This is a genomic window from Paramicrobacterium fandaimingii (assembly GCF_011751745.2).
GTDB lineage: Bacteria > Actinomycetota > Actinomycetes > Actinomycetales > Microbacteriaceae > Paramicrobacterium > Paramicrobacterium fandaimingii.
The window spans coordinates 2395627-2510969 of record NZ_CP061170.1 but is presented as its reverse complement, the minus strand read 5'-3'; the positions used below and the strand labels follow the sequence as shown (position 1 = coordinate 2510969).

Annotated in this window: 108 protein-coding genes, 1 tRNA gene and 3 pseudogenes (2 of these 112 only partly in view); 69 read left to right on the top strand and 43 right to left on the bottom strand. The window is 62.2% G+C overall.

Annotated features, from left to right (window positions below):
- Positions 1-784, top strand: partial view of a malate:quinone oxidoreductase gene (locus tag HCR84_RS12095; protein ID WP_166980677.1) — the 3' portion only. 698 nt of this gene lie to the left of the window's left edge; the window shows 784 of its 1482 coding nt (coding positions 699-1482); its start codon lies beyond the left edge, outside the window; the stop codon is at positions 782-784.
- Between the two features lie 45 nt (positions 785-829).
- On the opposite strand, the gene HCR84_RS12090 is transcribed toward HCR84_RS12095, so the two are convergent.
- The 4 genes from HCR84_RS12090 to HCR84_RS12075 all read right to left on the bottom strand — a co-directional run bounded on the left by HCR84_RS12090 (position 830) and on the right by HCR84_RS12075 (position 4246).
- A complete protein-coding gene (locus HCR84_RS12090) occupies positions 830-1591 on the bottom strand; it encodes a hypothetical protein (RefSeq protein WP_166980679.1) in 762 nt (253 codons plus the stop codon).
- Positions 1588-2058 carry a hypothetical protein gene (locus HCR84_RS12085; protein ID WP_166980681.1) on the bottom strand — a complete coding sequence of 157 codons (471 nt, stop codon included), beginning with the start codon at positions 2056-2058 and terminating at the stop codon, positions 1588-1590. Before HCR84_RS12085 ends, HCR84_RS12090 begins: the two co-directional genes overlap by 4 nt.
- Positions 2059-2354: 296 nt before the next feature.
- On the bottom strand, positions 2355-2999 hold the full coding sequence (locus HCR84_RS12080; protein ID WP_166980683.1) for a response regulator: 645 nt from the start codon (positions 2997-2999) through the stop codon (positions 2355-2357).
- On the bottom strand, positions 2987-4246 hold the full coding sequence (locus HCR84_RS12075) for a sensor histidine kinase (RefSeq protein ID WP_166980685.1): 1260 nt from the start codon (positions 4244-4246) through the stop codon (positions 2987-2989). Before HCR84_RS12075 ends, HCR84_RS12080 begins: the two co-directional genes overlap by 13 nt.
- A gap of 184 nt (positions 4247-4430) precedes the next feature.
- Here HCR84_RS12075 and HCR84_RS12070 point away from each other — a divergent pair, with 184 nt between their 5' ends.
- The 3 genes from HCR84_RS12070 to HCR84_RS12060 all read left to right on the top strand — a co-directional run bounded on the left by HCR84_RS12070 (position 4431) and on the right by HCR84_RS12060 (position 9166).
- Positions 4431-5687, top strand: coding sequence for an ATP-binding protein (locus HCR84_RS12070; protein WP_166980687.1), 1257 nt, complete (start codon positions 4431-4433; stop codon positions 5685-5687).
- Positions 5688-5906: 219 nt separating this feature from the next.
- The gene (locus HCR84_RS12065) at positions 5907-6683 is read left to right on the top strand and encodes an ABC transporter ATP-binding protein (protein ID WP_166980689.1); all 777 of its coding nucleotides are present in this window, start codon (positions 5907-5909) and stop codon (positions 6681-6683) included.
- A complete protein-coding gene (locus HCR84_RS12060; RefSeq protein WP_195706642.1) occupies positions 6680-9166 on the top strand; it encodes an ABC transporter permease in 2487 nt (828 codons plus the stop codon). Before HCR84_RS12065 ends, HCR84_RS12060 begins: the two co-directional genes overlap by 4 nt.
- Here the strand turns inward: HCR84_RS12060 and HCR84_RS12055 are convergent.
- The gene (locus HCR84_RS12055) at positions 9155-9490 is read right to left on the bottom strand and encodes an ArsR/SmtB family transcription factor (RefSeq protein WP_218043574.1); all 336 of its coding nucleotides are present in this window, start codon (positions 9488-9490) and stop codon (positions 9155-9157) included. The two genes, HCR84_RS12060 and HCR84_RS12055, sit on opposite strands and share 12 nt — an antisense overlap.
- An 84-nt stretch (positions 9491-9574) precedes the next feature.
- On the opposite strand from HCR84_RS12055, the gene HCR84_RS12050 reads away from it, so the two are divergent.
- Positions 9575-10564 (top strand): quinone oxidoreductase family protein, encoded by a 990-nt coding sequence (locus HCR84_RS12050; protein ID WP_244972612.1) that lies wholly within the window; start codon positions 9575-9577, stop codon positions 10562-10564.
- Positions 10565-10682: 118 nt separating this feature from the next.
- On the opposite strand, the gene HCR84_RS12045 is transcribed toward HCR84_RS12050, so the two are convergent.
- The 4 genes from HCR84_RS12045 to rfbD form a co-directional block, all read right to left on the bottom strand.
- Complete coding sequence (locus HCR84_RS12045; protein ID WP_166980693.1) at positions 10683-10916, bottom strand: hypothetical protein; 234 nt, start codon at positions 10914-10916, stop codon at positions 10683-10685.
- Complete coding sequence (locus HCR84_RS12040) at positions 10913-12013, bottom strand: hypothetical protein (protein WP_166980695.1); 1101 nt, start codon at positions 12011-12013, stop codon at positions 10913-10915. The genes HCR84_RS12045 and HCR84_RS12040 overlap by 4 nt, the downstream gene beginning before the upstream one ends.
- 263 nt (positions 12014-12276) lie before the next feature.
- Positions 12277-13275, bottom strand: coding sequence for a dTDP-glucose 4,6-dehydratase (gene rfbB / locus HCR84_RS12035; protein ID WP_166980697.1), 999 nt, complete (start codon positions 13273-13275; stop codon positions 12277-12279).
- 4 nt (positions 13276-13279) lie between these two features.
- A complete protein-coding gene (gene rfbD / locus HCR84_RS12030) occupies positions 13280-14167 on the bottom strand; it encodes a dTDP-4-dehydrorhamnose reductase (RefSeq protein WP_166980699.1) in 888 nt (295 codons plus the stop codon).
- Between the two features lie 68 nt (positions 14168-14235).
- On the opposite strand from rfbD, the gene HCR84_RS12025 reads away from it, so the two are divergent.
- The 7 genes and pseudogenes from HCR84_RS12025 to HCR84_RS11995 all read left to right on the top strand — a co-directional run bounded on the left by HCR84_RS12025 (position 14236) and on the right by HCR84_RS11995 (position 21768).
- Positions 14236-14850: a dTDP-4-dehydrorhamnose 3,5-epimerase family protein gene (locus HCR84_RS12025; protein WP_166980701.1), complete on the top strand. Its 615-nt coding sequence runs from the start codon at positions 14236-14238 to the stop codon at positions 14848-14850.
- 1 nt (position 14851) lies between these two features.
- On the top strand, positions 14852-15718 hold the full coding sequence (gene rfbA, locus HCR84_RS12020; protein ID WP_166980703.1) for a glucose-1-phosphate thymidylyltransferase RfbA: 867 nt from the start codon (positions 14852-14854) through the stop codon (positions 15716-15718).
- Between the two features lie 176 nt (positions 15719-15894).
- A complete protein-coding gene (locus HCR84_RS12015; RefSeq protein ID WP_166980705.1) occupies positions 15895-16509 on the top strand; it encodes a thymidine kinase in 615 nt (204 codons plus the stop codon).
- A 222-nt stretch (positions 16510-16731) separates the two neighbouring features.
- Entirely contained in the window at positions 16732-18174 is a 1443-nt protein-coding gene (locus HCR84_RS12010) for a tyrosine-protein kinase domain-containing protein (RefSeq protein WP_166980707.1), read from the top strand.
- A complete protein-coding gene (locus HCR84_RS12005) occupies positions 18174-18761 on the top strand; it encodes an arsenate reductase/protein-tyrosine-phosphatase family protein (RefSeq protein ID WP_166980709.1) in 588 nt (195 codons plus the stop codon). Before HCR84_RS12010 ends, HCR84_RS12005 begins: the two co-directional genes overlap by 1 nt.
- Before the next feature lie 119 nt (positions 18762-18880).
- Positions 18881-20320, top strand: coding sequence for a sugar transferase (locus tag HCR84_RS12000; RefSeq protein ID WP_166980710.1), 1440 nt, complete (start codon positions 18881-18883; stop codon positions 20318-20320).
- A 256-nt stretch (positions 20321-20576) separates the two neighbouring features.
- Positions 20577-21768: pseudogene (locus HCR84_RS11995) on the top strand (IS3 family transposase).
- A gap of 195 nt (positions 21769-21963) precedes the next feature.
- Here the strand turns inward: HCR84_RS11995 and HCR84_RS11990 are convergent.
- A complete protein-coding gene (locus tag HCR84_RS11990) occupies positions 21964-22389 on the bottom strand; it encodes a serine O-acetyltransferase (protein ID WP_166980712.1) in 426 nt (141 codons plus the stop codon).
- A gap of 274 nt (positions 22390-22663) precedes the next feature.
- Here HCR84_RS11990 and HCR84_RS11985 point away from each other — a divergent pair, with 274 nt between their 5' ends.
- Entirely contained in the window at positions 22664-22921 is a 258-nt protein-coding gene (locus tag HCR84_RS11985) for a hypothetical protein (protein ID WP_166980714.1), read from the top strand.
- A 1-nt stretch (position 22922) separates the two neighbouring features.
- Here HCR84_RS11985 and HCR84_RS11980 read toward each other — a convergent pair whose 3' ends face one another.
- The 6 genes and pseudogenes from HCR84_RS11980 to HCR84_RS11960 all read right to left on the bottom strand — a co-directional run bounded on the left by HCR84_RS11980 (position 22923) and on the right by HCR84_RS11960 (position 28486).
- Entirely contained in the window at positions 22923-23894 is a 972-nt protein-coding gene (locus HCR84_RS11980; RefSeq protein ID WP_166980716.1) for a GDP-L-fucose synthase family protein, read from the bottom strand.
- Positions 23894-24925, bottom strand: a complete 1032-nt coding sequence (gmd, locus tag HCR84_RS11975) for a GDP-mannose 4,6-dehydratase (RefSeq protein WP_166981977.1) — start codon at positions 24923-24925, stop codon at positions 23894-23896. The genes HCR84_RS11980 and gmd overlap by 1 nt, the downstream gene beginning before the upstream one ends.
- Positions 24918-25574 (bottom strand): glycosyltransferase, encoded by a 657-nt coding sequence (locus tag HCR84_RS17665; RefSeq protein WP_244972472.1) that lies wholly within the window; start codon positions 25572-25574, stop codon positions 24918-24920. Before HCR84_RS17665 ends, gmd begins: the two co-directional genes overlap by 8 nt.
- A 36-nt stretch (positions 25575-25610) precedes the next feature.
- Positions 25611-26201: pseudogene (locus HCR84_RS17820) on the bottom strand (glycosyltransferase); the annotation flags it as partial.
- 584 nt (positions 26202-26785) lie between these two features.
- On the bottom strand, positions 26786-27916 hold the full coding sequence (locus HCR84_RS17790; RefSeq protein WP_166980720.1) for a glycosyltransferase: 1131 nt from the start codon (positions 27914-27916) through the stop codon (positions 26786-26788).
- A gap of 147 nt (positions 27917-28063) precedes the next feature.
- Positions 28064-28486 (bottom strand): DDE-type integrase/transposase/recombinase, encoded by a 423-nt coding sequence (locus tag HCR84_RS11960; RefSeq protein ID WP_166980722.1) that lies wholly within the window; start codon positions 28484-28486, stop codon positions 28064-28066.
- An 878-nt stretch (positions 28487-29364) separates the two neighbouring features.
- On the opposite strand from HCR84_RS11960, the gene HCR84_RS11955 reads away from it, so the two are divergent.
- The 5 genes and pseudogenes from HCR84_RS11955 to HCR84_RS17815 form a co-directional block, all read left to right on the top strand.
- The gene (locus tag HCR84_RS11955) at positions 29365-30588 is read left to right on the top strand and encodes a lipopolysaccharide biosynthesis protein (RefSeq protein WP_166980724.1); all 1224 of its coding nucleotides are present in this window, start codon (positions 29365-29367) and stop codon (positions 30586-30588) included.
- Entirely contained in the window at positions 30589-31683 is a 1095-nt protein-coding gene (locus tag HCR84_RS11950) for a polysaccharide pyruvyl transferase family protein (protein WP_166980726.1), read from the top strand.
- A 1441-nt stretch (positions 31684-33124) separates the two neighbouring features.
- Positions 33125-34243, top strand: a complete 1119-nt coding sequence (locus HCR84_RS11945) for a glycosyltransferase family protein (protein WP_166980728.1) — start codon at positions 33125-33127, stop codon at positions 34241-34243.
- Positions 34244-34294: 51 nt separating this feature from the next.
- Entirely contained in the window at positions 34295-34867 is a 573-nt protein-coding gene (locus HCR84_RS11940) for an LbetaH domain-containing protein (protein ID WP_244972470.1), read from the top strand.
- A gap of 564 nt (positions 34868-35431) precedes the next feature.
- Positions 35432-35563: pseudogene (locus tag HCR84_RS17815) on the top strand (transposase); the annotation flags it as partial.
- A 387-nt stretch (positions 35564-35950) separates the two neighbouring features.
- Here HCR84_RS17815 and HCR84_RS17810 read toward each other — a convergent pair.
- Positions 35951-36331: a helix-turn-helix domain-containing protein gene (locus tag HCR84_RS17810; protein WP_491562674.1), complete on the bottom strand. Its 381-nt coding sequence runs from the start codon at positions 36329-36331 to the stop codon at positions 35951-35953.
- Between the two features lie 149 nt (positions 36332-36480).
- On the opposite strand from HCR84_RS17810, the gene HCR84_RS11925 reads away from it, so the two are divergent.
- Positions 36481-38298 (top strand): DUF4012 domain-containing protein, encoded by a 1818-nt coding sequence (locus HCR84_RS11925; protein ID WP_166980732.1) that lies wholly within the window; start codon positions 36481-36483, stop codon positions 38296-38298.
- 9 nt (positions 38299-38307) lie between these two features.
- On the opposite strand, the gene HCR84_RS11920 is transcribed toward HCR84_RS11925, so the two are convergent.
- Entirely contained in the window at positions 38308-38778 is a 471-nt protein-coding gene (locus tag HCR84_RS11920; protein WP_166980734.1) for a GtrA family protein, read from the bottom strand.
- Positions 38779-38829: 51 nt separating this feature from the next.
- Here HCR84_RS11920 and HCR84_RS11915 point away from each other — a divergent pair, with 51 nt between their 5' ends.
- The 3 genes from HCR84_RS11915 to HCR84_RS11905 all read left to right on the top strand — a co-directional run bounded on the left by HCR84_RS11915 (position 38830) and on the right by HCR84_RS11905 (position 42551).
- Complete coding sequence (locus HCR84_RS11915; protein WP_166980736.1) at positions 38830-39621, top strand: glycosyltransferase family 2 protein; 792 nt, start codon at positions 38830-38832, stop codon at positions 39619-39621.
- A gap of 20 nt (positions 39622-39641) precedes the next feature.
- A complete protein-coding gene (locus HCR84_RS11910; protein ID WP_166980738.1) occupies positions 39642-41150 on the top strand; it encodes a glycosyltransferase family 39 protein in 1509 nt (502 codons plus the stop codon).
- Positions 41151-41228: 78 nt separating this feature from the next.
- Positions 41229-42551 (top strand): UDP-glucose dehydrogenase family protein, encoded by a 1323-nt coding sequence (locus HCR84_RS11905; RefSeq protein WP_166980740.1) that lies wholly within the window; start codon positions 41229-41231, stop codon positions 42549-42551.
- 309 nt (positions 42552-42860) lie between these two features.
- On the opposite strand, the gene HCR84_RS11900 is transcribed toward HCR84_RS11905, so the two are convergent.
- The 4 genes from HCR84_RS11900 to HCR84_RS11885 form a co-directional block, all read right to left on the bottom strand.
- The gene (locus HCR84_RS11900) at positions 42861-44261 is read right to left on the bottom strand and encodes an ATP-dependent nuclease (protein ID WP_166980742.1); all 1401 of its coding nucleotides are present in this window, start codon (positions 44259-44261) and stop codon (positions 42861-42863) included.
- Complete coding sequence (locus HCR84_RS11895) at positions 44243-44851, bottom strand: AAA family ATPase (protein WP_166980744.1); 609 nt, start codon at positions 44849-44851, stop codon at positions 44243-44245. The genes HCR84_RS11900 and HCR84_RS11895 overlap by 19 nt, the downstream gene beginning before the upstream one ends.
- A 360-nt stretch (positions 44852-45211) precedes the next feature.
- Complete coding sequence (locus HCR84_RS11890) at positions 45212-47635, bottom strand: phosphoketolase family protein (protein ID WP_166980746.1); 2424 nt, start codon at positions 47633-47635, stop codon at positions 45212-45214.
- A gap of 262 nt (positions 47636-47897) precedes the next feature.
- On the bottom strand, positions 47898-48359 hold the full coding sequence (locus HCR84_RS11885; protein WP_166980747.1) for a hypothetical protein: 462 nt from the start codon (positions 48357-48359) through the stop codon (positions 47898-47900).
- A gap of 112 nt (positions 48360-48471) precedes the next feature.
- Between HCR84_RS11885 and HCR84_RS11880 the strand changes: the two genes are divergently transcribed.
- The 3 genes from HCR84_RS11880 to HCR84_RS11870 all read left to right on the top strand — a co-directional run bounded on the left by HCR84_RS11880 (position 48472) and on the right by HCR84_RS11870 (position 49601).
- Complete coding sequence (locus tag HCR84_RS11880; RefSeq protein WP_166980749.1) at positions 48472-49125, top strand: hypothetical protein; 654 nt, start codon at positions 48472-48474, stop codon at positions 49123-49125.
- A 62-nt stretch (positions 49126-49187) separates the two neighbouring features.
- Positions 49188-49261 (top strand) — tRNA-Pro (locus HCR84_RS11875).
- Positions 49262-49433: 172 nt separating this feature from the next.
- Positions 49434-49601 (top strand): hypothetical protein, encoded by a 168-nt coding sequence (locus HCR84_RS11870; protein ID WP_166980751.1) that lies wholly within the window; start codon positions 49434-49436, stop codon positions 49599-49601.
- Here the strand turns inward: HCR84_RS11870 and HCR84_RS11865 are convergent.
- The gene (locus tag HCR84_RS11865; protein ID WP_166980753.1) at positions 49598-50104 is read right to left on the bottom strand and encodes a hypothetical protein; all 507 of its coding nucleotides are present in this window, start codon (positions 50102-50104) and stop codon (positions 49598-49600) included. The genes HCR84_RS11870 and HCR84_RS11865 overlap by 4 nt on opposite strands.
- Positions 50105-50418: 314 nt before the next feature.
- Here HCR84_RS11865 and HCR84_RS11860 point away from each other — a divergent pair, with 314 nt between their 5' ends.
- The 8 genes from HCR84_RS11860 to HCR84_RS11825 all read left to right on the top strand — a co-directional run bounded on the left by HCR84_RS11860 (position 50419) and on the right by HCR84_RS11825 (position 56830).
- Entirely contained in the window at positions 50419-51315 is an 897-nt protein-coding gene (locus tag HCR84_RS11860) for an HpcH/HpaI aldolase/citrate lyase family protein (protein WP_166980754.1), read from the top strand.
- A 47-nt stretch (positions 51316-51362) separates the two neighbouring features.
- Complete coding sequence (bcp, locus tag HCR84_RS11855) at positions 51363-51836, top strand: thioredoxin-dependent thiol peroxidase (protein WP_166980756.1); 474 nt, start codon at positions 51363-51365, stop codon at positions 51834-51836.
- Between the two features lie 107 nt (positions 51837-51943).
- Positions 51944-52438 carry a 2-oxo-4-hydroxy-4-carboxy-5-ureidoimidazoline decarboxylase gene (uraD, locus tag HCR84_RS11850; RefSeq protein WP_166980758.1) on the top strand — a complete coding sequence of 165 codons (495 nt, stop codon included), beginning with the start codon at positions 51944-51946 and terminating at the stop codon, positions 52436-52438.
- Positions 52435-52776: a hydroxyisourate hydrolase gene (uraH, locus tag HCR84_RS11845; RefSeq protein WP_166980760.1), complete on the top strand. Its 342-nt coding sequence runs from the start codon at positions 52435-52437 to the stop codon at positions 52774-52776. Before uraD ends, uraH begins: the two co-directional genes overlap by 4 nt.
- Position 52777: 1 nt before the next feature.
- The gene (gene pucL, locus HCR84_RS11840) at positions 52778-53671 is read left to right on the top strand and encodes a factor-independent urate hydroxylase (protein ID WP_166980762.1); all 894 of its coding nucleotides are present in this window, start codon (positions 52778-52780) and stop codon (positions 53669-53671) included.
- Positions 53672-53779: 108 nt separating this feature from the next.
- Positions 53780-55327 carry a nucleobase:cation symporter-2 family protein gene (locus tag HCR84_RS11835; protein ID WP_166980764.1) on the top strand — a complete coding sequence of 516 codons (1548 nt, stop codon included), beginning with the start codon at positions 53780-53782 and terminating at the stop codon, positions 55325-55327.
- 28 nt (positions 55328-55355) lie between these two features.
- Entirely contained in the window at positions 55356-55895 is a 540-nt protein-coding gene (locus HCR84_RS11830) for a hypothetical protein (RefSeq protein WP_166980766.1), read from the top strand.
- Positions 55896-56317: 422 nt separating this feature from the next.
- Positions 56318-56830 carry a hypothetical protein gene (locus tag HCR84_RS11825; protein ID WP_166980768.1) on the top strand — a complete coding sequence of 171 codons (513 nt, stop codon included), beginning with the start codon at positions 56318-56320 and terminating at the stop codon, positions 56828-56830.
- Between the two features lie 23 nt (positions 56831-56853).
- Here the strand turns inward: HCR84_RS11825 and HCR84_RS11820 are convergent, their stop codons facing one another.
- A complete protein-coding gene (locus HCR84_RS11820; protein ID WP_166980770.1) occupies positions 56854-57597 on the bottom strand; it encodes an SDR family oxidoreductase in 744 nt (247 codons plus the stop codon).
- Entirely contained in the window at positions 57594-58358 is a 765-nt protein-coding gene (locus HCR84_RS11815; RefSeq protein WP_166980772.1) for an IclR family transcriptional regulator, read from the bottom strand. The genes HCR84_RS11820 and HCR84_RS11815 overlap by 4 nt, the downstream gene beginning before the upstream one ends.
- A 210-nt stretch (positions 58359-58568) precedes the next feature.
- On the opposite strand from HCR84_RS11815, the gene HCR84_RS11810 reads away from it, so the two are divergent.
- The 4 genes from HCR84_RS11810 (at position 58569) to HCR84_RS11795 (ending at position 63788) form a co-directional block, all read left to right on the top strand.
- Positions 58569-59960, top strand: a complete 1392-nt coding sequence (locus HCR84_RS11810) for an NAD-dependent malic enzyme (RefSeq protein ID WP_166980774.1) — start codon at positions 58569-58571, stop codon at positions 59958-59960.
- A 7-nt stretch (positions 59961-59967) separates the two neighbouring features.
- The gene (aceB, locus tag HCR84_RS11805; RefSeq protein ID WP_166980776.1) at positions 59968-61566 is read left to right on the top strand and encodes a malate synthase A; all 1599 of its coding nucleotides are present in this window, start codon (positions 59968-59970) and stop codon (positions 61564-61566) included.
- Positions 61566-62849: a DUF6986 family protein gene (locus HCR84_RS11800; RefSeq protein WP_166980778.1), complete on the top strand. Its 1284-nt coding sequence runs from the start codon at positions 61566-61568 to the stop codon at positions 62847-62849. The genes aceB and HCR84_RS11800 overlap by 1 nt, the downstream gene beginning before the upstream one ends.
- A 99-nt stretch (positions 62850-62948) precedes the next feature.
- Positions 62949-63788, top strand: a complete 840-nt coding sequence (locus tag HCR84_RS11795; protein WP_166980780.1) for a bifunctional allantoicase/(S)-ureidoglycine aminohydrolase — start codon at positions 62949-62951, stop codon at positions 63786-63788.
- Between the two features lie 190 nt (positions 63789-63978).
- On the opposite strand, the gene HCR84_RS11790 is transcribed toward HCR84_RS11795, so the two are convergent.
- On the bottom strand, positions 63979-64971 hold the full coding sequence (locus HCR84_RS11790) for a hypothetical protein (RefSeq protein ID WP_166980782.1): 993 nt from the start codon (positions 64969-64971) through the stop codon (positions 63979-63981).
- A gap of 95 nt (positions 64972-65066) precedes the next feature.
- On the opposite strand from HCR84_RS11790, the gene HCR84_RS11785 reads away from it, so the two are divergent.
- The 9 genes from HCR84_RS11785 (at position 65067) to HCR84_RS11745 (ending at position 73231) form a co-directional block, all read left to right on the top strand.
- Positions 65067-65324: a ribbon-helix-helix protein, CopG family gene (locus HCR84_RS11785; RefSeq protein WP_166980784.1), complete on the top strand. Its 258-nt coding sequence runs from the start codon at positions 65067-65069 to the stop codon at positions 65322-65324.
- A complete protein-coding gene (locus HCR84_RS11780; protein ID WP_166980786.1) occupies positions 65321-65698 on the top strand; it encodes a type II toxin-antitoxin system VapC family toxin in 378 nt (125 codons plus the stop codon). Before HCR84_RS11785 ends, HCR84_RS11780 begins: the two co-directional genes overlap by 4 nt.
- Before the next feature lie 206 nt (positions 65699-65904).
- Positions 65905-67671: a bifunctional sugar phosphate isomerase/epimerase/4-hydroxyphenylpyruvate dioxygenase family protein gene (locus HCR84_RS11775; RefSeq protein ID WP_166980788.1), complete on the top strand. Its 1767-nt coding sequence runs from the start codon at positions 65905-65907 to the stop codon at positions 67669-67671.
- A gap of 160 nt (positions 67672-67831) precedes the next feature.
- Complete coding sequence (locus HCR84_RS11770) at positions 67832-68332, top strand: TRAP transporter small permease (RefSeq protein ID WP_195706641.1); 501 nt, start codon at positions 67832-67834, stop codon at positions 68330-68332.
- The gene (locus HCR84_RS11765; RefSeq protein ID WP_166980792.1) at positions 68329-69603 is read left to right on the top strand and encodes a TRAP transporter large permease; all 1275 of its coding nucleotides are present in this window, start codon (positions 68329-68331) and stop codon (positions 69601-69603) included. Before HCR84_RS11770 ends, HCR84_RS11765 begins: the two co-directional genes overlap by 4 nt.
- Positions 69600-70538, top strand: a complete 939-nt coding sequence (locus tag HCR84_RS11760; RefSeq protein ID WP_235940668.1) for a shikimate dehydrogenase — start codon at positions 69600-69602, stop codon at positions 70536-70538. The genes HCR84_RS11765 and HCR84_RS11760 overlap by 4 nt, the downstream gene beginning before the upstream one ends.
- Complete coding sequence (locus HCR84_RS11755) at positions 70535-71563, top strand: DctP family TRAP transporter solute-binding subunit (protein ID WP_166980794.1); 1029 nt, start codon at positions 70535-70537, stop codon at positions 71561-71563. The genes HCR84_RS11760 and HCR84_RS11755 overlap by 4 nt, the downstream gene beginning before the upstream one ends.
- Entirely contained in the window at positions 71560-72546 is a 987-nt protein-coding gene (locus tag HCR84_RS11750) for a phosphotriesterase family protein (protein ID WP_166980796.1), read from the top strand. Before HCR84_RS11755 ends, HCR84_RS11750 begins: the two co-directional genes overlap by 4 nt.
- Before the next feature lie 31 nt (positions 72547-72577).
- Positions 72578-73231: a TetR/AcrR family transcriptional regulator gene (locus HCR84_RS11745; RefSeq protein ID WP_166980798.1), complete on the top strand. Its 654-nt coding sequence runs from the start codon at positions 72578-72580 to the stop codon at positions 73229-73231.
- A gap of 178 nt (positions 73232-73409) precedes the next feature.
- Here the strand turns inward: HCR84_RS11745 and HCR84_RS11740 are convergent, their stop codons facing one another.
- The 7 genes from HCR84_RS11740 to HCR84_RS11710 form a co-directional block, all read right to left on the bottom strand.
- A complete protein-coding gene (locus tag HCR84_RS11740; RefSeq protein WP_166980800.1) occupies positions 73410-73670 on the bottom strand; it encodes an ABC transporter substrate-binding protein in 261 nt (86 codons plus the stop codon).
- Positions 73671-73799: 129 nt separating this feature from the next.
- Positions 73800-76535, bottom strand: coding sequence for a family 78 glycoside hydrolase catalytic domain (locus HCR84_RS11735; protein WP_166980802.1), 2736 nt, complete (start codon positions 76533-76535; stop codon positions 73800-73802).
- Positions 76532-77374 (bottom strand): nucleoside hydrolase, encoded by an 843-nt coding sequence (locus HCR84_RS11730; RefSeq protein WP_166980804.1) that lies wholly within the window; start codon positions 77372-77374, stop codon positions 76532-76534. Before HCR84_RS11730 ends, HCR84_RS11735 begins: the two co-directional genes overlap by 4 nt.
- Positions 77375-77409: 35 nt before the next feature.
- Positions 77410-78270, bottom strand: coding sequence for a fumarylacetoacetate hydrolase family protein (locus tag HCR84_RS11725; RefSeq protein ID WP_166980806.1), 861 nt, complete (start codon positions 78268-78270; stop codon positions 77410-77412).
- Between the two features lie 10 nt (positions 78271-78280).
- Positions 78281-79156, bottom strand: coding sequence for a fumarylacetoacetate hydrolase family protein (locus tag HCR84_RS11720; RefSeq protein ID WP_166980808.1), 876 nt, complete (start codon positions 79154-79156; stop codon positions 78281-78283).
- Positions 79157-79193: 37 nt separating this feature from the next.
- Positions 79194-79985, bottom strand: a complete 792-nt coding sequence (locus HCR84_RS11715; protein ID WP_166980810.1) for an SDR family NAD(P)-dependent oxidoreductase — start codon at positions 79983-79985, stop codon at positions 79194-79196.
- A 28-nt stretch (positions 79986-80013) separates the two neighbouring features.
- Positions 80014-80805, bottom strand: coding sequence for an SDR family NAD(P)-dependent oxidoreductase (locus tag HCR84_RS11710; protein ID WP_218043571.1), 792 nt, complete (start codon positions 80803-80805; stop codon positions 80014-80016).
- Positions 80806-80967: 162 nt separating this feature from the next.
- Between HCR84_RS11710 and HCR84_RS11705 the strand changes: the two genes are divergently transcribed.
- Positions 80968-81522, top strand: coding sequence for a carboxymuconolactone decarboxylase family protein (locus HCR84_RS11705; RefSeq protein ID WP_166980812.1), 555 nt, complete (start codon positions 80968-80970; stop codon positions 81520-81522).
- A 39-nt stretch (positions 81523-81561) separates the two neighbouring features.
- On the top strand, positions 81562-82362 hold the full coding sequence (locus HCR84_RS11700; protein WP_166980814.1) for an IclR family transcriptional regulator: 801 nt from the start codon (positions 81562-81564) through the stop codon (positions 82360-82362).
- A gap of 29 nt (positions 82363-82391) precedes the next feature.
- Here HCR84_RS11700 and HCR84_RS11695 read toward each other — a convergent pair whose 3' ends face one another.
- The 4 genes from HCR84_RS11695 to HCR84_RS11680 are packed head-to-tail and all read right to left on the bottom strand — an operon-like array spanning position 82392 to position 86893.
- Entirely contained in the window at positions 82392-83309 is a 918-nt protein-coding gene (locus tag HCR84_RS11695; protein ID WP_166980816.1) for an alpha/beta hydrolase fold domain-containing protein, read from the bottom strand.
- Entirely contained in the window at positions 83306-85549 is a 2244-nt protein-coding gene (locus HCR84_RS11690) for an alpha-L-rhamnosidase (protein WP_166980818.1), read from the bottom strand. Before HCR84_RS11690 ends, HCR84_RS11695 begins: the two co-directional genes overlap by 4 nt.
- Positions 85550-85563: 14 nt before the next feature.
- Entirely contained in the window at positions 85564-86343 is a 780-nt protein-coding gene (locus tag HCR84_RS11685; RefSeq protein ID WP_166980820.1) for an alpha/beta hydrolase, read from the bottom strand.
- Positions 86344-86347: 4 nt separating this feature from the next.
- Complete coding sequence (locus HCR84_RS11680) at positions 86348-86893, bottom strand: quercetin 2,3-dioxygenase (protein WP_166980822.1); 546 nt, start codon at positions 86891-86893, stop codon at positions 86348-86350.
- A gap of 155 nt (positions 86894-87048) precedes the next feature.
- Here HCR84_RS11680 and HCR84_RS11675 point away from each other — a divergent pair, with 155 nt between their 5' ends.
- Complete coding sequence (locus HCR84_RS11675; RefSeq protein WP_166980824.1) at positions 87049-87948, top strand: LysR family transcriptional regulator; 900 nt, start codon at positions 87049-87051, stop codon at positions 87946-87948.
- Between the two features lie 23 nt (positions 87949-87971).
- Here HCR84_RS11675 and HCR84_RS11670 read toward each other — a convergent pair whose 3' ends face one another.
- From HCR84_RS11670 to HCR84_RS11655, 4 genes are read right to left on the bottom strand one after another with little or no spacing between them, the layout of a single operon-like run.
- Complete coding sequence (locus HCR84_RS11670) at positions 87972-88829, bottom strand: ATP-binding cassette domain-containing protein (protein WP_166980826.1); 858 nt, start codon at positions 88827-88829, stop codon at positions 87972-87974.
- Entirely contained in the window at positions 88826-90775 is a 1950-nt protein-coding gene (locus tag HCR84_RS11665) for a dipeptide/oligopeptide/nickel ABC transporter permease/ATP-binding protein (RefSeq protein ID WP_166980828.1), read from the bottom strand. Before HCR84_RS11665 ends, HCR84_RS11670 begins: the two co-directional genes overlap by 4 nt.
- On the bottom strand, positions 90772-91713 hold the full coding sequence (locus tag HCR84_RS11660; protein ID WP_195706640.1) for an ABC transporter permease: 942 nt from the start codon (positions 91711-91713) through the stop codon (positions 90772-90774). Before HCR84_RS11660 ends, HCR84_RS11665 begins: the two co-directional genes overlap by 4 nt.
- A 57-nt stretch (positions 91714-91770) precedes the next feature.
- Positions 91771-93336 (bottom strand): ABC transporter substrate-binding protein, encoded by a 1566-nt coding sequence (locus tag HCR84_RS11655; RefSeq protein ID WP_166980830.1) that lies wholly within the window; start codon positions 93334-93336, stop codon positions 91771-91773.
- A gap of 187 nt (positions 93337-93523) precedes the next feature.
- Here HCR84_RS11655 and HCR84_RS11650 point away from each other — a divergent pair, with 187 nt between their 5' ends.
- The 11 genes from HCR84_RS11650 to HCR84_RS11600 all read left to right on the top strand — a co-directional run bounded on the left by HCR84_RS11650 (position 93524) and on the right by HCR84_RS11600 (position 103719).
- Positions 93524-94876: a glycoside hydrolase family 1 protein gene (locus tag HCR84_RS11650; protein WP_244972469.1), complete on the top strand. Its 1353-nt coding sequence runs from the start codon at positions 93524-93526 to the stop codon at positions 94874-94876.
- Positions 94877-95045: 169 nt separating this feature from the next.
- Positions 95046-95804 (top strand): IclR family transcriptional regulator, encoded by a 759-nt coding sequence (locus HCR84_RS11645; protein WP_166980834.1) that lies wholly within the window; start codon positions 95046-95048, stop codon positions 95802-95804.
- A 112-nt stretch (positions 95805-95916) separates the two neighbouring features.
- Positions 95917-96741 carry a protocatechuate 3,4-dioxygenase subunit beta gene (gene pcaH, locus HCR84_RS11640; protein ID WP_166980836.1) on the top strand — a complete coding sequence of 275 codons (825 nt, stop codon included), beginning with the start codon at positions 95917-95919 and terminating at the stop codon, positions 96739-96741.
- The gene (gene pcaG / locus HCR84_RS11635) at positions 96741-97349 is read left to right on the top strand and encodes a protocatechuate 3,4-dioxygenase subunit alpha (RefSeq protein ID WP_166980838.1); all 609 of its coding nucleotides are present in this window, start codon (positions 96741-96743) and stop codon (positions 97347-97349) included. The genes pcaH and pcaG overlap by 1 nt, the downstream gene beginning before the upstream one ends.
- Positions 97346-98686 carry a lyase family protein gene (locus tag HCR84_RS11630; protein WP_235940666.1) on the top strand — a complete coding sequence of 447 codons (1341 nt, stop codon included), beginning with the start codon at positions 97346-97348 and terminating at the stop codon, positions 98684-98686. Before pcaG ends, HCR84_RS11630 begins: the two co-directional genes overlap by 4 nt.
- Entirely contained in the window at positions 98683-99465 is a 783-nt protein-coding gene (locus tag HCR84_RS11625) for an alpha/beta fold hydrolase (protein ID WP_166980840.1), read from the top strand. Before HCR84_RS11630 ends, HCR84_RS11625 begins: the two co-directional genes overlap by 4 nt.
- Entirely contained in the window at positions 99462-99878 is a 417-nt protein-coding gene (locus HCR84_RS11620; RefSeq protein WP_166980841.1) for a carboxymuconolactone decarboxylase family protein, read from the top strand. Before HCR84_RS11625 ends, HCR84_RS11620 begins: the two co-directional genes overlap by 4 nt.
- Before the next feature lie 340 nt (positions 99879-100218).
- Positions 100219-100974, top strand: coding sequence for a 3-oxoacid CoA-transferase subunit A (locus tag HCR84_RS11615; protein ID WP_166980843.1), 756 nt, complete (start codon positions 100219-100221; stop codon positions 100972-100974).
- Positions 100971-101648 carry a 3-oxoacid CoA-transferase subunit B gene (locus HCR84_RS11610; RefSeq protein ID WP_166980845.1) on the top strand — a complete coding sequence of 226 codons (678 nt, stop codon included), beginning with the start codon at positions 100971-100973 and terminating at the stop codon, positions 101646-101648. The genes HCR84_RS11615 and HCR84_RS11610 overlap by 4 nt, the downstream gene beginning before the upstream one ends.
- Complete coding sequence (locus HCR84_RS11605) at positions 101645-102820, top strand: thiolase family protein (protein WP_166980847.1); 1176 nt, start codon at positions 101645-101647, stop codon at positions 102818-102820. The genes HCR84_RS11610 and HCR84_RS11605 overlap by 4 nt, the downstream gene beginning before the upstream one ends.
- 95 nt (positions 102821-102915) lie before the next feature.
- The gene (locus HCR84_RS11600) at positions 102916-103719 is read left to right on the top strand and encodes an IclR family transcriptional regulator domain-containing protein (protein WP_218043570.1); all 804 of its coding nucleotides are present in this window, start codon (positions 102916-102918) and stop codon (positions 103717-103719) included.
- Between the two features lie 210 nt (positions 103720-103929).
- Here the strand turns inward: HCR84_RS11600 and HCR84_RS11595 are convergent, their stop codons facing one another.
- Positions 103930-104922 carry a hypothetical protein gene (locus HCR84_RS11595; RefSeq protein WP_166980851.1) on the bottom strand — a complete coding sequence of 331 codons (993 nt, stop codon included), beginning with the start codon at positions 104920-104922 and terminating at the stop codon, positions 103930-103932.
- A gap of 309 nt (positions 104923-105231) precedes the next feature.
- Between HCR84_RS11595 and HCR84_RS11590 the strand changes: the two genes are divergently transcribed.
- The 8 genes from HCR84_RS11590 to HCR84_RS11555 all read left to right on the top strand — a co-directional run bounded on the left by HCR84_RS11590 (position 105232) and on the right by HCR84_RS11555 (position 114420).
- Positions 105232-106365 carry a M20 family metallopeptidase gene (locus HCR84_RS11590; protein WP_166980853.1) on the top strand — a complete coding sequence of 378 codons (1134 nt, stop codon included), beginning with the start codon at positions 105232-105234 and terminating at the stop codon, positions 106363-106365.
- 281 nt (positions 106366-106646) lie between these two features.
- Positions 106647-107012, top strand: coding sequence for a hypothetical protein (locus tag HCR84_RS11585; RefSeq protein WP_166980855.1), 366 nt, complete (start codon positions 106647-106649; stop codon positions 107010-107012).
- 327 nt (positions 107013-107339) lie between these two features.
- Positions 107340-108131, top strand: coding sequence for a hydroxypyruvate isomerase family protein (locus tag HCR84_RS11580; protein WP_166980857.1), 792 nt, complete (start codon positions 107340-107342; stop codon positions 108129-108131).
- Positions 108017-109042 carry a 2-hydroxy-3-oxopropionate reductase gene (locus tag HCR84_RS11575; protein WP_166980858.1) on the top strand — a complete coding sequence of 342 codons (1026 nt, stop codon included), beginning with the start codon at positions 108017-108019 and terminating at the stop codon, positions 109040-109042. Before HCR84_RS11580 ends, HCR84_RS11575 begins: the two co-directional genes overlap by 115 nt.
- 22 nt (positions 109043-109064) lie before the next feature.
- On the top strand, positions 109065-110843 hold the full coding sequence (gcl, locus tag HCR84_RS11570; protein WP_166980860.1) for a glyoxylate carboligase: 1779 nt from the start codon (positions 109065-109067) through the stop codon (positions 110841-110843).
- An 8-nt stretch (positions 110844-110851) separates the two neighbouring features.
- Positions 110852-111982, top strand: coding sequence for a glycerate kinase (locus HCR84_RS11565; protein WP_166980862.1), 1131 nt, complete (start codon positions 110852-110854; stop codon positions 111980-111982).
- 11 nt (positions 111983-111993) lie between these two features.
- Positions 111994-113373: an allantoinase AllB gene (gene allB, locus HCR84_RS11560; RefSeq protein WP_166981994.1), complete on the top strand. Its 1380-nt coding sequence runs from the start codon at positions 111994-111996 to the stop codon at positions 113371-113373.
- A gap of 9 nt (positions 113374-113382) precedes the next feature.
- The gene (locus HCR84_RS11555) at positions 113383-114420 is read left to right on the top strand and encodes a methyltransferase (protein ID WP_166980864.1); all 1038 of its coding nucleotides are present in this window, start codon (positions 113383-113385) and stop codon (positions 114418-114420) included.
- On the opposite strand, the gene HCR84_RS11550 is transcribed toward HCR84_RS11555, so the two are convergent.
- Positions 114389-114781: a DoxX-related protein gene (locus HCR84_RS11550; protein WP_166980866.1), complete on the bottom strand. Its 393-nt coding sequence runs from the start codon at positions 114779-114781 to the stop codon at positions 114389-114391. The two genes, HCR84_RS11555 and HCR84_RS11550, sit on opposite strands and share 32 nt — an antisense overlap.
- A gap of 146 nt (positions 114782-114927) precedes the next feature.
- Here HCR84_RS11550 and HCR84_RS11545 point away from each other — a divergent pair, with 146 nt between their 5' ends.
- Positions 114928-115343 carry the 5' portion of an ROK family transcriptional regulator gene (locus HCR84_RS11545; RefSeq protein ID WP_235940664.1) on the top strand. The gene runs 697 nt beyond the window's last position, so the window shows 416 of its 1113 coding nt (coding positions 1-416); it begins with the start codon at positions 114928-114930; its stop codon lies beyond the right edge, outside the window.

Here is a 115343-nt window from a genome sequence, read left to right as displayed (position 1 = left end):
GCTCAACGCGCGCTTTGTCTTCGTCGGGGCAGGCGGCTGGGCTCTCAAGCTGCTGCAGAAGTCAGGCATTCCCGAGATCAAGGGCTATGGCGTCTTTCCGATTTCGGGGCAGTTCTTGCGCACAGATAACCCGAAGATCGTGGAGCAGCACGACACCAAGGTCTACAGCCAGGCCGCGGTCGGTGCTCCGCCCATGTCGGTGCCGCACCTCGACGCGCGCATGGTTGACGGAAGCAAGAGTCTGCTGTTTGGCCCGTATGCGGGCTTCAGCCCGAAGTTCTTGAAGAATGGTCACATCTGGGATCTCGTCACGCAGGTGCGCCCGCACAACCTGGTTCCGATGCTGGCGGTGGCGAAAGACAATCCCGGCCTCATCAAGTACCTGCTCAGCGAACTCATGGCGAGAAAGAGCAAGAGGTTCGAGTCGCTCAAAGAATTCGTGCCGACGGCGAAGCAGAAGGACTGGTACCTCATCACCGCGGGTCAGCGCGCTCAGGTGATGAAAAAGGACGAGAAGAAGGGCGGTGTGCTCCAGTTCGGCACCGAGGTGATCTCGAGTGCCGATGGCTCCATCTCCGGTCTGCTCGGTGCATCGCCCGGCGCATCAACCGCCGTGCCGATCATGCTGAACATTCTGAAGCGCTGCTTCCCGGCGAAGGCGGGGGAGTGGGAGCCCAAGCTGCGCGAGATGATCCCGAGCGTCGGCAGCACACTCAATGACGATGCCCTGCGCGTCGACGAGGTGCTCAGCGAGACGTCAGAGGCGCTCAACATCGGGCGCTGATGGGCATATGAAACATTGAGGTCTGCGGAGACGACTGTAGTTCGCTTAACTGTCCCGTTTGCTCTCGATATGCATGATGCCGTTCAATTCTTCAAGTGTTTCCTTCGCAAGCGATTGCACTATTCCGTCATGATTCGTCCATGGAGCGGAATGCTCGGTGAGTACCTCTACAAGTGTTCGAATTCGCTTACGGCTTCGATTGCTCAGGTCAGCTATTGCTCCGTGAGGATCAGTGAGACATGCGAGCAGCAACACTGCGTCTTCCGCGTGCCTCGCTCGGTCTCTTGAGTCTTCAAGGTAGGCGGCTCCCTTAAGCACAAGTGCGCCACGAACATCGGGAACAATGAGTTGGGCGGTGCCGCGCGGGGTGTCGGCATCGACGTTGATTGTCCGCATCAGCGCGCGTGTTCCACCTGGAACGCCGAACAGAGGGCGTCCACGATAACGGGGATGCTTCGAGATCGCGTGCCGATCCGAGCACATGACATCGATTCGCTCGGCTCCACGGTCAAATCGGTAGGCATACTGGGTGTCCTCGTTGAGACGATATCCGGCATTCTTGAGGGTCTCGGCCGCTTGCCCGAATGTTATGGACTTTGTTTCCAGATGGAGCGTTGTGTCAACATCTAGTGTCGAACGGGGCGCCGGCAGAGACGCAAGTTCTGCGTGTAGCTTCACCATGAGGCCGCCGACAAGCGTCCATGAGCGCTCTGGCAGCAGAAACGCTAGTTCAAAAGCGGAAGGCCAAGGCGGCTCATCCCACTCTGTTGACTGAGCATCAAGAGTAACGTGGGGGCGCTCGATCAAATTCTCTCCTTCACGCCGGCAATCCACGCTTCGGCCGCGGAGCATTCCCGGGTGTCGCCGAAGGCGTAGAGCGCGAGTGCTTCGAGAACACCTTTATGCTTCTCGGTGCCCTCCACGATGACGATGTCGCCGGAATCGTCCCGCGCAAGATGCGCGTCTCGAGCAACTCTGTCTGCGTTCTGAGCAATGAGAACTCCTAGGCCTCCTTGTCTTGACAATTGCAGCTCCCTGAGCATGGTCGGTGCGAAGTTGCGCTTGCTCGTGGTGTTGACAGCGCGACGCAGACTTACCTTGCCTCGAAGAATCTGTCCGGCGAGTGCGCCCACTGGTGTGGAGCGAATGCGCTGCTTCAAGCGGCTCCGTTCGGAGCCGCTGAGTATCGATGTGCTTCCGGATGCCAGGAGGTCGAGTGCAGCCAACACGGCTTTATCTGACCAGTTGCGTCCTCGGTGAGTGGTTCGCGTCATTACTTGTACCTGACGGCTTGATAGCGAGTGAGCGTTTCCGTGGCGCGTTGCTTGTGCGCTTCCGTTTATCACGGCTCGGCGTACCTGCCGTGCTGAGACGCCCAGTTCTTGGGCTGCTTGTGAAGTGGAAAGCTGCATACATATATCGTCCTATATCGGACTATATGTGTCAACGCTTCTTTGCGTCGTCCAATAGCGAGAGGTTCAGCACTTGGTCATGATCGGCGAATCGTGAGGTCCGCGGCTTCAGCGTCTGTGACCTCTGCATAGGCTCCGCGAGGCAACGTGGGATGCGGTCACGATCGCAGGTAGGCGAGTGCCGCGAGCACGCGGCGGTGACCGGTGTCGTGCTGGGCAAGGTCGAGCTTCGAGAAGATGTTGCCGATGTGCTTGCCGACGGCGGCCTCGGTGATCACAAGCTGCTCGGCGATGGCTGTGTTGCCCATTCCCTGAGCAACGAGGCTCAGCACCTCGTGCTCGCGAGGAGTCAGGCGTCGCACGGGGTCGTCAGCATGCCGCCGGCTCACCAGCTGGGCGATCACCTCGGGATCCATCGCCGTGCCGCCGTCGATCACCCGACGAAGCGCCCCGACAAACTCTCCGACGTCACCCACGCGTTCCTTCAGCAGATAGCCGACACCGGATGCCCCGTCTCCGAGCAGCTTCGCCGCATACGTGTCTTCGACATATGCCGACAGCACGAGCACGGGAAAGCCTGGCTTACGACGCCGCATCTCGAGCGCGGCCCTGAGCCCCTCGTTCGTGAATGTCGGCGGCATGCGCACGTCGAGCACGGCGCCGTCTACCTCGTGTTCGTCGAACGCCGTCAGCACGTCGTCGGCATTGTCGACGGCGGCCGCGACGTCGATGCCCTCGCCATTCACGAGCATCGTCAGCCCGGCCCGAAGCAGCGCATTGTCTTCGGCAATCAGAATCCGCACGGCAGCTCGACCTTCACGTGAGTGGGCCCGCCAACCGGGCTCGACACCGAGAGCGTACCGCCGAGAGCCTCGGCGCGGCTGGCGACGCCCCCAAGCCCGGTGCCGGCATCGCCGACAGTGGCCCCACCACGCCCGTCGTCGTCGACCTGAACAATGAGCGTGTCCTCAGGGGAGCCCGAAAGAGTGCTGAGCGCCACACGAACGGACGACGCCTCGGCGTACTTCGCCACGTTTGTCAGCGCTTCGGCCAGAACGAAGTACGCGGCCGACTCGACGGCTGCGGGTGCGCGCTTCAGCGCAGACACGTCGAGCGTCGTCGGCATCCCGAGTCTGCTTGTCAGGGTTGACGCGGCACCCGAGAGCCCCAGCTCATCGAGAACGGGCGGGTAGATGTCGTGCACCATCTCGCGCAAACCGGTGAGGGCATCGGATGCCGCATCCTGCGCCTGCACCAAGAATGACGCCGCTTTGTCTGGATCGTCCTTCATAGACCGTTGGGCGAGCCCGATCATCATCACAACGCCAACGAGCTGGTTCTGTGCGCCATCGTGCAGTTCGCGCTCGATGCGGCGCAGCTCGCTCGAGTGCGCATCGAGTGCGGCGGCCCGGCTGCGGGAGAGCGACTCGATGCGCTGCTCCATGTCGCCGACGCGATTGGGCCACAGCATCGCAAGGGTGACACTCGCCGTGCGCCGGGACAGCGCGGGAAGAATGAGCCACGCGATGACTCCATAGGCGACACCGAGGGCGAGTGCGGCGATTGACAGCGGCCAGCTGGTCACGGCAAAGGGAACGATAACCGGATCGCCCTCGGGCACACTCCACCAGTACGTTGACGCGGCAATATTGTTGAGTGCGCCGAGGGGCAGGCCAAGGCCGAGCAGAATCACAACGGGCATGACGATCAGATGGGTGATCGCCCACACGGCATTGCGCTGAAAATCAGATGAGCTGACGAGCGCCACCCGCTCGCGAAACGAGAGACCACTGTGGCTGTGCCGGATGCTCTCGGGCGCCCGAGAGCGCGAAAATGCTGCAGCTCTGTCGCGCGCGCGATCGGCGAGCTGCTCGAGCCACTCGACGAGCGTTGGCACGGCGAGCCAGCCGACACCCAGAAGCAGAAAGGGGGCAACGGCAAGCACCGCGCACAGATAGAAGAGGCCGACAAGCCACCATCCAGCCTCGACGGCGATGAACGCGATAGCGCGCCACCTGGGGCGAGTGTGAAGAAAAGGTGGTGTGGGCATATTCCTATCTTTGCCGATGCATGTTCTGATGTCGGTAGTGCTGTCCCTACTGTTGGTTCGCGTTACGTCAGTAAGCCGCACCACCGTGAAATCCGCAGAGATAATCGGTGAAATCCGCAACACAGCCCGGTGAAATCCGCAACGTGACTTCGTGAAATCCGCAACGACAACGTAAACTCAACGTATGTGCCCTGGCTATATTTCCCGCAATGTCACCGGAGTGGCGAAGGAAACTCTCTCTGATACTCCGATCACGGTGGTCAGTGGGGCCCGCCAAGTCGGCAAGAGCACGCTCATGCAGCAGCTCATTCGCAATCGTGATGCGAGAGTCGTGAATCTTGACGACCTCGGTGATCGGAGTGCGGCTGAAGCCGACCCTGATGGCTTTGCTGCACAATATCCGCAAGGCTTACTCGCTATCGACGAGATCCAACGAGTGCCGGACCTCTTAACATCGCTGAAGGCATCAGTCGATCGCGATCGTCGCCCCGGACGTTTTATCGTCACGGGCTCTGCCGACCTTCTTTCGTTTCGTGGGTCACAGGAATCGCTGGCCGGGCGCGCAGAGACCATTCGCCTTGAGGGTTTCAGCCAAGACGAGCTCGCGGGTCGAATCGCTGACTTCGCTTCCTTCGCATGGTCGCTGCCCTCTGACAAGATGCCGACCGATCATCCTGCCTTAACTCGCCGGGACTATCTCGAGATCGCTACAAGACCAGCATTCCCAGAAGCCCTCGCCAGAACTGGTCGGGCCAGGGATCGCTGGCTCTCGAGTTACGCAGAAAGACTTTTGTCGAAAGACTCAACAGACATTACGGGCATCCAATACCCGGATCGCCTGGCGACGTTACTCAGTGTTATAGCAGCACGAAACTCTGGCGAGTTCGTCGCTGCGCGCATCGGCCGCGAGGTAGATATTCCAGAGCGTTCCATTCCGGCGTATCTTGACGCGCTTCGCAGCATATTTTTTGTTCGGTCGATCTCTGGGTGGTCAAACAACATCGCCAATCGTGCGGTATCCACCCCGAAGGTCGCACTTGCAGACACCGGACTCGCTGCACATCTCACTGGAGTAGACATTGACGGACTCGAAACTTCGGTGTCCTCTCCCCTCACCGGAGGTCTCATTGAGGGTTTCGTCGTCGGAGAACTAGAAAAGCAGCGTGCGTGGTCAGAGAAGTCGTTCCGCATGTTCCACTATCGGGACGACTACAGCCGCGAAGTCGACATCATTCTTGAAGACCGCAAGCGCGATATCGTCGGTATCGAAGTCAAGGCCTCATCGAGCCCTCGGAGCGGCGATTTCAAGGGCTTGCGATACCTCCGCGATCGACTGGGAGAGCGATTCGTTGCCGGCGTGGTTCTTCACACAGGGGAGCGATCGCTCCCATTTGGCGACCGGCTCTGGGCGCTGCCGCTCTCAGCCCTTTGGTCCTCTTGAATGCAACAGGCATCACCAGTGCAGGCCCTCGGACGAGAAGACCTTTCCGCTATCAACGTCGCCTATCCACGCCACGACCCCATACGTTTCACCAGGTTTATCGCCAAAGTGGCTAAACCTCGTGTCTGGCGTAAGTTCCATGCCAGTAGGGCGAGCCCTACCGTCAAGACGCCCGAAGGCACCCGTGTGCAGGAGCGGCGCGATTCGTAATGTCGAAGCATGACTTCTCTTCCCGCACTTCGCAGCCCCGCACCAGGCCCGCAGGCCGCCACACCGGCAGCCGTTCACCTCGACAACGTCGTGAAGAACTACGGCACCGGAACCGCCCAGGTGACCGCCCTCGCTGGTGTCTCGCTTCAGCTTCCCTCCCACTCGTTCACCGCGATCATGGGGCCGTCGGGCTCCGGCAAGAGCACCCTCATGCACGTGGCTGCCGGCCTCGACGCTCCAACCTCCGGCTCGGTTGCCCTCGGCACCACACGCATCTCGGGAATGCCCGAGCGTCAGCTCACGCGGTTTCGGCGCGATCACGTCGGCTTCGTTTTTCAGGCATACAACCTGCTTCCGCAGCTCACGGTGTCGCAGAACATCACGCTTCCGCTCCTTCTCGGCAAGCGCAGCGTCGACGCCGCCTGGTTCGACCACGTCATCGGCGCCGTCGGCCTGAGCGACCTCATCCATCGGCGTCCTCAGGAGCTTTCCGGTGGTCAGCAGCAGCGCGCTGCCATCGCCCGCGCCCTCATCACCAAGCCGGCCGCCGTGTTCGGCGATGAGCCAACGGGAGCACTCGATTCGCGCACGGCGCGGCAGGTGCTCGACCTGATGCGGTACGTCGCATCGGGTCTGCAGCAAACCGTCGTGATGGTCACGCACGACCCCATGGCCGCGTCGTATGCCGATCACGTCGTCTTCATCGCCGATGGCCGCATCGCCGGGCATCTCGAATCACCAGACATCGCGACGATCACCGCGCGCATGTCGCAGTTAGGGGAATGACCATGTGGTCTCTTGCACGAGCATCCGCCGTTCATCATCGCCGCAGCGTTATCGGTGTCATTGTCGCCGTGCTGCTTGCCACCGCACTTGCTACCGCACTCGGCGTTCTCGTCGAGTCGGGGCTTCGCGGCGGCGTCCCCGTTCAGCGCTACGCCGGCTCCGATGTCGTCGTTGGTGCGCCGCAATCCCAGCCGGTTCCCGACGACGTCGATGTTCCCTTCCCCGAGCGCGCGCTGCTGCCCGATGTGACCGTTGACGCGGTCGCGGCTGTTCCAGGCGTCGCCAGCGCCGTGGCTGATACCCCCGTCACTCTCGTCACGGCTGACGGTGAAGCCGTCAACACCCACGCCTGGAGCGCGGCCGCCGTCACCCCCTTTGCTCTCACGGCAGGTCAGCGGCCGTCGGCAGACAATCAGGTCGTCGTGACCGACGCACGCGGCGTCTCTGTCGGCGACACCATCGAGCTCTCGCGCGGGGGAGTGCCGCACACCTACGCGGTCGTTGGAATTGCCTCGCCCACAGGCACGGCAATCGACGAGCCGCAGGCATTCCTCACCCAGCAGGCAGCAGCTGCACTGTGGCCGCACGGCGACACGGTTGCCCTGATCGGCGTCACAGCCGAGCCAGGAACGGATGCTGACGCGCTCGCCGCCTCGATCGCAGAGCAGGTGCCGGGTGTCCGCACGTATACCGGTGCCGCGCGCGGCGATGTCGAGACGCTGGAAGGGGCATCCGCACGGACGAACCTCATCGCGCTCAGCGGATCACTTGCGGGAATTGCCCTCATCATCGCGCTGTTCGTCGTCGCCAGCACACTCTCGCTGTCTCTCGCGCAGCGGCGTCGCGACATCGCTCTGCTTCGCGCTGTCGGTGCGGGACCGCGACAGATCCGCGGACTCGTCGTTCGCGAAACGGGCATCATCTCGACAGGTGCCGCCCTCGTTGGTGTTCTCCCCGGCTACGGCCTGGCGCTGCTGCTCGCCGATCAGTTTGCGAATGCCGGCGTCATCTCGCCTGACTTTGCTCTCGCCATCAGCCCGCTCCCCGGAGCCGCCGCCGTGGTGCTCATGGTCGGCGCGTCACTTCTCGCCGCCGTCATCAGTGCCCGCCGCCCCTCACGCATGGCGCCCATCGACGCTCTCGTGCAGTCGAACGTGGAGACGCCGGACCTCAGTCGCGGGCGGGTCATCACCGGCGTCGTGCTGCTGGGCACCGGTGTCGTCGCGTCGCTGCTTCCGCTTGTTCTCCCGGGCGAAGCGGCGCTGGCCGGCCCAGCATCCGCGGCCCTGGCCATGATCATCGGTGCGGCGCTGCTCGGCCCACGCATCGTGGAGATCGTGCTCACCGCAGCGGGCCCCCTGCTTCGCCGGCTGCCCGGCGCCCCCGGTGTTCTCGCCGACGCCAACGCGCGCAGCTTCACGCGCCGCCTCTCGACAGCTGTTGTGCCGCTCGCGCTCGGTATCACTCTGGCAATCGTTCAGCTGTTCGTTCCCGCGACCGTTGCGACCGAGGCAGCGGCACAGTCCAGTGAGGGCACCACAGCCGATCTCACGGTCTCGGCGCCAGCGGGAGGGCTCTCCTCCAGCATCGCGCATGACGTCGCCACGATAGACGGGGTCACCGCCGTCAACCCCGTCACGCGCTCCAGTGTGATCGTTGACACGGGCATCCCCGAGTACGGCGTGCATATGGTGCAGCCCAAACCCATTCAAGGCATCGATCCCGCCGCCGCAGACAGCACGCTCGACCTCGATGTAACGGCGGGCACGCTTGCCGATCTCAGCGACGACGAGTCCATCGCCGTCAGCGAGTCCGCCGCTCTCGCGCTCGGGGCCGGCGTCGGCGACACGATCGATATCACCCTCGGTGACGGCGTTCCGCTGACCGCGACGGTCGTGGCAACCTACGAACGCGGTCTTGGGTTCGGTGACTATACAGTCGACTCCGCACTGCTCACGCAGCACACAACCACGGGCCTGACCGACTATCTGCTCGTTGACGCTGCCGACGTCGGTGCCGTCGCGGCGAGCATCGCCGACATGGGCCTCCGAGTGACGAGCACAGACACAATGGATGCTGCCGGGGCAGCGGATGCCGAATCGCAATCCTGGGCATCGATCGTCGCGCTGATGCTCATTCTTGGCTTCATCGCCCTCGCTGTCGTGAACACGCTCGTCATGGCGACCACCGAACGCCGCAACGAGTTCGCACTGCTCCGTCGTCTCGGCGCAACGCCGGGGCAGGTCACGACGATGACCTTCCTCGAGTCCGGCATGGTCTCGGTGCTCGCCGTCGTGTTGGGCACCGCGATCACGGTGATACCACTCGCGGGTATCGCCTTCGGTGTCAGCGGTCAACTGATTCCGACGTTCCCACCGGTCATCTACGGGCTGCTCGTTGGGGGAACGCTGCTGCTCGGCATTCTGTCGATCGTGTTACCCACCCGCTCGGCACTGCGCGCGCCGCTGACGTCACTCTCGTGACGTCGGCGGTGCCGCCGGCCGCTCGATGATTCGCAGTATGCCTGGCGACCACGCTTCAAGATCGTGCTGTCGCAGGGTGGTCCAGCGACGTGTTCCGCGCTCTTCCTGGTGGATCAGGCCGGCGAGTCGCAGCACCTTGAAGTGGTGACTGAGCGTCGAAGCGGCCACGTCTACGGGGAATGCTCCGCAGGCGAGGCCGTCCGGTTCTTCGAGCAACGTCTGCACGATCGTGAGGCGCGTCGGGTCACCGAGGGCCGCAAACACAGCGGTCAGCGGCACGGTCGCCAGGTCCGGGTGATCGAGCATCGGTGATGAGCGAGCCACAATTCCTTCTTTCGATAAATGTCGAATAATGCTACCGTGCATCTTGTTCGACATTCATCGAAAGAGTGGGCTGGTGTGAGAAACATGTCAATGCGGGCGCTCCTGTTTGACCACGCCGCAACGGATGCGTCGCAGACGCGTGTCGGCATTGTGCCGTCTCCGTCGCCGCAAACCGGCCAGATCGTGATCGACGTGGCATACGCGGGCGTCAACTTCAAAGACATCATGGCCAGACGCGGAGACCCGGGGTATGCGCCTTCGTGGCCCTTCACACCCGGTCTCGAGGTAGCCGGGCGCGTCAGAGACATCGGGCCCGGGGTCACGGATTTCTCGGTGGGAGATCGGGTTGTGGCCCTCACCAACGCGGGCGGTCTGGCGGAACAGGCGCTCGCCGACGCGCGGCTGGCCGCCCACGTTCCTTCTGGCGTGGAGCTCGCCGCCGCCGCGGCAGTCCCCGGCGCATATGTCACCGCGCATCTCTTGCTCCACGCCTTTGGCCGAGTTCGTCGTCACGACACAGTTGCGGTGCACAGCGCGTCCGGCGCAGTGGGAGCCGCGCTCGCCGACCTCGCTCACGATGTTGGGGACGTGAGTCTGATCGGCATTGTTGGCTCATCATCACGCGGTGCTCTGGCTCGAAAGCTCGGGTACACCCATGTCGTCGAGCGATCGTTCGGAATGGCACAAGAGATCGCCTCTGAGCGCGAAAGCGGAGTCGACCTCGTCTTCGATCCTCAGGGAACGCGATGGCTCGACGAAGATCTCCAGATGCTCGCGCCCGGGGGTCGAATCGTTCTCTTCGGGAATGCCGCCGGCGGCCCACTTGCGGCGCTGCCTGAGGCCGCGGCGCTCTTCGGCGGCAACGCCGCAATCGGTGGATTCAGCCTCGAGGCACTGTCGCGAAACGCGCCTGCTGTTGTGAGGCGGTCTCTCGAACGGGTGCTTGATGTCGTGAAGAGCGGACGAGTTGATCCTCAGCGGACGGTTGTCGAGGGACTCGAATCGGCAGCGTCCGCGCAGCAGAGCCTCGCTGAGGGCAGGGGAGCCGGCAAGGTCATCGTTCAGGTCTCGTGACGGTGGTGGCCGCCGCGGCTATTGCCCGCTGGGCCGTATAGCGGGCTTCGGCAGCTCTCTTTGAGAGACACCCCAGTCACGTATCAAGTCCCGTGACAGGTGCGGGCGGCAGAAATCCCTATGCCGACTGCTGTGCGAGCGCAGTGTACAAGTCTGAAGCGAGGATGCTCGCGGCAAGCGCGACCTGCTCAGGATCTCCGACACCTTCCTCGGCGCGCCCCGCCATGAGCGAGCCTTCTGCACTACTCGAACCGAAGAGGTCACGGAGCATCTCGATCGCTTCGAGGTGCTCATGAAGTGCCTCGAGTGCGTCGAGCAGTCCACGGCGGGCCAGGGAAACGGCATCAGTCATTTCCGCCACGCTTCTTCGTTTGCTGCCATCCAAGCGATGAGCGCCTCGCCCTCGGCGGGGTTCCGGCCCGGGCCGTTAAGCAGATCGACAGCGACCTGCGAGGGAGCCGCGAGTACGACACCGTCGCGCGCGGTCCACGTGTTCTCGAAAACAATGCTGCGCGGGTTCTTCGGCTCGACAAGTAACACGTTCTGTCCGATGTCGGTTGGACGAAGATCGAGGCACGTGGCGGCGGCGGTAATGTCCTCGACGTATATGCGAGCGAGCCTCGTCGGGGCATACGGCGCCCACTCCTGTGCGGCGAAACTCCCCGTCATGGCATAGCGGAATCTATCGGCATTCGCAGTCCTCGCCCGGAGCGACTCGATGCCAAGCGGAGCGATGAACGCCTGGGTCGTGACCGGTGGCAGTGTGTAGTCGGCCGCCCACTCGCGCAGAAGCTTCTGCCAATCCGGTACCCGGTAAGTGGAATCGGGAAGTCGTTGAAGGAGTCCCTCCTCGCTGAGATAGTCGCGCACCCGGTAGGTGGCACCAGTCGACGCACCGGATAGCCTGAGGAGGTCGGAGATAGAGAGCGGCCCTCGGTAGCCGATGAGCGTTCGAACGACGCGGGCGGCTGGCTCGCCCTTGAGGGAGCCACGTGGGCGGCCCGGGCGGCGCCACGGGTCGCGGTCGGTGGCACGGTCGGAGAGGAAGATCGCAGGGCGATCGAGCGCGATCCGCATGTTGCCCGTCGCATCAACGTAGGAGAGTCCGAGTCGTTCGAGGTCGGCTCGAACTCGCGGTGAGAGGTAACGCGCAGCGACCAGTCCCTTCGCCTCGCCTCCAAGCTCGCGGATTGTGTCGTCGAGCATGTCGCGGATGCGTGCCAGGTCGCGCCTCTCGACGATCCGTTTCGCCCCGACGATGAAGTCGATCGTCGTGCCAGTCGGGTCCGTGAGTCGAAGGATAGCATCTACGCGCTTCGAGCCGAGAGGCACCTCATCACGCTCGGTAAGACTCCACCCGGTTGGCAGCGGGGCGTTGAGCACGGTGACGCAGGCTCGAAGTACTTGCCGTGTCGACTCGGGCGCCAGCATGGTGATTCTCTCATCCATCGTCCACCCCCGCTTCCGAAAACCCGTTTCCTCCGCCGACAGCGGAATCAATTGATTTTACGAAGATAGCACGAATTCAGAAAAAGCGCGGATTCCGCTGGCGTTGGAGAAGGACATTTTCAGAATGTCGCAATCTTACTGCATTCTTCAGCGTGTTTCTCTCGTTCGCGCGCAACCCCAGCCGGTCTGCTGCTGCCACCGATACGTAGCGGAGGCGCGAACTGCGGTGTGGTCTTGATCAGGACATTGCGGACTGTGTCTCGCTACTGGCCCTGCGCCTGGTAGCGGGCTTCGGCAGCTGCCTTCTGCGGCTCCCACCACGCCCGATTGTCGCGGTACCAGTCGATCGTCGACGCGAGCCCGTCAGCGAAATTTGTGAAGCGGGGCGTCCAGCCGAGTTCGGTGCGCAGCTTTGTCGAATCGATGGCGTAGCGCAGGTCGTGGCCTGGGCGGTCGACGACGTGGTCATACGCGTCGCTAGGCTGCCCGAGCTGCTGAAGAATCAGCTCAATGACCTCGCGGTTGTTCTTCTCACCGTCGGCGCCAATCAGGTAGGTCTCGCCGATGCGACCACGCTCCAGAATCGTCAGCACGGCAGATGAGTGGTCGTCGGCGTGAATCCAATCGCGAACGTTTGCTCCGGCCCCATAGAGCTTCGGGCGCTCACCGATCAGCACATTTGTGATCTGCCTCGGAATGAACTTCTCAACGTGCTGGTACGGGCCGTAATTGTTCGAGCAGTTGCTGATCGTTGCGTCGACGCCGAACGAGCGCACCCACGCGCGCACCAGCAGGTCGCTCGCCGCCTTCGTCGACGAGTACGGGCTCGACGGGTTGTACGCGGTCGACTCGGTAAACCGATTCGGGTCGTCGAGTTCCAGATCGCCGTACACCTCGTCCGTCGAGATGTGGTGAAAACGGGTTCCGTGCCGCCGGGCTGCCTCGAGCAACGTGTATGTGCCCACGATGTTGCTGTCGAGAAACGGCCGCGGGTCATCGAGTGAATTGTCGTTGTGGCTTTCCGCTGCATAGTGCACCACGGCATCGTGGCTGGCGACGAGACCGTCGACAACGTCGGCATCCGCAATATCGCCCTGCACGACGGTGAAGCGGGATGCCGGCAGGCCTTCAAGCGAGGCGGTATTCGCGGCGTAGGTCAGCTTGTCGAGAACGGTGACGCTGTGCGCTGTGTTGTCGAGCACGAAACGTACGAAGTTTGATCCAATGAACCCGGCACCACCGGTGACAAGAATGTGTGACACGAGATCAGCTTACGTCTGTCGCATCGCCCTGAAGGTGTCGGCGTTGGTCGTCGAAGACCCCGCTTCGTACGGCATCGCGCAGCGCTTCGCGCCACGGCCGCATGGGCTCGAGTCGAATGGCGCGCCACGCGCCATGGGCGAGCACTGAGTTGTGAGGTCGTGGTGCGGCACGCACAAAGCTTGCGCTGTCGGTGGGGCGGATGCGGTCAGGGTCCAGCCCGCATTCGGCATAGACCGCCCGGGCGAACTCAAACCACGTCGTGTCGCCGGCATTCGTGCCGTGGTAAATTCCCGGGGCCGCGTTCTGCTCGAGCAGGTGGCGAATATGATGAGCGAGGTCTCGCGTCCATGTTGGTTGGCCTCGTTGATCGGTGACCACGTCGACAGTCTCTCGTTGTGCTGCAAGCGTCAGCATCGTCGCCGCAAAGTTGGGCCCGGCTTTGCCATACAGCCACGCCGTGCGCACAACGATGCTGCCCTCGGGGTAGGTATCGCGCACGAATCGCTCGCCCGCAGCCTTCGACCTGCCGTAGCTCGAGAGCGGATGAAGCTCAGCGTCTTCGGGGTACGGCTCAGACGACGTGCCGTCGAAGACATAGTCGGTGGAGATATGCACGAGGCGAGCACCCGATGCCTTGCACGCTTCGGCGAGATAGCGCGCACCCTCGGCGTTCACCTGGTAGGCGAGCTCTTCGTTCTCTTCAGCAGCATCAACGTTCGTGAACGCCGCTGCGTTGATCACGACGTCATGCCCAGCGACGGCGTGACGCACGGCGACGGCGTCCGTCACGTCGAGCGTGCGGCGATTGGCCGACGTGAGTTCGTGATGCACGAGGCTTTCGCGCACGTCTGTTCCGAGCATGCCGTCGGCACCGGTGATGAGAATGCGCATAGAGATATCTTCCCCCAATTGTGAGTACATCTCAGTTTTGATGGCTACTTCAAGGTTAGACTCCCGGCGTGCACATCCGAGAACTGGCTGTTCCCGACAGCTTCGAAATCACGCCGCTACAGCACGGCGATGACCGCGGTGTGTTCTTAGAGTGGTTCCGCGCGGATGAGCTCGAAGCGGTCTTGGGCCGGCGATTCAACGTCAAGCAGGCGAATACATCTGTCTCCGCACGTGGGAGCGTCCGCGGCATTCACTTCGCAGACATTCCGCCGAGTCAAGCCAAGTACGTCACGGCGGTGCGTGGGGCCGTCATGGACTTTGTCATCGACATCCGAGTGGGCTCGCCGACTTTCGGCAGCTGGGATTCTGTACAGCTCGATGACTCCGCGCGAAATGCCGTGTTCCTGGCTGAAGGACTCGGGCACTGCTTCGTCGCGCTGACCGATGGCGCGACAGTGAGCTACCTCGTCTCCGAACCGTACAATCCGGGTCATGAGCACGCCATAACGCCGTTCGATGCCGACATCGAACTTGACCTTCCGATCGACCGTGCCGATCTCCTGCTGTCGCCCAGGGACCTCGGCGCTCCGACGCTGTCCGAAGCGCAGCAGTCGGGGCTTCTGCCGGTCTGGAACGATGCGCAAGCGTTCTATGCGAGTCGGTCCAGCAGCGAAGCGAGCTGACATGCGCGGAATCATACTTGCGGGCGGATCGGGCACGAGACTGTGGCCGATCACACGGGGCATCTCGAAGCAGCTGATGCCCATCTACGACAAGCCGATGATTTACTACCCGTTATCTACTCTGATGATGGCCGGGATCCGCGAGATTCTGGTTATCACCACACCGGAGCATCGCGCGCAATTCGAAGCTCTTCTCGGCGACGGAGCAGCACTGGGAATCAGCCTGCAGTACGCCGTGCAGCCGTCTCCAGATGGTCTGGCGCAGGCATTTCTCATTGGCGAAGACTTCATCGGCGACGAAAGTGTCGCGCTGGTGCTCGGAGACAATGTCTTTCATGGCACGGGGCTCGGTACGTCACTGAACGGGCACAACGACATCTCGGGGGCGCTCATCTTCGCCTATCACGTAGCGAACCCCACAGCGTACGGCGTCGTCGAGTTCGATTCCGACAATCACGCAGTGAGCATTGAAGAAAAGCCTGCTGCTCCCAAGAGCAATTATGCGGTGCCAGGCCTGTACTTCTACGACAATCGCGTCGTCGACATCGCCCAGTCAATCACGCCGAGCGCGCGCGGCGAACTGGAGATCTCGTCGATCAACGAGCACTACTTGAACTCCGGCAATCTGCAGGTGCAGGTGCTCGAACGCGGCACAGCATGGCTCGACACGGGAACGATCCACTCGATGATGCAGGCATCTGAGTACGTCAGAGTGATCGAAGAACGCCAGGGACACAAAATCGGTTGCGTTGAAGAAGTCGCGTGGCGTCAGGGTTGGATCACCGACGAGCAGCTCGAACAGCATTCCGCAACGTATGCCAAGAGTGGCTATGGCACCTACCTGGGAGCACTCGCCGACTCTCGGTGAATTTTCAGTATACTAACCTCTTGTGTTCAAGACCGCAGACGCGAAACCGATGAAGCGACGTAATAGCTACGGCCCACGCGTGTGGCATTACGTGCTCCTTGCCATCGCGACTGTGGGTGCCGGATCGCTGGTAGTGCTGGCACTCTAGAAACATCAGCGCAAAGTAAACTCAAATCGTGGCAAAACTGTACTTCCGCTACGGCGCGATGAACTCCGGCAAGAGCACGGCGCTTCTGCAAGCAGCCTTCAATTACGAAGAACGCGGCCAGCACGTCTTGCTCTCCAAGCCAGCTGTTGACACCAAGGGCGACCGCTCAATCGAGAGCCGGCTTGGCGTCTCGCGTGAGGTCGACTACCTGATCACGCCAGAGGCAGATACCTATCTGCAGTTCCAGAAGATCCGCGCTGAGCACATTCGCTCAAACGATCGCGACGTGAGCTGTCTGCTGCTTGATGAAGCGCAGTTCCTCACCGATGAACAGGTAGACGGGATGCTGCGCATCGCCCTGCTCGAAGGCATCCCCGTCCTCGCCTACGGCATCCGCACGGACTTCCGTACGCGAGCTTTCCCAGGCAGTCGACGGCTGCTCGAGGTCGCACATTCATTGGAAGAGCTGAAGACCATTTGCCGCTGCGGACGCAAGGCGCTGTTCAACGGACGCCGCGTCGGTGACCGCTTCATCTTCGACGGCGACCAGGTAGCGATCGACGGCGCAACAGTCACCTACGAGTCACTCTGCGGCTCCTGCTACCTGCAGGAGTCCGGTGGGACACTCGGATACGCGCATTAGAGCGACGATTCTGTGTCCCCAGTCGAGGGGGTCTTCTCACGCACAGGTACCATGTCGAGAAGTTGCCTTCCGCGGAATCTCAGGCAATTTGAAGACATACTGCGCTCCAGGGTAGAGACGATGCCTGTTCTCATGGTTCTCTAAGGGTATGTAACCATTGAGGGTCGCGGTTTTGTATGTGAACGCATCGTCCGCAGGCGCTCAGACAATCTAGGGGACTTGGTGGAACTTCGCGACTACATTCGCATTCTGCATAAGAATTGGATGCTGATCATTGCGTGCGTGCTCGTCGGCGTTGCCGTGGCAGCGACGTATTCGCTCATGACGGCGCCGAAGTATCAGACGTCGACGCAACTCTACGTTTCTGTGCAAGGCGGTGACACCGCCGGCAGTGCCGTTGACCTCGTGCAGGGCACGAGCTTTGCCAGACAAGCAGTGACCTCGTATGTTGACGTCGTTGACACGGCGATTGTTCTTGATCGCGTGATTGAAGAACTGGGCATGGACACGACAACGAGTCAGCTCGCGAACAAAATCTCTGCGGAATCACCTCAGAATACGGTGTTGATAAACGTCACGGTAACCGACACTGATGCCGGGCAAGCAGCGGAGATTGCAAACAAGGTCGGCGAGGTGTTTTCTGATGTCGTCGTCAACCAGTTGGAGAAACCAGAAGGCGACGCTCCGAGTCTTGTGCGGATCGAGACTGTTCAACCTGCGGTGGCCCCCACCGACCCCGTGAGCCCGAATGTGAAGCTGAACATTGTCCTCGGCCTCTTGCTCGGGTTGGCTGTCGGAATTGGCGTTGCCGTGCTGAGGTTTGTACTCGATACTCGCATTCATTCGCAGCATGACATTGAGCAGGTCACAGATTCGACGCTGTTGGGCGGTATTGCGCTGGACCCTGACGCAAAGAAGCGACCACTTGTTGTTCACGCTGATCCACGTAGCCCACGTGCTGAGTCCTTCCGTAGTCTTCGAACGAACCTGCAGTTCGTCAACGTCCAAGGGGGTCCGCGCAGCTACGTCATAACGAGTTCTATCCCCGGTGAAGGCAAGAGCACGACGGCAGCGAACCTCGCGATCTCTCTTGCAGAAACGGGTGCCAAGGTGGCTCTCGTCGACGGCGACCTCCGTTTGCCGAAGCTCGCCGAGTACATGGGCATCGAGGGTTCTGTCGGGCTGACTGATGTTCTCATTGGTCGCGCTGACCTCGTCGATGTCTTGCAGAAATGGGGACGCGGCCAGCTCTTTGTACTGCCGAGCGGTCAGCTGCCTCCGAACCCCAGCGAGATGCTTGGTTCAGAAGCGATGGAACGCACGTTGAAGACCATGACTGATGCCTTCGACTACGTCTTGATTGATGCACCGCCGCTTCTGCTTGTCACCGATGCTGCGGTCGTATCGAAGCTCACCGGTGGGGCGATCATGATCGCTGCATCTGGTCGCACGAAGAGGCAAGAGCTCGCGAATGCGGTTCGAACTCTCGAGGGGATCGGGAGCAAGCTCGTTGGCGTCATCGTCACGATGTTGCCAACCAAGGGCCCAGACTCATACGCGTACGGGCAGTACAGCTATGGCGGCGTGAGCGATACCGAGCGTCTCTTGGACGAAGACGAACGCTCGTCGTCGAGACGTCGTCGAGTGAAAGGTGGGTCCGCGTAATGACTATTCGCATTCTCACAGTGTGCACGGGCAACATCTGCCGCTCTCCGATGGCGGAGCAGCTCCTGCGTGTGCGATTGAACTCGATTTCCGATGTTCTGGTGGAAAGCGCCGGAAGCTCTGCGATGGTCGGCTGGCCCATGGACGAGCAGGCTGCGCAGCTCGCCGGGAAAAATGGGGCAATAGACGTTGACCAGCACGTCGCACGCCAGCTGTCGGCCGAAATGGTTCGCGATGCTGACGTGATCTTCGCGATGGCGCGTGAGCATCGCAAAGCGGTAGTTCAACTCATTCCCAGGGCTGCACGCAAGACATTTACACTTCGAGAGTTCGCTCGTATCGTTACTTCTATAGAGGAGAGCGCTCTCAGATTAATTGCACAACAGCCGACCGACGACGGTCGGTCGCGCATTGAGTCCGCTATTGAGCTCGTCGCAGATGAGCGCGGGATGCTTCCTCCGGTAGCTCCGGAAGATGATGACGTTGTCGACCCGTTCCGGCAATCGGCTGCGGTGTACGCCGAATCGGCTGACCAGTTGGTGCCGGCCGTGGACGTGGCGGTGGAGTATCTGCAGGGCTTCGCGTGAAGCGGCGCGAACTACTGATCATTGATTATGGGGTGCTTGGCGAACAGGGGCGTCCAGCACGGGTCATTTTTCAATGATGAACTTGTAATTTGAGTAGAGACGAAGGGAAAAGACGGGATATGGTCGCTAGCGCGCCAGCTTGGGAGGTTCGCTATGGGAGAAAGCTGGCTGCCTCTGATTTTGCAGTGGTCGTACTTGCGGTATGTGGCGCACAAACCCTTCGTTTCGGAGCTGCAGCGCCCGAATTCGTGACACGAGTTTCGTCAACTCCGATACAAGTCTCGTATTCCATAGTGTCGGCAGTTCTTGTCGTGGCGTGGATCCTTGCCTTGCATTTGGGCGATACCCGCAAACCCCACAATTTCGGTGCTGGTTCAGCAGAGTACAGACGCGTCGTGTCCGCGACCTTTACCATTTTCGGCGCATTTGCTGTGCTTGCGTTCTTGCTGAGAGTTGAAATTGCTCGCGGATACTTAGTCATCGCGCTTCCGCTGGGGCTTGTCGCGCTTATTGTCGAACGATATTTGTGGCGAAGGCGACTTCATATACAACGCCGGTCTGGCAAGAATGTTTACAAGACAATGATCGTTGGCGAAGAGGCAAAAGTTCATCATGTTTTTCGTCAAATGCAAGCAGACCCAAATGCTGGATTTGACGTGGTGGCGGCGGTTATAAGTGACGCAGAGCGTGTACAGGGCGCACTGGGTGACGTGGTCGTCCATTCGTATGATCGGCTACTTGAAACGATCACTGAACGCAGTATTGACACGGTGATTATTACCGCTGCTGACGACATATCACCAGAACGTTTGCAGCAATTGGGCTGGGAACTTGACGTACGAAACGTAGATTTAATCGTTGCGGCGGCACTTACTGATGTCGCCGGACCTCGTATCCACATGCGTCAAGCGACTGGCTTTCCATTGATATACGTAGATTATCCAAAGCTGACAGGGGGAAAACGATTCGCCAAGCGCATCTTTGACATTGTTGGTTCGCTTTCACTCCTTGTTTTGTCGTCGCCCCTGCTTCTTGCGATCGCAGTACTCATCAAGTGCACGAGCCAAGGAAATATCTTCTACGCGCAGGATCGGATCGGCATGAATGGCCGGTTATTCCCCATGTACAAGTTTCGCTCAATGGTGCAAGATGCTGACGACCAACTTGTGTCGTTGCTGGATGCACAGGGAACGAGCGATCGCCCGTTGCACAAAATTAGAGACGATCCGCGAATCACCTCTGTTGGACGTGTGCTTCGAAGATACTCGCTCGATGAATTGCCACAGCTTATAAATGTATTGCGAGGTGGGATGAGCCTTGTTGGTCCACGTCCTCAACGCGAGCGCGAGGTCGCTCTGTATGCGAAATACGATCACCGTAGACTGCTCGTGAAGCCAGGAATTACGGGGCTATGGCAGGTCAGCGGACGCAGCGCTCTCGACTGGAACGATGCTATTCGACTCGACCTCTATTATGTTGAAAATTGGTCGCTGGTGGGCGATCTCATAATTCTTTGGCGCACTGTGCGAGCTGTAGCCGTGGCGGACGGTGCGACTTAGGCGGGTCGCGTTACGAGTTGGAGGTTCGCCATTACTCAGGTCAGATTGAACCGGCCTGGGTTTGCAGGAGGGTGTGATCGAGCAAGAAGTGAATCTGAACATTCCTGCACTCAAGGAGTACGCCCCGAGTTCCAGGCTGGAATTTGTCAAGTCAAGTGAGACAGCTGCTGATTATACGGGGCAATAGGGACTGCTGCACGGATAGGTGACATCTGATCTGGCTTGCCTGGGAGGGCTGGCCTGGAAGGATGGCATCATGCCTAAGCCCTATCCCTCTGAGTTCCGTGACGACGTGGTGCGTGTCGCGCGAAGCCGCGAGCCTGGTGTGACGATCGAGCAGGTCGCGAAAGACTTCGGTGTTCATACGGTGACGTTGCAGAAGTGGTTGCAGCGCGCGGCGGTGGACGACGGGGCGAAGCCCGGTGTGACGCGTAGTGAGGCCGTGGAGCTGCGGGACGCGCGTCAGAGGATTCGACTGCTGGAGCAGGAGAATGAAGTGCTGCGACGTGCGGCGGCGTATCTGTCGCAGGCGAATCTTCCGGGAAAAGGTTCTACCCGCTCGTGACTGAGCTCGCCGCTGCGGGGATCTCCGTGACGGTGACGTGTCGGGTGTTGAAGCTTGCTCGTCAGCCCTACTACCGGTGGCTGGTTGACCCCATCACGCCCAGCGAGGTGGTGGAGGCATATCGAGCGAACGTGCTATTTGACGCTCACAAAGATGACTCGGAGTTCGGGCACCGGCTGCTCGCTGACGAGGCCCGCGACGCCGGGGAGGCGATGGCGGACCGGACTGCCTGGCGGATCACGTCGAACAACGGCTGGTGGAGCGCGTTCGGGAAGAAGCGCGGCAAGAACGGTAAGAAGCCGGGCCCGGCCGTCCACGACGACCTCTGCACTGTGACCGACGAGAACGGCCGGATCAGGCACGAGTTCACCGCTGACAGGCCGAACCATCTCTGGCTGACCGACATAACGGAGCACAAGCCGCGGAGGGCAAGCTCTATCTCTGCGCGATCAAAGACGTGTTCGGAAACAAGATCGTCGGGTACTCGATCGACTCGCGGATGAAGTCAAGCCTGGCCGTCCGAGCACTCGAGAACGTTGTTCAGATGCGTGGTGATGTCGCCGGCTGTGTGGTCCATAGCGACCGCGGATCGCAATTTCGCAGTCGGAAGTTCCTGCGCGCACTGACCCGTCACAGGATGGTCGGATCAATGGGAAGAGTGGCCGCGGCCGGCGACAACGCCGCCATGGAGAGCTTCTTCTCCCTGCTACAGAAGAATGTCCTCGACCGGCGCTCCTGGACAACCCGTGAGCAGCTTCGCATCGCGATCGTGACCTGGATCGAGCGGACCTATCACCGCCGCCGCCGGCAGGCCGCTCTAGGGCGTTTGACGCCCGTCGAATTCGAGACCATCATGAACACGACCGTCGCACTGGCGGCGTGACTAGAAACTGTCACCTATCCGTGCAGCAGTCCCATATTCTTCCGACGCCACAGGGTCATTATTCATGCGTCGCTGACAACCGGGATCATCCGGTACATCGGACAGACCTCGTTGGTCAGCGACGGCATCCGATGGACGTTCGTGTTCAGTGGCACAACCTACAGATCTTGATCCAGCAGAGATCATCATCGACTGCTACTGGCGTCTATCTGCGATCTTCACGGCCGGTACGCCACCCCAGATCTCGTTCTCACCCGTCGATTTGGTCAGCACTGCGTTAGCAGCCACGATTGTGCCTGATCCGACTCGAGTGATACCGGGACCACCGAGCACTTTCGCACCGGGGAAGAGGACGACATCGTCACCAATCTCGATTCGCTCCATTTTCGATTTCGAAGCAGGGACGTGCCCATCCGCGCGTCCGATAGTGACCTGGTGGTAGATGCGTACCCTGTCGCCGATCACCGTTGAAGGGTGGATCACCGTTCCGAGGCCGCGGTGCACCATCTGAAAATCGCTGCCAACACGAACGGATGCGGGAATCTCGATCCCGTAGATAAGGAGAAGTTCACGCACGAGACGGAAGCGGCGACGGGCGACGAGTCGTTCAGTTAGGTTCACGTTTCCATCCTGCCTGTGTCCGACCCACCGTACCTAATCCCTGCAGAAAGCTGGTCATTGTAGCGAGTGGCGCTTGTTGTTAGCGCGAGCCTGGACAGTTGGTGTGTAACTGAATATTTGGCCTTCTGGGTGCCATCGATATTGCGTTTGAGCGCCAGTCATTTGTTTGCGGGGTCGTGTTCGTCAGCGCCGCCCGCTATTTTGAGGGAGGGCCACCTTGTGTAGGCGCCTTCTGCCGCGCGGCCTAATCGCGCTGCAGAAGGAGTAAATACTGATGGTACGCAAGATCCGATCGAAGCTCGTGCTGAGGCTTCGCGCGGAAGGATTCACAGGTCGGCAGATCGCCGCTCAGGGAATGTCCTGGCAAAGCGTCGTGACGGTGATCGATGCTGCTGACCGGAAAGGCGTCAGCTGGGACGATGTCGCGGACGTGTCCGATGCTGAGGTGTATGCGGGTCTGTTCCCCGACCTCGGGGAACATGAGAGCGTGTACGCGCAGCTAGACTGGGTATTCAACGAACGTAGGCCCTGACCTATCCGCGGAGCTGGGTGCGATTCGCCCGATACCATTCCACAGTTGAGCGGATTCCCTTCTCAAAGCTGATGGATGCACGCCATCCCGTTTCAGTCAGCTTCGTAACGTCAAGAAGCTTTTGTGGTGTTCCGTCGGGCTTAGTACTGTCCCAATTGGTAGAACCGTCATAGCCCACAACCCGTGCAACTTCATTAGCAATTTCACGGATCGATGAGTCCATTCCCGTACCTACATTTATCTGCGCCGCACCATCGTAGTTCTCAAGTAGATGCAGACAAGCTGATGACAAATCGTCTACATGTAAGAACTCACGTCGTGGCGTACCAGTGCCCCAGTTAGTCACGGACGAAGCGCCTTCACGAACGGCAAGATCATACCTGCGAATTAGCGCGGGTAGCACATGCGATCCGTGCGGCGAGAAGTTATCTCTTGGACCATATAGATTAGTGGGCATTGCCGAGATCCACGACAATCCGAATTGCCGCCGGACGCTCTGTACTTGGAGGATACCTGCAATCTTGGCAATCGCGTAGGCATCATTAGTAGGTTCGAGTCGACCAGTTAGCAACGAATCCTCGCGAATTGGTTGGGGGGCGTGGCGCGGATAGATGCAGGACGAACCGAGAAAAAGCAATCGCTTGACACGCTGCGCTACCGCAGCGTCCATGACGTTGACCTGTATCTGCAGATTCGCTGAAAGGAAGTCAACCGGGTAGGTGTCATTCGCCATGATCCCACCAACTTTAGCCGCGGCCAGCACAACGTAAGTCGGCTTTATCTCTTCGAAAAACTTGAAAACTGCAGAACGGTCAGTGAGGTCCAAATCAGACGATGAGCGCCCGATAACGTTGTTAAATCCTTCGGCAACGAGCTTCCGGTAGATCGCTGAACCTACCAGCCCACGATGCCCAGCAATATAAATAGCAGCGCTCCGGTCTAGCGGAGTGGCTGTAAACACCTCACCCAACATTAGTTTTCACGCCAGCTTTCAAGCGAGACCTCGTCGCTCCAAGGACGACCTGAATGCTCGAGCATCTCAATGTCAGCATCCACCATAAGTCGCGCTAATTCGTCAGGCCGAACAGTAGCCTTCCATCCGAGCTTCTCTCTTGCCTTGGTTGGGTCGCCAATAAGTGCATCTACTTCAGTAGGTCGCAGATATCGGTCGTCGAAGCGCACGTGGTTCTCCCAGTTCAAACCAACGTAGTCAAATGACAACCTCAGAAAGTCTCGAACGGTGCAGGGGAGCCCGGTCGCCAATACGTAGTCGTCAGGCTCATCAGCTTGAAGCATCCGCCACATTCCTTCAACGTACTCTGCTGCGTATCCCCAATCGCGGATGGCGTCAAGATTACCCATATACAAGTTTTCTTGCCTTCCGACCTTTATGGCTGCGACCGCTCGCGTAATCTTGCGCGTCACGAATGTCTCGCCACGACGGGGAGATTCGTGGTTGAACAAGATGCCATTTACGGCAAACATGCCGTACGCTTCCCTGTAATTTTTGGTTATCCAATAGCTATACAGTTTCGCGGCACCGTATGGAGATCTCGGATAGAACGGCGTTTCCTCGTTCTGCGGCGGTGGGGTGGCCCCGTAAAGTTCCGAACTAGATGCCTGATAGAAGCGAGTTTCTATGCCGGATAACCTTACTGCTTCAAGCAAACGTACGGTCCCGGTTCCTGTCGTGTCTGCAGTGTGTTCCGGCTCGTCGAACGATACACGTACATGTGATTGAGCCCCCAAGTTGTACACTTCATCAGGATCAATCTCAGCAAGCAAGGTGACCAATCGCGCTCCGTCGCTCAAGTCTCCGTAATGGAGGAAGATCTTAGCGCTTGGGTCATGCGGATCGACATAAAGGTGGTCGATACGAGACGTGTTGAATGTGGAAGCTCTGCGAATTAGCCCATGAACTTCGTAGCCCTTTTTCAATAGCAATTCCGCCAAGTACGAACCATCTTGGCCCGTAATTCCGGTTATAAAGGCGCGCTTAGACAACATTCTCTCCTTGTGAATGGCAACCAGAGTCCTTGATGGAGTTCTTGTCCAATCGTCTAATAATGCTTGTAACGATAGAAAGAAACTTGTCTACCGCCACTCGTTCAGACAGTTCATTCTCCTTGTATGCTTTCCCATGCGCACCCAGATTATGACTAAGACTTGGATCTTGTTTTAGACGAACGCACGCGTCTACAAGAGCCCCGGCGTCATCTGCAGGAACCACTATTCCTGCAGATGACGCATTGATTTCATCTGAAGTCGCCCCGTCATCACTGGCACAGGCGATAATTGGTTTCCCCGCGCCGAAGTATGAAGTCAGCTTACTTGGTACGGACATTTCGGCCACCCCTCCACGTTCATTAACTAAGAGCGCGTCAGCTGCGGCGAGCGCGCTTACGAAGAGCACATTGTCCACAGGGTCAACGAATTCAATCGATGTTATTCCGTCAGCGAGCTCTTCCAGGTGGCGCCGTTGATTACCATCGCCAATCAAGACAAATCTAACTCCAGGCGCCTTAGCCGTGGCGATCGAGGCGGCATTTACAACGTTTTCCAACCCCTGTTTCAACCCCATGTTTCCAGCGTGAAGAACGACAAAGTTCTCATCTTCCCACCCAAATGCCGCGCGCGTTTCAACTCGACTCATAGGTTTTCGATCACCTAGGTGGTTCCAATTTCGGACGATCTCTACCGATTTTGGTTCTAGGTGCAACTCTCGGGTCACAAATCGATGAAATCGGTCATGTATGACCACAACTTTTTCGACTAAGCGCAAGCTCAAGGACTCGGTCTTTGCCACGAATCGCGTCACGACAGGCCCACCGATGCCAGTCTCTGCTATTCCGAGGCTGTAAATGTCTTGGACCCACAAAATAGTTGGACGCCGAGTTACGTATGCGCGCACGAGTACAAGTAACGACGCAAAGAACGCTGGCGTAACGGCCACGACCACGTCAGGGCTTTGCCACTGTGCGAACAAAGCTCTGACTCCAAAGGACACCTCAGACAAAAGTCTTCTGAACGCGCTCTGGTTCTTTGGAAGCCAGTGCCGCAGCCGTTGAACTTCGACTTCGCCTTCCAAATAATCTTTACGCCACTCTCCATACCCATCTTGAAACGTCCCCTCAGGATAGTGGGGGTGCCCTGCTATCACATGAACGTCGACCCCCCTATTCGCGAGCCCACGAGCAAGCGCACCAGCGTAAGGAGCGTTACCCGTCGGTTCGGGTGGATAATGAAGCGTCACTAGCGTCACACGTATGGGTCTTGTCATCTCGATAGCAATCTACTGCATTTGAGGTGGAGCGATTTCTCAACATGCCGCAGGTTCTTTTAGCGCGTAGGTGAAGCGACTTCGAAGTAAAAGTTATCTCTAGGCAAAAACCTCTCACTTATTCTCGAGAGTGAACTGCGAGTTCGTGGCGTCGCCATAATCTGCGAATCTCTCATTCAGCTACACCCTCAGGAAACGAGGTCACGCTGTACAGAGTCCTTGGGCGGCTCAAACGCAACCTTGCTTCTTGCTTGTAATCACAGCCCCTATATCCGCGAAAGCGACAATGGGGACGATTCGGAGCAAAACCATCAACCTCCCGTGAGAATCGTCGACTTCACGCGGTGTTTACGCTTGCATCTGCTCGACAACTGGCCCACGGCAAAACGAATGAGCGAAACTCCACGCAGCCGCAGCCGCAGTCGGCACGTGACCGCTGGGCCCGAGAACGGCATGACCAGCCCCCAGTGAATCGATCAGATGCTCCAGATCGGAGGTCACGTCGTCTGACAGGTGAGCCTCTCAATCCCAGGACAGATTCTCAGCCAAATCACATCCGTGAATCGAGAATTAACACCGATATGTCAATCTGTGGCGCTGTCAACAGCTGATGAGTATATTTCTGCAACATCAGCGGCCACAGTGGTGGCGTTTAGTCTGCTGTTCTTGACCAGCGTGACCGCTTCGACTCCTTTGCTTTCCCTTTGCACGAGGCATTCGAGGATCGCCTCTCTAATTTCTGCTGCACTTGTACCATCTACCGCAATCAAGCTATTCGATGGTGCTAGATACCGAAGGAGACCGGCATTGCGATCAATTACAACAGGTACACCGCGCGCGAGCGCTTCCAAGGCGACCATGCCGAACTGCTCGAACTGCGTCGGCAGTACGAGCACTGATGCGTTACTCATGCGCTCATGAACTTCGTTAGTCGGGAGTGCGCCATCGTAAATCAAATATTCTTGAAGTTCATTCTGGGAGATGAACTTCTTGAGTTGGCTAAGGTCACCTTCGTCAGGGCCAATGACTGTGAACCGCGAGATGGGGTCACCAGAGTCACGGGACAGCAATGCCGAACGCGCAAATGACAAGACTCGCTTTCGTGGATGCAATCTGCCTACAAAAAGGGCCTCCGGCATTTTCCTCGAATTAGTATTCTTGTTGAAATCCACGTCGACCCCTATTCCGTTTGGGACTGTATGTAGAGTCGAGTGGCGAGCGCCGAGTCTCTCTAAATTGCGTGCTTCATCTTGATTGAGTGCGAGGACGGCTCGGGAATTCAACAATACTTTTCGAGTGAAGAGTAGATCAATGATTCTGTGTGTCCATCTGGGATCCGGAACTAGCATGCCGTGCGGCTGAATTACGTAGCGCTTCCTCATAAGCATCAAGGCGATTGCTGCAGGCATGGTCGTCAGATCACGCGCAAGATGGACGTGATGAAGATCAAAACTATTTCGGCCACAGATCGTTGCCCAGATCAATGATGGTGTTGCAACACCTGCGAAGGAGCTTCCCAAACGGAACGAATTCCGGGCATCAGTTACGTATGTATCCGAATCGGTGATTGCCCGTTTATCGCCATCCCACCCGGACAATAGGGTTGCCCTGACCCCCAGCCCTCCTAACGACTCACATAGGGTACGCGCGACGGTCGCCGGACCCCCATATGCGCCATTGCCGCTTAGAAACGCAAGTATGTGTCTAACTCTCACTCAATCTCCTTGGGTGGGTCTGCTGCACGGATAGGTGACAGTTATAGTCGTGCCGTCAGTGCGACGGCCGTGTTCATGATGACTCCGAATTCCACGGGCGTCAATCGGCCGGGTGTGTGCTGAAGACGACGTCGATGATAGGTGCGTTCAATCCAGGTCACAATCGCGATGCGTGGCTGCTCTCGGGTGGTCCAGGCTGCAGCGGTCGAGGCCGTTCTTCTGGAACAAGCTTAAGTAGGCCATTATGTCAGTGTTGTCCCCGCATGACGCGACTCTGCCCGTCGACCCGCCGCGGCTTTGACGGGTCAGATCGCGCTGGAATTTCCGGTTTCGAAATTGCGATCTGCGGTCGGAAAGCACGACGCAACGGACGACGTCACCGCGCATCAATGCGGCGCTCTCGAGCGCCTGGGCGGCAAGGCGGGACTTCATTCGAGAGCCGATCGAGTAGTCGACGATCTTGTTCGAGTAGGCATCCTTGATCGCGCAGAGGTAGAGCTTTCCTCCGGAAGCTTGAGCTCCCGTGATCGTTTCAACCTTGTGCTCGGTGATGTCCGTTAGCTTTAACACGTTCGGCCGTCTGCGATGAACCCGTGCAGTTGCAGCCCGTGCGCGTCGTTCACGAAGCAGAAATCATCGTGAACGGCCAGCCCGGGCTTCTTGCCGGTCTTCGCCTCAACTTTCCTACTCAAAGGCCCGGCTACGATTGCGCGGCTCACGCACCTCGTCACTCGCCGAGCGTGTCAGACCAGGCTGCTCACCACCTTCAATGCGTGATTGACGTATCCACTGTTCCGGCGGCGGCGGCCGACGTGCGTGCCAAAGTCCTTCGCGATCTGCGCGAGAGTGACCCGGGATCACGACTCTGTGCCCCACAAACAACGTCTTCGCGGTACTAAGGGAACGACATGGGCATAATGGCATCCTTCCAAGCCAGCCCTACAGGCCAGCAACCTCAGATGTCACCTATTCGTGCAGCAGACCCGAACCTGCCGTCGCTATAAGCGGGAAACTGGGTCAGACCAATTCAAGAAGGCTCTCTGGTGCTTGACAAGGACCTTGGGCCCCAGTCCAGGGGTAAGGGGATCGAGCATCATTCAGCTGCTTTCCCCACAAAACCGCGTGGAACTAGGTAATTTGCGTGGGAATAGGTTCCAAATAGGAACACCACGCCTTCGCACGCCCGGTTCCTGCGCATGCGAGGATTGAAAAGATATTGTCAACGCGCATAGCCGATTGGCCGCGCATGGTTTAACGAAGCTAGTGGAACTTCAAGATGGCGACGAGGCGACACTCCTGCTTCATACTTGCGATCCGTATTTGCTACGCTTTCGATCGTCCCGGCAGAATAACCATTTGGAGCGCGGCTCGTGTCGGCATTGAAGTTTGGAGCCGAAGTGCGTTGACGCAACGACACAGCCATCGGCTCCACCAATATGAGCGGATCCATGCATAATAGAATCATCGGTCAGTTCTTCTGGATCGCGGCGGGTAGGCTAATCGCCGCTGTCCTGCAAGCTGGGTTACTTCTACTTCTCGCCAGATACGTGTCTCCCGCTGAATTCGGACTTGTGTCTTCGATCCTTGGAACGTTGATCGTCGTCCAGTCAATAACCGATCTTGGATTAGCTACGTTCATCGTGAAAACTCGTGCAGCGGACGCGAATGACGGAAGAGCGAGCTATGCGCTTCAGTTGAACCTTCTTATGTGTGTTCTCACTGCCGTGTTGTACGCGACGATCCTGGCAGTACTTGGAATGACAGTGAACCCACTTTTTCTCTCGGCACTACCGATTTCGGTAGCAGGTGGTGCAGAACGAGCCGCTGATTGCCGGATGGGACTCGCGATCGCAGACTCTCGAGCGTATGCGGCCACCTTCAACCTACTGTTACGGCGCGCTCTAGCAATTGCAGCTTTCGTTTCGTTGCTTTCGGTAAGCCTGGCCCCAGTGGCTGCATTCTCACTAGCAGTGGCGCTCGCCGGCCTCGTCTCAGCTCTCACCGCTCAGTGGATTACTCGCGGCTGGGCTCCTAGCATCTCCAATGTTGGAATCTCGAACATATTGCGCGAGTGTCGGCCCTTTTGGATGAATTCGATGGCAGTTCAGGCTCGGAATCTCGACGTTGCAGTCATCGCTGTGTTCTCTGGCGGCGTTCAAGCAGGCTACTACTCAACCGCAAGCCGGCTGCTGTCCCCATTGCGAATGATTCCGACCTCGCTTGCAAGCGTCTTATTACCTGCGGTCTCAAGAAATGGCTATGCGTTGAATCCCGCCCTGAAGTTGATTGGCTGGGTGACGATCGCAAGCCTCGTGATCTATGGCGCAGCGATCGTCGCAGCGCCTTCAGCCATCGATATAGCACTCGGGTCTGGGTACTCCGGGGCAGTGCCAGCCGTTCAGCTTGCGATGGTCGGTCTGCCATTCGCAGGAGCAGCGTCTCTTCTTGGCTCTACGCTACAAGGGCTAGGCAAAGGAAGATCGGTTGCGACCATAGCTACATTGACGACGTTTGTGTGCCTTACTGGTGTAATGGTGCTTGGCGCGACGCATGGTGCGACAGGTGCAGCGGCAGCCCTGTCAATGTCTTTTGTATTGCAGGCGGTCCTATTATATTTTCAGGTTCGCAGGTACCGGAGAAAGACGGGTTCGCTCACGTCAGGAGTAAAGTAAGTGCCAAATTCCAATCCGGTTTTTTACAGCATCGCCGCCCAACCAGACAATCTCGGCGACGTCGTCATTCGCAAAATATTGCTTGACTGGTTGGACGATTCGAAGCGCCCGATGTTCATATTGGTCAGCACGATGCCTGAGAGTTACGTTCGGGCATTCTCCGTCCCTGGCTCGGCCACTTTGATCCGAAATCCTTTTCATTATCAGCTTCGTTTGATTCGCGCACTTTTGGTGGGACGGCCAAGTATAGTTTTTGCTCCCGGACCGCAGATCATCGGTTATTCGGGCCGCGCGCGAGCGAAGTCCGTTGTTAATGCGATCAACTCAATTCTAGTAAAGCTACGCCGCGGTCAGGTTTTGATAGTTGGCCGTTCATACTCGGGAAACAAGGTGATCGCACGATCAGTCGAAAGGATTACTGCTCGCTTGGCTGATTTGTGCGTCGTTAGAGATACCGGGTCTCTTGATACCCTGGCTCTGAAGAGGTTTGTAGCCCCGGATCTTGCTTATTTCAAACCGTCGTCCGGAATCGGCAGTAGTCAGGATCGCCCACAGGTGGCAGTTTCTTTGAGGGGCGACAAGCCAGCCAGCAGTGGCACACTTGAGTGGATTAAGCTGTTTGCTGCATCTCGTGGACTGTCAATTATTCTTGTGACTCAGGTCGCTAGAGACGATGCGCAACATCACAACGTTGCGTCCGAGCTAGGATGCGACGTAGTTGAATGGCAAAGTAACGATTACGTTGCTCAGCTGAAGCGCGTCGAAAACGCATATGCACATTCTGCATTTGTGATTACGGATCGGCTACACGCCGCGATTCTTGGTGCGCGAAATGGTGCTATTCCCATATGTATTGTTCACCCCGGAGTGGACAAACTTCCAAAAACGCTAAGCGTTGTCGGTGAACCCAAGCTGATGGAACCAGAAATCGTGACCCCCATCTTTATAGATAAAGACAATTTCTCTGTAGAGCGGGGAAAAGTAGTCGCTGATGTTGAAGCCGCTTCGGCGCGCCTTGAAGACATACGTGCGATGGTCCTAACAACCCTTAGCGACACCGGCGGTCAAAACCAGATCGAAAGGGGAAGTGATTAACGCCGAGTCGGCCAGCCTTTATATCTGGCCAGTATTAACGACGGTGGTTGGTGCGTTGGCATGGGCATTTGGTACACGGTTCCGCTATGGAGCCGTCCTTGGGCCGTTCTCGTTAGTACTTGCGATACTCACTGCCATTTTTGGGCTTCGTCCGTTATTTATGTTAAACGCCTCTAGCTTTGTCTTCTATGGCAAAAACATATATGACGGCTTCCAAATTGCAAGCGTAATTGGATTTGTTAGCGTTCTCACCTTCGTAGTTGCATTTTGGATTTCTCGCGCTCACAAAAACTTCAACAACAAAGCGCCGATCCTGAAAAGCGAGGAGCGAACGTTGCAAACGCCAGTTCCGGCCAGAGCTACGAGAAATTCATTCTTGCTCTCATGGACAATTCTGGCACTCTGGCTCCTAATCGTCGTAACGCGAGGTGGGGGGCTCGATTACATTGATTTGTTGGCAGAGGGCAGGAGTGCCTTAGCAGCAGAAACACTGCTGGGGGTTCCTACAATAGTGCCAGCCTTGCCGGTCGTAGCCGCGTTGCTTGTAGCGTGCGTCAGGTTTTCAAGAGAACGCACGAGTCTCTACTCACCGCTACTAGCAATTCTTTATTGGGTAACCATTGCGTTGTGCGTGATACCGCCTTCGTTGCTTGGAAACAGGAGATTCCTAATTCCCTGTTTGCTAGCGGGACTAATTGGCGCGTCAGGTCGCCGTTGGCATAATCGCCTCAGTTTACGGACTTGGGTTCTAGGCGCTGCAGGCTTCGTTGCCATCGCAATTTTCCCCTTTGTGAGGAGCGCTGGCTCACGCAGGCAGAGTACGGACCTACTTGGTGCGATGGCAGACTATTTGGATGCAGAAGGATTTCGCGGTGTATTGAACGGGTTCTTTCTCTCATACGACACTGAAATGTTCAATTGGGTTGCGTACTTCGCCCCGCGAATTGGTTCGAACATTTCTTTCGGTTTTGGGCGCGCCACTTTTGGGGAGGCATTCCTCGCACCCTTCCCAGCGACATCCGCCCCGTACGAAAGCTGGAGCAACATGCTCCTTACCTACGCGTTCGGAGCCCCTTGCGGAGTGTCATATTGTCCCGTACCAAGCATTGCAGGGACACTTTACGCTGACCTCGGCTTTGTAAGTCTGGTGATTGGCATGAGTTTTATCGGGTGGAGCTGCGCAAGGTTCGATCCCACGATCGCGACGACTCAGTGGAAACTTGCGACAAGCTTGGCAATTGCGGCATTTGCCCCCGTCATCGCGCGTGGTAATCCCATTTCTCAACTATGGATCATGGCTCAGTGCTGCATCATTCTTTACCTTCTGTTGTTTGCAATCAATAGATCAGTGCGAAAGCGAAAAAGGAGCCGCCATAATTCGGCGGCCGTTAGATTTCCGACAAGTTACTGATGGACCAGATTTAGAAATTACGAGGTGCACATGACTCGCATTGCGATTGTCCAACCGTATGTTCCAAGCTATCGGATCGCATTCTTTGAGAGAGTAATCGCAGAGTTGAAAGCAAATGGGCACGAATGTTTCGTCGTGTCTGGAACCCCTACAGGCGACGCGGCGGTAAGGGGCGACGCGAAATCTCCGTCGTGGCTGAAAGCGCGCACTACACATGAGCTCTCGATAGCAGGCAAAAGACTTCGGTGGCATTCAAGCTGGAAATCATGGCGGAAAGCGGACTATTACGTAGTTGAACTATCCAGCACGTCCATCGATTCATTAGTGACTTTATGGTGCAAGCCGGGGCGCACCATAACCTGGGGGCATGTCAAGTCTTACACTAGTCATCCGAATAAACTGAGTGAGACGATAAAAGTCTGGCAGATGCGAAGAAGCCGACTAACGTTTGCGTACACGCATGGCGGAGCGCGCGAAGCCATCAGTAAGGGATTGTCTCCAGACAAGATCGTTACCTTGATGAATACGATAGATTTGAACGAACTACAACAAGCTGTTGAGACGGCAAGATCGATATCTACTGATGCGGTTCAACTCGAGTTAGATGTTCCACACCCGGAACTCACAGTCTCTATGATCGGCAGCCTTGACAGCTCTAAACGAGTCAAATTTGTCGGAGATGTGCTCGACGAACTCTGGAAGATTGACCGCAAGATATTGCTGTTAGTTGGTGGGCTGGGCAAAGACTCGTGGATGTTAGACGCAGCGTCGAAGCGTGGACAAGTGCGAATGCTCGGGAGAGTCGACTCGATCCTAAAAGCAAAGATGTCCAAAGTCTCCCAACTGCTGATCAACCCTGGCCGAATAGGCTTGATCGCCCCGGAATCTTTCGTACTTGGTTTGCCGATTCTCACAACGGATTGGCCTTTCCACGCTCCTGAAAATGAGTATCTCGAAATAGGTACTGACTCGTTGCTTCTCCCCAACGACCCGCAGAAGTTCGCGGTCACGCTTCGCAATCAAATTCACGATGAAAGTCTGACCGACCTGAGAATGGCCTGCCGTGCGAAATCAGGAACGCCCTCTCTCGAGCACATGGTCAAAGCCTTCAGCGACGGAATCCTTGACGTCGTTGAACGAAGAGACTGAATGATGAATGACTTAGAAGCACGTCGACACGTAGTCGCGCCGAAAGGAAACATGGTTGACATGAAGCAAAAGGCCGTTCCCGTTATTGACCTGTCAAATGCTCCCGGCGAGAAGGCAGCTTGGGATCGTAGCTCCTGGGTGGTGTATTTATGGGCTTGTTGCGAGTTGATATTAATTCGAAACCCATGGCAAGCGAGCTCACGCCTTAGAATTGCAGCATTGAGACTGTTTGGGGCAAGGATTGGCAGGGAGGTCATTTTCCGACCTGGAACACGCGTGAAGTTTCCGTGGAAGCTTCACATCGGTGACCGCGCTTGGATTGGGGAGGACGTGTGGATCCACAATCAAGAACATATATACATCGGCAACGATGTCGTGATCTCGCAGGATACGTTCTTGACCACTGGAAGCCACAAACACAGAAGTGATATGGGACTTGTTGCACGCAGAATAATTATTGACGATGGCGTGTGGGTCACTTCAAGGTGCGTGATACTTGGCGGGTCACGCATCGGGCGCTCCGCTCTCGTGCATCCGATGTCTGTTGTCTCGGGCATTGTGCCGCCCAATGCCGTTGTAAAGCAAGGTGACCTTAGGAATATTGGGAATCGATTCGACATTTGAAGCGCCGCAGGTTTGATGCCGCATCCTCTAATGGTTATTGGTAGGTCTTTTACCCGCTGGCAGGATTGGTGCCGCTCTCTAACGATGTGACTCTGCCGCATTCTGACCGTGGGTCACTTCACGTGTCTTGCAAAAGAATTGTTCGTCGTTGAGAGCGGCCTCGGCCTGGCCTCTTGCCTCGGCCTGATAAAAGGTTGGGCGCAACCGTACGGTTGCGTGCCTCATTAGAGAACTGCCTGACAAGACCACTTCCAGGCCGATGCCACGGTAACGGCGTTCAACTGGATTGGAGAATCACCGTCCTGACAATGGTGACAGAAGCGTACGAGTATGTCGTGGGCATCGATGCTCGCGCTCGCACTCACACGTATGTGATCGTCAATGCGCGAACAGGAGTTCACGTCGATAGCAAGTGCTTCCCCGTCACCGTCGCCGCAATGCGCCGAGCGATTAGCTGGGTTCAGATCAACACAGGTGACCTCGTCCTCGCTGCGGGCATCACAGTCGTCGAAGTGAAACCACCCCGAAGGCAAGCTCAAGCCAAGCCCAGCCGGGTTTGGGCCAGCCACCACGGGAATCATTCTTGCGCCCAATTTGCGCCACGGCAGCTTCCGTTCCGAAGCCGCATTCGCCTCCCTCGCCGGCGCTGCCCCTATGCAAGCATCCTCCGGGAACACCGTGCAACCGCCACGGTAACCGACATCTGACGTTGCCACCTGCGTCGTGTCGGCGCCCAGTATGAGGTCACCTTCGACGTGCCCGAATGCGGTGCGATAGTTTGCCTCGAGGCGACGCTCGCCGATCGGCCGGGCGTTCTTGATCTGGGACCGCCACCGGCCCGAGGCGTGTGGTGCTTGCCGTGACGGATCGGCTGGTGCCGTCGTAAGCGTTGATGGATCTTCTGCGGCAGCGCGTCACAGACGCTATTGAGATATACGGCGTGATAAACCGCCTCGTGGCTGATCTGCATGGTGGAACCCGCCAGGTAGTCACGGCGAAGCGTTCTGGCGACTTGTTCCGGTGACCAGCAACGGGCAAGGCGGACGGAGACATAGCCGCGCAGCACAAGGTTCGTCTGCAGCTTCAGCTTCTGCGGTCGTGCCCTCGCCGGGCAGCTCTGTCGTCGGCATCAAGAGCGCGGTACTTCTTCCGGCCCTTGTTTCGGTTGGTCTCTCGACTAATCGTCGCCGGTGACCGACTCAAGCTCGCCGCGATGCAGCGGATGCTCCTGCCCACCGCGATTCCATGTGAGATCTCTTCGCGCTCCGTGAACGTCAGAGAACTCGCGCTGGCATGCGGCTGTGGGTAGTAGATTCCGCCGCGGGGCTTGTGGATCGCGAACAAGGACCCCGGCAGCACTCCCATCACACGTGAGGTTGAGCTGAAAGAGCGGCCCGATTTCCATAACTCCCAGGCCTTACGGCGTTCTGAATCCGGCAGCCTAGGGCGACCAATCTTGGCCAAGTCATACCTCTTTGGATCAGAGTGTTGCGCTCACGGTTTAAGTCTGAGATGACCAAATTCTCTCCTTGTTAGATCACACCCACCTGCAAACCGAGGCTGATTCACGCTGAGATTCACCTTCATTCGTAAGGGCATGGTTTGATTGTGCTGTGGGAATACGCGCGCGCGGTAAAAAAATGAGACCGCTGCTGAAGAGCTACCGTTTCTGGATTCCAGTAGGAGTATTCGGATTGCTCCTCGTCGTCGGAATAGCTGGCGTCGTCGTCGCATCGAAACTGATTCCCCAAGTAACCGACGCCAAGGACGAGCTTCAGGCCGCATTGCCACTCGCTTCGCAAGTGCAGCAGCAGATTCTTGACGGTGATACTGAAGCAGCGGCCGAAACAGCCGCGAGCCTGCGAGAGCATACGAGCGCGGCGCGCGCGCAGACGACGGGTGACCTTTGGCATCTTGCGGAAGCAATCCCCTTTATCGGCAATAACCTCAAAGCCGTAAGGGTCGTGGCGGAAACCGTCGACGACCTAGCGGTTGATGCGTTGGAACCAGCAACGAAGTTGTCGATCGAGGCGCTGCAGCCCGTGGACGGGCGCATCGACGTCGACGCGATTGCGGATCTCTTACCCTTCATTGACTCAACTGCAGATTCCATCAACAGTGCGCAGAAGAAGCTGGCCGATGTGCCGCGCGACGCGTTGATTGACGAAGTCTCGAGCGGTATTGCCAAACTGGAGACTGCACTGGGCAAGGCGGACACGGCCCTGGAACAGCTCCGTGTTCCGGTTGCGGTGCTCCCTTCGGCGCTCGGTGCAGAAGAACCACGCAACTACTTGATGATTTTCCAAGGTAATTCCGAAGTGCGCGCTGCGGGGGGTAACCCAGCTGCAATGGTTCTCATCCACGTTGAGGACGGCGCGATCGAAATCGCCCAGCAGGCTTCCAGTGGAGATTTTCAAAACTCATGGACCCGTGAGCCTGTAATGGAACTCGATCCGAATGTGGAAAAGGTCTATTCGGACATCATCGGAAAGTACATTCCGAACATCACAAGTACGCCAGATTTTCCAACTACTGCGGCTTTGATGGAAGCGTTCTGGAACGAAGAATTCGATACGCCACTTGACGGCATCATCTCGTTCGATCCAGTCGGGCTCAGCTACCTGCTCAAAGCGACTGGTCCTGTCGGAATGCCAACCGGCGACACGCTAACTGCAGACAACGCCGTTTCGCTCCTGCTCAACGAGGCCTACTTTAGGTACCCAGGCGGCGCAGAGTCAGATGCATTCTTCGCCGCGGCAGCGGCATCCGTCTTCGATGCACTTACCGCGGGAAACGGCGTCCCGAAAGCGATGGTGAGCGCGCTCGTGATGTCTGCGAACGAGGGTCGGCTCATGATGTGGAGCCCGCACGAAGACCTGGCTGGTGCGATAGAGGGGACCGCCCTTCAAGGGGTATTGCCTGCCGACAACTCGAAGAAGACGACGGTCGGCGTGTACTTCAACGACACGACTGGCTCGAAGATGGACTACTACGTCGACGCGAAGATCAGCGCGAGCACGAATCAGTGTGACGTTTCGAACGGCGAATCGCCCACGTTTAAAACTGACGTCACGCTGACAAATTCGATATCTCGGGAAGAAGCGAGCACGCTGCCGGCCTACATCACAGGGGTGCACTACAAACCCGGCGACATCGCGACAGACTTCATCGTCTACGGACCGGTCGGAGCGTCGATTGATTCTTGGACCGTGAACGGTAAGGAGTACTCGGCCAAGGCGACGGGAGAGATTGACGGGCGACCGGTTGTGCGCCTGAATTATGTGCTCAAGCCAGGTGAGTCGGTCACTGTTTCGTACACGATGACGGGGACACCGGACCAGGAGTACGGCGAGTTCGGTATCGACACGACTCCCATGGTGCGGGACACTCCGGTGACGATCACCGGGTGCAAGCCCGAAGAGGACGAATAGCTCGACGACCTACTCGTCGTTGTTGGTCGACCGCAGTTCGTGCTCGGCGGTGTGACTTGGCCGCACACCGCGGAAGACGATGAAGTGGTACAGCAGAAAGCGCGCGATAACGACGATGCCGATGCTGAACAGGTTGATGATGTTCACGACGAGCGGGCCAGCGTCCGGGAAAGTCCACAGGCCCACCCCGACGATCCCCGCGCCCATCAGAGTGCAAATGCCGTTGACGATGAGGAAAAGCACGACTTCGAGGACGCGACCGTGTTTGCCACGATGTTTGAAAGTCCACTCGCGGTTGCCGAAGTACGCGTTCACGAGCGCGATGAGTGACGCGAAGATCTTCGACCACACTCCGTCAACGTGCAGCCCATAGAGAAGAATGTTGAAGGCTGCGATCTCAATCACGGTTGAGAGCGCTCCGATCGTCAGAAACCGTGAGCTGAGCCCGATGAGACGGCGGAGGCGCGGATGATGTGTCATGGCTCGACTACGCTACTACTAGTCCGTTCACATTGATTGCCGGGAGGGTTCGTGCCTCGCAGACACGTCGCCATCGTCATGCCTGCGTACAACGAGTCTGACGGGCTGGAAGCCTTTCTGACAGAGATCGTCGCGCACGTCTCACCCGCTGTCGACAAACTCTCCATCGTGGTCGTCAACGATCGTTCGACTGATGGTACAGCGGAGCTGCTGGCTAGCTTAGGCGAGGCCATGCCCGAGCTGATCGGCATCACGTCTGTGCGCAACCAGGGACACGGGCCGACGGCGCTGGCGGCGTATCGGGCCGGCCTGGAGCTGAACCCGGATGTTGTCGTGCATGTCGATGGTGACGGACAGTTTCTGGGCCAGGAGTTTCCGCGACTGATCGCTGCTCACGAGGAGCTCGGCGTTGATGTGCTTCACGGCGTTCGTCACGGCCGCATGGACCCGTGGTATCGGCAGGTGATCACCGCGCTCGTTGGCGCGGCTGTAGCGCTCGCCGCGGGATCGCGAGTGCCGGATGTGAACACACCACTTCGCGTGTACCGGCCGAGCGCTCTTCGCTTTCTCCTTGCCCTCGTCCCTGAGAACGCGAGCGTTCCCCATGTGCATTTCTCGCTGGCGGAAAAGCGGAGTGGAATGGGAGTCGCCTACGCGCGGGTCAGAAGTATTCCCCGGCGGGGAGATTCGGCGCACGGGACCATGTGGGGGAAGAACCGCACGGCGGCGTTCGTGCCGCCGAAGCGACTTCGAGCGTTCATCTCTGCTGCCGCGCGCGAGGTGTGGAACGTGAGCCTGCGTCCTGGTGCACCTGCGCGTCACGGGGGAGTGTTCTCGTCATGAGGAGGATCAACTGGCGTCGCGTGACGACAGTTGCATTCTGGGCCGTTGTGGTGCTTGCAACTGCTGCGCAAGTGTGGATCGTCTTTCAGGGCGTGTTTTTCATGCGTCTCTGGGAAGACGAAGCATTCAACCTCACGGTGCCGCTCAACTTGGTGAATGGTCTCGGGTACACAAGCGATGGTGCTCTGAGCGGCAGTCAGCTCTCGACTTTCGACCCGCGGATTTCTACGGGCCCGGTCGTCTTGCTCCCGATTGCGGCGGTGATTGCGCTTGGCGCTGACCCGGTCGTCGGTGGGCGACTTGTGGTCTTCGTCTTCTACGGCGCGCTCGTAGCTGGCCTGTGGCTGCTGGGCGGCCGCCTTGGTGGGCGGTGGGCTGCGCTCGCGGCAGTGTGTGTGCCATTGGGTTGGAACACCTGGAACTCTGGCTCGCCGATTCAATCACCGGTGGACATTCTGGGTGAGGTGCCAGCAGCTGCTCTGCTGGTCTGGGCTTTCGTCGTCCTGCGCAAACGCCCGTGGTTGGCGGGGCTGTTCATCGGACTGGCGATGCAGACAAAGCTTCTAAGTGCTCTGGCCGCGATCCCGATTGCACTGGCCCTCTACCTGCTGACGGAAGGGTCGTTCCTGCGGCGTGCAGGTCGAGTGTTGGTCTGCGCAGCGGTTGCTATCGTGCCCAATGTTCTGTACGAGCTGTGGAAGTTGGTTGCGCTGGGGCCTGCTGGGTACTGGAAGAATCTGCACGAGTTCTATTGGTTCTTTACCTCTGGCGGCCAGAACATCGACCCCGTCGACCCGCTGAAGAAGCTGTCAGCGTTGGGGAGCGGCTGGTATTCGCCAACCTGGGCGACGCTCGCTTGCGCCGCGATCGTCGTGGCTGCCGTCGCGTTCATCGTGGTTTTGGCCATTGTTCGGTTACGTGCCGACGACGATAACGAAAGACCGAATAATCGTGAACCTGCCGTGTTCGCGATCGCCGCTGTACTTGGACTCATTATCTGGTTCGGCTGGTGGCTGACATCGACCCACACGCCGAATTGGCCGAGGTACCCGGCCATCGCAATGTACGTTTTCGTGCCGATCATTGTCGCCGTGGCAATCCGGGCGCTCAGCGAGCTGTGGAGAGCGAAAAGCTGGAGGGTGCCCGGGCAAGTTGTGTCAGCGCTGGCGGGGGCTGTGGTCGTGGTGACCCTCGGCGTTCAGACGTGGGGACATGTTCAGATCGCAGACGAGTCGCGGTTCGGAGAGACACTTGCAGATCAACGCGCGATCGCTGCCGACATCTCCCAAGCTGATCTTGATGTCATCGTCACTTCGTGGGGACCGAACGTGTCGCTCATCGTGCTTGCAGGGTCGCGCGTTGTCTTGGACGACGTGCCGAAGTGGGATGGCACTCCGGAGCTGTGGCGAAACTGGGATAGCTCCGCCGAGGGCAAGAAGGAGTTCGCGGAGAAGCTGCGCTCCGACTGCGACGACGTACTCACGAGAGAGAGGCAGTATGCGCTGTGCGCACTGCCCACGAAAGGCTGAGGGCGCTCATCTGAATCCCAGAAGTGGGGTGCTGGCGCGGGGTATGCACGCGGGAAATCCCGATACGCTGAATTCATCATGAGAATTTCGGTCATCGGCTGCGGCTACCTTGGGGCAGTTCACGCAGCGGCAATGGCATCTGTTGGACACGACGTTGTGGGCATCGACGTTGATCAAGTGAAGGTCGATGCGCTTTCTGCGGGCCGGTCGCCGATCTACGAACCTGGTCTGCCAGAACTGCTGACATCGGGAATTCAATCCGGAAAGCTGCGATTCAGCACAAACACGGCTGACACACGCGCCGCCGTCATTCACTTCATCGCCGTCGGGACGCCTCAGAGCCACTCGGGTGGTAGCGCAGATCTGCGCTACGTAGACGCCGCGATCGAAGGGCTTCTGCCGTACCTGTCGGAGGGTGACCTCGTCGTAGGGAAGTCGACTGTGCCGGTCGGGACCGCTGAGCGCTTCACGGAAGCGATCGCGGCGCGCGGTGCGCACCTCGTGTGGAATCCGGAGTTCTTGCGTGAGGGATACGCGGTGAAAGACACCATCGAACCGGATCGCCTGGTATACGGTGTCGCCGACGGTGACGATTACGCGGTGGACCAGCTCAACGAGGTATACGCGACGGCGATTGAGGCTGGCAGCCCGGTGATCGTGACGGATTTCGCTACAGCGGAGCTGGTGAAGGTGTCGGCGAACGCGTTCTTAGCGACGAAGATTTCGTTCATCAACGCGATGGCGGAGATCGCCGAGGTGACGGGAGCCGACGTCACGAAGCTCGCGGACGCGATCGGGTACGACAAGCGGATTGGCCGAAAGTTTTTGAACGCTGGCGTCGGCTTCGGCGGAGGGTGCCTGCCGAAGGACATTCGTGCCTTCACGGCTCGAGCAGAGGAGCTCGGGCGCGGTGAGTCTGTCGCCTTCTTGAAAGAGGTAGATGCCATCAACCTGCGTCGCCGTGAACGCGTTGTTGAGCTGGTGACTGAGGAGCTCGGGGGCAGCGTCTTTCAGAAGAAGGTGGCGGTGCTTGGGTTGGCGTTCAAGCCGAACAGCGACGACGTGCGGGATTCGCCCGCGCTGGACGTGGCCGTGCGGCTGAATGGACTTGGCGCGAACGTCGTGGCCACGGACCCGCAGGCGATGAAGAACTCGCGTGAGCTGCATCCTCAGTTGGTGTACGGCTCGACGGAGGAGGCGCTCGCCGATGCCGATGCCGTCGTGGTGGTGACCGAGTGGCCCGAGTACAAGGATCTCGACCCGACCGAGGTGCACAGCGTTGTGCGTACCCCGATCGTCGTGGATGCGCGCAACTGTCTGGACGCGGACGCGTGGGCGGACGCCGGCTGGGAGTACGCGGGCCTCGGCCGCCAGGTGAAGAACGGCCGTGCGCGCCCTTAGCGCCGGCGCTGAACTCACCGGTATCGAAGGCTCCGTGACACGTACGCTTTCACTGGCTTGGAGCGGTGTGGGGCTCCTGAATCGCCGCAATAGTCTCGTCGTCCGGTGAAAGGCCCCTGCTCCTCGCTCGCATTACTCAACGCTGTTCAACCGCAATAACGATGCTGCTCACGCCGTCGAATACTCAGTCCTGCGTGGACGCCTGGCCAAGGAAAGGTGCGAGTTCGCAGGGCTCCGCCAAGTGTCGAACGGGCGTCTACGCGAGTTCTCTCATCGCCGCCGATATTCCCAGTCTTGATTCCTCTCACGCTAGATGAATTGCACAGCGTCACCGTCAGCGGTGAGTTCGTGAATTGCCCGAACGACTTCGGCAAGATTCTTCGGCATGTCGGTCGCGTTAGAGTTCAGGACTGCCGCCCGGTAGGTGAAAACCTTCTTCTGGCGAAGTGCGCCCCCTGCGTTGGCGAGTTCGGCCATGAACGATGGCCAGTTTTCGAGTTCAGACTCGAGATCGTCTCGCCAAACCGTGGATGAGCTTGTGATGAGTGTTGGGTCTCCGAACGAATATGGCAAGTTGCCTGAATGTGGGATGCTTGCGGGGAGCCACGAGAGGATTTCGCTAGTTTGGCTTCCGTTTGAAGCCCTAGCTTTTTCAAGTTCTTGTGTTCCATTTTTGTGTCTTCTCGATGCCCCGTCAGCGTCACCATCGACAATTAGGTACGTTGGTACGTCGAGCGCATCGAGGATTGCGTACGCCATTTTCAATTCATTCTTTCCGCCAACATGAATCACGGCGACACCCGATAGGTCAAGAGGCATAGTAAGTGCCTCCGAAATGCCCTCTATGCACACCTTGTCGGTGTCACCTTCAACGAGTACAACCTTGTCCGCAAAGAACCCCTCAGAGAACACGGAAGGAAGATGTCTTTCGATCGTGGATCGGAATTTTTCGACCGCGACATTAGAGTTCTTGGCTGCTTCGTGGAGCGTGACAGAGTGAACGGTGGTTTTGCTAGATGTAAGGCTCAGCCGTCTTAGGTGAGCAAATTGCATCGGAGCGACGAAATACGGGCTGTGTGTGGCCACAGCTATTTGAACTGATTGCCGCTCGGCGAGTTCCGCCAGAACTCGGGCGAACGCTCGGGCGCGGATGGGGTGCTGGTAGATCTCCGGTTCTTCAATGCACACTATTAAAGTGGGGAGCTGCTGAACGATTTCGTTCAGTCGATCCTTGTAATCATTGTCGGTCTCGCCGTCAGCTTGAGGAGAATCTAAAGTTGCCGATGCCTCGTCCGGCGCGAGAGATTGGAACATGGCAATCATCACAGCACGTTGAGTACCGTGCCCTTGGTTTTTCAAATCGTTCGAGATATCACCCAACGTGATACGCGTCGACACGCTCGGATCCCCTTTTGGGGTCCAATCTGGGACTTCGGTGACAAACTCGACCTCGGCCTCAGGAATCATAGTTGATAGTCGCGCGTTGATTCGCCTCGCATGGTGCGCGGTAGCGTCTTGGACGCCAGCCTGAATGCTCGTGTTGAGTTCTTCGAGTGCGTTGGCGTACTTGGCCGCCCACTCCGCACGAGCTTTGGTGCCCGCTGCATTGGTGACAGCTCCAATGAGTTCGGTTAACGTAGACCCCTTACTTGAGGTGCCTACGTTCGCTGAGATATCAGTGGCAGCGGGGATCAAAATGAATTGGACCACTCGCCAATTACGTTTTTCCCGTTGATTCCAAAGAGATGGTTTGCATCAGAATGATTTATGGGCGACAGCTTTTCTGCGTTCTGGGGCGAGCTCTCCCAATCGGCAAGCGCCTGATCTATTTCTGCGACGCCAGCGGAACCTTGTAGTGGGGGTAGATCTGGGATCTCTTTGCGCAGGTTCGAATACTCTTTTCGTTTGAACGTGACACGAGTCTCTCGGCGCACGTCCGGGAACCCTGGTCCAGCAATTGAGTTTCCGACAACCTTTGATTTCTCGTCGTCAGAGGACCAGAATCGAGAAAAATGGGCAGACTTACCGCGCGCATATTCACCTAGACGACTTTTGTCGGCAGTGGTTAGCTCGGTGAACTTGACACTGACAGAAACTTTGACTGGCTCATTGCCACTCCGCGCGGCCGAATGGATGTCCGCCTCAGTTAGGACTCCGCCGTCAAAGAACCATTTGAGAGCGTAGAAGACAGAAGACTTGCCAGCACCGTTGGCTCCGATCAGGGCCGTATAGTCATCGAAATCAATGATTGTGGAACTGTGACTTCGAAAGTTCTCTATCTTGACTTGCTCTATGCGCATATTCCACTCCTTATCGAAAACAACGTATCTGCTGTTGACGACCAGGGACATACCCCTTCGAGGGGGCAAAGGCTACAAAGGTCAGTCGAAAGTCCCGCTATTGGGAGCCAGATCAGACGTCACTTGGAACTGACAAGCTCTCGCACGTGAACCTACTCATTAGTATTCGCGGGTCGATTCTCTGCCTTGAGTGAATATATGGCTAATCATTCGAGAACACTAGCTACGTATCGTGAATGACGAATCTAGTTACTTTCCGGGAGGCAGATATGGCGACGCCCACGCATATAGTCGAGAGCAAACATCATCTGAGATCGTCGGATTCTTGCATAGTTGATTTCCCGATGAATTCGATAGTGTCTAGCGGCGGCGGAACTCCCAGTTCGTGATCCACGGCGGGTCTTCGCCGTGTGAGTATGCGTAGTCGCGGGCGTCGGTGCGCGCCTGCTGCCACTCGCGGATGGCTGCCTCAGCGGCATCCGGATCGGCAACGTTGGTGGTGCGCGCAACGATGTCGCTGGCGAGATCGTAGCGATCGAGGTCGTTGAGGTTGACCATGTCGAACGGTGTTGTCGTCGTTCCGCGTTCTTTGAAGCCGTGCACGTGCAGCTGCGCGTGGTTCGCTCGTTTGTACGTGAGCTGGTGGATGAGCGACGGGTAGCCGTGGAAGGCGAAGATCACCGGCTGGTCTGTGGTGAACAGCGCGTTGAAGTCTTCGCCTGGGAGCCCGTGCGGGTGGTGCGCCGGGTCGGGGAGGCGCATGAGATCGACGACGTTGACGAGGCGCAGTGTGAGGTCGGGGAAGCGTTCGTGCACGAGCTGAGCGGCGGCGATTGCCTCGATGGTGGGGACGTCGCCGGCGCACGCGATGACGGCGTCGGGTGTTGACGATGCCGGGTCGTCGAGATCGAGCCCTGGCTCATGGCCGGCCCACGGCCAGATGGAGAGGCCGGCGCGCACGTGGTCTGTCGCCTCGTCGAGGCTGAGCCATGCAGGCTGCTCGTTCTTGCCGGCGACAACGGCGTTGACACGACTGTGGGTGCCGAACACGTGCCGCATGGTGACGAGCAGCGTGTTGGCGTCGGGCGGGAGGTAGACGCGCACGACGTCGGACTGCTTGTTGACGACCACATTGAGAAAGCCGGGGTCTTGATGCGAGAACCCGTTGTGGTCTTGTCGCCACACGTGCGAGGAGAGCAGGTAGGTGAGCGAGGCGATCGGCTGGCGCCAGGGGATGGCGCGCGAGGCCTCGAGCCACTTCGCGTGCTGGTTGAACATGGAGTCGACGATGTGGATGAACGCCTCATAGGAGGTGAGCAGTCCGTGGCGCCCGGTGAGCAGGTAGCCCTCGAGCATCCCCTGCATGAGGTGCTCGCTGAGCGCCTCGATCACCTGCCCGTGCGCGGCGAGGTGCGTGTCGGTGTCGATGATGCTGGACGCCCAGCTGCGATCGGTGCCCTCGAAGACGGCGCCCAGGCGGTTCGACTCGACCTCGTCTGGCCCGAACAGGCGCATGATGCCCGGGTTCTGGCACATGAGTTGCGAGAGCCACGGGCCGAATGTCCCGGTGGCGCCCGCTGTGCCGATCGGGTCGTGCGTCGTCTCGACGGCGTATGGCGTGAGCGTTGGAAACATGAGCGGCGTCTTAATGCCGCCGTGCACGTGCGGCGAGTCGCTCATGCGAAGGGGCCCGGTCGGCCTGATTGCCGCGAGGCTCGGAGACGGCGCGCCCGTCTCGGTGAACAGCTCGTCTGGGTTGTAGGAGCGCAGCCACTGCTCGAGCTGGGCTCGGTGCTCGGCGTTTTCGCGCACCTCGGGAAGCGGCACCTGGTGAGCGCGGTAGGTGCCCTCGATCTGCTGGCCGTCGACGGTTGCCGGGCCCGTCCAGCCCTTGGGCGTGCGCAGGATGATGACGGGCCAGCGCCGTTCGCGCTCCGGCTGGGAGCTCGCGTTTTCGCGCGCCTCGGTTTGGATCTCGGCGATGCGGTCAAACGCGAGGTCGAGAGTCTGCGCCATGTGCGGGTGCACCTCGTGCGGAGCACCCGCTTCGCCGTCGATGAAGAGCGGGTCGTAGCCGTGCCCGTGAAAGAACGAGATGAGCTCGTCGCTCGGGATGCGCGCCAGGGGAGTGGGGCTGGCGATCTTGTAGCCGTTGAGGTGGAGGATCGGCAGCACAGCGCCGTCCTTGGCCGGGTCGAGGTAATTGTGCGCGCGCCACGATGCGGCGAGCGGGCCCGTCTCGGCTTCGCCGTCGCCGATGACACACGCGACGGTGAGGTCGGGGTTGTCGAGCGCGGCTCCGTAGGCGTGCATGAGCGAGTAGCCCAGCTCACCGCCCTCGTTGATGGAGCCCGGCGTCTCGGGGGCCGCGTGCGAGGGCACGCCGCCCGGGTAGGAGAACTGGCGCAGCAGCGTCGTGAGTCCGTCGACGTCGAGTCCGACCTCGGGCATGAGGTCGCTGTACGACCCGTCGAGCCAGGCGTTCGCCATCATGGCGGCTCCGCCGTGGCCCGGCCCGCAGACGAAGAGCATCTCAAGCTTGCGCTGCACGATGATGCGGTTGAGGTGCGCGTAGGTGAGGTTGAGACCCGGTGCGGTACCCCAGTGACCCAGCAGACGCGGCTTGATGTCGGCTGGTTCGAGCGGGCGTCGCAGCAGCGGGTTGCTCTGCAGATAGATCTGGCCTGCGCTCAGGTAGTTGGCGGCACGCCACCACGCATCAACGACGGCGAGGTCACCAGCGGGCTGCGTCTCGATGGACTCGGATGTGCTGAATTCACCCATGCTTCGGACTCTACGTCTCACCGCGCCTGCGGGATAGGGGCAGCGGAGGATCGTGAGGAGGCGTTCAGGCTGAGTCCGATTGATCGACCCAGGTAGCGGTAGAAGATCTTCGGCCCAGCCCGAGTCGAGACAGCGACGGTAGATTCCTAAACGTCCGAGCGAGACCGTGTTCCCGGGTACAACGTTAGATGCAACGAGTGGTTTGCTATTGCTGTCAGCACTCGATCGAGATCCGGGCCAAGAGGTTCATCGCAATGAGCTGTTAGCGGCTCAGGCCGTCGATGATCTGGTCGAGCGTTTCACCGAGGTCGCGGTAGCCGAGACCTTCGCCGCCGGGTGATGGTGCATTGCGGCGGGCGCGGGCGACAGCATCCGTGAGTTTCTCGATCGTGGGCGGCTCGCCATTGGAGGCCGGTCGCGCATCGGTGACGAGCCAGCGCTTGTCGATGCCCGCGGTGGGGGAGAGCGCATCGGCGAGGTCGGCGGCGGTGAACGCGACAGTTGCCCCCTCGGGGAGGAAGCGGGCAGCGCGATCGACGTCGGCGGCGCTGAGCCCGATGATCAGATCGACAGCCGCCGTGACGACGCCCTTCTCGGCGATGACTTTCGCGGGGAGAGATGCCGCCTCGACGCGCGCACGGAGCTCGGTGCGAAGTCGGGCCTCCGACTCCCCGTCTGTGCTGAACACCAGAATTCGGAATGCGGAATCAGGTTGTGCAGGCATCGGCTCCCTCGCTTCGCTCTGTCGCTCTATGGTAGTTGACCGCCTGTCGGTATGAGGTTAAACCTGAGGTCGAACACTTGTTCTACGAAGATGTGTTCGATACTATCGGCGCATGGAACTCTTCAGCCGACTCGAGAACGCAGCCCACAAGGTGTCTCGCGTGTATGCGCAAGCAGAGGCATCGGCCGTCACCGGCCTCGGCGGGGCCGGGGGAGTGCGACGACGACCCGCCGTGGGCAACGTCTCGGAACTCGTGCGTCAGATGCCGGACGATGCCGTGAACCAGCTGCTGTGGCAGGCGGGGCAACTGCGTCGGGCCGCCGACGCCGTCATCGCGATTGCCGCTGCCGAGGGCGTCGAGCGTTCAGCAGGCGACGCATCGACGCTTGCCGGGGTTGGCCGCAGCGATGCCGAGCAGCTGGCACGTGTCGGAGCGATGATCGACGAGTCGGAGCGCGTCATCGACGCCTGTGGTGTCGTTGAGGCGGAGTCGCTCGACATCGTCGTTGACGTTCCGTGGTGGCACGCGATCTCGCTTGCCGTCATCGACGGCGGGTTGAGCCCCGCGTCCGCAGCGGTCATGCGGGAGAGCCTGGGGGAGCCGGGCGGAGTGGTCACGGCGCAGAATCTTGCGCAGGCGGCAGAAGAGCTGACGGAACAGGTGTCGGCCATGGCACCGGACGTCGTTGGTGAGGCAGCCCGGCGCAAGCGTGCTGAGCTCGAGGGCGCGACGGAGCTTGTGAGCGCCGACGCGCGTGCCGAGTGACGACTCGATGTGACAATGCCCCCTTTTCATCGGCTAAGATGAGTGAGGCTTTTCAGCCACATCGGGGTGTGGCGCAGCTTGGTAGCGCGCCTCGTTCGGGACGAGGAGGTCGTGGGTTCGAATCCCGCCACCCCGACGTATTAAAAGGTCCGAGACGAAAATTTTCGTCTCGGACCTTTTGCGTCTCTGCCGACCTGTTTGACGGCCGTGCAAAGCTGTGGCGAAACTCGCGTCATAATGCGCGCCTCTTCCCCTCTCTCAAGTAGACCCAATTCAGGTTTCGCCGGGAAGAGGAGTGAGAAGCAGCCGTGACCAAGGAACAGTCGCTCGTTGTCATCATTGGGTGTTTAGTGGCCGTGCTGATGTGCATCGGCGTCATTGCTCTCGTGCAACAGAGTGCGCAAGCTGTGGTTGGCGACAGTGACACCGCCAATGTCGGTAGAGGCCAGCCCTGCGTGTCGCTGCAATTAGCCTAAAAACTGGGCGAGTCAGCTTTTCCTGCATGCGGAGCCGTTCGCCAGATAAGTGCGATTGCGAGCGTCAGGAACGCGATAGCGCCGAGCCCGGCCGAGAGGGCGTGCGCGGTCTCCCAGCTGTCGCGGTACAGAGACCAGTCGGATGGCAGTGTTTCTGGCGTCCAGATGGCAACGTGTGCATTGACCGGGCGGTTGCCGAACCAGAACACCAGCAGCGTTCCGAGGAAGCAGAGTGCTGCGATGAGTGGCGCGACGGCAGCGGCGGGCGTGCGGCGAGCACACGAGATGACGGCGAGCGTCGCCGATGTGATGAGACCCACGACCTCGGCGATGCCGCCGACAATGGCGAATCCGCCGTAGAACGTGTGCTGAACGGCGAGCCACTCAGCACCCGACAGTGTGCGACTTCCCGGTGCCTGCAGAACATGGGTGAGAGTGAGCCCGAGAATGAGTGCGGCGCAGATCAATGATGCGAGGGAGAGGACCCTGACGAAACCGTGCATATGAACTTCCTTCCTCCCCATCGGTTTACGCCCCCACGCCCGGTTTTGGAAAGAGCGGCGGGTTACATTCGCTCCCGCAGCAGAGCATTTTCGGCCGTCGGATGTGGCCAGTCAGAATTCGGCGCGGAGAACGGCCGCGTGCGCCCGGCGCTCACGCGGCGCGACGTACCCTTTATATGCGAGGGCTCGGCCCCGCAGCATCCGGTGGGGCGAACCCGCTCCGCGTGATTGACAATGGCGCCACCGCGTCATAATCTTTTCAATAAGCAATATTTAGCTTTCACATTGTGGAAGTAGCAAGGTGGGTTTGACGAATGAGTTCACAGGTAGACGAGGCTGTCGCAACGACGTCTGGCGAGGGCGCGGCGGCGGTGCGCCGAACGCGGACGGTTCCGGCAAAGCTTGCGCGCTCGTGGCTGCTCGTTCCTGCCACCAAGCCCGAGGTCTTCAGCGACGCCGACCGCAGCGCAGCGGACGGGATCATTCTGGACATCGAAGACGCCGTCGATCCGTCACGCAAGCCGGCCGCGCGCAACGCCGTCGTCGAATGGCTGAGCTCGGGCGGCGAAGCCTGGGTGCGTGTGAATGACGCCACAACGGAGTTCTGGGCCGATGACCTCGCCGCGCTGCGCGATGTTGCCGGCTTGCAGGGCGTCATGCTCGCGAAGACAGAGAGCCCGCAGCAGGTGGAAGAGACGTATGAGCGGCTCGGCACAACGCTGCCCGTGATCGCGCTCGTTGAATCGGCCATCGGCATTGAGGCGGCGACCGACATCGCCCGTGCCGAGGGCGCGTTTCGCCTGGCGTTCGGCAGCGGAGACTTTCGCCGCGACACCGGGATGTCTGCAGACAAAGAGGCGATGGCCTACCCGCGTGCGAAGCTCGTCGTCGCCAGCCGCTGCGGCAACCTCCCCGGACCCATCGACGGGCCCACCGTCGGCTCGAGCCACCCCGTGCTGCGCGAGCAGTCGGGAACGACAGTCAGCATGGGTATGACGGGAAAGCTCTGCCTCGACGTGGAGCAGGTGCCAGTGATCAACGAGGTGATCAGCCCCACCCCGACCGATGTCGGCTGGGCGAACGGGTTTCTCGCCGACTTCGAGGCTCGCGGCGGCGTCATTCGCGACGGCAGCGACCTGCCACGACTCGGGCGTGCTCGAAAGATCGCGGAACTTGCCGACGCGTTTCACGTTTCGGCCCCATCCACGTAAATCGCGCGTACGCGCGCCGTATTCATGAACGCATAAAGGAGATGTCAATGACGAAACAGCTCACAACCGGTGACACCGCACCCGACTTCACGCTGCCCAACGCCGAGGGCACTGACGTGACACTCAGCAGCTACCGTGGAAGCGACGTCGTTGTGTACTTCTACCCGAAGGCAGAGACCCCAGGGTGCACGACGGAAGCGTGCGACTTTCGCGACAACCTGGCCTCGCTGCGCGGAGCCGGCTACGACGTGATCGGCATCTCGGCCGACCCGGTGGAGAGCATCGCCTCGTTCGCCAAGAACCACGACCTCACCTTCCCACTGCTCTCGGATGCCGGCGCAGCGACCGCCAAGGAGTACGGCGCCTGGGGTGAGAAGGTCATCAACGGCACGGCGATGGTTGGCATTCTGCGATCGACGATCGTGATCGACAAGGCCGGCGTGGTCTCGCGCGCGGAGTACAACGTGCACGCAGATGGCCACGTCGCGGCACTGCGCCGCGAACTCGGCATCGACGCGTAACGAACGACACCCCGGCCGTGCCTTGACACGGTCGGGGCTTCGGGCTTGAATACATGAAAATGAAATAGATATTTCAAAGTACGGAAATAACAGCTAGAGGATCACCGATGCAACTCGAGCAGTTCAACCAACTCCCCGACGAGGAGGCCCTGGCCGCCGTGCGGCCCTGCCTCGACGTCGAGCGGTGGGGCGACGCGATCGTGTCGTCGAGGCCGTTCGCCAGCCGCCAGGAGCTCCTCGCGTTCGCCGCGGAAGCAGCGGCGCCGTTCACCGAGGCGGAGCTCGAACGCGCACTCTCGCATCACCCGAGAATCGGCGAGCGTTCCCCGGGCGAGGGAACCGAAGCATCCCTCTCTCGTTCTGAGCAGGCAGGACTCGACACCTCGCCGTCAACGGCGGAGGCCCTCGCCGCGGGCAACACAGCGTACGAAGCGAAATTCGACCGCGTCTTTCTGATTCGCGCCGCCGGACGCAGCTCCGAGGAGATTCTCGCTGCGCTGCAGGCCCGACTCGGCCATACTGCCGAAGAGGAACAGGCGATCGTCGATCATCAGCTGCGAGAGATCGCGGCGCTTCGATTAGAAGGAGTAGTGAGCGCATGAGCGTCTCGCACGTGACCACCCATATTCTGGACACGATGACCGGTTCGCCGGCCGTTGGGGTCTCTGTCGTTCTTGAAGCCCAGAACGCCGAGGCCTGGAGCCAGGTAGCCACGGGCTTCACCGATGCTGACGGGCGGGTGAAAGACCTTGGCCCCGAGCGACTCGACTCCGGTACCTACCGGCTTCGGTTCGACACGGGTGCCTACTTCGCCGGCATCTCCCAGGACACCTTCTTTCCGGAGGTCTCGTTGACGTTCGCCGTCGACAGTGAGCAGGCGCACTACCACGTGCCGCTTCTGCTCAGTCCGTTCGCCTATTCAACATATCGAGGGAGCTGACATGAGCAACGTCATTCTCGGCAAGAACCAGTACGGCAAGGCCGAGGTGCGGGTGGTGCGCGTCAAACGCGAGACCGACCGCCATGAGATCGCCGATCTGAACGTGACAAGCCAATTGCGTGGAAACTTCGAAGAAGTGCACGTGACCGGCGACAACGCGCACTGCCTGCCGACCGACACCCAGAAGAACACGGTATTCGCCTTCGCCAAGAAGGGAATCGCGTCGCCCGAGGACTTTCTGCTCGGGCTGGCCGATCACTTCACGAGCGGCTGGGACTGGGTCGACGGCGGCCGCTGGGAAGCCGAGCAGTACACGTGGGACCGTATTCTCGTCGACGGCGAGGAACACGATCACTCGTTCGTGCGCAACGGCACAGAGACCCGCACGGCCGTTGTCGTCGGTGACGGCGACAGGCGCACCGTCATCGGCGGGCTGCACAGCCTCACCGTGCTGAAGTCGACGGGGAGCGAATTCGTCGGGTACGAGAAAGATAAGTACACGACGCTGCCCGAGGCGACAGACCGCATTCTCGCCACTGACGTTGCCGCCCGCTGGCGCTTCAACACGACGGACGTCGACTGGAACGCCACATACGCAAGCGTCAAGGCGCTGCTGCTGGAGGGCTTCGCCGAGAAGCACTCGACGGCGCTGCAGCAGACGCTGTTCCAGATGGGGGAGAAGGTGCTGAACGCACACCCCGAGATCGACGAACTGAAGTTCTCGATGCCAAACAAGCACCACTTCGTCGTCGATCTCTCGCCCTTCGGCCTCGAGAACCCCAACGAGGTGTTCTTCGCGGCTGACCGCCCCTACGGGCTCATCGAAGCCACGGTGCACCGCGAGGGCGCCCAGCTCGACGAGAAGGCCTGGGACGGCATCGCCGGCTTCTGCTGACACACGGGCCCCGGAGCGCTGAGCTTCGGGGCCTTCCTTCACTCACCGCTTTTCACCGATAGCTCACCACTTTTCACCTGACCTGATTTTCTGGACAAGGAGGTCCCGATGTCGAAGGCTGCCCAAAAACGTCAGCGCCAGAGCGCGCAGGCTCGCCCCGAAGACGAGCGGATGCCGGTTGGAACGGCGTTCGCCTACGGCCTGCAGCACGTTCTCACCATGTACGGCGGAATCATCGCCGTTCCCATCATCATTGGAGGCGCCGCCGGAATGACCGGCGGCGAGATCGCCGTGCTGCTGGCATCCTGCCTCTTCATCGGCGGACTCGCCACGGTGCTTCAGACCGTGGGCATTCCGTTCTTCGGATCGAAGCTTCCACTGGTGCAGGGCGTCTCGTTCGCCGCCGTCGCCACAATGCTGTCGATCCTCAACCAGGGCAGCGGAATTCAAGCGGTTTTCGGCGCCGTGCTCGTGGCGTCGATCATCGGCCTGGTGATCGCGCCGTTCTTCGCGCAGATCGTGCGGTTCTTTCCACCGCTCGTGACCGGAATCATCATCACGACGATCGGGCTCACGCTTGTGCCCGTTGCGGCAGGCTGGATTGTGGGCAATAACCCCGACGCTCCCGATTTTGCCGACCCGAGCAACGTGGCACTCGCGGGCATCACCCTCGCGATCATCATGCTGCTGAGCAAGGTGGGCAACGCCACGATCTCGCGCCTCTCGATTCTGATCGCCCTCGTGCTCGGCACGGGAGTCGGTGCGCTCATGGGCAAGGTCTCGTTTGACGGAGTCTTCGAGGGCGCCATGATCGCCTTCCCCAACCCATTCCACTTCGGTCTTCCGGTGTTCGAGCCGGCAGCGATCTTCTCGATGTTCATCGTGATTCTCGTGATCATGACTGAGACGACGGCCGACCTGATCGCCGTTGCCGAGATCACTGGATCGAAGGTGGACTCCAAACGCATCGCCGCCGGCCTGCGTGCCGACATGCTCTCGAGCGCCGTCTCACCCGTATTCAACTCGTTCACCCAGAGCGCGTTCGCGCAGAACGTCGGTCTGGTCGCCGTCACCAAGATCAAGAGCCGCTGGGCTGTCGCCGCGGGCGGCGTGATCATGGTGCTGCTCGGTCTGCTGCCCGTGCTCGGGCGGCTTGTCGCCGCGATTCCGATGCCGGTGCTCGGTGGTGCGGGAATCGTGCTGTTCGGCACGGTCACCGCCAGCGGCATCCGCACGCTGTCGAAGGTGAGCTACAAGGACAACATGAACCTGATCATCGTTGCGACGGCGATCACGTTCGGTGTGCTTCCCGTTGTGAACCACGACATCTACAGCAACTTCCCCGCGTGGTTCCAGGTGATCTTCGACTCGGGCATCAGCTCGGCCGCCGTCATGGCGCTGCTGCTGAACCTGCTGTTCAACGTGATCACCGTTGGCAACTCCACGAACCCGTCGGTGTTCGGCGCGGCTCCGACACGGCAGATTCCGATTCAGGTGATCGAGTGCCTGCAAGAAGGCGACCGCTGCATCGACGGAAAGATCGTGGATGCCGACGACAACCCGGTCGTGCTCGTCGACCCGGACGGCGGCGAGATCGAGCTGCCCGGCACCGACGCCGCAGACCCGCCGGGGCCTCAGCCGAAGCCGTCGTCGTAGCCGACTCAGCCAGAGACGAGAATCACGTTTGATCACCCTCGCCGAACCGTTCAAATCGCTGGTCGTTCCATTCGCGGGGCTAGCGGAGGCGTACGTCGTCAAGACCCTCCGTGATGCCGGTCTCTCCATGCAACGTATTCGTCCTGCGGTTTTGGCGCTGAAGAAGGAGATTGGAACGCAAGACGCATTGCTGAGCGGTCGCCTGAAGACGGGCGGCGTCGAGCTGCTCTACGAGTATCTTGACAATCCCGACTCAGCCCCTCATTCGCGGTCTTCTTTGGCAGTCGTTCGTGACAAGCAGCGTGTGTTCCGGGACGTCGTCCAAGAGCACCTGCAGACGGTGACGTACTCGAGCGAAGATATGATCTCGAGTTTCTATCCTGCGAAGTTTGGCGGAGCAGACGTGATCGATGACTCCGGCGTCGATGAAGCCGTGTCACGACGAGTCTTCGCGACGCGACCTTCCCGCCGCATACGTGCTCTACGAGCGCAAAATTTCTCGCCTCGTTCCTTGATCTGGAGAGCGCTTTGCGGAGGAAGGCTTTCAGCTCAGCCGCAACCCTCGTAGGCATGCCCGACGCCGTGATCGCGAGGACGTGGGTGGCGCTTTCGGGGTGCATCGCCGCGCAGCTTGTGGATAACTGTCTCGCGCTTTCACCTCGCTTGTAGCCTTTCTGGATCAACAGAAATGAGGCCGTGCGATTGTGGGTGGTTTGCCGAAGGATGGAGACGCGCGAAAGTGCGTCGCTGCGCTGAAGAAAGAGTTCGGATGGACCTACCTGGAATCAGGTCCGCGTGCGCACCCCGCTGGGATCTTGATGTGCACTGAGCACTCGAGCGATGGTTGCCGAATCAGCGTCGCCAGCACAGGTGAGAATACAGCAAAGAAGTTGTGGCAAATGGCCCGTCGCTGACGCCACGGGCGCGCTCCCGATAGGTTCCATTGGTGACAAATTGGTTGGCGTATGCCAACATAGGGGTGGAGGCGTTATGAACACGTTCATGATCACCGCAGTCATCGAGGGCTTCGATTTAGGCAGCGCCGAGCAGAGCGCCCACCTGGATGGATTGGGCTACGCTGCTGTTGTGGGGTCGACGTCCCATGTCATGACGGTTGATGCGAGCATCAACAGTGAAAGTCCAATCGATGCATTTCACCATCTCGCTGCGGATATGAACACGATCGGCGTGCATATTCTCCGAATCGACCCTGACCTCGTCAACGTGAGTGAGATTGCTCTGCGTCTCGACGTCAATCGCGAGACTGTGCGCTTGTGGGCACGAGGTCGTCGGCGCGGTGGATTCCCGCCGCACTTCAGCGACGTTGGCGACTCGCAGATCTGGCGTTGGGTTGAGGTTTACGAATGGGCTGCGAGTCACCTGCTCGCCGTTGACGACGAAGAGCGGCCGTTGCCCGCGGACGTCGTCGATATGCTCAACGGAGATCTGGCGCATGAGCGTTCAGGTCGGAGCGTGAGCGCACGAGACAACATCCTTGCGTGACGGGCTGCTGCCTGCGGAGCTGCTCAGCCGCGACCGACGTAGGGCATTCCCGACGCCGTGATCGTGAGGGAGTTGATGGATGCCTCGGGCGGCAGCTGCGCCATGAGCACGACTGCCCTCGCGGCATCCTGAACCGAGAAGCTCGGCTCGACCAGGCGGGAGCCGTCGGCTTGCAGCGCACCCTCTGTGAGGCCGATCGACTGCGTGAGGTTGGTAGCGGCGTTGCCGATGTCGATCTGACCGCACGTGATGCCGAACGGGCGCCCGTCGAGATCGATCGACTTCGTCAGCCCCGTGACGGCGTGCTTTGTCGCCGTGTAGGCGGGGGAGAGCGGGCGCGGTGCGTGCGCCGAGATGGAGCCGTTGTTGATGATGCGGCCTCCCTGCGGGGCCTGCGCCTTCATCGTGCGCACCGCAGCGGCGCTGCACAGCATGACGGCGGTGAGATTGACGGCAAGCGCCTGGTTCCACTCGTCGAGATCAAGCTCGTCAACGGCGGCAGCCTTGGGGAAGACGCCGGCGTTGTTGAACAGCACGTCGACGCGGCCCCATTCCGCGGTGACGTCGGCGAACAGTGCGTCGACCTTGGACGGGTCGGTGACGTCCGTCGGAACGACCAGTGCGTCGGTGTTGCCTGCCGCCGTCTCACCGAGAGCGGCTTCGCGTCGCCCCGCGAGAGCGACCCGGAACCCGGCGGCGAGAAGCGCCTGAGCGCTCGCCCGCCCGATGCCGGAGCCCGCGCCGGTGACGACGGCGACGCTGCTCACGCGAGCGTGAGGTCGTCGGAGATCGTCTGGGCTGCTTCGGTGAGCAACGGGATGGCCCGGGCGGCGAACTCGTCGTCGACACGGCTGTTGGGGCCAGACACCGAGATGGCCGTCGGGGTCGGAGCATCCGGAACCGCCATGGCGTAGCAGCGCACGCCGAGCTCCTGCTCGCCATCGTCGATTGAATAGCCGCGCTCGCGGATGAGCGCGAGGTCGGCGAGAAGCTCGTCGACGGTGCCGATGCTCTTCTCCGTTGGCGTCGGCATGCCGGCGCGCTCGACGATGCCGCGAACGCGTTCTTCAGGCAGGTAAGCGAGCATTGCCTTGCCGACACCGGAGTCGTGGGTGTGGACGCGACGGCCGACCTCGGTGAACATGCGCATGGAGTGCTTCGACTGCACCTGCGCGATGTAGACGACCATGTCGCCGTCGAGAACCGCCATGTTTGCGCTCTCGCCGAGATCGGCGACGAGCGAGGTGAGCTGCGGGCGCGCGAGGGCACCGAGCTGCTTGTTTGCGCCTTCGCCGAGGCGGATGAGGCGAGGCCCGAGCGCGTAGCGGCGGTTGGGCAGCTGGCGCGCGTAGCCAAGCGAGACCAGGGTTCGAAGCAGGCGGTGGATCGTGGGGAGCGGCAGGTCGGTTGATGACGACAGTTCGCTGAGCGTCACCTCTCCGCCGGCGTCGGTGATGAGTTCGAGAAGTTCGAACACGCGCTCAACGGACTGCACGCCTCCGGATGGTTTCGCTTGCTTGACCGGCATCGGTCACCTCTTTCGTGAATGTTTCATTCCATCATGCGAGAAATGTGGGGCTGGCGCAATGGGCGGGCCGGAGTGTTGCAGTCTGCGACAGCATCCGGTCGCTGATCTGGGCGTGTGGACTTGTGATTCCATCTGGCAAATATTATTATCCATAATACGAAAAGAGTCGAGAGGGCCCGCGAGGGTCAGACCTCACTGAGGAGGAAACCCATGGCGAACCCCGGTCCCGGAAATTCGATAACGCTGCGCCTTGAAGCGCCAGCGAACTTCACGGCCACAAGCGAACTCGCGTCAGCTGCAGCGCGGGTGGGGGCCGTCGTCACGGGCCTTGACGTTGTGGAATCGCACCATTCAGGCATGGTTGTCGACCTCACTTGCAACACCTCGGGAACCGATCACGCCGACGACGTCTCGGCCTCGCTCGACGCGCTTGACGGCGTGCGCGTGCGCAAGGTGAGCGACCGCACGTTTCTCATGCACCTCGGCGGCAAGCTGGAGGTCGTGCCGCGCGAGCCGATTCGCAACCGCGACGACCTGTCTCGGGCATACACGCCCGGCGTCGCCCGCGTGTGCATGGCGATCGCGGAGAACCCCGAGGATGCTCGTGCGCTCACCGTGAAGCGCAACACCATCGCCGTCGTCACAGACGGCTCTGCCGTGCTGGGACTCGGAAACATCGGGCCCGCCGCCGCGCTGCCCGTGATGGAGGGCAAGGCCGCGCTGTTCAAGCAGTTCGCCGGCGTCGACGCCTGGCCCGTCTGCCTCGACACGCAAGACACCGAAGAGATCATTCGTGTCGTGAAGGCGATCGCGCCCGTGTACGGGGGAGTGAACCTGGAGGACATTGCCGCGCCGCGCTGCTTCGAGATCGAAGCGCGGCTGCGCGAGGAGCTCGACATTCCCGTGTTCCACGACGACCAGCACGGCACGGCGATCGTCACCCTCGCCGCGCTGACGAACGCGCTGCGCGTTGTGGGCAAGACGATCGACGAGGTGCGCATCGTTGTCTCAGGAGTGGGAGCCGCGGGCAACGCGATCGTGCAGCTGCTGCAGGCTCAGGGCGCGACGAACATCGTCGCGTGCGGAAGCCGCGGCGCCATTCACTCGGGCGAGCGCTACGCAGACCCCCACCGCCAGCAGCTCGCTGACGCGACGAACCCCGAAGGCTTTGCCGGAACGCTCGCCGAGGCCGTCGTCGGAAGCGACGTGTTCATCGGCGTCAGCGCCCCCGACATTCTCACCGGAGACGACATCGCGGCGATGGCCGACGATGCAATCGTGTTCGCCATGGCCAACCCGGTGCCCGAGGTCGACCCGATTGTCGCCTCGCGCACGGCAGCCGTCGTCGCGACGGGACGCAGCGACTTTCCGAACCAGATAAACAATGTTCTCGCGTTCCCCGGCGTGTTCCGGGGCCTTCTCGATGCGGGCGTGTCGGACATCACCGCCCCTATGCTGGTCGCAGCCGCCCAGGCGATCGCCGACCGTGTCGAACCGGAGGAACTCAACCCGAGCTACATCATTCCGAGCGTCTTCGACCCGCTTGTCTCGGTCGACGTCGCCGAAGCCATCGTCACAGCAGCAGAATCACACAAGGAGTAGATCGACAGTGACACTGACAGCGAAGAACAAGGCAACGGCGCCTCGCGGCGACGAGATTCTCACCGACGAGGCGCTCGCGTTCGTCGAGAAGCTTCACACGGAGTTCGCCGCGCGTCGGGACGAACTCGTCGGCGCACGCCGGGCTCGCCGCGAGGCGGTGGCGCGCACGGGCACGCTCGACTTTCTGCCCGAGACCGCCGACGTGCGCTCGGGCGACTGGAGCGTCGCCGAGGCGCCCGCGGCGCTGCGCGACCGCCGCGTGGAGATCACCGGGCCGGCAACGCCCTCGAAGATGGCGATCAACGCGCTCAACTCCGGCGCAAAGGTGTGGCTTGCCGACCTCGAAGACGCCAGTACCCCGCACTGGCTCAACGTGATCGACTCGCAGGTGAACCTGAAGGATGCCGCCCACGGCGTTCTCGCGTACACCTCGCCCGAGGGCAAGCAGTACACGCTGCGCGACGACGAGCCGCTCGCCGTCATTGTCGTGCGCCCCCGCGGCTGGCACATGGACGACGACAACTTCGACATCGACGGCTCCGACGCCGTCGGCGCGCTCATCGACTTCGGGCTGCACTTCTTTCACAATGCGGCGCACCTGACGGCTCTCGGCCAGGGGCCCTTCTACTACCTGCCCAAGCTGGAGAGCCACCTCGAGGCGCGACTGTGGAACGACGTGTTCACGTTCGCCGAGGCCGAGCTCGGAATCGAGCACGGCACCGTGCGGGCCACCGTGCTGATCGAGACGATTCCCGCCGCGTTCGAGATGGACGAGATTCTCTACGAGCTGCGCGACCATGCGTCTGGGCTCAATGCCGGGCGCTGGGACTACCTGTTCAGCATCATCAAGTACTTTCGCGACGCCGGCTCGGACTACGTGATTCCCGACCGCGCGAGCGTGGCGATGACGGCGCCGTTCATGCGCGCCTACACCGAACTGCTCGTGCAGACCTGCCACAAGCGCGGCGCCTTCGCCATGGGCGGCATGGCGGCGTTCATTCCCAACCGCCGCGACCCCGAGGTGACCGAGGCCGCCATTGCGAAGGTGCGCGACGACAAATCGCGCGAGGCGAACGACGGCTTCGACGGCTCGTGGGTGGCGCACCCCGACCTCGTGTCAATCTGCCGCGAGGAGTTCGACGCCGTGCTCGGCGACAAGCCAAATCAGCTCGAGCGGCAGCGCCCCGACGTGAACGTCACAGCCGCCGACCTGCTCGACGTGGCCTCGACACCGGGCGACGTCACCGAAGAGGGGCTGCGCCTCAACCTGTACGTCGCCGTCGCCTACACCGCCGTGTGGCTCTCGGGCAACGGCGCCGTCGCCATTCACAACCTCATGGAAGACGCCGCGACCGCCGAGATCTCGCGGTCGCAGGTGTGGCAGCAGCTGCACAACAGGGTGCGCTACGCCGACACCGGCAATGAGGCGACGCCCGAGCTCGTGACGCGGCTGCTCTCTGAAGAGAGCGACAGGCTCAAGTGCGAGGTCGACGCCGAAGCGTTCAACCAGTACTACACGCCCGCCATCGAGCTGATTCGCGACATCTGCCTCTCGAGCGACTACGAGGACTTTCTCACGACCCCCGCGTACAAGCTGGTGCGCTGATGACAGCATCCGGTGATCACTCCTCGCTGACGGCAGACGACGTCGCCCGCGTCGACGCGCATCTCGCTCCGACCGACCGTCTGCTCGAGACCGCCTACCCTGGCGATGACGGCAGCAGGCAGCCGATTCACACGGTGTACGTTCCCGGGCATCGCTACGACCCCGAGCTCGCGGCGCGGTGGGGAGCGGATGCCGCTGCCGCCGTCGCCGAGGCCGGCGGCACCGCGACACTCTGCGCGCAGCTCGGGCTCAGCGATGTGCTGATCGAGCAGATCGCGCCGCTCGTCGACGCCAAGCTCGCCACGGAGCCCATCGAGGATCTGCGCATCGACTTCGAAGACGGCTTCGGTGACCAGGGCGAGCGGGAAGAGGATGCCGCTGCGGTCGCCGCCGCCGAGAACGTGGCGACAGCTCTCGCCACGGGCAGGGCGACGCCGTTTGTCGGCATCCGCTTCAAATGCTTTGAAGAGGCGACCCGCCACCGTGGTCTCGCCACGCTCGACCGCTTTGTGACAACGCTCGCGCAGGCCGGGCCGCTGCCAGACGGTCTCGTGCTGACGCTGCCCAAGGTGACGACAGTCGACCAGGTGACCGCCATGGTCGAGGTATGCGAACGGCTCGAGGGAGCGCTGGGCCTCGACGCCGGGAGGCTGCGCTTCGAGGTGCAGATGGAGACGCCGCAGCTGATTCTCGCCGCAGACGGCACCGTGCCGATTGCGCAGCTGCTGCACCGGGCGCAGGGGCGCATCACGTCGCTGCACTACGGCACCTACGACTACAGCGCCGCGCTGCAGATCGCGGCGGAATACCAGTCGATGGAGCATCCAGCCGCCGACTACGCGAAGCAGGTGATGCAGGTCGCCGTCGCCGAGACCGGGGTGCGGCTGAGCGACGGCTCGACGAACATTATTCCCGTGGGGGAGCCTGGCGATGTGCTCTCCGCGTGGCGACTGCACGCGCGCCTCGTGCGCCGCTCGCTCGAGCGCGGCTTCTACCAGGGCTGGGATCTTCACGCAGCCCAGCTGCCCACGCGGTTCATCGCGAGCTATGCGTTCTACCGCCAGGGCTTCGCCGCCGCGGCATCCCGCCTCGACAACTACCTGCACCACGCCGACGCCGGCATCATGGACGAGCCCGCCACCGCCAGGGCCCTCGCGCGCTTCGTGTTGCGCGGGCAGCAGTGCGGCGCTGTCACGTCGAGCGAGATTCAGGATGCCGCCGGCATCACCACGCGCGAGCTGACGCAGCTGGCGCACCCCAAGCTGAGCCCGACCCCACAGTGAGCCTGACACTACAGTGAGCCCGACCCCACAGTGAGCCGTCACCACAGTGAGCCCGACACCACAGAGAGCCCGTCTTAAACTGAGCACCGAGGAGAACGCATGAGCGACCGACCCTACTACGCGCCGGCCGGCGGACTGCCGCCGCAGACCGACCTGCTCACCGACCGTGCCATCGTCACCGAGGCGTACACGGTGATTCCGCGCGGCGTGCTGCGCGACATTGTCACGAGCAACTTGCCCGAGTGGCACAACACGCGCGCCTGGGTGCTTGCCAAGCCTATCGCCGGGTTCTCGACGACGTTCGCCCAGCTGATCGTCGAGGTGGGGGCGGGAGGCGGAAGCGACCGCCCTGAGCCGGAGACCGGCGTCGAAAGCGTCGTGTTCGTGCTGCGGGGATCGCTCGTTGCGACAATCGAGGGCGACGAGCACACGCTGGATGCCGGTGGGTACGCGTATCTTCCGGCGGGGGCGTCGTGGAACCTGCACAATCGCGGTGATGACGCGGCATCCTTTCAATGGGTGCGCAAGGAGTACGAGCCGCTCGCCGGCGTGGCCGCCCCGGCAGCGTTTGTCACGAGCGACGATGCTGTCGAGCCGACGCCCATGCCCGACACTGACGGCGCGTGGGCGACGACGCGCTTCGTCGACCCGGCCGACATGGCCCACGACATGCACGTGAACATCGTCACGTTTGAGCCGGGCGGATCGATTCCGTTCGCCGAGACGCACATCATGGAGCACGGACTGTATGTGCTCGAGGGCAAGGCCGTGTACCGCTTGAACGGCGACTGGGTCGAGGTGCAAGAGGGCGACTTCATGTGGCTTCGTGCCTTTTGCCCGCAGGCCTGCTACGCGGGCGGCCCGGGGAAGTTTCGCTACCTTCTGTATAAGGACGTGAACCGCCAGGTGTCGCTGACGGGCAGCATCCTGAACCGCTGACTGCGCTCGTCGCCGACGCCCCTCATACCTCGCAGCTGCCAGCCCTGCTGCCTGCTGCCCCGCCCCCTGCTGCCCCGCCCCCTCCCGGCCTAAAAAATCGGGGGCCAACTTTTGCTACCGGAGCCATCGCGTCGGTAGCAAAAGTTGGTCCGCAATTTTCGCTGCACAACGCGCACGGCAGCGAGGCGCGTTACGTCGGCAGCTCTGGGTGCGTTGGGGCGTGCAGGGGCCGGCGTTTCTGCGCGGTGATCGCCTCGGTCACCGTCGCCGCAGCAAGGTGCGGGTACGCGAACACGTGCTTGCTCGTCACCTGCACCGTGTACCAGCCCAGGCGCGTGAGCTCGGTCAGCGCCGTGACATCGCGCGAGTACTGCTCGGGCTCACGATGGTAGGCGCTCTGGTACTCAATGGCGATCCGCCACTCGGGATAGGCCAGGTCGACGCATTTCACCCAATGGCCGATTTCGTCAACGACGTTGTAGTTGAGCTCGGGCTCGGGCAATCCGGCGTCGACCAAGAGAAGTCGTACGTGCGACTCGGGGCGTGACCACGCGTTTGTGCGCACACGTGGCAGAGCCTGCCGCAGCAGAGCAGCGCGCGGATGCCTGCGAGAGATCGCGTCTGCCAGGGCATCGATCGTCGTCAGTGGCTGGCTGGGCGTTGACCTGTCGTATGGCCCAGCTGAATCCTTCGCGAGCACGGCAGCATCGCCGGCCGCGACGAGGTCGAAGAGGCTGAGCCGTGTGGCGAGCTGGGCCCATGTCGATGCCGGGTCCGTCACGCGAAACCCGCGGTGCTCGGTGACACGGACGAGGCCCGGCTTCACGCGATGCGGTCGCACGCCGCGGCGTCGAAAAGGACGCAGTGGGTCGATGACGCTCACGTCGAGTGAGTCGTATGCGGCGTAGGGGAGCGGTATGCGCCACACTGCTGCCGCCGGTGCGTGGCTGAAGAACGCGCCGTCGGGGAGGGCTGGTGCCAGGCGGCTCATACGTTCGATGAGTGCCTGTTCTGCCGACGCCTTTGAGTCGGTTTCGGATGCTGGTCGGGCGCGAACTCCCCAGAACGGGGTCTCCAAGTCGTCGGCGTTCAGCCGCCATCTCGGCACTCCTGCTTCTAGTGCCTCGGCGACGGTGAAGACCGAACCGAGCTCGTCTGGCAGTGGGGACAACGGAGGAGTCATGTCTCGACTCTGCCGCTTGCGCTGGTCTCGTGCAGGAGTTATCCACATCGAGAGAACGACTGCAGCGTGAAGCGTATGTGATGTAAGATTACATCATGCTTCGCACGCAGATTTCGCTGACGCCCGAGGAGCGACGACTTCTCGACGAAGAGGCTGCGCGAACCGGACGTTCGATCTCGGCCCTCATCCGCGACGCTGTCTCGAGCGTCTACGGGTCACAACAGGATGCTGATGCCGACCGCCGCTTGATCGAGGGCGCGTTCGGTGCGTGGCGTGATCGCGATGTCGACGGCGCGGAGTACGTCGAACGCCTTCGCTCAGGTACCCGCTTGAGTCAGGCCGCCGAGCGATGACGTTCGTCGTCGATACGTCAGTTCTCATCGACGTGTTGCGGGGCGAACCGGCTGCTGCGGACGCACTTCATAGCGCCCGCGGGGCAGGCCCCCTGCATGCAAGCGAGGTCACGCGGCTCGAGGTTCTTGCGGGTATGCGCGCTCCTGAGGAGGTGCAGACGCGAATGCTCTTCAGCGCTGTGGTGTGGCATCCCGTTGACGAGCACATTGCCGAGATTGCAGGCATTCTCGGGCGGCGATGGCTTCCACGCAACCGAGGTATCGACTCGGCAGATCTCATAATCGCCGCCACTGCGCAGTCGCTTCATGTGTCGCTGCTGACCCGAAACGTCAAGCACTTCCCGATGTTCGATGGGCTGACGGCGCCGTACTGAGACTGTTCTGGCTCGGCGCGTGCGTGGCCGCGCCGGAATAGCCTCACCGCGATCAGCTGAGGCCTATGCGCCAACCAGTGCCTCCACGAGTATCCGTATGTACGAGAGTCAAGTGGCGCTCCCTCGTCAATGAGTTGCCCACGGTTGTGAGTTGGTGTCGCGAATGAATGCTTCCCAGACAATGTACTGTCTGGTACATTACAAGCATGCGAACGTCAGTGGCGACGGTGTGCCTCTCCGGAGGCCTTGTCGAAAAGCTCTATGCCTGTGCGGAAGCCGGGTTCGATGGTGTCGAGATCATGGATGCTGATCTCATCGCCGCCTACGAGTCGCCGGAGGAGATTCGCGCACTCTGCGCGCGCCTCGGACTGACCATCGAGATGTATCAGCCATTCCGCGACGTCGAGGGCGTCGACGATGCGACATTCGCCGACAACCTGCGGCGGGCGGAGAGAAAGTTCGAGACGATGGCGCGTCTCGGCACCGACCTCATCCTCGTGTGCAGCAATGCCGGAACGGCAACAATCGACGACGACGAGGTGGCTGCGCGTCAGCTCGGCGAGCTCGCCGACCTGGCAGCGACCCACGGCATCCGAATTGCCTACGAAGCTCTTGCCTGGGGCCGATTCGTCGATGACTATCGCCATGCGTGGCGCATCGTGCAGCGCGCGGATCGACCGAATCTCGGCGTGTGCCTCGACAGCTTCCACATTCTCTCGCGCGGCCACGACCCGGCCGAGATTGAGCAGATCGACGGCGAGAAGATCTTCTTTCTGCAGCTGGCCGACGCGCCGTCGCTCGACATGGACGTGCTCAGCTGGAGCCGCCACCACCGGCTCTTCCCCGGGGAGGGCAGCTTCGACCTGAGCCGCTTTCTCGCGCACACCCTGCGCGCGGGCTACACGGGGCCACTCTCACTCGAAGTGTTCAACGACACGTTTCGGCAGACCGATGTGGTGCGCACCGCCGCCCATGCCAGGCGGTCACTGACCTGGCTCGCTGATCGAACGGCAGAAGAAAGCGGATGCGGCGACAGGCTCGTTCTCGACGCGCAGATTGCTCACGACATCGACTTCGTTGAAATCGCTGGAGCGGATCTTGATGTTCTCGACGAAATGCTCGAACAGCTGGGCTTTCGTTTTCGCGGGCGCCATCAGAGCAAGCCCGTTCGCCTCTGGAGCGCGGGCGGGGCTCGGATCATTCTGAATGAGCAGAGCAGCGAGACGGTGCCTCGGCTGATGGGGTTCGGGCTGCAGGTTGACGATGCCTCCGCCGCGGTGGAGAGGGCTCTGGAGCTCGGGGCGCCAGCAGTGTTCCGGCGCACCTACGCGGGGGAGCAGGAGCTTCGTGCCGTTGCCGCCCCAGACGGCACAGAGGTGTACTGGAATGATCGCCCCGCTGAAACGTCGTGGGCGACGGAGTTTGAAGGTGGGGAGCTGTCTGGGCAGACGGACGGTGTCATCGACCATCTCAACGTCGGGTATCGCTGGCAGGACTTCGACGAGGCAGTGCTTTTCGCCACGAGTGTGCTGTCGTTGATTCCCGAACCATCCGCTGATGTGCCCGGTCCGCGTGGACTCGTGCGCAGCCAGGTCATGCGCACGGCAGACGGGATCGTCCGGATGCCGATGAATCTCGCACCGCCAACCGCGCCGGTGCCGAGCAGGCACATCGCGATTCGGTGCGACAACGTCGTTGCGGTTGCCCGCAGAGCACGGGACCTGGGTCTGACCTTCCTCGCTGTTCCGGCAAACTACTACGACGATCTCACCGCGCGCTTTGATCTCGATTCCGGTGAGCGTGCCGAGCTGAAGGAGCTCAACCTGCTGTATGACCGAGATGGCGAGGGGGAGTTCATCCATTTCTATACCCCGACCGTCGGGGGAGTGTTTCTCGAGATGGTTGAGCGCCGTGGCGCCTACGAGGGCTACGGTGCGGGCAACGCACCCGTGCGACTTGCCGTGCAGAAGTAACGAACGATATCAATCTGCAACATAAGATCTTGCCGCTCTAATGTAATACCTAGTACGTTAGTTGCAGCACCGAGACAATGACCGTCTCCGAGGAGAACGAAGGAGTTCCGTGTCTGAGACACAGCATCCACCGGGAACGATACGTGTATTAAGGCGCATCGTGCGTGCGCTCACCTGGATCGAGATTACGATCGGCGCCGTGTGCGTGCTCATCATTCTCGTACTTGTCTTCACGCAGGCTCTGCAGCGTTACCTCGCCGGTGGCGATATCGCCTGGACGGGAGAGCTTTCGAAATTCGGCCTCGTGTGGCTGACATTCTCCGTCATCGGGGTGCTTGTGACCTCCAGAGAGCACATCGCGCTTGAGATCGTCGACGTCATTCCCAACCGCATGATCGTGAGAATCATCCAGGTGCTCGCCCTGCTGATCGTCGCTGCGACGGGCTTGGGGCTTTCGACGGAAGCGCTCGCATTGGTTGAAACCTCGGGAATCATCAAGTCGCCTGTGCTTCGCATGCCGATGTCGTGGGTGTACATTCCGGTGCTCGTCGGCGTTGTCAGCATGACGATCCGGGCTCTCGTCGCGGCGATCGATGTCGCGTGGCACGGCCCGGTCATCGCTGAGCCCGAGAACGACAGCGTGGAGGCACCGATCGCATGACACTCATACTTCTCGCGATCGGCATCGCAGTTCTCCTTCTTCTGCGCGTTCCCGTCGCCTTTGCATTTCTCGGACCGTCGCTTGTCTACATGATGATCGAGGGGATGTCTGCCGGATTGGCTCTGAGGCAGGTCACAAATGCGGCCGCGAGCTTCCCGCTGCTCGCCGTTCCGCTCTTCGTCTTTCTTGGGGCGCTCGCCAACCACGCTGGCATCGCCGACAGGCTCTTCCGCTTTGCTCTCGCTCTGATGGCCGAGGTTCGCGGGAGCCTCGGCTACGTTGCCATCGGTGTGAGCGTTGGTTTTTCGTGGATGAGTGGTTCCGCCGTCGCCGACTCGGCAGCGCTGGGCAAGGTGCAGATTCCCGCGATGCTTCGCAACGGCTACTCTCGACGTTTTGCCACGGGAGTCTCTGCGTCGTCTGCACTCATCGCACCGGTCATGCCGCCCAGCATTCCCGCGGTGATCTACGCGGGGCTTGCGGCCGTGTCAACGGGCGCGCTGTTCGCAGCATCGGTTGTCCCGGCACTCCTGATGGCTCTCGGAATGACTGTCGTCGTGTGGGTACTGGTTCGCACGCAGCCGAACCTCCGTCGAGGCACATTCGACAAGGCAGAGCTTCTCTCGTCGGTCAAGGGCGTTCTGCTGCCCATGGTTGCGCCCATCATCATTCTCGGCGGAATTCTTGGCGGGTTCTTCACACCAACCGAGGCAGCAGCCGTTGGCGTTGTCTACATCATCTTCGTCGGCATCGTTCACCGCTCGCTTTCGTTGAAGGCATTCTTCACCGCGCTCAAGGAGACGGTGCTGACGACGGCGGCGATCATGATCATCGTGACGACAGCGTCGCTTCTCGGGTACATCCTTGCCAAAGAACGCCTTCCGCAGATGCTCACAGAGCTTATGTTCAGCATCACCGACGATCCAACGGTGTTCCTCATTCTGACAGCGATTCTGATGCTGATTCTCGGCACGGTCATCGACGCGACAGCGATTCTCGTGCTCACCGTTCCCATCTTGCTGCCGATCGCCAACGAGTATGGCGTCGACCCCATCGCGATGGGCGTGATGCTGATTGTGTCGCTGATGATCGGGTTGCTGACGCCCCCTGTCGGTACAGTGCTGTTCGTCACGGCTGCGGTCTCGAAGACACGAATCGGCGAAGTCTTCAAGGGAACTCTGCCGTTTATCATTCCGATGCTCATCGTCGTGGCGTTGCTCATAGCCTTCCCCGACGCCGTCATGTCTGTGCCGGCGGTGTTGGGCCTGTGACGACATTGACAACGGACTTCGACGTGGCAGACCTGCCGCGATCAGTTCTCATCGGTCTGATGGGCACCGGTGTGACTCCCTCGCTGTCGCCGCCAATGCATGAGCTCGAGGGCGCTCGCCATGGCATGCACTACGTTTATCGAGCAGTTGACCTGGCTGCGGATGAAACGTCTCCCGCGCAGCTCTCGGTGCTGCTGGCGTTTGCCCGCACGCTGGGGTTCAACGGGCTCAACATCACGCATCCCGTCAAGCAGACGGTGGTTCCGCTTCTTGATGAGCTCGCCCCGAGCGCGGCGATGGTGGGGGCGGTGAACACCGTCGTGTTCGATAACGACCGCATGGTCGGGCACAACACAGATGTCACGGGATTCGGGGGAGCACTCGACATGGCGTTCCCTGACTCTCAGCGAGCACACGTCGTGCTCGTCGGGGCGGGAGGTGCCGGCTCTGCCGTTGCCTGCGCCCTTGCCACACGCGTCGAGAGCCTGACGATTGTGGATATCGACGAGACGCGCGCGCGTGCCCTTGCAGCGCACGTGGGGACGAAGTGCCCCGCCCATGTCGAGGCGGCGAGTGCTGATTCCCTGCCCCGGCTGCTTGCGGCCGCTGACGGTGTCGTCAATGCGACGCCGTTTGGCATGGTCGATCACCCGGGAACCTCATTCAACCCCGAGCTGCTCTCGAGCGACGCCTGGGTGGCAGACATCGTGTATCGCCCCGTCGAAACCGACTTGCTCGTCGCCGCTCGAGAGAGAGGATGCCGCGTGATGTCTGGACTCGGAATGGCCATGCGCCAGGCGGCCGACTCCTTTGAGATCTTCACAGGAGAATCAGCTGATCGCGACGCAATGCTGAACGACCTGCGAAACCTGGTGACCGCGGAAGCTGCGGGAACCTACACCCCTGTTGCACTGAAGAGAGGAAAGAACCGATGATCACACGACGCACCAAGCGCCTGACGTGGCTCGCCCTTGCAGCGGTTCCAGCACTGTTGCTGGCTGGCTGCTCGAGCGAAGGAACAGATGAAGGAGGAGGAGGTGGAGACACAATCAAACTCACCCTCGCCCACAGCTACACCGAAGACCAGCCCCAGCACCGATGCGGGGCGCAGGTTATCGCCGACGAAGTGAAGGCAGCCGATGTCGGCCTTGAGATCGAGATCTTCTCGAGCAGCCAGCTCGGCGGGGATGCCGATCGCATCGCCTCCGTCGCCTCGGGAGACATCGATATCGACATTCAGGGTGCCTCGGCACTCGGTGCGGTGTATGAGCCGATCAGCGTGCTCGATGCTGCCTACGCGTTCGACGGCCCTGAGCACCTGGCAACGTTCATGGCAAGCGAGGAGGGGCAAGGCGTTGTCGATGACTTCGCTGAGGCTGCGGGCATCCACACTCTCGGAGTCTGGTCGGCGGGAGCGCGCCAGTTCACGGCGAACTCGCCCATTCGCACCCCAGACGACCTTGAGGGACTGCGCATCCGCTTTCCTGGCTCACCGCAGTTCTTGGTGAACGCAAAGGCACTCGGCGCCTCAGCAACCGAAGTCGCTTATGAAGAGCTCTATCTTGCCCTTCAGCAGGGAACCGTTGACGGCCAGGAGAACCCGATCACCAACATCAAGTCGCAGAACTTGGCCGAGGTGCAGGACTACCTGAGCATGACAAATCACCAGCTCAACACCAACCTGGTGATCATGAGTTCGAAGTGGGAGGAGCTCAACTCTGAGCAGCAAGACGCCCTGAGCTCGGCTGTTGAAAAGGCAGTCACCGAGGTCACCAGCTGCGTGGCCGAAGACGAGAAGTCAACGCTCGAGCAGTGGAAGGCCGACGGAGCATGGGAGATCGTCGATGACGTCGATATCGACGCATTCCGCGACAAGGCGCTGCCGTACCTCGAAGAGCACCTGACGGGCGACTCGCTTGCTGTCTTCGAGGCGATTCGGGCCACTTCTGACCAGAAGTGACGGGTGACGGAGTGCGGCATCCGGTACCGACGTTCACCGGTGACGTCGACGGCACGGAGCTCGGGATGACCCTCATTCACGAGCACGTGTTCGTCGGCGACCCGGAACTCGATCTCAGTCTTCCGCATCCTGAATGGGATGAGGATGCCGCGATCGAGCGCGCCGTCGCCGGTTTCACCCGCCTGCACGAGCTTGGAGTGGACACGGTGGTGGATCTCACCGTGCCAGGGCTCGGGCGCAATGTGGAACGCGTGCGACGCGTCGCCGAACGCGTGCCAGTGCGCCTCGTGGCCTCAACGGGCTACTACACAAGCGACGTTTTGCCGCACTTCTTCCACCTCAACGGTCCGGGCCTCCTCGTGGATGGCCCGGACCCGCTCGTCGCGCTGTTCATCGACGACATCTCGCGAGGCATCGCCGGTACCAGCATCCGTGCCGGAATGATCAAGGTGGCATCGGATGCTGGCGGAATCACTCCAGATGTCGAGCACGTCTTCACGGCAGCGAGCATCGCGCACCTCGAGACGGGAGTGCCGATCACCACTCATTCGCACGCGCCCAGCCGCGGGGGTATTGAACAGCAGCGGATGCTGTCGCAGCTCGGTGTGCCGCTTGACCGCGTGGTGATCGGGCACAGCGGCGACTCGACAGACATCGACTATCTTCGGGAGCTCGCCGACAACGGATCGTTTCTCGGCTTCGACCGATTCGGCATGGCACACACGGGAACGGACAGTGACCGCATCCGGATGCTTCTTTCGATGCTGGAGCTCGGGTACGAACACCAACTCGTGCTCTCGCACGATGCCGCGTTCTTCAGCCGAATCACACCGCCGTCGTGGCGGGCGGAGCATGCACCGAACTGGCAGATGGAACACCTGTCGCGTCACGTGCTGCCCGAGCTGCGACGGAGCGGGGTTGATGATGACACACGTCGGCTGCTGACCGTCGAGAACCCGCGGCGTGCCCTCACGGGACGATGACCGCGAACAAAGACGAACTAAGGTGGGGGACGTGGTGGAGCGGGTCATAAGAACCAGAGACGCGGAGCGCACGCAGGCGGAGTTGCTCGCTGTCGCGACCGAGGTGTTTGCGGAGTCAGGGTACTCCGGCGCGCGCGTCGACGAGATCGCCGAGCGCACGCGCACGACGAAGCGGATGATCTACTACTACTTCGGTGGGAAAGAGGGACTCTATCTCGCCGTGCTTGAGAAGGCGTACCGGGGCATCCGCGAGGCCGAGCAGACGATTCGCGTCACCGAGCTTGACCCGGTGAGTGCTCTGCGCCAGGTTGCCGAGCTCACCTACGACCACCACCTCGAGCACAGCGACTTCATGAGACTCGTCGCCATCGAGAACATTCACCGCGGACGATACATCAAGCAGATTGAGTCGCTGCGCAGCGTGAGCAGGCCGGCGCTCTCGCTGCTCGACGATATGCTCCAGCGGGGGCGCGCGGAGGGTTCGGTGCGCGATGATGTCGAGCCGCTTGATGTGCACATGCTGATCAGCTCGTACTGTGTCTTCCAGGTCGCGAATCAGCACACCTTCGGGTACCTGTTCGACCTCGACATGCTCTCGGACGAGTGGCGGGACCGGCACCGCAACATGCTGGGCGACATTGTGGTGTCGTGGCTGACGTCCGGCGTGCCGGGCGCTCCAGTGTGATCGAGACGGGGAGCGGAGCACCGTCATGTCACGATGTCTGATGAATGGCAGCGGCGGCTGTCGCGAAGAGGTCACGCATCCACACATGCTCAGGGTCGTTTGTGTGCACCGGGTGCCACCAGAGCGCATTTCGTTGCCATCGTCGCCACCGTGGCGAAGCTGTAGTCCGACCCGTAGATCAGTCGGCGCCTTGGCCCACCTTCATGGTGACGTCCAGTCCGGCATCGCTGAAGAAGCCTTGCTCCTGGGCCAGAATGGCGTTTTCGATGTTGACCTGACCGCGCGCAACGACCAAAGGAATGACGTCTTGGCCGTTCTGCTCTTCGCCACCTGACGAGGCGGGGGAGCAGCCGGTCAGAGTCGCCGATACCGCGACGGCGGTGAGGGCGAGTAGGGCTCCGATTCGGGCGGAGCCAGGCGTACTGTGTCGAAGCTTCATTCCATCTCCTTTGATGAATCATCCTGAGGATGAATGTGAGTTACGTAATGCAGATTCAGTGCTAGGTGGACGCAGCATCACGCCATTCGTTCAACTGTCTCCAAAGCAGCAGCGGTGGGGAACCACGGTTTACCTATGCACTGTATGAACGGCGTTGAGAGGGAACTGATGAGAGTTCACTCCAGGGGAGAGTGTGCGCTGAGTCTGGCCTGTTTTGAGTGTTGCAGCCACACCATGAGGCACATTGGTGATGACGGAGATCGAATCACCTGCGCGCGTCCACTCGACAGCCAGTGGCCCGTAAGGCGTGCCGACATGCGCACGCACATGGTCGACTCCAATTTCGAAGTCGGGCTCAAGGACTGCTGTACGGTACCCAGGTGAGGTCGGTCGGATGCCGGCGACGCGACGGTGCAGCCAATCGTCGACGCTCCCTTGCGCATAGTGGTTGAACGACATTGCACGGATCTCGCCTCCCGGCGTAATCGCGTCCCAGCTCTCCCAGATCGTCGTGGCACCGTTGTCTACTTCGTACAACCAGGAGGGCATCTCGGACTGCCAGAGCAGTGAGCGAGCGACACCCGGGTAGCCGCTGTCCCACAGCACATCGAGCAGATACGGAGTTGAGAGGAAGCCTGTGTCGAGCCGATCACCGCGCTCTCTGATCATGTTCACAAGCCGTTCCGCCGTGCGCGAGCGGAGTTCGGTCGGGACCATGTCGAACGCGAGGGCGAGCACATACACACCTTGCAGGAGAATGGGAAGATCTCCCTCGGCGTCAATGTGCTCGGCAGCGAAGGCTGAACGCACGTCGGCAGCGCGTGCTGTGAACACCGCAGCATCCGATTTTTTGCCGAGCACCTTCGCTGCGAGAGCGGCGATTGTGAGCGTCTGTGCCTGGAACATCGGCGCAACGTATTCGGAGGTGAGCGCCGGGGCGATGCCGATCGCCTCGTGGATCGGGCGGCCCTCCATCGTGCTCGGTGTAAGCCAGTCGCCGAAGTGCATGCCGGTGTTGTAGAGCAGTGATTGCCTGCGGAGGCGCTCATCGGAAAGGTCGGCGTCGACGAGGGCATCGGGGAGGCCAGACGATGCTGCAGTTTTCTGAAACTCGATCCAGCGCAGCATTGCGTCATAGTTCTCCTCGAGCACGCGACGATCGCCGTATCGCTCATACATTGTCCATGGCACTGTCGCGATCGCGTCGCTCCAGCCGGCCGCGGCGACGATCGAGCCGATTCCATCCGCGCGCGCGGCAGCGTCCGCGTCGAACGGCGAACGCGGCGAGAATATCGGAATGCGACCGTCAGGCAGCTGGTCGGCGCGCAGGTTATCGAGCCAGCGCGAGAGGAACGGCACGACCTGCGCGTTGTTGCTCGCCGCCCCGACGAACGCTTGGATGTCGCCGGTCCAGCCCGCGCGCTCCCGCTGCGGGCAGTCGGTCGGCACAGACAGGAAGTTGCCGCGCTGGCTCCAGACCACGTTCTGGTGCAGGCGATCAAGGCGAGCATCGGATGCCGTGAATGCCCCGGTCTGCTCGAGGTCACTGGCGATCACGACTGCGACGATGTCCTCTGCGGGCAACGGCGCCGAGAGCCCGCTCACCCGCGCATACCGGAAACCGTGGAATGTGAACTCGGGCTCCCACTCGTCGTCGCCGCCAGCGGCGATGAACACGTCCCGCTGCTCCTTGTTGATGCCGACGATGTTGTCGAACCAAGATCCGTCTGCCGCGAGGACCTCGGTGTGCTCGATGACGACGCGTTGTCCCGGCGTCGTGTCATGTAGGTGCAGCCGCACGCGCCCCGCGATGACCTGGCCGAAGTCGACGATCGTCCCGTCCGCCGTTTCGGTGATCGCGACGGCGGGGAGTTCGAGGATGCGTCGTATTGGCTCACCCGTGAAGGGCCGCAGCAACTCGTGGTCGCGGCTCACCTCCGTCACCGGCATCCAGTCGCCGTCGTCGAAGCCGGCACGGTCCCACCCGGCGGGAACGGCACGGCGGTCGAACCGCTCGCCGACGAAGAGGTCGGCATACTCCCACGGGCCGACGGCGCTGCGGACGTCGCCGCCGGAAGCGACGGTTTGGCTCGTGCCATCCGCGTAGTCGAGGTGGAGCTGCCAGATTGCCGAGAGTCGGGTGCCGAACTGCCCGCTCGATCCGGTCAGCCCGAGCCGTCCCGCCCACCAGCCGTCGGCGAGCGCAACGCCGAGAACGTTCTCTCCTGCGGTGAGCGCGGCGGTGATGTCGTAGGCCTGCACGGAGAGCCGGTGCTCGTATGCATCGGATCCGGGCGCGAGCACCTGATCGTCGGCGCGTATGCCGTTGACGAACGCGGAATACACGCCGCGCGCTGTGGCGTACAGGCGGGCCCGCGAAAGCCCGTCGTGGACCTTCACCCTCTGCCGCAGCAGCTGAGGCGGTCGGAGTCGGTCCTCCAGCGCAGTGTCCGGGCCAAGGCCACGAATCCAGTCGACGATGCTCCACCGCTCGACGAGTGTGTCCTGTTGTGCAGGCTCGACCCAGGCGGCAACCCAATCCGCTGCATCCAGAAGAGCGGTCTCGAACGATGATTCGGCCCACGGGGTCCATGCGCCGTCGGCAGTGCGGCTGCGCACGCGCCAGACGTAGACCGTGTTCGAGGCGATCTCGTCACCGGCGTACTCGACCAGCGAGGTCTCTGCGCTCTCGACTGGACCAGCAGTCCAGACGAGGCGACCGTCGCGAGTCGAGACCTCGAGTTCGTACGTGTCCTGCGCGTGATCAACGATCCACGAGAACCGCGGCCTGCGCGTGCCGATGCCGATCGGCGCGCGCAGATATTCCACGCGCAAGTCGCGGCATTCGGAGACCCGCGCGCTCATGCAGGTACCTCGGCTGCGCCATGCAGTCGCAGCTTGGCGAGGAAGTCGGCCCACATCAGTCGAGTATCGATCGCGGTGATCTGGCGTCGCAGGGGCGGCGCAGCCGGGTCGCCGGCGACCGTCGGATCGAAGCGGGGGTCGAGTGCGATCACTGAAGCGAGGGCGCTGTCGCCAAGCGTGAGCGCTCCGTGCAGCGTCACGAATGGGGGTACGTCGAGCAGTCGCTCGGCCACCCACGCGCCGACTGGTGACGCACCCGCGAGATCATGCTCAACCTCCGTAGTTGAAACCCGCAGCTGCTCGTACGCTTCTCGGGTCACCTGCGTGATCGGTATTCCCGACGAGAACACGAAAGCGGCGGAAGCAGCATCCGTGTCGCGGTTGTACTCGAACGAACTATCCGTACTGCCACCGATCCACGCCAGAGTTGCACGTGAGCAGATCTTCGGTTCGAGCGCGATGGCTGCGGCGATATTGATGAGCGGGCCGCCGCACAGAATCGTGAGCGCAGAATCGGTGTCGGCCATGCAGAGCTCCGCGATGGCGGCCGCGGCCGCCGTAGTGCGCAACTCGGGAGCAAAGCTTTCGGCGCCGACCACGACGGGCGGCTGCGACCCACTGGCGATCGTGATGAGCTCGCTCGCGAGTGCCGTACCGCGGGCCGCCGACGTCGAGGCGTCCATGCCGACGAGGCCGGCGAGGTGCGGATCAACGGGTGAACTCGTGACGAGCTCGATGTGGATCTCGTCGCTCACGAGGAGGTGCGCGAGCGACGCGAGCCCGTCGGGGTCGCCGGCGAAGTCGTTGTCGATGATGACCCGCCAGCGCTGCCGTGCCATAGTTCCTCCTCGATGCGATCGACGCTTTGACGAACTCAGGCGCCGGCGGTGAAGCGTGTGGTCAGGGCACCGATGCCCTCGATCTCGCTGACCAGGACGTCGTCGGGCTGAATGAAGCGCTGGGGTGTGCGGCGGTTGCCGATGCCGGATGGTGTGCCCGAGAAGATGATGTCGCCGGGCAGCAGGGGACAGACGGCGGAGATACGCACGAGCAGCTCAGGAACGTCGTAGAGCATCATCGACGTCCGCGATGATTGCATGCTTTCGCCCGACAGGCTGCACGAGATCGCGAGGTCATCGCGGTCGGGGAGCTCGTCGGGGGTGACGAGCCACGGCCCGGTCGGCCCGAAGCCGGGGAACGACTTTCCGAGGCTGAACTGCGGGGCCGATCCCTGCAACTGCGTGATGCGCTCGGAAATGTCCTGGCCGATCGTCAGCCCGGCGATGTGATCCCAGGCGCTCTCGCGATCGACCTTGTGCGCATCGCGGCCGATAACGATGACAAGCTCGACCTCCCAGTCGACGTGTCCATCTGGCAGTTCGACAACGGTGTCGGGGCCGACGATGCTGCTGGAGAACTTTGTGAACGTCACTGGCATCGTGTCTGGCGGGTATCCCGCCTCGGCTGCGTGCTCGGCGTAGTTGAGCCCGATTGCGAACACTTGGCGCGGACGCGGGACGGGTGCACCGAGGGACTGCGCATCGAACGCGACGGCCGCAGCCGCTCCGTGCGTCGTCCCCGATGCAGTCGTGGCAGCCCATTCAGCAAATGCGGCCCACTCATCGAACAGCGACTGCGGGTCGGAGCCAAACCGTCCGTTCGACGCATCCGCGACGTCGACCGCGCCGTCCTCGGTGATGAGGACGGCGCGACCGTTGAGGTTTGCGAGCTTCACCTGTCGACCCTCACCAGTCCACGCGCTGCGGGGCCGGCTCGCCGTAGCGGTCCTCCCAGCTGATGACACGATTGCGGAGGGTGCCGACCCCGGTGATCTCTGCTTCGATCTCGTCACCCGGCTTCAGGTAGAAGTCGAACGGGTTGGGCTGCACGGCGGCCACGCCGGAGATCGTCCCGGTCGTGATGATGTCGCCGGCGCTGTAGATCTGCGGGGAGTGGTACGCGACCAAGTGCGGGAACTTGATGCGCGTCTGGTTTGTGTTGCCCTGTTGGCGCACGTCGCCGTTGACGCGGAGCTGCATCGGCAGCTCGTGCATGTCGGGTACTTCGTCTTTCGTCACAATCCACGGACCGATGGGACAGAACGTGTCGATCCCCTTGCTGAACGAGAAGACCCCCGACTCCATCTCCTTGCGCTGGATGTCGCGCGCGGTGATGTCGTTGAACACGGTGAAGCCGGCAATGTAGTCTTCGGCCTCGTCGGGGCCGAAGAACTTGCCTGACTTGCCAATGATGATGCCCAGCTCAAGCTCGTAGTCAAGTTCCCTCGTCAGACCTTCGGGGTAGACGATGTCGCCGCCCGGGTCGTTGATGGCGTCGACGTTCTGGAAGAACACGATGCCCTTGTGCACGGGGTGTGACCAGTCAACAGCCGTGAGCTCGTTGTGATGGTCGGCGAAGTTGCCTGCGGTGTGGAAGAACTTCTTCGGGCGGATCGGCGCCTCGAGTGTGACGTCGGAATAGGCGAGGCGCTCGCCGGTCTCGGTGACCTGGCCGCCCCGTTCGAAGTACTCGCGGGTGGAGGGCACGTCGAGTTCGATGACGACGCCTTCTTCGAGTTCCAGGCGGCCGACGTGGCCGCCGTTGAAGGTGATGAGCTTCATTGTTCTTTCTCCTTGTGTGCTTCGTCGTCGAGGGCGCCTACGCGCCGACCATGTTGAATCCGCCGTCGGCGAGCATGTAGCCGCCGGTCAGATGTGCTGCTTCGTCAGTTGCGAGCCAGAGGCATGCGCCAGTGACAAACTCGGGGGGCGGGATGATGCCCATCGGAGTTTGGGAGAGCAGCACCTCGCGGCGACCGTTCTTCCAGTCCTCGCGGTTCAGCAGCCGCTCGGTCTCCATGAAGCCGGGGGCGAACGTGTTGACGCGCACCGCCGGTGCGAATGCCTTTGCGTAGGACTTGGTGATGCCGAGAATTGCATACTTTGCCGCCGCATACTGCGGTGCGCGCGCGCTGCCGCGAACGACGACGGTCGAGCCGACTTGCACGATGTTGCCGTGCCCCTGCGCCAGCATCCGTTCACCGAATTCGTGCGTCATGAGCAGTGTGCCCTTGACGTCGACGTCGATGACGGCGTCGAGCGCCTCCTGCGTCAGCTCGTCCCAGCCCATCTGGTCACTCGAGACGTCTCCGACGTTGTTGACGAGCACGTCGAGCACGCCGAATGCCTCGAACACCTCGTCGGCCATCTGCTTGATCGCGTCCCACGATCCGATGTCGGCCTGCACGAGGATGCCATCGCTCCCTGCTTCGCGAACGCGCTTGAGCGTTCGCTCGGCGCCAGCGCGCGAGGACCGGTAATGCACGGCGATCCGTGCACCTTCTTGCGCGGCGCGTACGGCGACTTCGGCGCCGAAACCAGTTCCGGCACCGGTCACGAGCACGGTCTTACCGGCGAACCGCGGGAAGATCTGCGGGTTGTACTCGGTCATGTGTCTCTCCAATCGTTCGTAGAATGCGTCAGACGAGCGTGCGTCCGCCGTCGATGTACAGCACGTGCCCTGTGATGAACGCAGCCCGGGGCGATGACAAGAACAGGGCGGGGCCCGTCACCTCGTCGGGCGTGCCGAGGCGGCCTGCCGGCACCAGGGACTCGAGATTCTGGCGCTTGCCTGGTTTGGCAAGTTCCCCCGCGGTGAGCGGAGTCTCGATATATCCGGGGGCGAGTGCGTTCACGGTCACCCCAGCCGACGCCCACTCACGAGCCATGACGCGCAGCAGTTGATTGATGCCGCCCTTCGACGCCGCGTACGGGCCATGGGAATGGTGCGCGAGAATACCCGAGACGCTCGACAGGGCGAGGATGCGTCCGTAGCCCCGCTCGACCATGTGGCGGCCGACCGATTGTGCGAGCCCGAAAACTGACGAAAGGTTTACGCGAAGGATGCGATCCCATTCGTCTTCGGTGAAGTCGAGGATCGGGCGGCGGTCGTTGATGCCGACGGCGTGAAGGAGGACGTCAATTCCGCCAAGATGCTCGATGACTTGGGCCGTGACGCGCGCTCCCGTGTCGTGCTCGGTGAGGTCGGCCTGGATGAGCTTGTGGCGGGCACCCGCAGTGGCGAGCTTCTCGCCGATCGACTCGAGCGCTTGAGGATCGCGGTCGACGACGGCGACGACTGCTCCCGCCGCGGCGTACGCGAGAGCGCATGCCCCTCCGATCCCGCCGGCACCGGCCACGAGCACGCGAGTTCCGTGGAGTCCGAGCCAGTCGGCGCTCGAAGCGGTCTCGATCATGGCCTCAACGGACATCGAAGCTCCTCCTCGGTCGCAAAATTTCAGTGAATAAAAGTCTCTTTCACTAAAAGAATCTAATCGTCGCGCCGCCAGACTGTCAATGGCTAAAAGTGTCTTTCGTTGAGTGAAGGTAGAATCAGGCGAAACCACCCATCTCACGCCGTCGAGAGGAACCGCATGGCGCCCCGCATTCGCCCGCTCACGCCTGCCGAGTTGACGCCCGGTCAGTTCGCGCTTTACGCAGCGATCACCGCTGGTCCGCGGGCGGCAGGCCCGCAGCACTTTGCCCTCACTGCTGAAGACGGATCTCTGCGCGGGCCGTTCGACGCGCTCCTTCGGTCTCCGGCCGTGGGCGGTGCTCAGCAAGAGCTCGGTTCGGCCATTCGGTATCGCTCTGGGCTCACTGACCGGACGCGTGAACTCGCGATCCTGCTCGTCGCCGCGCACCAGCACAGCGCGTTTGAGCGTGACGCGCACGAAGCAATAGCCCGTGCTCTCGGATTCACCGAGGCCGAACTCTTGGCGATTCGCGCGCTCGACGTTTCGGGGTTCGACGAGTGTGATCGGATCATTGGACGGGCCGTGATCGAGCTGCTCGACGGAGACGTCTCGGATGCCACCTGGGCCGCAGCATCCGGCTCCTGTGGAATTGATCGGTTCTTCGATCTCACGGCTCTCGTGGGCTATTACATGACCCTTGCCCTGCAGCTGAGGGTCTTCCGTGTCGAGTGATATTGCGTCAGTGAGCAGACTGAGATACATTTTCGCTGTATGAAAGCTGAAGAGACTCCCGCGCCCGTCAAATCGGGCAGCCGGTACCGCATCGAAGCCCTCGGAAAGGGACTGGATGTGCTGCGGCTCTTCGACGAATCTGTCACCGCTCTGAAGCTCCGCGAGATCTGCGATCGCACCGGCATCCCTATGCCGACGGCCTTCCGGGTCGTCGCGACTCTCGAAGAGGACGGGTTCCTGGAACGCCTCCCCGATGGTTCGATCCGGCCGGGTGTCGCGGTGTTGACGCTCGGATCCGCCGCGCTGCGGGGCTCCAGCCTCGTGCAGTTGAGCGAGCAGCCGCTGAGGCATCTGGCCGAGCAGACCAGTGAGACCGTGAACCTCGGCGTGCTCGTCGGCGACCAGGTGCTGTACCTGGCGCGGCTGCGCAACTCCGACCTCGTGACCGCCAATATTCAGGTGGGATCGACGCTTCCGGCTGCGTACACATCGATGGGCAAGCTGCTGCTCGCCTATCTCGGTGACGAAGAATTGGATGCCGCACTCGTGAATCACGACTTCGGGACGGCTGCGGGACCCAACGCCGCGACATCGGTCGATGACCTTCGCAAACGGCTGGCCGTGATCCGCGAGCAGGGTTACGCGGTGCAGGACCAAGAGGTGGCCGCGGGCCTGCGGTCGGTGTCGGTGCCGATCTTCGGTCGGGGCTCCGCGCCCGCTGCGGCAATCAACATCGCTGTCGCCTCGTCGCGTCATGACGTCAACTCGCTGCGCGGTTTGCTCCTTGACCGGCTGCGCTCGACGGCCGATGCCATCTCGCGGCTGCTGCGCGCGACCTGAGCCAGAGGGCGCGAGAGAGGCTGAGCGTCTCACGGGGCCGACGGACCGTCGCGGGCGAGTCGAGCGCCGGCGGCGATATCGGTGAGCAGCGTCAGTGTTCGTTCGGCGGCGGGATCTCCGATGGTATTGAGGAACCCGTGCTTGGCACCGCGCTCCCGGATGACGCGCACGTCGACCCCGGCGGCGTCAAGTTCTGCGCCGAACAACTCCCCGGATGCGCGCAGCCTGTCGCGTTCGGCATTCACGATCAGCGTCGGCGGCATTCCCTTAAGGTCGCGACCGCCAGGAAAGGCATAGCCCTCGATATCGGCGGACTGGCCCAGGTAGTTGTGATTGATGGCAACAGTCATCTCTGGTGGGAACGAGAGGAACGAGGGAAGACCGACGAGCAGCGCCTTGAGTTCCTCGTCGACCGCGGGCAGCGGAGAGTGCAGCACCGGGTAGACCAGAGCAAGCGCGCTGGGCATGGTCTCGGCTCGGTCTCGCATGCGCAGCGCGGCTCCTGCCGCGAGGTTGCCGCCTGCGCTGGCGCCACCGAGCGCGACCATGCTTGGGTCTGCGTGAAACCGTTGCGCGTTCGCGACTGCCCAGTCGAATGCCGCGACAACCTGCAGCGATGCGACGGGGAAGCGGGCGCGTGGGCCGGCCGCCTCGGCTTCGGCACGCATCTGCTCGGGGGTGGGCATCTGCTCCTCGGATGGGGCTGGGGGCAGGGCGGCGAGCGCGTCGAGTGGGGCGAGGATGTAGTCGACAGACACGACGGTTGTTCCGGTGGCGCTCAATCGACGGCCCACCTGGTCGGCCTCGGGCATATCGAGGGTGCCGAACATGAACGCGCCGCCGTGCAGCCAAACGAGCATGCCGCCGGTCGGATCGTCGGCCGGGTACACGCGCATTCCGAAGTCATGCTCCGCAGCCGCAAGGTCGACGTCGAAAGTCTCCGTCATCGGATGCTCCCTGTGCGAGTGTGGATGCCGGGCCCGACGATCTCCTCATCGCAGCCGGGCAGCCTCAGTACGGCTTCGGAACCATCGGGGACGGTGATCTCAGCGTGCAACTCTGAGTCTTCGACACTCCAGTGCGCCGCGGCGAGCCCGCATGGCGTTTCCAGGCGGGCCTCCGCCCACGTCAAACCGCCGCCCGGCTGGGGGTCGACGAGGATCCGGCGATATCCCGGATCAAGGGGCGCCAATCCGCCGATTGTGCGGTGCATCCAGTCCGCAACCGCCCCGAAGGCATAGTGATTGAACGAGGTCATGTCACCCGGGTTGATGGACCCGTCCGGAAGCATCGAGTCCCAGCGCTCCCAGACGGTCGTGGCCCCCATGGTGACGGCGTAGAGCCACGAGGGAGCCTCGCGCTGCAGGAGCAGGGCATACGCGTCGTCGATGTGCCCAGTCGCCGTGAGCGCATCGCAGACGAACGGAGTACCGACAAAGCCGGTGCTGATGCGATGTCCGGCCTCACGGACTATTTCGGCGAGCCGATCCCCGGCACGCTGGCGATCACTCGGCTCGAGAAGGCCGAAGACGAGCGCGAGCGCGTAGACGGTGGCGCTGTCGCTGCGAATACGGCCATTCTCAACGAAATGGGTTCGGAAGCCGTCACCGATGCGGTCTCGGAGGCGCTCGAATTCCACAGTATCCGCCTGCTCGCCGAGTGCCATCGCGGCCTCAACCATTATTGATGCTGTGCGATAGGCGCTCGCTGTCGCGACGACCTCCGCCGGTGCCTTCGATTTGCCGGGATCCTCGGCGGGGGCGTCCGGGTCGAGCCAGTCGCCGAACTGGAACCCGCTGTCCCAGAGCCCCTCGGACGAGATCACGGCGGCAACGGAACGTGTATGCGCCGACATGAGCGGGTAGGCATCTCGCAGTGACTGCTGGCGCCCGTACGCGCGCCATAGCGCCCATGGCACCCACACCGCAGCGTCGCCCCACACGGCCGTCGCACCCGGCTCCGGGAACCCGGTGTCGAGGTACTTCAGGGCGTTGGGCACGACCACGGGCACCGTGCCCTCCGGGGTGGCTCGACGTTCGAGTTCGACATCCACCAGCCAATCGGAGAGAAAAGTGTCGACGTCTCCGAAGAAAGCCGCCGTTGGAGCGAAGACCGCGAGGTCTCCCGTCCAGCCCAGCCGTTCGTCACGCTGTGGGCAGTCCGTCGGCACGCTCAGGAAGTTGCCGCGCATGCCCCATTCGACATTGCTGTGCAACTGGTTCAAGAGCGGGTCGGAGCATTCGAATGAGCCGATTGGTCGAATGTCGGACCCGATGACGACTGCGGTGAGCGCGTCGGGCTCGAGCTCGTCTGGCCACCCGGTGACCTCCACATATCGAAAACCGTGGAACGTTAGCGTCGGCTCAAAGACATCGTTGGCCCCGCTGAGCACGAAGCGGTCCGTTGCCTCGGCGCGACGCAAAGGCCGAACCCCGAGTTCACCGTCCTCGAGGACTTCCGCATGACGGAGCACCACCTCGGTGCCTGCCGGACCGGACACCCGCACCCGGACGACGCCGACCACGTTCTGCCCGAAGTCGACGAGTGTATTTCCAGACGGCGAGGTCCAGACTCGCTCCACGGCGCGTTCGCCCAGTCGCCGAACCGGAGGAGATGTGCGTCGGGCGAGCCGGTTCGCCTCGAACTCGACATCCCGCACCGCACCCCAGCCGCTGTCTTCGAATCCCGGATGCTGCCACGCAGCGTCGTGCAGACGCGCGTCGATCGTCTCGCCGTTGTACAGATCGTCGGAACAGACCTCACCCGTCCCCGCGCGCCACGACGTGTCGGTGACGACTCGCTGCACATGGCCGTCAGCGAACCGCACCTCAAGTTCCGCGTATCCGGCGCGCTCGTCGCCGTAGACTGCACGCTGCCCCGTGAATCCGAGCCAACCGCGGTACCAGCCGTTGCCCAGCCGCAGGGCGATCACTGTACGCTCCGCGACCAGTGCCGTGACGTCGTGCTCGATGAGCCGCACGCGCCATTCATAGCTTGTCCAGCCTGGGGCGAGTACCTCGTCGGAACTCGGGTGGCCGTTCACCCACGCCTCGATCAGCCCGAGAGCGCTCAGCCGCAGCGTCGCTTGCTCCGCAGTCCCGTGCCCCGTGTCGAGCGTGAATTCCCGCCGAAGAAGTGGCGCGGCCTCGAGCGGCGTCTGCGGGGCGATCATTCGTGCGAGTGTCATGTCAATCCTGTCGATCAAAGCGCGGTGACGCGCCTAATGAAGTCGATTGCTCGATCAAATAGTGGCCCGGTGTCGTCGGCGCCCTGCCAAAAGTGCTGGCCGCCTACCTCGGTGTGAAACTCCACCTCCGCGCCCGCAGCGCGCAACGCCTCCGTGAGGGCTTCACTCTGCGAGATCGGCACATGCTTGTCTGCGGTGCCGTGCGCGATATGGAAGGGAGGAGCGTCCGCGTGCACGTGGGAGAGAGGACTTGCAGCACGCGCGTGGTCGGGGCGACCCGCAACCGGTCCGCCGAGCCATTGCGCCTCGCGGGTTGCCCCGGCGTCTTCGCCCATTGCTTGTGCGGCGGCCATCGCGAGCATATCGGTCGGTCCGAACCAGTCGACGACGCCGCACACGTCGGTACGACGAAGTCCCGTGAGGGCAGCGAGCGTCGCACCCGCCGAGACTCCCCAGAGCACAATCCGGGAGGCATCGACCCCGTGCACGGCGGCCTTCTCGTGCAACCACGCGATAGCGGCATCCACGTCGTCGAGCTGTGCTGGGAATGTCGCCTCGCCGCTCAGCCGGTACTCACAGGATGCGACGGCGAAACCGGCAGCGACGATGCGGTCGAAAGATGCTTCGGGCGTAATTCCTGGCGTGAAGACTTTTCGGCTGCCGCGCAGCCACCCGCCGCCGTGCAGGAATACGACGACGGGCGCGGCGGCGCATTCCGCCGGAACCCGCAAGTCGAGCGACAGCGGCCGGTAGCCCGGCGGCTGTGCGACATCGACCTCGAAGAGTGTGAGCATACGATCAGTCGCGGAACTCGAAGTCGGGCATGAATGCCGTCGCGTATTTCTCGCCCGCCGCCTTCATGACGGTGAAGTCGGGAACGTAGATACCGCCAGGCTCCGTCGCGTTCGTCTTCTGACCCATGGCGTGAAAGAACCTCTCAAACCCTGCAGTGCCGCAGCCGAATACCTTTGAAGAATTGTGGATTTGGAATGCGTGCACCGTGCCCGATGGAACGTAGGCGAAGTCGCCGGTGACCAGCGTGGTCTTGCTGTGATAGTCGGCTTGGTCATCCATCCACACGGAGATTTCCCCGTCGACGACGTAGAAGATTTCGTGTGTCGCCAGGTGCATGTGCGCGGGGATTCGATCGCCCTTGTGGCCCTGCATCGTGAATGCCCCGTATTGGTCGTCGGTCTCATCGGCGGACAGCAGAATCGTGAACAATTGGTCGAAGACGAGAGACTTCTCGCCCTCACCGTTTCCGAGTACGTACGGAGACGGCGCAGCAGGGAGGATTCCCGCGAACGGGGTCTTGTCCTGGTCGTCAATAGCGTAAATGGTCATGTTTACCTCCTTGTAAAACGATGGTCTGCCGTGAGGCAGATGGAACGGTGTCGGGCGTGCGCGCTCGTTCCAGACTCCTCAAGTCTTCAGAGAATCGGGAAAGGTAGGAAGTTTGATTTTCCTACTCGGCGTTAGCCTGAAGCTAAGATCGATGTATGGACGTCTCCCTCCATGTGATCCGCTATTTCTGCGTGCTCGCCGACGAGCTGCACTTCGGCCGCGCTGCAGAACGGCTGAGTATCACGCCGCCATCCCTGAGCCAGCAGATCAGCCGGCTTGAACAGCAGCTCGACGTCAAGTTGTTTGATCGCAGTCCGCGCAAGGTCGAACTGACCGCATACGGTCGTGAGCTTCTCCCGCTCGCACGCCGTGTGCTCGACGACCACAACCAGCTCCTCGCCTGGGGACGTTCGGTGAACAGGGAGCAGCGCGCGCCGCTGCTTCGTGTGGGAGTGATCGCGGCGGGTGCAGGGACGCTGACCACGGCCGCGATCTCGGCGACGTTGCAGTTGGTGCCGAATGCTCGCATCGAAATGAGGCGTCTCGGCTTCTTCGAGGTGGCCGAGGAACTCGAATCCGGTCGCGTCGACGTTGTCTTCGCGCCGTCCCCGATGCGTCTGCCGCCCAGAGTGCGGGTCGAGCCACTCTGGCAAGAACCACGGGTGCTCGTCGTGCCCGCGGATCATGCGCTGGCAGGACGGGAGTCGATCTCTATTCAGGAGGCCTCCGATGAGGTTTTCGTCGCGGCAAGTGGCGGCCCACGAGAGATCGTCGACTGGTGGGTCGTCGACCCTCGGCCCGATGGTCGGCGGCCCAAGAGAGGCCCGACGGCCGACAGCGTCGAAGGACTTCTTGAGCTCGTCGCGGCTGGCGCGGGAGTCAACATCGCAGGGGCGTCGGCGAGCAGTCACTACCGCCGTGAGGAGCTCGCCTATGTGCGCGTCGACGACATCGATCCGGTGACGATCTCTCTCTGCAGTCTTGTGGACAGTCGGAACCCCATGGTTCCAACGTTCCGAGAGACTGCATCGTCGCTGTCTCCGCTTGCTGATTAACCGCTTGGTCTCCACCTCGTCCCTCACCGGGCAGCGCCCTTCGCCTCGGTGCGAAGCACCTGCCATGCCTCGCGTCGTCTCGCCTGCTCGTCGGGGTCGGGTACTGGTGAAGCGGCGATCAGAACTCGGGTGTAGTGTTCTTGCGGGTTACTTAGCACCTCCTTTGCCGTTCCCTGCTCCACCACCTGGCCGCGATTGAGCACGACGACGCGCTGGGCGAGAAACTCGACGACGGCGATGTCGTGGGCGATGAAGAGGTAGCCGAGGTTGGACCCGCGCCGCAGATCGGCGAGGAGATTGAGGACCTGCGCCTGGGTCGAGAGGTCCAAGGCGCTGACTGCCTCGTCACAGACGACGAGGAGAGGTTCGGTGACGAGCGCTCGGGCGATCGCGATTCGCTGTCTCTGGCCACCGGAGAACTGCCGCGGGTATCGCTCGTAGGCGTCTCTCGGCAGTCCGACGGCGGCGAGCGCCTCATGAATGCGCCTTGCCTGCTCGTGACGCCGCATTCCGACCACACGCAGTGGCTCAGCAAGCGCATCGCCGATGGTGCGGCGGGGATCCAGTGACGAGTACGGGTCCTGAAAGACGGCCCGCAGTTGACCGCGCAGGGCACGCCGATGAGACGCGCCCATCCTGGTGATATCACGTCCTTCGAAGAGGATCTGCCCGCTTGTAACCGGCTGGAGGCCAAGGATCGCCTTGCCGATCGTCGTTTTGCCCGAGCCGGATTCGCCCACGAGTCCTAGCGTCTCGCCATGAGCGATCGTGAAGGAGACGTCGTTGACCGCCGGCGCCGCGGCGCGGCCATATCGGACGACGAGGTTGCGTACCTCGAGCAGAGGAACACGTGATGAAATCGTTTCAGTCACACTGGTCATGACTCTCCTCCCACGTGAACGGGCAGCCATTCCTGGCCGCGGTCGCGGACGTCTTCATGCCGTATACAACGCACCTCGCCGGTGCCCGTGACCCGCCGTTCCACGGCGACAGGAACGAGGCACCCCGGGCGTGCGAATCGGCAGCGGTCAGCGAACCGGCATCCGCTCGGCCATGACCCCGGGGCGGGAACCTGCCCGGGTATGGAGGCGAGGTGAGTGGCGCCAGCGAGCTCGACCACGGCATGCGGGTCGGCCGCGAGCAGCGCCATCGTGTAGGGATGCTCTGGTCGCATGAGTACGTCCCGCACGGTTCCGGTCTCGACGATCTGCCCGGCGTACATGACCGAGACGTCGTCGGCGAGGTCGGCGACGACCCCGAGGTCGTGCGTGACGAGGATGATGGACATTCCCCGATCAGCGACGAGGCCGCGCAGCAGTGCGAGGATCTCAGCCTGCACGGTGACGTCGAGTGCCGTCGTCGGTTCGTCGGCGATGAGAAGGCGCGGGGCGCCGGCGAGGGCCAGGGCGATGGCGACGCGCTGGGCCATGCCTCCAGAGATCTGATGCGGATAACACTCCAGAACGCGCGGCGGGTCAACGATCCCGACGTCGTCGAGCAGTTGCGCCGCGATGCGCTTCGCCTCGCGCCGCGGCACCCGACGCAGCCGTTTCACTGTGACGGACAGCTGCCAGCCCACAGTGAAAATCGGGTCGAGGGCGCGTGTGGGTTCTTGCGAGATGTATGCGATCTCGTGGCCCCGGACGCGCTGGAGCGCCTTCTCATCGGCGTGCGCGAGGCCGACGCCGTCCCAGTCGATACGACCGGACCTCACCGAGAGGCCGGGGGAGAGGAGGCCGAGCAGGGCGTGGGAGGTCACGCTCTTGCCGCATCCCGATTCGCCGACAAGACCCATCACGGTTCCCGGTTGAACGTGCAGGGAGATTCCAGTGACGATACTCGGGCCGTCGTCTACACCGATCACAAGGCGGTCGACGACGAGCGAGCCGTCGCCCGGCAACCCGGCTTCAGTAGGAGCGGCAGCATCCGTCGTGTGCTTTTTCTTCTTGCGTCGGATCGATACGAGGGGCGGCGGCTTCGCATTGCCGTCCCCGAGCACGTCGGCCAGCGCATTGGCAGCGACGATCGTGAGCGCGAGTACGCCACCGGTTGGCACCATCATCCAGGGCTGCTGGAAGATGAATTGTGATGCTGTCTGGATCATGCCGCCCCACGTGGGCTCGGGCGGCTGCGGACCGAGGCCGATGAAAGCGAGTCCGGCCTGGAGGCCGATCGCGGCGCCAAAAAGCAGAACGAATTGCACGATGACAGTGTTCGCCATGTTCGGAAGCACGTGGCGAATGCTCGCCACCATGGGGCGCACACCGTCGACGGCGGCAGCGTCGACGAAGAGCTGCTGATGCAGTGATTTTGCCTGACCGAAGAAGATCTTGAACATGGCGCCAAAAAGCAGTAGACCGAAGACGGCCATGACGAGTGGCATGTTTGTGCCGACCGCGGCGATGAACGCGAGGATGATGACGATGCCTGGAAGGGAGAGCACGATCTCGCTTACCCGGTTGACGATGTTCTCGACCCGTGGGTTTCGCGCGGCCAAGAGGGTGACCGGCACAGTGACGGCCACCGCCACGATCGGAGTGAGGGCAGCGATGAGGAGCGTCGGCGCCGCGGCGACGGTGAGACGAGCGAGAATGTCGCGACCGAGCTCATCGGTGCCGAGGAAGTGTGCAGCAGACGGGCCCTGAAGCACGACGGTGAGGTCTTGCTCAAGCGGCCCGTATCGGAGCCACAACGGTGCACTGAGCGAGGCGACGACGACGCCGACGAGCCACAGGATGGAGAGCAGCGCGGTGGGAGAGCGGAAAAGCCGGCCACGAGCGCGGCGCTTGTGCTGCCCGCGGAGGGCAATGGTTGTCGTATCAGTCATGATGCACGCAATTTCGGGTCGAGGAACCGGGTGGTGAGTTCGAGCGCGAGATTCACGACAACGACGACGAGGGTTGCCACGAGGACGAGCGCCTGGACGAACGGGAGATCTGCCGAGCCGACGGCGGACTGCATCGCCTGGCCGATGCCGGGCAGCGCGAACAGAACCTCGATGATGACGGATCCGCCGAACAAGACGATGAACCCGATGGCGATACTCGCGAGGATCGGCAGGCTTGCGCCTCGTAGCGCATGGACGTAGATGATTCGCGTGGTGGACGTGCCGACCGCTCGAAGGGTGCGCATGTGCTCCTGCGTGAGCGTTTCGGCCATCGACGCGCGCGTCTGGCGGGCGAGACTGGCCGCTGCGGTGAGGGCGATCGTGATGACGGGAAGCACGAGCGATTGGGCCCAGGCTTCCGGGTTATTCGCGAACGGCACGTAGCCGGTCGCCGGGAGAATTCTCATTGTCACAGCAAAGACGTAAACGAGCAGCACACCGACCCAGAACGCCGGGAGGGAGAGCATGATGCCGGTGACGACCGTGATGAATCTGTCTACGCCGCCGCCGCGAACTGCGGCTGTGACGCCGAGCGCAATGCCGATCACCGTACTCACGAGCGTGCCGAGTACTGCGAGCGCTGCGGTCACCGGCAGTCGCTTCGATATATCGGCGGCGATGTCGCGCCCGTCGATCAGTGAGACCCCGAGATCTCCCTGCAGCACCTGACCGACCCAGTGCGCGTACTGGACGATCCAGGGGTCGTACCAGCCGATCTTCTGGTTATAAGCGACGACCTGTTCGGGCGTCGCGGACTGTCCGAGCGCGACGCCTCCGGGTGTCGACCCTGAGGCGTGGACGAGAATGAACGCGACGAACGTCGCGACCAGCAGCGTGAGGATCGCAAATGCGATGCGTTTCAGGATGAATGTGAACATAATCACTCCCAGTGCTGCGGTGCCGCCGGAATCAGCGGTCGGCACCGCAGCGAAGGATCAGGATGCGGGTTGGAGCGAGGTGAGGAGGGGAAACGCGTCGGCGCCAGGGAAGGTCGGCTTTGCGATCTTCGCCTCGTTGTAGCCCCACGGTGCGAGCTGTTCGAAGAGCGGGATGAGCCATCCGGAGTGCGCGATGGAACGATTGAGTGTTGACAGTGCGTCGGCCTGCGCAGCCTCATCGCCCATCGCCGCGCCCAGCGCATCGGCTGCCGCCTGGATCTCCGGGTTCTCTGCTGAGTGGAAGTTGGAGAATCCGAAGAGCACGCCGTAGACATTTCCGAGAGGGTTGGACCATGTCAGGGGGATCGGTCCGCCCAACGGGGTGGTCTGCACTGCGGCGAACGCTTCCTCCGTCGAGGCCGCATTCTTCAAGTTAACAGTGACGCCGATCTCGGCCCAGTACGGTTGGATTGCCTCGAGGTCCCGCTGGCTCCCCTGGCTGATGATGTAGTCGAATTCGAACCCGTCCGGATACCCTGCTTCGGCCAGCAGCGTGCGGGCGGCCTCGGGATCATACGCGTACTCATCCTCCAACTCCGGGATGTATCCGGGATTATCTGCGGGAAGGACGTTGGCCGTCGGAACATCGCCAGGGTGGACTGCAGCGACGTATGCTTCGCGATCGATGGCGATCGACAGGGCTTTCCACACCCGAGGGTCGCTCCACTGCGGAGCGAGTGCGCCCTTCTTATCGAAGGGCAGAAGGTTCTGAACCGTGCCGCCGTTTGCGACAAGCCCTACTCCAGCGGAATCGATCTGCTCCTGTGTGTTTGAAGTTACGTTTGCGACATCCACCTCACCGGAGATCACCGCGTTGACGCGCGCCTGCGTATCGATAATCGGCTTGAACACATAGGAATCGAACGGGTAATCGTCTGCGTCGGGGTGGCCTTCCTTCTTGACAAGCACATAGGAGTTGCCCTTCACCGTCGCTTCGGCATCGACTTCGAGCGGTCCGGAACCATCCGGTGTGGCATCGAGACTCGAACGATCGGCGACACCTGCGGGGCCCACGATTGCCCCGGTTGGCATAACGAGATTCGATTCGAACCCGGGGGAGGACGTCGTAAATGTGAGGGTAACGGTGTCTTCGTCGACAACCTCTACCGTCGAGATCTCCTGCTCGCCGCCCTCAGCGAAGCCGCTATAAGCCGAAAGATCGGGGTCGCCGCGGAAGTCGAGATTTTTCTTGACGAGGTCAGCAGTAAGCGTGGAACCGTCCGAGTACGTCGCCGAAGTGTCAAGATCCAGGGTGAGTTGAGTCTGATCGTCGTTGTACTCAAAGTCGGTGACGAGATCGGGGATGACCTTTCCATCTTCGTCCAGTTTGAACAGAGAGTCGTAAATGCCCTCGAAAAACATGCGTTGCCCGTTGCCATAACGCACGGGGTCATAGCCGAGAGCTGCCTGGTCCGAGTCGAGGCCGATAACCAGCTTTGAGGTGTCGACGGTGCCGCCACCGTTTCCAGTGGCCGAGGAAGTGCATGCACTCAGCGCGAGTGCGGATACGGCGATTGCCGCGATTGCGGCGCTGCCGCGTGCGAAGGGGGTGAGGCGGGACATCCTGATCTCCTGTGATCGATGTTGCGTGCGGACTACTCTGTCGTGGCACCTCGCCAGGGGAAGCGAGCGTGTCACCACTGTGAACCGGGTTGATGATTTTGGCCATGTGGATCTCAAGACGAACACGTTAGCCAGAACCTAACGATGCGGTGTGGTCCCCGTGATGACGCGGAAGGAGCGTAACTCAGTGAGTGAAAACAACTTTCATTGTTTTCTGTTCGTGATAGACCATCAGGTGCACGGCTTCGCCTTGCACGTCGTTCTTCAACGCTTCGAACATCTTGAGAAAGGCTCGACGATGACCCTTCCGACCTTCCCTTCCGACTTCTTCTGGGGCGTCGCTACGGCCGGCCATCAGAACGAAGGTGACAACGTGAACAGTGACACGTGGTTTCTTGAAAACGTCACGCCGACGATCTTTCAGGAACGTTCTGGAAAAGCGGCGAACGGCTGGGAGCTGTGGGAATCGGATCTCGACCTTGTGGCGGGCATGAACCTGACCGCGTACCGGTTCTCCGTCGAGTGGGCACGCATCGAGCCTGCCGAAGGGGAATTCTCCGACGAGGCGCTCGCGCATTACGAAGCTGTTGTTGACGGATGCCGCCAAAGAGGGCTAGCGCCCATCGTTACCTTCAATCACTTCACCTCGCCGCATTGGTTCGCGGCTCGCGGTGCATGGCTTGACGCCGATGCTCCTTCGCTCTTCGCCCGTTTCTGCGGTGTCGTGATGGAACGTTTCGGCGACCGGATCGCGCTTGCGGTCACATTTAACGAGCCCGATCTGCCGGAAATGCTCACGTGGGCGCATCTGCCCGAATTCGTCGCCGACCTTGAGCGTCAGACGCTGGAGGCGGCTGGCCGCGATGCCGGCGTCGAGCGTTACCGTGCGGGGAACGTCATGTTGCGCGAAGACTTTGCAGGCATGCGGGCGGGAATGACCGCCGCACACCGTGCGGCAAAGGCCGTGATCAAATCGCACTTCCCGGACCTTCCCGTCGGTCTGTCGCTCGCTATGGTCGACGACGTTGCTGGGCCAGGAGGCGAGGAGACTCGCGACCGCAAACGAACGGACGTCTACGATCACTGGCTCAATCTTGCGTGCGATGACGACTTCGTCGGCGTGCAGAACTACGAACGCATCGAGTACGGGCCCGATGGGCAGCTGCCGCCGGCTGAAGGGTCGATCCTCAACGGAATGGGCACTCCCATTGCCCCCGACTCGCTGCGTGGTGCGGTAGAATACGCGCACGCCGTGAGCCGTGTTCCTATTCTCGTGAGCGAGCATGGTGTGAGCACGCCGGACGATGACGTGCGCGCAGGCTTCATCGAGCCGTCCCTTGAGGGTCTCGCCGAGGCGATGAGGAACGGTGTGCCGGTGCTCGGCTACTGTCACTGGACGCTTATGGACAACTTCGAGTGGATCTTCGGCTACACGCCGAAACTCGGGCTGCACTCCGTCGACCCCGAGACATTTGCACGCACGCCGAAGCCGAGCGCTGGCATCTATGCGGAATTGGTTCGCGCAGCTCGCGGACTCTGACTCAGCGTTGGCTGAACTGACAGGGAACAATGCGCTCGGCCATCGTGTCGCTGTCGGGTGAATTCGTCGCCTTCTGAGAACGCCACAGCGCCCGACGGCATCCTGCACACCGGTCGATCGCGAGATCGACCCGACGCTGAGCTACCGTGAATGATGAAACGGAGGGCAGATGGCACGCGACGGCATGCTTGAGCGGGCACTCGCCGTGCTGGGCTGCTTCAGCGAGCAGGAGCCCGCGCTGACCACCGCGCAGATCTCCGAACGCACGGGCATCGCCCTCTCGAGCGCGCATCGCCTGCTGGCGTCGATGCTCGATAAAGGGCTGCTCATGCCCGTGCCGGGTCGCCGCTACTCGATCGGCGTGCGGCTCTGGGAGCTCGGCGAGCTTTCACCCGTGTCTGTGCGCCTACGCGAATGCGCGAACCCGCACCTGATGCGGCTCTACGAGGCGACGGGCGAGAACGTTCATCTCGCCGTTCTCGACGGCGCGACGCCTCAGACCTCTGCGGCGCTCTTCATCGGGCGCATTACCGGGCGGCAGTCGATTCCGACACTCAGTCGAGCGGGCGGCCGCGACCCGTTGCACGCGACGGGAGTCGGCAAGGCGCTGCTCGCCACTCGCGACGCTGCGTGGCTCGCGCGGTACTTCACCGGAACGCGCGAGCGCGAGACGCAGCACACCATCTGCGACGAGAGCGCACTGCGCGCCGAGATCGACATGGCGCGGGCGCGGGGGTATGCGACGACGCGCGAAGAGATGACGCTCGGTAACATCTCGGTTGCCGTCTGGATGCCGTCTGTCGACGGGCTTCCCCCGGCAGCGCTTGGGGTCGTCGTTCACCTGGACCGCGCCGACGAGCGACGGCTGGCTGCACTCGTCACGCAGACGGCACGCGAGCTGCACGCCGACTTGCGGGACGGCGACTGAGCCGGCATCCTCTCCCCTGAAATTCTCAATGGGTGAGAAATCGGAATTGAGATCTGCGCCGGAGATGTCACCCTTGAGAGCAGTATTGCCCACGCATCAAAGGAGATCACTGATGGCGAGAGATACCGCGCACGTCGCCGCACCCGAGTCGCTTCTGGCCTCGCCAGACCAGGTGTCGCAGTCGCAGATCAGCGACGAAATCGCGAGCGTCCACGCCGACGCTGCCTCGCGCGAGGCGGCGGGCGAGGCTGTGTCGCGAACCCTGCACGACTTTCCTCCCTACCGGTCGAGCCTGCTGCGGCATCCGACGAAAAGCCCCAAGCTTGTTGATCCCGAAACGATCGAGCTGTTCTCGCCCGCGTATGGTCAGCGCGACATCGCCGCGATCGAATCCGACCTCACTCTGCAGTCGACCGGGGGAGAGCCCCAGGGCGAGCGCATGACTGTCGAGGGGCGCCTGCTCGATTCATGGGGCCGCCCGATTGCCAACCAGCTCATCGAGCTCTGGCAGGCAAACGCCGCGGGGCGGTACATTCACCAGCGCGACCAGCACCCCGCGCCCCTTGACCCCAACTTCATCGGGGCCGGCCGCGTCATCACCGACGACAACGGCCACTACAAGTTCACGACGATCAAACCCGGCCCCTACCCGTGGAAGAACCATGTCAACGCGTGGCGCCCTGCGCACATTCATTTCTCGGTGTTCGGAACGGGGTTCACACAGCGCACCGTGACGCAGATGTACTTCCCGGGCGATCCGCTGTTCGCGCTCGACCCGATCTACAACACGATTCCGCGGCAGCGAGACCGTGACAACCTGATCGCCCGCTACAACCACGAGCTCACCGTGCCGGAGTTCTCGATGGGCTACGAGTGGGACATCGTCGTCGACGGGCCCGATGCCACCTGGTTCGAGCCCGAGGAGGGAGAGCGCTGATGACCGAAATCCACAGCCCCCGCGGGCCCAAGACGCACGAGCCCACTGCAGGGCAGACCGTCGGACCGTTCTTTGCGTACGGAACCGAGTACGACCGCATGCACCAGGTCGCCTTTCCGCACAGCCCCGGGTCGGTGGTGTTGGGCGGTCGCGTGTTCGACGGCGCCGGTGCACCCGTTCCCGACGCGATGATCGAGATCTGGAGTCGGGATGCCGATGGCGCGATCCCGCGCGCACGCGGAGCGTTTCGGCGCGACGACCACACATTCACCGGCTTCGGCCGGGCGTTCTCCGACGACGACGGCACCTGGGAATTCTGGACGCGTAACCCGGGCACGCTCGACGGTTCCGCCGCGTTCTACGCCGTGATCGTTTACGCACGGGGGCTTCCAGACAAGCTGCACACCCGCGTCTACCTCCCCGATGACGAGGCGGCGCTCGCCGCCGATCCGCTGTTGTCGTCGCTGGAGACAGACGAGCGCGCTACGCTCGTTGCAACACGCCAGCCCGACGGGAGCCTGCAGCACGACTTCCGGCTGCAGGGCGACAATGAGACAGTCTTTCTGCAGTTTGCACCGGGCGGGGAGGATGCTCGAGGAGAACGATGATCGACGAGGGACTGCTTGCGCCGGTGGCGCGGGGCCACGACGGCCCGGTTGCCGACAGCGCATTTCTCGATGCCCTCGTCTCGGCCGAGTACGGTCTCGTCGCCGCGTACGGTGACATCGGGCTTGCGCCGGCAGACGCCGTCGACACGTTTGCTCACGCGTGTGGGGTCGCCGATCGCGACGGCCGATCCGCGTCGGGCCTCGACGTCGGGCAGGTGGCCGATGCCGCCGTCGCGGGCGGAAACCCGGTGATTCCGCTTGTCGGAATGCTGCGAGAGCGGATGCCGCGCGAGCACCGCGTCTGGGTGCACCGTGGTGCAACGAGCCAAGACATCCTCGATTCAGCGATCATGATGGTGGCGCGTGATGCGCTGACGCAGGTGTGCGCCTCTCTCACCGAGGCCGCAGAGCACCTCACGCAGCGGGCGCACACGCATCGTGACGACGTGGCCGCCGCGCGCACCCTCACGCAGCACGCGGTGCCGACGACCATCGGACTGCGGTTGACGACGTGGGCTCGCGGTCTGCAGCACGCCGCCGACCGTCTCGCCGCGCTCGAGCTGCCCGCGCAGCTGGGCGGGGCAGGCGGAACACTCGCCTCGTTCGTCGAGATCACCGGCTCGGCCGATCGCGCCCAGGATCTTGCCTCCGCGTTCGCCGCCCGTGCGGGAGCGGTGGAGGCAGTTGCGCCATGGCACGTGACGCGGTGGCCCGTCACCGAACTCGGCGACGCGCTCGTCGCGGCGCTCGACGCGATGGGCAAACTCGCCGGCGACATCACAACGCTCAGCCGCACCGAGATCGCCGAAGTCGCCGAGGGCTCGGGCGGAGGCTCCTCGGCCATGCCGCAGAAGCAGAACCCGACGGAGGCCGTGCTCATTCGCTCGGCTGCCCTGCGCGCGCCGAACCTCTCCGCAACGCTGCACCTCGCCTCGGCCTTCGCCGTTGACGAGCGACCCGACGGCGCGTGGCACGCCGAATGGCCAACGCTGCGCGATCTGCTGCGCCTTGCTCTCGGGGCATCCTGGCATGTATCGAACCTCGCCCGCCATCTGCGCGTCGACGCCGAAAGGGCGGCGATGAACCTCGCGCGCTCTGGCGGCCTCGTGCTCTCGGAGCGGCTCTCGCTCGTGCTGAAGCCGCTCATCGGCGCTGACGCCGTGACCGCAATCGTCACGGCAGCCTCCGCCGGGGACGATCTGCGCAGTCTTGTGCAGGATGCCCTGACTCGGCACAACATCGATCGCACCGTGGATGACCTGCTCGACCCCGCCGCGTACACGGGCATCGCCGCGGAGCTCGTTGACCGGGGCCGCGACACTGAGGAGAGCCGATGACAACGCCGACAATTGCCGTGACCGAACCCGTTGGGCCCGACGGAGCGCCGTTCATTCTTCTCGGCCCGTCGCTGGGAACCTCGACGATCCTCTGGGAGCAGGTCGTGCCGCAGCTCGCGCAGAAGTACCGCGTTGCCGCGTGGGACCTCCCGGGGCATGGCGCCGCTCCCGTTCCTTCCGAGGGCTTCACTGTCGCAGACCTCGCCGACGCCGTCGCGACAGCCGCGCATGAGCTCGGCGTGCAGAAGCTGCACTATGCCGGCATCTCGCTTGGGGGCGCCGTCGGAATCGAGCTGCTGCTGCGGCATCCTGATCTTGTCGTTTCTGCGGCGATCATCTGCTCGGCCGCGAAGATCGGCGAGACAGATGCCTGGCATGAGCGCGCCGCCCAGGTGCGCGGCATGGGAACGGGAACGCTCATCGTCCCTTCGGCCGGGCGCTGGTTCGCCCCCGGCTCGATGGAACGCGAACCGCACCTCACGGGGCGGCTGCTGCACGCGCTGCGCGACGCAGACGACGGCGCATACGCCTTCTGCTGCGACGCGCTGGCCGCATTCGACGCGCGCGACGCGCTCGCCGACATCGCCGCGCCCGTTCTCGCACTGTGGGGCGAGCATGACGCGGTCGTCTCCGAAGGCGAGGCATCGCAGCTCGCCGACGGCGTGGCAAACGGTCGAACGATGCGCATCGATGGCGCGGCGCACCTGCCTGCCGCCGAGCAGCCCGCAGCCCTGTCGAGAGCGCTTCTCGACTTCTTTGACGAAAGGACGCCCCGATGACCGAGCGCGACCCGCGCGACCGCACCGCACAGTCAGACGACGAGCGCCGTGCGCGGGGCATGGCGGTGCGGCGCGACGTGCTCTCAGACGCACACGTCGACGCGTCGATTGATGCGACCACGGCGTTCACCGCCGACTTTCAAGACTTCATCACGCGCACGGCCTGGGGCGACATCTGGTCGCGACCGGGGCTTGACCACAGGATGCGGTCGGTCGCTGTGCTCACCGCGATGATCGCGTTGGGGCACCACGACGAATTCGCCATGCACGTCGCGGCGGCGCGGCGCAACGGTCTCACCGTCGACGAGATCAAAGAAGTGATCCTTCAAGCTGGGCTGTACTGCGGCGTTCCCGCGGCAAATACGGCCTTCACGCTGGCGTCCCGGGTGCTCGACGAGCGCGGGGACCTGTAGCGCGCTCCGGCAAACACCCGAGCGCACCGCCGGTGTGCCGCAGCGTCTCTCAAACGCCTGCCGTAGCGTCTCTCAAACGCCTGCCGTAGCGTTTCTCAAACACGTGCCGTTGCGTCTCTCAAACGCCTGTGCCTGCGCCGCTTAAGCACGTGCCGCTGTGCCCCCAATCGTGTGTCACTTTGTGCTGTTATTGCCCGCGACGTTTCCGCACAAAGTGGCACGCGTTTTTGGGGCTGAGACGGGGGCCTTCCTCCGTGCAGCATCCTGCTGTATCATGTTCGTATAACGCACGACTGTTCGCACAGCGAAAACCACGGGTTCGACGACGAAGGAGGAGCGGATGATCGACAAGACGGTGTCGTCTGTCGCAGAGGCGGTTTCGGGTATTTCCGATGGCTCAACGGTGATGATCGGCGGTTTCGGTCGAGCGGGGCAGCCCGTCGAACTCATCGATGCCCTCATCGACAGCGGTGCCACCGACCTCACGATCGTCAATAACAACGCCGGAAACGGCGACGTCGGCCTCGCCGCGCTGCTTGCCGCGCGGCGCGTTCGCAAGATCGTCTGCTCGTTCCCTCGCCAGTCCGACTCCTGGGTGTTCGACGCTCTGTACCGAGAGGGCGCCATCGAGCTCGAACTTGTTCCGCAGGGAAACCTCGCCGAGCGCATCCGCGCCGCCGGCGCCGGCATCGGCGGGTTCTACACACCGACCGGCGTCGGCACGACGCTCACCGAGAACAAAGAACACCGTGAGATCGACGGCCGCACCTACGTGCTCGAGTACCCGATCAAGGCAGACGTTGCGTTGGTCAGCGCGTTCAAAGCCGACCGCTGGGGCAATCTCGTCTACCGTGAGACAGCGCGCAACTTCGGCCCGATCATGGCCGCAGCCGCGACGACGACGATCGTGCAGGTCGACGAGGTCGTCGACCTCGGCGATCTCGACCCCGAATCGATCGTCACTCCCGGAATCTACGTCGATCGTGTCGTGGCACTTGGCGAGAGGCGGTGGCTGAACGATGGCGCTTTCATCGGCGGAGTCGACCTCGCGGGGCAGCCGCTCGAGAGAGCAGCAGAGACGGAGGATGCACAATGACAACGCGAATCAGCAGAAAAGAGCTTGCGCAGCGCATCGCTGACGACATTCCCGAGGGGGCCATTGTGAACCTCGGCATCGGCGCTCCCACGCTGGTGGCCAACTACCTCACCGACGAGCGCGACGTGATTCTGCACACAGAGAATGGGATGCTCGGCATGGGCAGAGCTCCCGAAGCCGACCAGGTCGACCCCGACCTCATCAACGCGGGAAAGCAGGCCGTCACGGCGGTTGCTGGCGCCTCGTACTTTCACCATGCCGACTCGTTTGCGATGATGCGCGGCGGGCACCTCGACGTGTGCGTTCTCGGCGCGTTCCAGGTGTCGCAGACCGGAGACCTCGCGAATTGGTCAACGGGCCTCCCCGACGCCATTCCCGCCGTCGGAGGCGCCATGGATCTCGCCATTGGCGCCAAGGACGTGTTCGTCATGACCGACCTGCTCACCAAGTCGGGCGACTCGAAGCTCGTCGATGCCTGCAGCTACCCGCTGACGGGAGTCGCCTGCGTGTCACGCGTGTACACGGACCACGCGATCTTCGAGGTGACCGCAGACGGGTTCGCCGTTCGCGAGCTCTTCGGCGACAATACGATTTCGCAGCTTCAGGAGCTGACCGGACTGACCCTCACGGATGCCGCCCGGCACACGGGCGCTGGCGAAGGAGCTCACGCATGACGCACACACAGATCTACGATGCCGTTCGCACCCCGTTCGGCCGGGCGGGCGGCGCGCTCTCTGGCGTGCGACCCGATGACCTGGCCGCCGTCGTCATGCGCGCGATCGTCGAGCGCACGGGGCTCGACCCGGCTCGCATCGACGACGTCATCTTCGGCGATGCGAACCAAGCGGGTGAAGACAACCGCAATGTCGCTCGCTTCGGGGCGCTGCTCGCCGGGTTTCCGACGAGCGTCACCGGCACGACGGTGAACCGGCTCTGCGCGTCGTCTGTCGAATCCGTCGTTCAAGGTTCGCGCGCCATCGAGACCGGGGACGCCGACATCATTCTCGCGGGTGGCGTGGAGTCGATGAGCCGCGCGCCGTTCATCGTCGAAAAGTCGAGCAAGCCGTGGCCAGCGGTAGGCAACCCGACAATGTGGAACACGTCAATCGGCTGGCGCATGGTGAACCCGAAGCTTCCCGAGCACTGGACGATCAGTAACGGAGAGTCCGCAGAGAAAGTCGCTCGCCAGTGGAAGCTCAGTCGTGAGGCGCAAGACACGTTCGCCGCACGCTCGCATCGACTCGCAGCGGAGGCCTGGGCGGACGGTGCGTATGACGCCGAGATCGTGCAGGTCGACGGCTACGAGCTGCAGCGCGACGAGGGAATTCGCGACAACAGCACAAGTGAGAAGCTCGGTCGCCTGACGGCGCTGTTCAGCGATGACGGGGCAGGAACAGTGACGGCGGGCAACTCGTCGTCGATCAACGACGGTGCCTCGGCGGTGCTGCTGGGCAGAGAAGGCGTTCTGCCAGGCGAGCCGCTCGCGCGTATCACGGGACGAGGCGCTCACGGCGTTGACCCCGACCTCTTTCCGATCGCGCCCGTCGAAGCGGCGAACACGGCGCTGAGGCGGGCGGGTCGAACATGGGCCGATGTCGATCTCGTCGAGCTCAATGAGGCATTCGCCTCGCAGAGCCTCGCGTGCCTGGCCGGCTGGCCAGAGCTCGACCCCGAGAAAGTGAACATTCACGGGGGAGCACTCGCGATCGGGCATCCCCTCGGGGCCTCGGGCGGCCGAATCATCGGGCACGCGGCGCACGAGCTGAAGCGGCGTGGCGGCGGAGTTGCTGTGGCGGCGATCTGCATCGGCGTCGGGCAGGGGCTCGCCGTCGTCATCGAGCGGTAGAAGACGGCACCATAGGCTGAAGGACGTTGCCTGCGCGGCAGGCTTCCTGCCGGCATCCTGATTGATTGGCGAGGGGCACGATGAGCGAGGCATCGATGAGCGGCACTGAGGGGGTTCGTCCCGATACGGCGGCGCAGCCCGATGTTGTGCAGTCGCTTGTTCGCGGCCTCGCTGTCATTCGTGCGTTCGACGCCGAGCATCCGCTGCTGACCCTCAGCGAGGTCGCACGTCGCACGGGCGTTCCGGCGGCGGCGGCGCGACGGTTTCTGCAGACGCTCGAATCGCTCGGCTACGTGCGGCATCGCGTTGCCGGCACCAAACGCTTTGAGCTGACGCCGAAGGTTCTCGAGCTCGGGTTCGGGTACCTTTCTGCGCTCTCGCTGCCCGAAATCATGCAGCCGCATTTGGAGGCCCTGTCGCAGCAGACGGGGGAGTCAGTCTCGGCCGCCGTGCTCTCTGGCCCCGACATCGTCTACGTTGCCCGCGTTCCGACGCGACGCATCATGAGTGTGCGCATCACGATCGGCACGAGCTTTCCCGCATACGCAACGAGTATGGGGCGCGTGCTCTTGGCATCGCTGACCGAGTCAGAGCTCGAGGATGCTCTCGCCGCCACCGACTTCGAGCAGCTCACTGCCGAGACACTCACCGAGGCGGCCGCGCTGCGCGACGAGCTTGCGCGTGTGCGGCAGCAGGGGTGGTGCATTGTCGACGGCGAGCTTGAGGCGGGGCTGAGGTCGGTCTCCGTTCCGGTGCGCGGTCGCGACGGCAGCATCCCCGTTGCTCTCAACGTGTCGACGAGTGCAACGCGTGATTCCATCGACGACATTCGCACGCAGCACCTTCCTCTCGCCCTCGAGGCGGCGCGGGCGATCGAGGCGGAGTTGCGCCTCTACTGAGCCGACAGCTTCCGTGTTGCCTGCGCCGCCCGCTTCCGTGTGTCCTGCCCCGCCCGCAGCGTGTGCCACTTTTTGCCACTCTGGCCTGGGGTTTAGTAGCAGAAAGTGGCACACGCTGCTGGGGTAGGCAAGCGCGGGAGACGGCACACGATGCTGGGGTAGGTAAGCGCGGGAGACGGTAGGCGCGGGCGGCGCGGGGAGCACAGAGGGCTAGGCGGGGAGCTGCGGCTTCAGCCGCGCAAAGAGCGGACGCTGCTGCTGTGCATCGACAGCATCCGTCACCATGCTCACTGCCATGTGCGGGTAGGTGAAGACGTGCGCGCTCGTGACCTGGATGCAGTACCAGCCGAGGCGCGCGAGCTCAGCCAGCGCGGACACGTCGCGCGAGTACTGGTCGGCGGTGCGGTGGTAGGCACTCTGGTATTCGATGGCGATGCGCCACTCGGGGTACGCCAGATCGACGCATTTCACCCAGTGTCCGGTCTCGTCGCCGATGTTGTAGTTGAGCTCCGGCTCAGGCAGGCCCGCATCGACGAGCAGGAGACGCAGATGCGACTCGGGGCGCGACCACGCATTTGTACGCACCAACGGAAGAGCCCGCCTCAGGAGGCTGCGTTTGGGGCGGCGTGGGCTCGCGGCATCGTGGAGATCGTGAAGTGTGCCGAGCGGCGGTGAGCCCATGTCGTCGCGGTGGTACGGGCCCGCGGGCTGCTTGTCGAGCACGACGGCATCGCCCGCGGCGACGAGATCGTAGAGTTCGAGTCGTGTCGCCAGCTGAGCCCAGGTTGAGGCCGGGTCGGTGACGCGATAACCGTTGTGCTCGACCACGTTGACGAGCCCCGGTTCGACGCGATGCGCGGTGACTCCCGTGAGTCGCGTCGGGCGCGTGGGATTGACCACGCTGACATCGAGAAAGTCGTAGTGCCGGCGCGGGAGCGGAATCTGCCAGACCGCCGCGGCGGCAGACAGACTGAGAAACGCGCCCTCGGCAAGCACCGGATACACGTGGGCGATGCGCTGAAGAAGATGCCGTTCGGAGGTCAGGTCAGGGACGATGGATGCCGCATGCACGCGAACTCCGCGAAACGGCGAGACGAGCTCATCGGTGCGCAGTCGCCATGTCGGCACGCCCAACGCACGAGCATCCCGCGTGCTGAATGCATCGGGAAGGTCGTTGGGCAGTGGGCTTCTGGGGCGTGACATGACTCCACTGTGAAAGATTGCGGCGCTCTCTGCAGAAGTTCTCCACAGGCGGTCAGTGTGCCCTTCCGGGCACGACGCATCGTCCTCCGCAGCATGCTGCATCGGCTTCGGGGACCCGACGTGTCGTGTGCCACATTGTGCTGAAATTTTGCGACGAATAAACGCACAACGTGGCCCGCGATTATGGGGCGGTCTACGCCAGGGAGACGGGAGTGCACGTACGGTGGGAGTGACCCGGTGAGAGACCACATGATTTACCCGGTGAATGCCCCAGCGATGCAGTGGCGCCGACGAATGGAGTTGCACGACATGGACGACGCTCTCAAGCAGCAGATTTCTCGCCGCATCGCGGAGGCGGACGACGAGCTCGTCGCGCTGTCGAACTGGCTGCACGAGAACCCCGAGACCGCGTGGCAGGAGCATCGCTCGTCAGCATCCGTCGCCGATGTGCTCGCCAGGAATGGCTTCGCCGTCGAGCATCCATACCGCGGTCTCGATACCGCGTTTCGGGCCGTCTTCGGTGACGGCGCATTCCACGTGGGGTTTCTCGCGGAATACGACGCGCTGCCCGGCCTCGGGCACGCCTGCGGACACAACCTCATCTCTGCGATGTCCGTCGGCGGCGCACTCGGGCTCGCCGAGGTAGCGGCCGAAGCAGGCATCACCGTCGAGGTGATCGGCACACCCGCTGAAGAAGGCGGAGGTGGCAAGGTCGAGTTGATCGAGCGCGGCGCCTTCGCCGAGCTGGACTTCGCGCTCATGGCGCATCCGGCCCCCGAGGATTTCGCCGACGCCCAGCCGTTCGCCGTCGCGCACTGGCACATCGCCTACAGCGGGCTGGCGGCCCACGCCGGGGCCTACCCAGAGCGCGGCATCAACGCGAACGACGCCTTCGTGATTGCACAGACGGCAATTGGGATGCTGCGACAGCAGCTGCCAGCTGGCGTGCGCGTGCACGGGGTGCAGACGCGCGGGGGTGAGGCGCCAAATGCCATTCCCGCGAAGACCGAAGGGCGCTGGTATGTGCGCGCCGAGACGACAGAGCTGCTGCTCGAGAGCGAGGAGCGCGTTCGCCGCTGCTTCGAGGCAGGCGCGCTGGCAACCGGCGCGCAGCTCACGATCACACCCGAGAGCGGACGGTATTCGGAGATGCGCGCTGACAACGAAGCGCTCGCCTTCTACACGCAGAACGCCGAGGCGCTCGGCCGCGTCTTCGATGTGGCACCGGAGGACGCGAGCATGAACCGAGCATCCACAGACATGGGTAACGTGTCGCAGATCGTCAACGCGATTCACCCGTTCATCGGCGTTGGCGGTGAGTTCAGCAACCACCAGCCGGGGTTTGCCGACGCCTGCGTCGGCCCGGTGGCAGAGCAGACGCTGCGCGACGGTGCGACAGCTCTCGCATGGACGGCGCTTGATGTTGCGCGGAGTCGGCGCTGAGCTGGCGCTGGGCTGTGGTCACGCTGCTGCGCTCGTGTTGAGCTAACGCAAGGAATTGCGCGGGGAAGAGACCCGAGAATGAACAACCCTCAAGAATTGGCCAAATCTTGAAATTTTAGCGTCAAAGAGCATTAGCATTCGAAGACACACCGTGAACGCGTGGATCGCTCGAGTGGGCTCACTCCCGAATGATCGTCTCGTAGCTGTACCTCCCTAACCCCGAGCCTGCTCATGTGTGGCGTTCTCGCGAGACGATGCAAAAGACACATGAGGCCCCCTTCATGAAGCACAATTACTCCCTCCTTGATGAGCCGTTGGATCCTCGACAGGCGACGTTCGCGCATGGTCCCGCCTGGGATCTGAGCGAGACGACAGGACGATACCGCCTCACCCAACGCGGAACCGTCGCCGTCTCGGTCATGGTCATCGCTCGTCGCGTCGACCCCGCGCTGCGACGTTTCCCTCCTGAAGTTCGTGTGCAGGCCGGCGGAGCTGAGCTGTTCTGCGCTATCGACCCGCGCTGGTATGGCTCTGCGGGCAGCTTGATCGCTGTTTTCGAAGCAGAGCTCCCGGGAATCGTCGAGTACTCGGCATCCGTCCAAGTGGACGATGCGACGGAGGTGCTGCTGCTCACGCACTCCGCATAGCACCGCGGCCCGGCGGCATCTGCGGCGACGCGGATGCCGCGGGGCGACGCGACCTCCCCACAACACGTGTGCCACTTTGTGCGGCTGACTGTTCAGAGCCGCACAAAGTGGCACGCGTGCGTCAGGACGGCGGTGCGCGTGCTGCAGCGGTGCGCGACGCAGCCGCGGCGTGCAGCAGTGCGCGGACGGCAGACGCGTTGGGCGGCGGGCGGCATGGTTGACGTGATCCTCAGTTCCGCCTAGACTTTCATTCAGCAGAAAGTAAATTCCAAGATGCGAAATAAGTATCGACGGAACAGCAGCGACTTACATTGGATGGGAATCGCCATGACGTACACGGTCAACGCCTCGATCCTTCTCACGGATCTGCCGATCATCGACCGCCCGGCCGCAGCGAAGGCCGCCGGCTTCGATGCCGTCGAGTTCTGGTGGCCGTTCCAGACCGCCGTTCCGGCGCAGGCCGACATCGACGCGTTCGTCACCGCTGTGAGCGACGCGGGCGTGCAGCTGACCGGCCTCAACTTCTTCGCAGGCGACATGCCGGGCGGCGACCGCGGCCTCGTCTCGTGGCCCGAGCGCTCCGGCGAATTTCGCGACAACATCTCTGTCGTCGCTGAAATCGGCGAGAGACTCGGATGCCGCGGCTTCAACGCCCTCTACGGCAACCGCGTCGAGGGCGTCGACCCTGCCACGCAGGATGAGCGTGCGCGTGAGAACCTCGCCCTCGCCGCAGACGCCATCGCCTCGATCGGCGGCACTGTGCTGCTCGAGCCGGTGAGTGGAACCGAGGCGTACCCCCTCAAGACGGCGAAGGACGCGCTCGACGTGATCGCAGCGGTCGGCAAGCCGAACATCAAGCTGCTCGCTGACTTCTACCACCTTGCGGTGAACGGCGACGACGTCGACGCGGTGATCGCCGCACACGCGGCACACTTCGGCCACATTCAGATCGCGGATGCTCCAGGGCGCGGTGAGCCGGGCTCGGGAGATCTGCCGCTGGCCCGATGGATCGACGACGCACGCGCCGGAGGCTACGACGGGCCCATCGGCCTCGAGTACAAGACCACCGCGCAGAACCCCTTCGCGTGGCTCAGCGACCAGGCAGCAGCACGCGCCTGATCCGCCATCACACCGTTCAAGGAGAGATAACAATGACAAACGTTTCAGTCATCGGACTCGGCATCATGGGGCTTCCCATGGCCACGAACCTCGTGAACGCGGGGTTCAGCGTCACCGGATACAACCGCAGCCAGCCGAAGATCGACGCACTCGTCGCACGAGGCGGTTCCGGCGCCGGGACCATCGCCGACGCCGTGCGCGACGCCGACGTGATCATCACGATGGTCCCCGACTCGCCCGACGTCGAGGCTGTCGTCACAGGAGACGACGGCGTCTTCGCGAACGCGAAGAGCGGCGCCCTGTGGATCGACGCCAGCACGATACGTCCTGACGTGGCAAAGCGTCTCGCTGACGACGCGCGCGCCGCCGGCATCCGCCCCCTTGACGCCCCCGTCTCGGGTGGCGAGCAGGGTGCCATCGACGGTGTTCTCTCGATCATGATCGGCGGCGAGAAGGCAGACGTCGACGACGCGCAGGCCGTGCTGAACGCCGTCGGCAAAACCATCGTTCACGTTGGCCCCTCCGGCTCGGGCCAGACGGTGAAGGCGGCAAACCAGCTGATCGTCGCCGCCAACATTCAGGCCCTCGCCGAAGCCGTCGTGTTTCTCGAAGCATACGGAGTCGACACCGAAGCCGGTCTGACCGTGCTCGGCGGCGGCCTCGCGGGCTCGAAAGTGCTCGACCAGAAGGGTCAGAAGATGCTCGACCGCAACTTCGACCCCGGATTCCGGCTCACCCTTCACAACAAGGATCTCGGCATCGTCACCGCCGCGGCACGCGAGGCGAACGTCTCGATTCCGCTCGGCGCTTCCGTGGCCCAGCTGGTCGGAAACCTCGTCGCCCAGGGCGACGGGGGCCTCGACCACTCTGGCCTCCTCACTCAGGTTGCGCGCTCGTCAGGGCGCAAGTAACCCCGACGTCTCGGAGAAGACAATGACAAAAATGCGCACCGTTGACGCTGCGGCCCTGATCCTCGAAAAGGAAGGCGCGACCGAGACATTCGGTCTCCCAGGGGCAGCGATCAACCCGTTCTATTCCGCGATGCGCGCCCATGGCGGCATCCGACACACCCTCGCACGCCACGTCGAAGGTGCTTCGCACATGGCAGACGGGTACTCCCGCTCGGCGCACGGCAACATCGGCGTGTGCCTCGGCACCTCCGGCCCCGCCGGAACCGACATGATCACCGGGCTTTACGCTGCGATCGCCGACTCGATTCCGATTCTGTGCATCACGGGCCAGGCGCCGACGGCCGTGCTGCACAAGGAGGACTTTCAGGCAATCGATATCGAGTCGATCGCCAAGCCCGTCACGAAGTTCGCCATGACGGTGCTTGAGCCCGCCCAGGTTCCCGGCGCCTTCCAGCGCGCGTTCCAAGAGATGCGCACAGGACGCCCCGGCCCCGTGCTCATCGACCTGCCCATCAATGTGCAGATGGCCGAGATTGACTTCGATATCGACTCGTATGAGCCGCTGCCCGTCGCCACTCCGAAGGCAACGCGTGCGCAGGCGAACAAGATTCTTGACATGCTGGCTGCCTCTCAGCATCCGGTGATCGTCGCCGGAGGCGGAATCTTCAACGCGGATGCCGCTGACGAGCTCGTGCAGCTGGCGGAATTGCTCGACGTTCCCGTCGTGCCGACGCTCATGGGCTGGGGTGCGATCCCCGACGACCACCCCCTCATGGCAGGCATGGTCGGCATTCAGACCCAGCACCGCTACGGCAACGCCACGTTCCTCGCCTCCGACTTCGTTCTCGGCATCGGCAACCGCTGGGCAAACCGCCACACGGGCGACCTCGAGACCTACCGTGCCGGGCGCACCTTCGTGCACATCGACATCGAGCCGACGCAGCTGGGCCGCATCTTCGCGCCCGAGTACGGCGTGGTCTCTGACGCGAAGGCCGCCCTGCAGGAGCTCATCGCCGCGGCGCGCGAGCGGGCGACCGCCGGTTCGCTTCCCGACTTCAGCTCCTGGGCGACCGAGTGCACGGCGCGCAAGGGAACGCTGCACCGCAAGACGCACTTCGACAACGTGCCGCTCAAGCCGCAGCGCGTGTACGAAGAGATGAACGCGGTGTTCGGCCCCGACACGACGTATGTCTCCACCATCGGGCTGTCGCAGATTCAGGCGGCGCAGATGCTCCACGTGTTCGGCCCGCGCCGCTGGATCAACGCCGGCCAGGCCGGCCCGCTTGGCTGGACGATTCCCGCCGCTCTCGGCGTTGTGCGCGGCAAGCCGGGCCAGAACGTTGTGGCGCTCTCGGGTGACTACGACTTTCAGTTCATGATCGAAGAGCTCGCTGTCGGCGCGCAGCACAAGCTGCCTTACGTGCACGTTGTCGTGAACAACTCGTACCTCGGGCTGATCCGCCAGTCGCAGCGTGGCTTCGACATGGATTACCAGGTGTCGCTCGCGTTCGAGAACATCAACTCGCCCGAGATGAACGGCTACGGCGTGGACCACGTGAAGGTGGCTGAGGGCCTCGGCTGCAAGGCGATCCGCGTCGAGCAGCCCGACGACCTCGCCCCTGCTCTGCGCAACGCGCAGGCGCTCGCCGACGAGCACCAGGTGCCCGTGATCGTCGAGGCGATCCTCGAGCGTGTGACGAACGTGTCGATGGGAACGAGCATTGCGTCGATCAACGAATTCGAAGAACTCGCCGAGGCGGCAGACGACGCTCCGACGGCGCTCACCGAATTGCAGGCATAATCTGTGCCATGCGCATTCTGATCGCCACCGATAAATTCAAAGGCTCACTGACCGGCCCGGAGGTCGCCGCCGCACTCGCGTCGGGGCTCTCCGGGCACACGGTCGACACTGTTCCCGTCGCCGATGGGGGAGAGGGAACAGTGGATGCCGCGATCGCTGTCGGCTACGCAGAACACCGCGCCCGGGTGGCGGGGCCGACGGGCGAAAGCGTAGACGCGCGCTTTGCCGTGAACGGTCGTGACGCGGTGATCGAGATGGCCGCAGCGAGCGGGCTCGATGTGCTTCCCGACGGCACGCTTGCGCCGCTGCGTGCCTCGAGCCGCGGTACAGGTGAGCTGATCAGCGCGGCTCTCGACGCCGGATGCACCCGCATCACGATCGGCGTCGGAGGCAGCGCGAACACCGACGGGGGAGCGGGAGTTCTGGCGGGCCTCGGCGTGCGATTGCTGGATGCCGCCGGAAACGAGCTGCCCGATGGCGGTGCGGCGCTCGCCGACCTCGCCTTCGTCGACATCGCTGGGCTCGACCCGCGCGTTGGCGCCTGCGAGATCGTGCTCGCCGCCGACGTCGACAATCCGCTGGTCGGCGCGCGCGGCGCCGCTGAGGTGTTCGGCCCGCAGAAGGGCGCGACCGCGTCAGACGTCGCCGCCCTCGACGCCGCCCTCTCGCACTACGTCACCGTGCTCTCTTCCGTCGTCCCCGCCGCCGCCGACCTCGCAGGGGCGCCCGGCGCCGGTGCTGCGGGAGGAGTCGGATTCGCTGCCCTCGTGCTCGGCGCCCGGCGTGAACCCGGAACCGCTGTCGTGCAGACGCTCACGGGTCTCGCTGCCCGCATCACGGCGGCTGACCTCGTGATCACGGGAGAAGGCAGCCTCGATGAGCAGAGCCTCGGCGGCAAGGCGCCCATCGGCGTGGCGAACGCTGCTGCGGCAGCATCCGTGCCCGTCATCGCCGTCTGCGGGCGAACGACCCTGAGCGACACCGCACTGCGCGACGCCGGATTCGCCGCCGTCTACGCGCTGTCCGATCTCGAACCCGATGTGGGCAAGAGCATGGCTGGCGCCGCCGACCTGCTGCGTCGCATCGGAACGACAATCACCGCGGATGCCGCACGGCTCACACAAGGAGTGACACTGTGACACAAGACTCTGTGACCGACCACACGAACGATTCGACCACCGCACGAAGCTCCGACGCAGCATCCGGCCGCTACGACCTCGTGATCCGCGGGCGAGTGCTCACCGTCGCGGGCGAGGCTGTGCGCGAGATCGCCGTCTCCGACGGACGCATCGCCGCGATCGAGGCATCCGGAACAGGACTTGCCGCCGACCGATACGTCGACCTCGCCGCCGACGAGATTCTGCTGCCCGGCCTCGTCGACTCGCACGTGCACGTCAACGAACCGGGCCGCACCGAGTGGGAGGGCTTTGCCTCGGCAACGCGCGCCGCGGCGGCGGGCGGCGTGACAACGCTGATCGACATGCCGCTCAACAGCATTCCGCCCACAGTGAACGTCGACGCGCTTGCCGTCAAACGCGCCGTCGCGGGGCCGCAGGCCCATGTCGACGTGGGCTTCTGGGGCGGTGCGGTGCCGGGCAACACGGGCGATCTGCGCCCACTGCACGACGAGGGCGTCTTCGGCTTCAAATGCTTTCTGCTGCCCAGCGGCGTCGACGAGTTTCCGCCGCTGCCTCTCGACGAGATCGAGCGCGACATGCGGGAGCTCGCGACGTTCGACTCGCTGCTCATCGTGCACGCCGAAGACCCGCAGGCTATCGAGACGGCGCCGCACGACTTCGGTCCAGGGTACGCCGGCTTTCTCGCCTCGCGTCCCCGCGACGCCGAGAACGCCGGAATCGCCGCCGTCATCGAGCGCGCCCGCCGCACGGGAGCCCGTGCGCACATTCTGCATCTGTCGTCGAGCGATGCGCTGCCGATGATCGCCGAGGCGAAGGCCGACGGCGTGCGACTCACCGTCGAGACCTGCCCGCACTACCTTGCCCTCTCGGCCGAAGACGTTCCAGACGGCGCCACGGCCTTCAAATGCTGCCCGCCGATTCGCGAAGAGGGTAACCGCGAACTGCTGTGGCAGGGCCTGCTCGACGGCACGATCGACCTCATCGTCTCAGACCACTCGCCGAGCACGGAAGAGCTCAAGGGCACAGGCGACTTCGGCACGGCGTGGGGCGGCGTCTCGTCGCTGCAGTTGGGCATCTCACTCATCTGGAATGAGGCGCGCGCTCGCGGCATCCCGCTCGAACGCGTCGTGTCGTGGATGTCTGCCGCTCCAGCCTCCCTCGTCGGGCTCGAGCGCAAGGGGCGCCTCGAGGTGGGGGCGGATGCCGATTTCGCGGTGTTCGCGCCCGATGAGCAGTTCACCGTGGACGTTCACACGCTGCGCCACAAGAACCCCGTCTCGCCCTATGCCGGCAAGACGCTCACGGGCGCGGTGCGGCGCACGGTGCTTCGCGGCGTCGAGGTCGACGGCGAGACGCCGCGTGGTCTGCTGCTGCGGCGAGGCGAGGCGTAGCATCGGAGCATGCAGCCTTCCGACGAGACGGCGTGGCAGACCCTCGCCCCGCTGATCGACCTCGTGACGCCCATGGCCGTGCGGGTTGCCGCGACCCTCGGCGTGGCCGACCTCTTGCGCGACGGGCCTGTGTCCGCCACAGACCTCGCCCGCCGCTCGGGAGCTGATGCCGACGCACTCGAGCGGATGCTGCGCCACCTGACGTTTCGCGGCATGTTCGTCGAGTCGACCCCTGGCGTCTTCGCGCTCAATCCGGCGGCGGCGCTGCTCGACTCCGAGCATCCCTCTGGCATGCGCGTCAGCCTCGACCTCACGGGTTTTGGCGGGCAGATGGATCTTGCCTTCACGCGGCTGATGCACACGGTTCGCACGGGGGAGCCCGCGTGGCAGGAGGTGTTCGGTGCGCCATTCTGGGAGTACCTGGAAGCGACACCGACGATGGCCGCGTCGTTCGATGCTGTGATGGCCGCCGGCGCTGAGTACGTCGACGACGACGCCGCTGCCTGGGACTGGTCGCGCGCGCGACACGTTGTCGATGTCGGAGGGGGCACCGGGGCGCTGGTAGCGGCGCTGCTGCAGCGGCATCCCCAGCTGCAGGCGACACTCGTCGACCTCCCCGAGACCGTGCAACGAGGTCGTGAGCTGCTGGTCGCGCGGGGCCTCGAACGCCGCGTGCGCATCGCAGGGCAGAGCTTCTTCGACCCGCTTCCGCCCGCGGGAGACGTGTATGTGCTGAACAGCATCCTGCACGATTGGCCCGATTCGGATGCCGTGGCGATTCTGCGGCGGTGCGCCGAGGCGGCGGGGCCGGGCGGCGTCGTCGTGATCATTGAGCAAAACGACGGTTCGGGTGCAGACCATGCAGAGATGGATCTCAGGATGCTTGTGCTCTGCGCCGGCCGCGAGCGCACGCGTGCCGAGTTCGAGGCTCTCGCGCGGGAGGCAGGCCTCTCTGTGACGGGCTACCGCTCGACACCACTCGGGCAGGTCGGCATTGAGCTGCGTGTCGCTGCTGCTATCGACGACCGTTTGCCTGCGCCGCACTGACGCTCATGAGCACGAGCGGAATCTGAAGCGGGAGTCGCAGCACAGCAATCACGACGGCGAGAGCTCCCCGCTTGCGCACGACGCGAACTGTGCGCACATTTGCCGGGAAGACAGCGACAAAGAATGCGGCCGCGACAACACCACCAATGCTCTGTGTGCGACGAGAGGCAAGCAGCGCGGCGATTCCCCACTCGGCATACCCTGATGCCCTCGTCCACAATCGAGCAGACCCGGGCAGCGACCTCGGCACCACCGGGTCGAACACCTGAGGTTTCACTGCGTGCACGATGCCGCTCGCCGTCAGCACGGCTGTGAGAATCAGCGCTGTCGAGCGGGAGCGAGGAGCGGTAACTGACGTCATCTTCACACCATACGCTCGCACGGCACAGCATAATTCTGGCGAGGTGCAGAGCATCCGCGCGAGTCGACTGTATTGTATAACCCGTGACATCGCATCGGCGGACTCCGGGGTCTCAGACTTCACTTCGTGAAGCCAACCGTTCGCGTGTGATCGATGCAATCACACAACACGGCGGTCTCACCCAGGTGGAACTTGCGGGAGCGACGGGCCTGTCGCCCGCGACGATCTCGAACATCGTCAAGGAGCTTTCTGCCTCTGGAGTGCTCGATACACGAGCGAGCACTCGGAGTGGGCGGCGAGCCAGCTATGTGACGATTGCTCATGCTGCGGGAATCGTCGCCGGCATCCACTTTTCGGCTCGCCACCTGCGCGTCGTCATCTCAGATGCAAATCGCACAGTGCTCAGCGAGACGCATATGCCGTTGGCCAGGGCGCATAGAGCTGACAATGAGCTCGATCGTGCCGCTCTGCTGCTCGCTGACATGCTCGCGGGGATGAACTCCTCTGTTGACAAGCTGTTGGGAATCGGAATCGCACTGCCGGCTCCGCTGCGACAGCCAGT

What these genes read in the sequence shown, in the direction of transcription:
- HCR84_RS11815 (WP_166980772.1), bottom strand. Translation starts at nt 58,358, where the DNA reads ATGCCGGTCAAGCAAGCGAAACCATCCGGAGGCGTGCAGTCCGTTGAG.
- HCR84_RS11590 (WP_166980853.1), top strand. Translation starts at nt 105,232, where the DNA reads ATGGACGACGCTCTCAAGCAGCAGATTTCTCGCCGCATCGCGGAGGCG.
- rfbA (WP_166980703.1), top strand. Translation starts at nt 14,852, where the DNA reads ATGCGCGGAATCATACTTGCGGGCGGATCGGGCACGAGACTGTGGCCG.
- HCR84_RS11690 (WP_166980818.1), bottom strand. Translation starts at nt 85,549, where the DNA reads ATGACACTCGCACGAATGATCGCCCCGCAGACGCCGCTCGAGGCCGCG.
- HCR84_RS11595 (WP_166980851.1), bottom strand. Translation starts at nt 104,922, where the DNA reads ATGTCACGCCCCAGAAGCCCACTGCCCAACGACCTTCCCGATGCATTC.
- HCR84_RS11680 (WP_166980822.1), bottom strand. Translation starts at nt 86,893, where the DNA reads ATGACCATTTACGCTATTGACGACCAGGACAAGACCCCGTTCGCGGGA.
- HCR84_RS11575 (WP_166980858.1), top strand. Translation starts at nt 108,017, where the DNA reads ATGGATCGACGACGCACGCGCCGGAGGCTACGACGGGCCCATCGGCCT.
- HCR84_RS11625 (WP_166980840.1), top strand. Translation starts at nt 98,683, where the DNA reads ATGACAACGCCGACAATTGCCGTGACCGAACCCGTTGGGCCCGACGGA.
- HCR84_RS12085 (WP_166980681.1), bottom strand. Translation starts at nt 2,058, where the DNA reads ATGACGCGAACCACTCACCGAGGACGCAACTGGTCAGATAAAGCCGTG.
- HCR84_RS11920 (WP_166980734.1), bottom strand. Translation starts at nt 38,778, where the DNA reads ATGACACATCATCCGCGCCTCCGCCGTCTCATCGGGCTCAGCTCACGG.
- HCR84_RS11790 (WP_166980782.1), bottom strand. Translation starts at nt 64,971, where the DNA reads ATGACTCCTCCGTTGTCCCCACTGCCAGACGAGCTCGGTTCGGTCTTC.
- uraH (WP_166980760.1), top strand. Translation starts at nt 52,435, where the DNA reads ATGAGCGTCTCGCACGTGACCACCCATATTCTGGACACGATGACCGGT.
- HCR84_RS11705 (WP_166980812.1), top strand. Translation starts at nt 80,968, where the DNA reads ATGGCGCCCCGCATTCGCCCGCTCACGCCTGCCGAGTTGACGCCCGGT.
- HCR84_RS12050 (WP_244972612.1), top strand. Translation starts at nt 9,575, where the DNA reads ATGTCAATGCGGGCGCTCCTGTTTGACCACGCCGCAACGGATGCGTCG.
- HCR84_RS11660 (WP_195706640.1), bottom strand. Translation starts at nt 91,713, where the DNA reads ATGTTCACATTCATCCTGAAACGCATCGCATTTGCGATCCTCACGCTG.
- gcl (WP_166980860.1), top strand. Translation starts at nt 109,065, where the DNA reads ATGACAAAAATGCGCACCGTTGACGCTGCGGCCCTGATCCTCGAAAAG.
- HCR84_RS12040 (WP_166980695.1), bottom strand. Translation starts at nt 12,013, where the DNA reads ATGGATGAGAGAATCACCATGCTGGCGCCCGAGTCGACACGGCAAGTA.
- HCR84_RS11580 (WP_166980857.1), top strand. Translation starts at nt 107,340, where the DNA reads ATGACGTACACGGTCAACGCCTCGATCCTTCTCACGGATCTGCCGATC.
- HCR84_RS11645 (WP_166980834.1), top strand. Translation starts at nt 95,046, where the DNA reads ATGGCACGCGACGGCATGCTTGAGCGGGCACTCGCCGTGCTGGGCTGC.
- HCR84_RS11600 (WP_218043570.1), top strand. Translation starts at nt 102,916, where the DNA reads ATGAGCGGCACTGAGGGGGTTCGTCCCGATACGGCGGCGCAGCCCGAT.
- HCR84_RS11675 (WP_166980824.1), top strand. Translation starts at nt 87,049, where the DNA reads ATGGACGTCTCCCTCCATGTGATCCGCTATTTCTGCGTGCTCGCCGAC.
- HCR84_RS11810 (WP_166980774.1), top strand. Translation starts at nt 58,569, where the DNA reads ATGGCGAACCCCGGTCCCGGAAATTCGATAACGCTGCGCCTTGAAGCG.
- HCR84_RS11955 (WP_166980724.1), top strand. Translation starts at nt 29,365, where the DNA reads ATGCATAATAGAATCATCGGTCAGTTCTTCTGGATCGCGGCGGGTAGG.
- pcaH (WP_166980836.1), top strand. Translation starts at nt 95,917, where the DNA reads ATGGCGAGAGATACCGCGCACGTCGCCGCACCCGAGTCGCTTCTGGCC.
- HCR84_RS11555 (WP_166980864.1), top strand. Translation starts at nt 113,383, where the DNA reads ATGCAGCCTTCCGACGAGACGGCGTGGCAGACCCTCGCCCCGCTGATC.
- HCR84_RS11785 (WP_166980784.1), top strand. Translation starts at nt 65,067, where the DNA reads ATGCTTCGCACGCAGATTTCGCTGACGCCCGAGGAGCGACGACTTCTC.
- HCR84_RS11670 (WP_166980826.1), bottom strand. Translation starts at nt 88,829, where the DNA reads ATGACCAGTGTGACTGAAACGATTTCATCACGTGTTCCTCTGCTCGAG.
- HCR84_RS11715 (WP_166980810.1), bottom strand. Translation starts at nt 79,985, where the DNA reads ATGACCGAGTACAACCCGCAGATCTTCCCGCGGTTCGCCGGTAAGACC.
- HCR84_RS11610 (WP_166980845.1), top strand. Translation starts at nt 100,971, where the DNA reads ATGACAACGCGAATCAGCAGAAAAGAGCTTGCGCAGCGCATCGCTGAC.
- HCR84_RS11585 (WP_166980855.1), top strand. Translation starts at nt 106,647, where the DNA reads ATGAAGCACAATTACTCCCTCCTTGATGAGCCGTTGGATCCTCGACAG.
- HCR84_RS11865 (WP_166980753.1), bottom strand. Translation starts at nt 50,104, where the DNA reads ATGCACGGTTTCGTCAGGGTCCTCTCCCTCGCATCATTGATCTGCGCC.
- HCR84_RS11685 (WP_166980820.1), bottom strand. Translation starts at nt 86,343, where the DNA reads ATGCTCACACTCTTCGAGGTCGATGTCGCACAGCCGCCGGGCTACCGG.
- rfbD (WP_166980699.1), bottom strand. Translation starts at nt 14,167, where the DNA reads ATGCGCATTCTCATCACCGGTGCCGACGGCATGCTCGGAACAGACGTG.
- HCR84_RS12070 (WP_166980687.1), top strand. Translation starts at nt 4,431, where the DNA reads ATGTGCCCTGGCTATATTTCCCGCAATGTCACCGGAGTGGCGAAGGAA.
- HCR84_RS11905 (WP_166980740.1), top strand. Translation starts at nt 41,229, where the DNA reads ATGAGAATTTCGGTCATCGGCTGCGGCTACCTTGGGGCAGTTCACGCA.
- HCR84_RS11835 (WP_166980764.1), top strand. Translation starts at nt 53,780, where the DNA reads ATGTCGAAGGCTGCCCAAAAACGTCAGCGCCAGAGCGCGCAGGCTCGC.
- HCR84_RS11880 (WP_166980749.1), top strand. Translation starts at nt 48,472, where the DNA reads ATGGAACTCTTCAGCCGACTCGAGAACGCAGCCCACAAGGTGTCTCGC.
- HCR84_RS11615 (WP_166980843.1), top strand. Translation starts at nt 100,219, where the DNA reads ATGATCGACAAGACGGTGTCGTCTGTCGCAGAGGCGGTTTCGGGTATT.
- HCR84_RS17665 (WP_244972472.1), bottom strand. Translation starts at nt 25,574, where the DNA reads ATGAGTCGAGTTGAAACGCGCGCGGCATTTGGGTGGGAAGATGAGAAC.
- HCR84_RS11710 (WP_218043571.1), bottom strand. Translation starts at nt 80,805, where the DNA reads ATGTCCGTTGAGGCCATGATCGAGACCGCTTCGAGCGCCGACTGGCTC.
- HCR84_RS11630 (WP_235940666.1), top strand. Translation starts at nt 97,346, where the DNA reads ATGATCGACGAGGGACTGCTTGCGCCGGTGGCGCGGGGCCACGACGGC.
- HCR84_RS11655 (WP_166980830.1), bottom strand. Translation starts at nt 93,336, where the DNA reads ATGTCCCGCCTCACCCCCTTCGCACGCGGCAGCGCCGCAATCGCGGCA.
- HCR84_RS11605 (WP_166980847.1), top strand. Translation starts at nt 101,645, where the DNA reads ATGACGCACACACAGATCTACGATGCCGTTCGCACCCCGTTCGGCCGG.
- HCR84_RS11945 (WP_166980728.1), top strand. Translation starts at nt 33,125, where the DNA reads ATGACTCGCATTGCGATTGTCCAACCGTATGTTCCAAGCTATCGGATC.
- HCR84_RS11985 (WP_166980714.1), top strand. Translation starts at nt 22,664, where the DNA reads ATGGTACGCAAGATCCGATCGAAGCTCGTGCTGAGGCTTCGCGCGGAA.
- HCR84_RS11565 (WP_166980862.1), top strand. Translation starts at nt 110,852, where the DNA reads ATGCGCATTCTGATCGCCACCGATAAATTCAAAGGCTCACTGACCGGC.
- HCR84_RS11795 (WP_166980780.1), top strand. Translation starts at nt 62,949, where the DNA reads ATGAGCGACCGACCCTACTACGCGCCGGCCGGCGGACTGCCGCCGCAG.
- HCR84_RS12065 (WP_166980689.1), top strand. Translation starts at nt 5,907, where the DNA reads ATGACTTCTCTTCCCGCACTTCGCAGCCCCGCACCAGGCCCGCAGGCC.
- HCR84_RS11775 (WP_166980788.1), top strand. Translation starts at nt 65,905, where the DNA reads ATGCGAACGTCAGTGGCGACGGTGTGCCTCTCCGGAGGCCTTGTCGAA.
- pucL (WP_166980762.1), top strand. Translation starts at nt 52,778, where the DNA reads ATGAGCAACGTCATTCTCGGCAAGAACCAGTACGGCAAGGCCGAGGTG.
- HCR84_RS11740 (WP_166980800.1), bottom strand. Translation starts at nt 73,670, where the DNA reads ATGAAGCTTCGACACAGTACGCCTGGCTCCGCCCGAATCGGAGCCCTA.
- HCR84_RS12005 (WP_166980709.1), top strand. Translation starts at nt 18,174, where the DNA reads ATGACTATTCGCATTCTCACAGTGTGCACGGGCAACATCTGCCGCTCT.
- HCR84_RS12000 (WP_166980710.1), top strand. Translation starts at nt 18,881, where the DNA reads ATGGTCGCTAGCGCGCCAGCTTGGGAGGTTCGCTATGGGAGAAAGCTG.
- uraD (WP_166980758.1), top strand. Translation starts at nt 51,944, where the DNA reads ATGCAACTCGAGCAGTTCAACCAACTCCCCGACGAGGAGGCCCTGGCC.
- HCR84_RS11720 (WP_166980808.1), bottom strand. Translation starts at nt 79,156, where the DNA reads ATGAAGCTCATCACCTTCAACGGCGGCCACGTCGGCCGCCTGGAACTC.
- HCR84_RS11800 (WP_166980778.1), top strand. Translation starts at nt 61,566, where the DNA reads ATGACAGCATCCGGTGATCACTCCTCGCTGACGGCAGACGACGTCGCC.
- HCR84_RS12075 (WP_166980685.1), bottom strand. Translation starts at nt 4,246, where the DNA reads ATGCCCACACCACCTTTTCTTCACACTCGCCCCAGGTGGCGCGCTATC.
- pcaG (WP_166980838.1), top strand. Translation starts at nt 96,741, where the DNA reads ATGACCGAAATCCACAGCCCCCGCGGGCCCAAGACGCACGAGCCCACT.
- HCR84_RS11765 (WP_166980792.1), top strand. Translation starts at nt 68,329, where the DNA reads ATGACACTCATACTTCTCGCGATCGGCATCGCAGTTCTCCTTCTTCTG.
- HCR84_RS11755 (WP_166980794.1), top strand. Translation starts at nt 70,535, where the DNA reads ATGATCACACGACGCACCAAGCGCCTGACGTGGCTCGCCCTTGCAGCG.
- HCR84_RS11735 (WP_166980802.1), bottom strand. Translation starts at nt 76,535, where the DNA reads ATGAGCGCGCGGGTCTCCGAATGCCGCGACTTGCGCGTGGAATATCTG.
- HCR84_RS11860 (WP_166980754.1), top strand. Translation starts at nt 50,419, where the DNA reads ATGAGTTCACAGGTAGACGAGGCTGTCGCAACGACGTCTGGCGAGGGC.
- HCR84_RS11700 (WP_166980814.1), top strand. Translation starts at nt 81,562, where the DNA reads ATGAAAGCTGAAGAGACTCCCGCGCCCGTCAAATCGGGCAGCCGGTAC.
- HCR84_RS11780 (WP_166980786.1), top strand. Translation starts at nt 65,321, where the DNA reads ATGACGTTCGTCGTCGATACGTCAGTTCTCATCGACGTGTTGCGGGGC.
- HCR84_RS11730 (WP_166980804.1), bottom strand. Translation starts at nt 77,374, where the DNA reads ATGGCACGGCAGCGCTGGCGGGTCATCATCGACAACGACTTCGCCGGC.
- HCR84_RS12045 (WP_166980693.1), bottom strand. Translation starts at nt 10,916, where the DNA reads ATGACTGATGCCGTTTCCCTGGCCCGCCGTGGACTGCTCGACGCACTC.
- HCR84_RS11940 (WP_244972470.1), top strand. Translation starts at nt 34,295, where the DNA reads ATGGTTGACATGAAGCAAAAGGCCGTTCCCGTTATTGACCTGTCAAAT.
- HCR84_RS11695 (WP_166980816.1), bottom strand. Translation starts at nt 83,309, where the DNA reads ATGACGGAGACTTTCGACGTCGACCTTGCGGCTGCGGAGCATGACTTC.
- HCR84_RS11885 (WP_166980747.1), bottom strand. Translation starts at nt 48,359, where the DNA reads ATGCCTGCACAACCTGATTCCGCATTCCGAATTCTGGTGTTCAGCACA.
- HCR84_RS11890 (WP_166980746.1), bottom strand. Translation starts at nt 47,635, where the DNA reads ATGGGTGAATTCAGCACATCCGAGTCCATCGAGACGCAGCCCGCTGGT.
- HCR84_RS11825 (WP_166980768.1), top strand. Translation starts at nt 56,318, where the DNA reads ATGAACACGTTCATGATCACCGCAGTCATCGAGGGCTTCGATTTAGGC.
- HCR84_RS11550 (WP_166980866.1), bottom strand. Translation starts at nt 114,781, where the DNA reads ATGACGTCAGTTACCGCTCCTCGCTCCCGCTCGACAGCGCTGATTCTC.
- HCR84_RS12060 (WP_195706642.1), top strand. Translation starts at nt 6,680, where the DNA reads ATGACCATGTGGTCTCTTGCACGAGCATCCGCCGTTCATCATCGCCGC.
- bcp (WP_166980756.1), top strand. Translation starts at nt 51,363, where the DNA reads ATGACGAAACAGCTCACAACCGGTGACACCGCACCCGACTTCACGCTG.
- HCR84_RS11620 (WP_166980841.1), top strand. Translation starts at nt 99,462, where the DNA reads ATGACCGAGCGCGACCCGCGCGACCGCACCGCACAGTCAGACGACGAG.
- HCR84_RS11895 (WP_166980744.1), bottom strand. Translation starts at nt 44,851, where the DNA reads ATGCGCATAGAGCAAGTCAAGATAGAGAACTTTCGAAGTCACAGTTCC.
- HCR84_RS11665 (WP_166980828.1), bottom strand. Translation starts at nt 90,775, where the DNA reads ATGACTGATACGACAACCATTGCCCTCCGCGGGCAGCACAAGCGCCGC.
- HCR84_RS11980 (WP_166980716.1), bottom strand. Translation starts at nt 23,894, where the DNA reads ATGTTGGGTGAGGTGTTTACAGCCACTCCGCTAGACCGGAGCGCTGCT.